106 protein-coding genes and 2 rRNA genes (1 of these 108 running past the window's edge) are annotated in these 115343 nt (G+C 39.1%); 73 read left to right on the forward strand and 35 right to left on the reverse strand.

All coding sequences use genetic code 11. From position 1 onward, the window contains the following. From ASU03_RS01770 to ASU03_RS01810, 9 genes are all read left to right on the forward strand, one after another. Positions 1 to 88, forward strand: a 23S ribosomal RNA gene (locus ASU03_RS01770); the annotation flags it as partial. A 135-nt stretch (positions 89 to 223) separates the two neighbouring features. Continuing rightward, positions 224 to 338, forward strand: a 5S ribosomal RNA gene (gene rrf / locus ASU03_RS01775). Positions 339 to 724: 386 nt separating this feature from the next. Further along, positions 725 to 1546 carry a crotonase/enoyl-CoA hydratase family protein gene (locus ASU03_RS01780; protein ID WP_057830198.1) on the forward strand — a complete coding sequence of 274 codons (822 nt, stop codon included), beginning with the start codon at positions 725 to 727 and terminating at the stop codon, positions 1544 to 1546. Between the two features lie 266 nt (positions 1547 to 1812). Beyond that, a complete protein-coding gene (locus ASU03_RS01785; protein WP_057830199.1) occupies positions 1813 to 3084 on the forward strand; it encodes an efflux RND transporter periplasmic adaptor subunit in 1272 nt (423 codons plus the stop codon). Between the two features lie 138 nt (positions 3085 to 3222). Beyond that, positions 3223 to 3966: an ABC transporter ATP-binding protein gene (locus tag ASU03_RS01790; RefSeq protein ID WP_057830200.1), complete on the forward strand. Its 744-nt coding sequence runs from the start codon at positions 3223 to 3225 to the stop codon at positions 3964 to 3966. Then, positions 3959 to 5260 carry an ABC transporter permease gene (locus tag ASU03_RS01795; protein ID WP_057830201.1) on the forward strand — a complete coding sequence of 434 codons (1302 nt, stop codon included), beginning with the start codon at positions 3959 to 3961 and terminating at the stop codon, positions 5258 to 5260. The genes ASU03_RS01790 and ASU03_RS01795 overlap by 8 nt, the downstream gene beginning before the upstream one ends. Positions 5261 to 5279: 19 nt before the next feature. Continuing rightward, positions 5280 to 6494 carry an ABC transporter permease gene (locus ASU03_RS01800; RefSeq protein WP_057830202.1) on the forward strand — a complete coding sequence of 405 codons (1215 nt, stop codon included), beginning with the start codon at positions 5280 to 5282 and terminating at the stop codon, positions 6492 to 6494. 118 nt (positions 6495 to 6612) lie between these two features. Further along, entirely contained in the window at positions 6613 to 7920 is a 1308-nt protein-coding gene (locus ASU03_RS01805) for a sigma-54-dependent transcriptional regulator (RefSeq protein WP_057830203.1), read from the forward strand. A 10-nt stretch (positions 7921 to 7930) separates the two neighbouring features. Further along, positions 7931 to 9247: a sensor histidine kinase gene (locus ASU03_RS01810; RefSeq protein WP_057830204.1), complete on the forward strand. Its 1317-nt coding sequence runs from the start codon at positions 7931 to 7933 to the stop codon at positions 9245 to 9247. A gap of 178 nt (positions 9248 to 9425) precedes the next feature. On the opposite strand, the gene ASU03_RS01815 is transcribed toward ASU03_RS01810, so the two are convergent. Both ASU03_RS01815 and ASU03_RS01820 read right to left on the reverse strand, forming a co-directional pair. After that, entirely contained in the window at positions 9426 to 11519 is a 2094-nt protein-coding gene (locus tag ASU03_RS01815; protein ID WP_057830205.1) for a YjbH domain-containing protein, read from the reverse strand. Between the two features lie 144 nt (positions 11520 to 11663). Beyond that, positions 11664 to 12776 (reverse strand): hypothetical protein, encoded by a 1113-nt coding sequence (locus ASU03_RS01820; protein ID WP_057830206.1) that lies wholly within the window; start codon positions 12774 to 12776, stop codon positions 11664 to 11666. Positions 12777 to 13507: 731 nt separating this feature from the next. Here ASU03_RS01820 and ASU03_RS01825 point away from each other — a divergent pair. From ASU03_RS01825 to ASU03_RS01925, 22 genes are all read left to right on the forward strand, one after another. Further along, positions 13508 to 14635, forward strand: coding sequence for a polysaccharide export protein (locus ASU03_RS01825; protein WP_057830207.1), 1128 nt, complete (start codon positions 13508 to 13510; stop codon positions 14633 to 14635). Positions 14636 to 14640: 5 nt separating this feature from the next. Further along, positions 14641 to 15099, forward strand: coding sequence for a low molecular weight protein-tyrosine-phosphatase (locus ASU03_RS01830; RefSeq protein WP_057830963.1), 459 nt, complete (start codon positions 14641 to 14643; stop codon positions 15097 to 15099). Between the two features lie 152 nt (positions 15100 to 15251). Next, positions 15252 to 17537, forward strand: a complete 2286-nt coding sequence (locus tag ASU03_RS01835) for a polysaccharide biosynthesis tyrosine autokinase (RefSeq protein ID WP_057830208.1) — start codon at positions 15252 to 15254, stop codon at positions 17535 to 17537. Positions 17538 to 17751: 214 nt separating this feature from the next. Continuing rightward, positions 17752 to 18873 carry a non-hydrolyzing UDP-N-acetylglucosamine 2-epimerase gene (wecB, locus tag ASU03_RS01840; RefSeq protein WP_269432990.1) on the forward strand — a complete coding sequence of 374 codons (1122 nt, stop codon included), beginning with the start codon at positions 17752 to 17754 and terminating at the stop codon, positions 18871 to 18873. A 188-nt stretch (positions 18874 to 19061) separates the two neighbouring features. Continuing rightward, positions 19062 to 20342, forward strand: coding sequence for a Vi polysaccharide biosynthesis UDP-N-acetylglucosamine C-6 dehydrogenase TviB (gene tviB, locus ASU03_RS01845; protein ID WP_057830210.1), 1281 nt, complete (start codon positions 19062 to 19064; stop codon positions 20340 to 20342). A 282-nt stretch (positions 20343 to 20624) separates the two neighbouring features. Next, positions 20625 to 21665 (forward strand): NAD-dependent epimerase/dehydratase family protein, encoded by a 1041-nt coding sequence (locus ASU03_RS01850; protein WP_057830211.1) that lies wholly within the window; start codon positions 20625 to 20627, stop codon positions 21663 to 21665. Continuing rightward, a complete protein-coding gene (gene rfbB, locus ASU03_RS01855; RefSeq protein ID WP_057830212.1) occupies positions 21659 to 22762 on the forward strand; it encodes a dTDP-glucose 4,6-dehydratase in 1104 nt (367 codons plus the stop codon). Before ASU03_RS01850 ends, rfbB begins: the two co-directional genes overlap by 7 nt. Beyond that, positions 22759 to 23631, forward strand: coding sequence for a glucose-1-phosphate thymidylyltransferase RfbA (gene rfbA, locus ASU03_RS01860; RefSeq protein ID WP_057830213.1), 873 nt, complete (start codon positions 22759 to 22761; stop codon positions 23629 to 23631). Before rfbB ends, rfbA begins: the two co-directional genes overlap by 4 nt. Before the next feature lie 8 nt (positions 23632 to 23639). After that, entirely contained in the window at positions 23640 to 24725 is a 1086-nt protein-coding gene (locus ASU03_RS01865; protein WP_057830214.1) for a DegT/DnrJ/EryC1/StrS aminotransferase family protein, read from the forward strand. Then, entirely contained in the window at positions 24722 to 25453 is a 732-nt protein-coding gene (locus ASU03_RS20530) for a dTDP-4-amino-4,6-dideoxyglucose formyltransferase (RefSeq protein WP_057830215.1), read from the forward strand. Before ASU03_RS01865 ends, ASU03_RS20530 begins: the two co-directional genes overlap by 4 nt. 3 nt (positions 25454 to 25456) lie before the next feature. Further along, positions 25457 to 26974: an oligosaccharide flippase family protein gene (locus ASU03_RS01875; RefSeq protein ID WP_057830216.1), complete on the forward strand. Its 1518-nt coding sequence runs from the start codon at positions 25457 to 25459 to the stop codon at positions 26972 to 26974. After that, the gene (locus ASU03_RS01880; RefSeq protein ID WP_057830217.1) at positions 26971 to 27924 is read left to right on the forward strand and encodes a glycosyltransferase family 2 protein; all 954 of its coding nucleotides are present in this window, start codon (positions 26971 to 26973) and stop codon (positions 27922 to 27924) included. The genes ASU03_RS01875 and ASU03_RS01880 overlap by 4 nt, the downstream gene beginning before the upstream one ends. Positions 27925 to 28101: 177 nt before the next feature. Beyond that, entirely contained in the window at positions 28102 to 29268 is a 1167-nt protein-coding gene (locus tag ASU03_RS01885) for a hypothetical protein (protein WP_057830218.1), read from the forward strand. Between the two features lie 81 nt (positions 29269 to 29349). After that, on the forward strand, positions 29350 to 30318 hold the full coding sequence (locus ASU03_RS01890; protein ID WP_057830219.1) for a polysaccharide deacetylase family protein: 969 nt from the start codon (positions 29350 to 29352) through the stop codon (positions 30316 to 30318). Further along, positions 30315 to 31067, forward strand: a complete 753-nt coding sequence (locus ASU03_RS01895; protein WP_057830220.1) for a formyl transferase — start codon at positions 30315 to 30317, stop codon at positions 31065 to 31067. Before ASU03_RS01890 ends, ASU03_RS01895 begins: the two co-directional genes overlap by 4 nt. Then, positions 31067 to 32200, forward strand: a complete 1134-nt coding sequence (locus ASU03_RS01900) for a glycosyltransferase (RefSeq protein ID WP_057830221.1) — start codon at positions 31067 to 31069, stop codon at positions 32198 to 32200. The genes ASU03_RS01895 and ASU03_RS01900 overlap by 1 nt, the downstream gene beginning before the upstream one ends. A gap of 1 nt (position 32201) precedes the next feature. Beyond that, complete coding sequence (gene asnB, locus ASU03_RS01905) at positions 32202 to 34121, forward strand: asparagine synthase (glutamine-hydrolyzing) (protein WP_057830222.1); 1920 nt, start codon at positions 32202 to 32204, stop codon at positions 34119 to 34121. Then, positions 34076 to 35236: a glycosyltransferase family 4 protein gene (locus ASU03_RS01910; protein WP_231731466.1), complete on the forward strand. Its 1161-nt coding sequence runs from the start codon at positions 34076 to 34078 to the stop codon at positions 35234 to 35236. The genes asnB and ASU03_RS01910 overlap by 46 nt, the downstream gene beginning before the upstream one ends. Next, a complete protein-coding gene (locus tag ASU03_RS01915) occupies positions 35233 to 36162 on the forward strand; it encodes a UDP-glucose 4-epimerase family protein (RefSeq protein WP_057830224.1) in 930 nt (309 codons plus the stop codon). Before ASU03_RS01910 ends, ASU03_RS01915 begins: the two co-directional genes overlap by 4 nt. 8 nt (positions 36163 to 36170) lie before the next feature. Further along, complete coding sequence (locus ASU03_RS01920) at positions 36171 to 36725, forward strand: sugar transferase (protein WP_197411203.1); 555 nt, start codon at positions 36171 to 36173, stop codon at positions 36723 to 36725. A 285-nt stretch (positions 36726 to 37010) separates the two neighbouring features. Further along, a complete protein-coding gene (locus ASU03_RS21710; protein WP_269432983.1) occupies positions 37011 to 37133 on the forward strand; it encodes a hypothetical protein in 123 nt (40 codons plus the stop codon). 118 nt (positions 37134 to 37251) lie between these two features. Further along, positions 37252 to 39204: a polysaccharide biosynthesis protein gene (locus tag ASU03_RS01925; RefSeq protein WP_057830226.1), complete on the forward strand. Its 1953-nt coding sequence runs from the start codon at positions 37252 to 37254 to the stop codon at positions 39202 to 39204. Between the two features lie 324 nt (positions 39205 to 39528). On the opposite strand, the gene ASU03_RS01930 is transcribed toward ASU03_RS01925, so the two are convergent. From ASU03_RS01930 to ASU03_RS01955, 5 genes are all read right to left on the reverse strand, one after another. Next, positions 39529 to 39924, reverse strand: a complete 396-nt coding sequence (locus ASU03_RS01930) for an REP-associated tyrosine transposase (protein ID WP_331456658.1) — start codon at positions 39922 to 39924, stop codon at positions 39529 to 39531. 403 nt (positions 39925 to 40327) lie between these two features. Then, positions 40328 to 40810: a glycine zipper 2TM domain-containing protein gene (locus ASU03_RS01940; protein ID WP_057830229.1), complete on the reverse strand. Its 483-nt coding sequence runs from the start codon at positions 40808 to 40810 to the stop codon at positions 40328 to 40330. A gap of 31 nt (positions 40811 to 40841) precedes the next feature. Next, positions 40842 to 41444, reverse strand: a complete 603-nt coding sequence (gene lpoB, locus ASU03_RS01945; RefSeq protein WP_057830230.1) for a penicillin-binding protein activator LpoB — start codon at positions 41442 to 41444, stop codon at positions 40842 to 40844. A 148-nt stretch (positions 41445 to 41592) separates the two neighbouring features. Further along, positions 41593 to 42096, reverse strand: coding sequence for a YcfL family protein (locus ASU03_RS01950; protein ID WP_442855121.1), 504 nt, complete (start codon positions 42094 to 42096; stop codon positions 41593 to 41595). A gap of 34 nt (positions 42097 to 42130) precedes the next feature. Beyond that, positions 42131 to 43573: a COG3014 family protein gene (locus tag ASU03_RS01955; protein WP_082627102.1), complete on the reverse strand. Its 1443-nt coding sequence runs from the start codon at positions 43571 to 43573 to the stop codon at positions 42131 to 42133. 190 nt (positions 43574 to 43763) lie between these two features. On the opposite strand from ASU03_RS01955, the gene ASU03_RS01960 reads away from it, so the two are divergent. The 4 genes from ASU03_RS01960 to ASU03_RS01975 all read left to right on the forward strand — a co-directional run bounded on the left by ASU03_RS01960 (position 43764) and on the right by ASU03_RS01975 (position 50503). After that, a complete protein-coding gene (locus ASU03_RS01960; protein ID WP_057830232.1) occupies positions 43764 to 45788 on the forward strand; it encodes a methyl-accepting chemotaxis protein in 2025 nt (674 codons plus the stop codon). Between the two features lie 240 nt (positions 45789 to 46028). After that, positions 46029 to 47555 carry a S10 family peptidase gene (locus ASU03_RS01965; protein WP_057830233.1) on the forward strand — a complete coding sequence of 509 codons (1527 nt, stop codon included), beginning with the start codon at positions 46029 to 46031 and terminating at the stop codon, positions 47553 to 47555. 290 nt (positions 47556 to 47845) lie between these two features. Then, positions 47846 to 49663: a translational GTPase TypA gene (gene typA / locus ASU03_RS01970; protein WP_057830234.1), complete on the forward strand. Its 1818-nt coding sequence runs from the start codon at positions 47846 to 47848 to the stop codon at positions 49661 to 49663. Between the two features lie 657 nt (positions 49664 to 50320). Then, positions 50321 to 50503 carry a hypothetical protein gene (locus ASU03_RS01975; RefSeq protein WP_057830235.1) on the forward strand — a complete coding sequence of 61 codons (183 nt, stop codon included), beginning with the start codon at positions 50321 to 50323 and terminating at the stop codon, positions 50501 to 50503. Positions 50504 to 50535: 32 nt separating this feature from the next. Here ASU03_RS01975 and ASU03_RS01980 read toward each other — a convergent pair whose 3' ends face one another. After that, positions 50536 to 50754, reverse strand: coding sequence for a hypothetical protein (locus tag ASU03_RS01980; RefSeq protein ID WP_057830236.1), 219 nt, complete (start codon positions 50752 to 50754; stop codon positions 50536 to 50538). Between the two features lie 109 nt (positions 50755 to 50863). Here ASU03_RS01980 and ASU03_RS01985 point away from each other — a divergent pair, with 109 nt between their 5' ends. From ASU03_RS01985 to ASU03_RS02075, 20 genes are all read left to right on the forward strand, one after another. After that, positions 50864 to 51778: a virulence factor BrkB family protein gene (locus ASU03_RS01985; protein WP_082627164.1), complete on the forward strand. Its 915-nt coding sequence runs from the start codon at positions 50864 to 50866 to the stop codon at positions 51776 to 51778. Continuing rightward, positions 51775 to 52212 (forward strand): D-aminoacyl-tRNA deacylase, encoded by a 438-nt coding sequence (dtd, locus tag ASU03_RS01990; RefSeq protein WP_057830237.1) that lies wholly within the window; start codon positions 51775 to 51777, stop codon positions 52210 to 52212. Before ASU03_RS01985 ends, dtd begins: the two co-directional genes overlap by 4 nt. A gap of 262 nt (positions 52213 to 52474) precedes the next feature. Beyond that, positions 52475 to 52840 (forward strand): 50S ribosomal protein L14, encoded by a 366-nt coding sequence (gene rplN / locus ASU03_RS01995; RefSeq protein WP_057830966.1) that lies wholly within the window; start codon positions 52475 to 52477, stop codon positions 52838 to 52840. A gap of 12 nt (positions 52841 to 52852) precedes the next feature. Then, a complete protein-coding gene (gene rplX, locus ASU03_RS02000; protein WP_057830238.1) occupies positions 52853 to 53167 on the forward strand; it encodes a 50S ribosomal protein L24 in 315 nt (104 codons plus the stop codon). A gap of 12 nt (positions 53168 to 53179) precedes the next feature. Next, the gene (gene rplE / locus ASU03_RS02005) at positions 53180 to 53725 is read left to right on the forward strand and encodes a 50S ribosomal protein L5 (RefSeq protein WP_057830239.1); all 546 of its coding nucleotides are present in this window, start codon (positions 53180 to 53182) and stop codon (positions 53723 to 53725) included. Between the two features lie 4 nt (positions 53726 to 53729). Further along, positions 53730 to 54035 carry a 30S ribosomal protein S14 gene (gene rpsN, locus ASU03_RS02010; protein ID WP_057830240.1) on the forward strand — a complete coding sequence of 102 codons (306 nt, stop codon included), beginning with the start codon at positions 53730 to 53732 and terminating at the stop codon, positions 54033 to 54035. A gap of 19 nt (positions 54036 to 54054) precedes the next feature. Next, positions 54055 to 54444, forward strand: coding sequence for a 30S ribosomal protein S8 (rpsH, locus tag ASU03_RS02015; RefSeq protein WP_088568923.1), 390 nt, complete (start codon positions 54055 to 54057; stop codon positions 54442 to 54444). 10 nt (positions 54445 to 54454) lie between these two features. Continuing rightward, complete coding sequence (gene rplF, locus ASU03_RS02020) at positions 54455 to 54988, forward strand: 50S ribosomal protein L6 (protein ID WP_057830241.1); 534 nt, start codon at positions 54455 to 54457, stop codon at positions 54986 to 54988. A 9-nt stretch (positions 54989 to 54997) separates the two neighbouring features. Beyond that, positions 54998 to 55351, forward strand: coding sequence for a 50S ribosomal protein L18 (gene rplR, locus ASU03_RS02025; protein ID WP_057830242.1), 354 nt, complete (start codon positions 54998 to 55000; stop codon positions 55349 to 55351). Between the two features lie 8 nt (positions 55352 to 55359). Then, positions 55360 to 55869 carry a 30S ribosomal protein S5 gene (rpsE, locus tag ASU03_RS02030; RefSeq protein ID WP_019026709.1) on the forward strand — a complete coding sequence of 170 codons (510 nt, stop codon included), beginning with the start codon at positions 55360 to 55362 and terminating at the stop codon, positions 55867 to 55869. Positions 55870 to 55875: 6 nt separating this feature from the next. Next, complete coding sequence (rpmD, locus tag ASU03_RS02035) at positions 55876 to 56055, forward strand: 50S ribosomal protein L30 (RefSeq protein ID WP_057179574.1); 180 nt, start codon at positions 55876 to 55878, stop codon at positions 56053 to 56055. A 2-nt stretch (positions 56056 to 56057) separates the two neighbouring features. Beyond that, on the forward strand, positions 56058 to 56492 hold the full coding sequence (gene rplO, locus ASU03_RS02040) for a 50S ribosomal protein L15 (protein ID WP_057830243.1): 435 nt from the start codon (positions 56058 to 56060) through the stop codon (positions 56490 to 56492). A gap of 6 nt (positions 56493 to 56498) precedes the next feature. Further along, complete coding sequence (gene secY, locus ASU03_RS02045) at positions 56499 to 57836, forward strand: preprotein translocase subunit SecY (RefSeq protein ID WP_057830244.1); 1338 nt, start codon at positions 56499 to 56501, stop codon at positions 57834 to 57836. Positions 57837 to 57866: 30 nt separating this feature from the next. Further along, complete coding sequence (gene rpmJ / locus ASU03_RS19645; RefSeq protein WP_081967783.1) at positions 57867 to 57980, forward strand: 50S ribosomal protein L36; 114 nt, start codon at positions 57867 to 57869, stop codon at positions 57978 to 57980. A 153-nt stretch (positions 57981 to 58133) separates the two neighbouring features. Further along, the gene (gene rpsM / locus ASU03_RS02050) at positions 58134 to 58490 is read left to right on the forward strand and encodes a 30S ribosomal protein S13 (protein WP_057179577.1); all 357 of its coding nucleotides are present in this window, start codon (positions 58134 to 58136) and stop codon (positions 58488 to 58490) included. A 13-nt stretch (positions 58491 to 58503) separates the two neighbouring features. Next, positions 58504 to 58893 (forward strand): 30S ribosomal protein S11, encoded by a 390-nt coding sequence (gene rpsK, locus ASU03_RS02055; protein ID WP_057179578.1) that lies wholly within the window; start codon positions 58504 to 58506, stop codon positions 58891 to 58893. A gap of 31 nt (positions 58894 to 58924) precedes the next feature. Next, positions 58925 to 59545, forward strand: a complete 621-nt coding sequence (gene rpsD, locus ASU03_RS02060; protein ID WP_057179579.1) for a 30S ribosomal protein S4 — start codon at positions 58925 to 58927, stop codon at positions 59543 to 59545. Positions 59546 to 59573: 28 nt separating this feature from the next. Beyond that, the gene (locus ASU03_RS02065) at positions 59574 to 60563 is read left to right on the forward strand and encodes a DNA-directed RNA polymerase subunit alpha (RefSeq protein ID WP_057179580.1); all 990 of its coding nucleotides are present in this window, start codon (positions 59574 to 59576) and stop codon (positions 60561 to 60563) included. 46 nt (positions 60564 to 60609) lie between these two features. After that, a complete protein-coding gene (rplQ, locus tag ASU03_RS02070) occupies positions 60610 to 61014 on the forward strand; it encodes a 50S ribosomal protein L17 (RefSeq protein WP_057179581.1) in 405 nt (134 codons plus the stop codon). Positions 61015 to 61195: 181 nt separating this feature from the next. Continuing rightward, positions 61196 to 62095: a phosphoribulokinase gene (locus tag ASU03_RS02075; RefSeq protein WP_057830245.1), complete on the forward strand. Its 900-nt coding sequence runs from the start codon at positions 61196 to 61198 to the stop codon at positions 62093 to 62095. A 15-nt stretch (positions 62096 to 62110) separates the two neighbouring features. Here ASU03_RS02075 and speD read toward each other — a convergent pair whose 3' ends face one another. The 10 genes from speD to ASU03_RS02125 all read right to left on the reverse strand — a co-directional run bounded on the left by speD (position 62111) and on the right by ASU03_RS02125 (position 73073). Further along, complete coding sequence (gene speD, locus ASU03_RS02080) at positions 62111 to 62881, reverse strand: adenosylmethionine decarboxylase (protein WP_057830246.1); 771 nt, start codon at positions 62879 to 62881, stop codon at positions 62111 to 62113. 14 nt (positions 62882 to 62895) lie between these two features. After that, positions 62896 to 63300, reverse strand: a complete 405-nt coding sequence (locus ASU03_RS02085) for an OsmC family protein (RefSeq protein WP_057830247.1) — start codon at positions 63298 to 63300, stop codon at positions 62896 to 62898. A 142-nt stretch (positions 63301 to 63442) separates the two neighbouring features. Then, a complete protein-coding gene (locus ASU03_RS02090; RefSeq protein WP_057830248.1) occupies positions 63443 to 63787 on the reverse strand; it encodes a DUF3802 family protein in 345 nt (114 codons plus the stop codon). A 119-nt stretch (positions 63788 to 63906) separates the two neighbouring features. Then, on the reverse strand, positions 63907 to 65040 hold the full coding sequence (gene astE / locus ASU03_RS02095; protein WP_057830249.1) for a succinylglutamate desuccinylase: 1134 nt from the start codon (positions 65038 to 65040) through the stop codon (positions 63907 to 63909). Beyond that, the gene (gene astD, locus ASU03_RS02100) at positions 65041 to 66519 is read right to left on the reverse strand and encodes a succinylglutamate-semialdehyde dehydrogenase (RefSeq protein ID WP_057830250.1); all 1479 of its coding nucleotides are present in this window, start codon (positions 66517 to 66519) and stop codon (positions 65041 to 65043) included. Positions 66520 to 66859: 340 nt separating this feature from the next. Further along, the gene (gene astA, locus ASU03_RS02105) at positions 66860 to 67876 is read right to left on the reverse strand and encodes an arginine N-succinyltransferase (protein WP_057830251.1); all 1017 of its coding nucleotides are present in this window, start codon (positions 67874 to 67876) and stop codon (positions 66860 to 66862) included. A gap of 98 nt (positions 67877 to 67974) precedes the next feature. After that, entirely contained in the window at positions 67975 to 69186 is a 1212-nt protein-coding gene (locus tag ASU03_RS02110) for an aspartate aminotransferase family protein (protein WP_057830252.1), read from the reverse strand. Positions 69187 to 69809: 623 nt separating this feature from the next. Continuing rightward, a complete protein-coding gene (locus ASU03_RS02115; RefSeq protein WP_082627103.1) occupies positions 69810 to 70955 on the reverse strand; it encodes an HDOD domain-containing protein in 1146 nt (381 codons plus the stop codon). A 127-nt stretch (positions 70956 to 71082) separates the two neighbouring features. Beyond that, on the reverse strand, positions 71083 to 71682 hold the full coding sequence (locus tag ASU03_RS02120; RefSeq protein ID WP_057830253.1) for an anthranilate synthase component II: 600 nt from the start codon (positions 71680 to 71682) through the stop codon (positions 71083 to 71085). A 191-nt stretch (positions 71683 to 71873) separates the two neighbouring features. Further along, the gene (locus ASU03_RS02125) at positions 71874 to 73073 is read right to left on the reverse strand and encodes an alginate export family protein (protein WP_057830254.1); all 1200 of its coding nucleotides are present in this window, start codon (positions 73071 to 73073) and stop codon (positions 71874 to 71876) included. Between the two features lie 291 nt (positions 73074 to 73364). Between ASU03_RS02125 and ASU03_RS21350 the strand changes: the two genes are divergently transcribed. The 3 genes from ASU03_RS21350 (at position 73365) to ASU03_RS02135 (ending at position 75511) form a co-directional block, all read left to right on the forward strand. Further along, the gene (locus ASU03_RS21350; RefSeq protein ID WP_231731467.1) at positions 73365 to 73490 is read left to right on the forward strand and encodes a glutaredoxin family protein; all 126 of its coding nucleotides are present in this window, start codon (positions 73365 to 73367) and stop codon (positions 73488 to 73490) included. Between the two features lie 389 nt (positions 73491 to 73879). After that, on the forward strand, positions 73880 to 74218 hold the full coding sequence (glnK, locus tag ASU03_RS02130) for a P-II family nitrogen regulator (RefSeq protein ID WP_057830255.1): 339 nt from the start codon (positions 73880 to 73882) through the stop codon (positions 74216 to 74218). A gap of 12 nt (positions 74219 to 74230) precedes the next feature. After that, positions 74231 to 75511, forward strand: a complete 1281-nt coding sequence (locus ASU03_RS02135; protein ID WP_057830256.1) for an ammonium transporter — start codon at positions 74231 to 74233, stop codon at positions 75509 to 75511. A gap of 246 nt (positions 75512 to 75757) precedes the next feature. Here the strand turns inward: ASU03_RS02135 and ASU03_RS02140 are convergent, their stop codons facing one another. After that, a complete protein-coding gene (locus tag ASU03_RS02140; RefSeq protein ID WP_057830257.1) occupies positions 75758 to 76621 on the reverse strand; it encodes a peptidylprolyl isomerase in 864 nt (287 codons plus the stop codon). A 384-nt stretch (positions 76622 to 77005) separates the two neighbouring features. On the opposite strand from ASU03_RS02140, the gene ASU03_RS02145 reads away from it, so the two are divergent. After that, positions 77006 to 77401, forward strand: coding sequence for a hypothetical protein (locus ASU03_RS02145; RefSeq protein WP_057830258.1), 396 nt, complete (start codon positions 77006 to 77008; stop codon positions 77399 to 77401). Between the two features lie 545 nt (positions 77402 to 77946). On the opposite strand, the gene ASU03_RS02150 is transcribed toward ASU03_RS02145, so the two are convergent. Further along, positions 77947 to 79803 (reverse strand): tetratricopeptide repeat-containing diguanylate cyclase, encoded by a 1857-nt coding sequence (locus ASU03_RS02150; protein WP_197411172.1) that lies wholly within the window; start codon positions 79801 to 79803, stop codon positions 77947 to 77949. 341 nt (positions 79804 to 80144) lie between these two features. On the opposite strand from ASU03_RS02150, the gene ASU03_RS22030 reads away from it, so the two are divergent. The 3 genes from ASU03_RS22030 to ASU03_RS02155 all read left to right on the forward strand — a co-directional run bounded on the left by ASU03_RS22030 (position 80145) and on the right by ASU03_RS02155 (position 80900). Continuing rightward, positions 80145 to 80273, forward strand: a complete 129-nt coding sequence (locus ASU03_RS22030; RefSeq protein WP_157465789.1) for a polysaccharide deacetylase family protein — start codon at positions 80145 to 80147, stop codon at positions 80271 to 80273. Positions 80274 to 80320: 47 nt separating this feature from the next. After that, positions 80321 to 80485: a hypothetical protein gene (locus ASU03_RS20540; protein WP_157465790.1), complete on the forward strand. Its 165-nt coding sequence runs from the start codon at positions 80321 to 80323 to the stop codon at positions 80483 to 80485. Between the two features lie 100 nt (positions 80486 to 80585). Then, the gene (locus ASU03_RS02155; RefSeq protein WP_057830260.1) at positions 80586 to 80900 is read left to right on the forward strand and encodes a hypothetical protein; all 315 of its coding nucleotides are present in this window, start codon (positions 80586 to 80588) and stop codon (positions 80898 to 80900) included. 147 nt (positions 80901 to 81047) lie between these two features. Here the strand turns inward: ASU03_RS02155 and ASU03_RS02160 are convergent, their stop codons facing one another. The 10 genes from ASU03_RS02160 to ASU03_RS02200 all read right to left on the reverse strand — a co-directional run bounded on the left by ASU03_RS02160 (position 81048) and on the right by ASU03_RS02200 (position 91482). Continuing rightward, on the reverse strand, positions 81048 to 82556 hold the full coding sequence (locus tag ASU03_RS02160; RefSeq protein WP_057830261.1) for a sensor histidine kinase: 1509 nt from the start codon (positions 82554 to 82556) through the stop codon (positions 81048 to 81050). 28 nt (positions 82557 to 82584) lie between these two features. After that, the gene (locus ASU03_RS02165) at positions 82585 to 83361 is read right to left on the reverse strand and encodes a response regulator transcription factor (RefSeq protein WP_057830262.1); all 777 of its coding nucleotides are present in this window, start codon (positions 83359 to 83361) and stop codon (positions 82585 to 82587) included. A 93-nt stretch (positions 83362 to 83454) separates the two neighbouring features. Then, positions 83455 to 84210 (reverse strand): spondin domain-containing protein, encoded by a 756-nt coding sequence (locus tag ASU03_RS02170; protein ID WP_057830263.1) that lies wholly within the window; start codon positions 84208 to 84210, stop codon positions 83455 to 83457. A gap of 9 nt (positions 84211 to 84219) precedes the next feature. After that, on the reverse strand, positions 84220 to 84939 hold the full coding sequence (locus ASU03_RS02175) for a spondin domain-containing protein (RefSeq protein ID WP_442855122.1): 720 nt from the start codon (positions 84937 to 84939) through the stop codon (positions 84220 to 84222). A 348-nt stretch (positions 84940 to 85287) separates the two neighbouring features. Then, positions 85288 to 85461, reverse strand: a complete 174-nt coding sequence (locus tag ASU03_RS20545; RefSeq protein WP_157465791.1) for a hypothetical protein — start codon at positions 85459 to 85461, stop codon at positions 85288 to 85290. A 100-nt stretch (positions 85462 to 85561) separates the two neighbouring features. After that, complete coding sequence (locus tag ASU03_RS02180) at positions 85562 to 86857, reverse strand: sensor histidine kinase (protein WP_057830264.1); 1296 nt, start codon at positions 86855 to 86857, stop codon at positions 85562 to 85564. 2 nt (positions 86858 to 86859) lie between these two features. Beyond that, positions 86860 to 87597, reverse strand: coding sequence for a response regulator (locus tag ASU03_RS02185; protein ID WP_442855125.1), 738 nt, complete (start codon positions 87595 to 87597; stop codon positions 86860 to 86862). Positions 87598 to 87849: 252 nt separating this feature from the next. Next, positions 87850 to 88287, reverse strand: a complete 438-nt coding sequence (locus ASU03_RS02190) for a DUF3019 domain-containing protein (protein ID WP_057830266.1) — start codon at positions 88285 to 88287, stop codon at positions 87850 to 87852. Next, positions 88277 to 89242 (reverse strand): MipA/OmpV family protein, encoded by a 966-nt coding sequence (locus tag ASU03_RS02195; RefSeq protein ID WP_057830267.1) that lies wholly within the window; start codon positions 89240 to 89242, stop codon positions 88277 to 88279. The genes ASU03_RS02190 and ASU03_RS02195 overlap by 11 nt, the downstream gene beginning before the upstream one ends. Before the next feature lie 152 nt (positions 89243 to 89394). Further along, positions 89395 to 91482, reverse strand: coding sequence for a TonB-dependent receptor (locus ASU03_RS02200; RefSeq protein WP_057830268.1), 2088 nt, complete (start codon positions 91480 to 91482; stop codon positions 89395 to 89397). Positions 91483 to 91777: 295 nt separating this feature from the next. Here ASU03_RS02200 and ASU03_RS02205 point away from each other — a divergent pair, with 295 nt between their 5' ends. Continuing rightward, positions 91778 to 92953, forward strand: coding sequence for an acyl-CoA dehydrogenase (locus ASU03_RS02205; protein WP_057830969.1), 1176 nt, complete (start codon positions 91778 to 91780; stop codon positions 92951 to 92953). A gap of 226 nt (positions 92954 to 93179) precedes the next feature. On the opposite strand, the gene ASU03_RS02210 is transcribed toward ASU03_RS02205, so the two are convergent. Both ASU03_RS02210 and ASU03_RS02215 read right to left on the reverse strand, forming a co-directional pair. Continuing rightward, complete coding sequence (locus ASU03_RS02210) at positions 93180 to 94469, reverse strand: Ig-like domain-containing protein (protein WP_057830269.1); 1290 nt, start codon at positions 94467 to 94469, stop codon at positions 93180 to 93182. 65 nt (positions 94470 to 94534) lie between these two features. Then, positions 94535 to 95092 (reverse strand): outer membrane beta-barrel protein, encoded by a 558-nt coding sequence (locus ASU03_RS02215; protein ID WP_057830270.1) that lies wholly within the window; start codon positions 95090 to 95092, stop codon positions 94535 to 94537. Positions 95093 to 95336: 244 nt separating this feature from the next. Here ASU03_RS02215 and ASU03_RS02220 point away from each other — a divergent pair, with 244 nt between their 5' ends. Beyond that, on the forward strand, positions 95337 to 96311 hold the full coding sequence (locus ASU03_RS02220) for a transposase (RefSeq protein ID WP_057830271.1): 975 nt from the start codon (positions 95337 to 95339) through the stop codon (positions 96309 to 96311). Between the two features lie 603 nt (positions 96312 to 96914). Here the strand turns inward: ASU03_RS02220 and ASU03_RS02225 are convergent. Then, positions 96915 to 98486 (reverse strand): diguanylate cyclase domain-containing protein, encoded by a 1572-nt coding sequence (locus ASU03_RS02225; RefSeq protein ID WP_057830272.1) that lies wholly within the window; start codon positions 98484 to 98486, stop codon positions 96915 to 96917. An 864-nt stretch (positions 98487 to 99350) separates the two neighbouring features. Continuing rightward, entirely contained in the window at positions 99351 to 101546 is a 2196-nt protein-coding gene (locus ASU03_RS02230) for a S46 family peptidase (protein WP_057830273.1), read from the reverse strand. A 318-nt stretch (positions 101547 to 101864) separates the two neighbouring features. On the opposite strand from ASU03_RS02230, the gene ASU03_RS02235 reads away from it, so the two are divergent. From ASU03_RS02235 to ASU03_RS02275, 9 genes are all read left to right on the forward strand, one after another. Then, positions 101865 to 103283, forward strand: a complete 1419-nt coding sequence (locus ASU03_RS02235) for an imelysin family protein (protein WP_057830274.1) — start codon at positions 101865 to 101867, stop codon at positions 103281 to 103283. Between the two features lie 246 nt (positions 103284 to 103529). Beyond that, positions 103530 to 105212 (forward strand): di-heme oxidoreductase family protein, encoded by a 1683-nt coding sequence (locus ASU03_RS02240; RefSeq protein WP_057830275.1) that lies wholly within the window; start codon positions 103530 to 103532, stop codon positions 105210 to 105212. A 15-nt stretch (positions 105213 to 105227) separates the two neighbouring features. Continuing rightward, positions 105228 to 106730, forward strand: coding sequence for a di-heme oxidoreductase family protein (locus ASU03_RS02245; protein WP_231731468.1), 1503 nt, complete (start codon positions 105228 to 105230; stop codon positions 106728 to 106730). 42 nt (positions 106731 to 106772) lie between these two features. Next, positions 106773 to 107930: an imelysin family protein gene (locus ASU03_RS02250; protein ID WP_197411173.1), complete on the forward strand. Its 1158-nt coding sequence runs from the start codon at positions 106773 to 106775 to the stop codon at positions 107928 to 107930. A gap of 10 nt (positions 107931 to 107940) precedes the next feature. Then, positions 107941 to 110256 carry a TonB-dependent receptor family protein gene (locus ASU03_RS02255; RefSeq protein WP_082627165.1) on the forward strand — a complete coding sequence of 772 codons (2316 nt, stop codon included), beginning with the start codon at positions 107941 to 107943 and terminating at the stop codon, positions 110254 to 110256. Between the two features lie 163 nt (positions 110257 to 110419). Continuing rightward, positions 110420 to 111556 (forward strand): DUF1513 domain-containing protein, encoded by a 1137-nt coding sequence (locus tag ASU03_RS02260; protein WP_057830278.1) that lies wholly within the window; start codon positions 110420 to 110422, stop codon positions 111554 to 111556. 121 nt (positions 111557 to 111677) lie between these two features. Further along, on the forward strand, positions 111678 to 112154 hold the full coding sequence (gene argR, locus ASU03_RS02265; RefSeq protein ID WP_057179647.1) for a transcriptional regulator ArgR: 477 nt from the start codon (positions 111678 to 111680) through the stop codon (positions 112152 to 112154). Between the two features lie 637 nt (positions 112155 to 112791). Continuing rightward, positions 112792 to 113445: a fumarylacetoacetate hydrolase family protein gene (locus ASU03_RS02270; RefSeq protein ID WP_057830279.1), complete on the forward strand. Its 654-nt coding sequence runs from the start codon at positions 112792 to 112794 to the stop codon at positions 113443 to 113445. Between the two features lie 94 nt (positions 113446 to 113539). Beyond that, positions 113540 to 113938, forward strand: coding sequence for a YacL family protein (locus tag ASU03_RS02275; RefSeq protein WP_057179650.1), 399 nt, complete (start codon positions 113540 to 113542; stop codon positions 113936 to 113938). 622 nt (positions 113939 to 114560) lie between these two features. Here ASU03_RS02275 and ASU03_RS02280 read toward each other — a convergent pair. Next, positions 114561 to 115343, reverse strand: the 3' portion of a protein-coding gene (locus tag ASU03_RS02280; RefSeq protein ID WP_057830280.1) for an AmpG family muropeptide MFS transporter. 489 nt of this gene lie beyond the right edge of the window; only the last 783 of its 1272 coding nucleotides appear in the window; its start codon lies off the right edge, out of view; its stop codon occupies positions 114561 to 114563.

Consider the following 115343-nt stretch of genomic DNA (forward strand, 5'->3'; position numbering starts at 1 on the left):
TTGGAGACTACAACGTTGATAGGTCAGGTGTGTAAGGACTGCGAGGTCTTGAGCTAACTGATACTAATTGCCCGTGAGGCTTAACCATACAACACCCAAGTAGTTTTGAACTATAAAGTGTGTATGAGACTGACATTTTAAATATATAAAACACGTACTCGTGTTACTTGAACCGCTTTTGTAAAACTTTTTATATCAAATTTCTAGATTGTACCTTTTTTTGTTTAGCGACCATAGCGCTGTGGCCCCACCTGATCCCATTCCGAACTCAGAAGTGAAACGCAGTTGCGCCGATGGTAGTGTGGGAGTTCCCATGTGAGAGTAGGACATTGCTAAACTTCTATTTGTGCTTAGGCACTGAGAAGCCCGATTCAAAAGAATCGGGCTTTTTGCTGTCTTGGATTTGAAGCCATTACTAATGAGCGCGAATAAATTCCCGCCTACGGGCATTTGTAGGCGGGATTTCAATCGCGCATTTTGTAGGGATTGAAATCCCGTATTTTTGAAATCGTGCATTTTTGAAGGTGCGAACAAGTATTGGCGCGAACAAGTTCCCAGCGCGAATAATCCCCGCTTACGGGCATTTGTAGGCGGGCTTTTTGCTGTCTGAGAGTTGCTAGTTTATTTATGCTGAGCGATAGAGTTACTTTTACAATCGACATTTTATTTAAGATAAGTTAACTTGGTTATGATACTCGATATTAACATTAGAAGCAGATCTTCTATGACTACGAATAACATTGATAAACGCATTGAACTGCAAATAAAAAATAATATTGCCTACGTCAAATTCAATAGGGCTAAAAAGCATAATGCTCTGGATATGCCAATGTTTTATGCTATCCGCGACACTATTAACGACTTGCGGCGTGACCGCTCGATAAGGGCGGTTATTGTCGAAGGTAAGGGTGAAGATTTTTGTTCCGGCTTAGACATTAAAGCGGTGATGAAATCGGCCAAGGCACCATTACAGCTATTGTTCAAATGGTTACCTTGGCAGGCTAATTTAGCTCAGTATGTTTCTACGGGCTGGAGAAAAATACCAGCACCAGTGATCATGGTTTTGCACGGTCGCTGTTGGGGAGGAGGTTTGCAAATTGCCTTAGGTGGTGACTTTCGAATTGCTGCGCCTGATACCTCCATTGCTATTATGGAAGCGCGGTGGGGTTTAATACCAGATATGGGTGGCACTACTGCGTTAAAGGAAATAGTTAACTTAGATATTGCTAAAGAACTTGCTATGACAGGAGGCATTATTAATGCTGAGCAAGCACTTAACTATGGCTTAGTTACTCATGTAGACGTAGAACCCTCTGAAAAAGCCTTACAATTAGCACAAGCCATTTGCCAACAGTCACCCGATGCAGTTGCCGCGACCAAAAAACTATACAATAAAAGCTGGTGGAGTAATCCCGGTATTACCCTCGCCAGAGAGTCGTATTATCAAATTAAAATTTTATTGGGTCGAAACAGAAAAATAAAAACCTATAACCAACTTCATCAAGACGAAAAACCAAGAGCGTTTGTTAACAGACAAAATTGGTAGCCTGTACTCTTACCATTAACCTACAAACATTACTGGAACTGAGCTCTAGTTTCAGTTTTGCGTTACCTTTCATTGAACTATGCTCACTACTCGACAGTGTCCATATGCTGACCAGTGGACACGAACGGACAGGTCGAGTGTCCGTTCGGACACTCAGTTATTTCCAAATAATAATTATTTCATTAATTACAGTTAGTTACGGGATTATATTTTCTGGCACTGAACCTGCAACACTAGGTTATCAAAAGTTAACTTAGAAGAATTACATGATCGCAGGAACAAGTGGACAGGATGAAGTAATTGCTAATCCGAAGAAAGTACCGGTAAAGAAAATACTGCTCAGTCTAAGCATTTTATTTGGCCTTTGTTATCTTACTTTGCCAACCCTATCTCAGTGGTACTCTTCAATACCGACTATTGACAGTAGCACCGTTAATATAAGCACAGTGATCAGAGGAGACCTTATCCGTGACGTTGTAGTTTCCGGCAAAGCTGTTGCGGCCAATGCTCCACAACTTTATAACACCGAAATTGGTAAAATAACACTGCTGGCCAAACCAGGAGAAGCGGTGCAAGAAAGCCAAATTGTCGCACGCTTAATTAGTCCAGAGTTAGACGCTTTAATCAAACAGCAACAAACTACCCTTGAGCAGTTAAGCATTAATGCCAACCGCGGTATTTTAGCGGATAAAGAAGCGCAACTTAATCTGGAAAGTGACATGAATACCGCGCAATCGAGTTTAAATGTTGCTAAGCGCGAATTTCAACGGGCACAAATATCCTTCGCTAAACAAATTATTAGCGAGGTTGATTGGCTAAAAAACCAGGATGCGGTAACTGATGCCACACGTTTATTTGAACATGCGCAAAAAAGAGTATCTTTTGCTAAAGAAAGGTTATATTTCGAACAGCAACATAGAGCGTTTTTAGTAAAAAAAGAGCAGTTGATTCTCGATGAATTATCACGTCGGCATGATGCCCTAGCTATTAAAGCGCCGTTAAGTGGCGTGGTAGGTAACTGGCTAGTAGCGCAGAGAAACACCATTGCTGCGAACACCGCGATTATGACCATTGTAGATTTATCTGAGTATGAAGCAGAGTTAAGCGTACCTGAGTTCTACGCAGATGATTTAGGTCTGGGTTTGGAAGTGGCAATGAAAATTGCAGGGGTTTCAATACGCGGGGTAATCATTGCAATTTCACCCGAAGTTAAAGGTAATCAAGTCACGGTACGCGCCAAAATTATAAATTCTACAAAAATTCAATTAAGACAGAACCAACGTATAAACGCCCGCATTGAATTTGAGAAAAAAGAAAATGTGCTTATGGTTAAACGCGGTGCCTTTATGGGTTCATTTGGTGGCAAGTATATCTTCAAGCTTGTTGAAGACAGTTACGCCAACAAAACAGCAATTACTACGGGAGCAAGTAGCGTTGATTATATCGAAATTACTTCCGGGATAGAGGCTGGCCAACAAGTAATAACTTCAGCTTATCACGATTTTAATAAAGCAGTAAAAATTTACTTAGCTGATTAATCTACTGACGATTGAATGAACGCTGTTTTGCATAAATAACTAAACATATAAAAAACACTCAAATCAATAGGCCAAGGCTTACTGGCGCATGTTTAGCCTAAGGCAACATGTAATACCATATTTTAAAAGGAATGTACCATGCTTAAAATGAACAACATCTCTAGAATTTATCAAACGGATACCATTCAAACACACGCACTACGAGACTTCTCATTAAATGTAAAAGCAGGGGAGTTTGTTGCGGTAACAGGTCCTTCAGGCTCGGGTAAATCTACTTTTCTTAATGTTGCCGGGTTGTTAGATAATTTTGACCGTGGCCAATATGAATTAGATGGTGTTAGCGTACAAGGCTTAAAAGACGATGAGCTATCACGTTTAAGAAATGAAAAAATTGGTTTTATTTTTCAAAACTATAACCTTATTCCTGATTACAGTATTTTTGACAATGTTGACATGCCCCTGCGCTACCGTGGTTTTAATGCCCGTGAACGCAAACGTAGAGTTGAAGAAGCGCTAGAAAAAGTGGGTTTAGCATCAAGACTTAAATACTTACCAAGCCAGCTTTCAGGTGGACAGCAACAGCGAGTTGCTATTGCAAGAGCGCTAGCGGGTGAACCTAAAATATTATTAGCAGATGAGCCAACGGGTAACCTTGATTCATTAATGGCGCGGCAAGTGATGGAAATATTGCATGATCTTAACAAAGGCGGCGCTACTATTATTATGGTAACGCATGATCCAGACCAAGCACGGGAAGTGAGCCGAAATGTTCAGGTTATTGATGGCCAGCTGGCTGATTTTAGAATATACGCACCACTAGAAAGAGCCGAGGGAAATACTGAGAAAACTGCTGTGGTAAGTGCGGAGGTGGCAGATGCGTAGCGCTAGTATGTTCAGCTATAACTTATCATTAGCAATACAGAGCTTCAAACGCGCACCGACTTTGTATTTTTTAATCATGCTTACCTTATCTATCGGTGTTGGTGTACTTTGTGCCAACCTGGCGTTAGTTAATTCGATGGCGAGTAACCCAATACCCGAAAAAAGTGACACGTTAATTCATATTAGTATGAATACCTGGCCAGAAGATAATCCACCGGATGAGCAGCCACTTTATATTTTACGTTATCGCGATGCCATGAAAATATCTGAGTCAGGCATTGGTATACGTAGTGCGGTATTTTATGCCTCAGGTGTTTATGCGCGAGATGCTGAATCTAAAAGCATGAAACGTTTCGATTCAGCCGTAAGAGCCACAACACCTGGATTTTTTAAACTAAGTAATGCACCTTTTGCCTATGGCTCTGCTTTTGAAAAAAGTCACGGTATGGAAATCGTTATTGGTGATGAATTAAATCAAAAAATATTTGCTGGTGAAAATAGTGTTGGTAAAGTATTAGAGCTTGATGGTGAGTTATTAACCATTGTAGGTGTGTTAAAACCTTGGACACTACGGCCATTATTTTATCATGCTACCGATGGGCACGCCTTTAGCCTAACCGATGATATTTACGCTCCACTTGAAACAGCAATGGATTTAAATTGGTCTATTCATGCTCGAAGTTCTTCTACGGATAATTATACTCACGTAGCACAAACCCGTGATAGAGATGTTTATTATTTACAAGCTTGGCTTGAATTACCAAGTAGCAATGATAGACAAGCATTACAAAGCTATTTAGATAATTACAGTAAAAGTTTAAAAGTAGCAGGGCAACATCCGCTAGCTATTCGTAATGAATTACATGATGTTACTGAGTGGTTAGTTGTTAATAAGGTAGTTGATCATAAGATATTAGCTTTTACCTTAGCATCGATATTATTTTTGTTTGTTTGTGTTTTCAATGCCAGTAGTTTGTTGTTATCACGTTTTCATGCCGCTAAATTTGAAGTAGGTTTACGTAGAGCTCTAGGAGCAAGTAATCGACATATGTTGATGCAAGGCTTAACTGAAAGCGTTTTATTGGGACTGTTTACGGGTATTGTCTCACTATTGTTAAGCTGGTTATTCTTAAAGTTGTCTGTTAGCTTTTTACCTGATTTAGCTAATATTGCAATTTTGGAGCCTAAGGTATTGTTACTAGGCATGTTAATCGCATTATTAACCTCAGTCGCCAGTGCTTTATACCCGCTCTATCGTGCTAATCGTTATACTATTTCAGCTGAGCTTAAATAGCTTACCTCAAGGAAAAATTATGAATATTAATGCCTTACTTAAATCATTATTATTACGAAAATTCACCACTGGTCTGTTAATTTTACAACTGTCTATCACCTTAGGTTTGTTAGTTAACAGTGTTATTTTAGCGCTTGATACTCGAGCTGGCATAGCCCGTGATACCGGTATGGACAATGAAAATATCTTGATTGTTTCATTGAATCCCACTTCAGGAAATTATCGTGATCTGGATTATTATCGTTCAATTGTTAGTGAAGACTTAGTAAAATTAAAAGCTTTAACGGGGGTGGTAAATGTTTCTTTAGCTAATCAATTACCTATTTCTTACCGTGGCAACACAGCTAATGTCTATGACTTGGATGATCCCGATAGAGCCCGCATTGATCCATATTTACAATATGTGAAAATAATGATGACCAATGAAAACTTGGGTAATACCTTAGCGTTAGCTTTATTAGAAGGACGATTTTTAACAAAAGATGATCAACGTGATTTTGGTAGTGAGGGAAACGGTAATGTCGTGATTACTGAGTCCTTAAAAAAAGCCTTGTATGGAGAAAAATCGGCTTTAGGTCACGAAACCAATCGAGGTCATATTGTTGGTGTAATAAAAGATATTTTATTTAATCCTACTGTTCCTGATGATAAACAATATGGCATATTTTCTAATGGCATCATGGAATACATATTTAGGGGGAGTTATTACCTTTTAAATGTTGAGCCCGGGCAGATGTCGGCTGTTCGTAAGCAAGTATCAGCGACTATTCTTAAGGTACAAGCTGAGCGCGATATCTTTAAGATTTTTACCATGACAGAGCACATGCAAAGTTTTTATCGTGATGATAAAGGTTTATCCGAATTGTTCTTAATGTTATGTGGCTTAATGGTATTTGTTACCGCTATCAGTAGTTATGCTTACTCACAATTTCATATATCGCGTCAGAAGAAATATATTGGCATAAGGCGAGCACTCGGCGCCCGTAAAAAAGACATTCTTTTATATGTGCTCACGGAAAATTGGTTGGTTTATGCTATTGGTTGTCTGTTAGGTATTGGCATGACGTTAGCATTCAATATTTTATTGAGTCAGTATATAAGCTTGAGTAAACCAGATATGATGTTGTTTTTATTAGCAAGTGCGATCATTTTTGTTGCCGGTACCTTGGCAACTTTACTGCCAGCGATACAGACCAGTAATATTCCACCGGTAATTGCGACCAGGACGGTGTAGGCGTGATTTTAATCGCGCAGGTTTTGTAAAAATTCCCGTAAGAAAGGGCGAATAAATTCCTAAGTGATGCGCGAATAAATTCCCGCCTACAGGATGGTGATATCTTTAAAGGAACAGCATGACACAAATATTAATCGTTGATGATAACCCTGATATTCTTGAAGCGCTTGAGTTGTTATTGAGTTTGCATGGGTACAGGGTATTAACCGCTACAAATGTGAAACAAGCGTTATTGGCGGTAGCTCATCAGTGTGTTGATTTAGTTATTCAAGATATGAACTTTGCTCAAGGCATCACTTCCGGTAAAGAAGGTAAATCACTTTTTAATGCCTTAAAAGCGCTAAACAATGATTTACCCATCATCTTAATTACCGCGTGGACGCAATTAGAAACGGCTATTGCCTTGGTGAAAGGTGGTGCTACAGATTACCTGCAAAAACCGTGGGACGATAATAAACTGCTTGAATTGGTGGCCCAATATAGTCAAAAATCTAAAGCAAAACTTAACGAAAAAAATAGTACTGATTACAACAAAAAACCAACACAAGACTTTATTTATCAAAGCCAAATAATGCACAAGCTGATTGCCCAAGCAGGCAAAGTTGCTGGTGCTACGGTCAATGTATTAATTACCGGTGCTAATGGCTCAGGCAAAGAAAAATTGGCTGATTATATTCATCAACAATCGCCACGTTTTAACAATGCTTTTATCAAAGTGAATATGGGCGCTTTACCGCATGAGTTAATGGAAGCAGAGCTTTTTGGTGCGGAGAAGGGCGCTTTCACTGGTGCGAATCAAGCGCGTATTGGTCGTTTCGAAGCCGCAGATAACGGCACGTTATTCTTAGATGAAATAGCCAACTTACCCTTATCGGGTCAGATGAAATTACTGAGAGTATTGCAAACGGGTGAATTTGAACGTTTAGGCTCTAGCACAACTATTAAAGTAGATGTCAGAGTACTGAGTGCCAGCAATGCCGACTTAACGTTAGCTGTGCAACAAGGCACCTTTCGGCAAGATCTCTATTATAGATTAAACGTAATAGAACTACATTTACCCGAGTTAGCACAGCGGCAGGCAGATATTGTGCCGTTAGCTGAGTACTTTATTGGTAGTGATTACTCACTTAGCGATGAAGCTAAACATGCATTAACAAGTCATGCTTGGCCGGGCAATGTACGTGAATTAGAAAACGCCTGTAAGCGCGCGTTAGTTTTTGCCGATAATAACCTACTAACACTCAGTGATTTTCAGCTCGATGCAAATCCAGAAAGCTCAGTGGTCGATGAAAAGTCACAGATAGAGCAGGTATTAATTAAACATAACGGTGTTATTAAACATAGTGCCACCGAATTAGGTTTAAGCCGACAAGCGTTATATCGCCGTATAGAGAAATATCAAATAGATGTCGAGACATTATGTTAGTTGAAACGCTATGTTAATTATCCAATTAATTCTGCTTAATATTGTCTTTATCGCTAGTTTTATACTGTTATTGCCTTGTTCGCCCTGGTTATTCGCTATAAGTTCAATACTGTTAATTACCTTAGCGACGCTGCGCTTTCGTCAATATCACCGACAAAATAACCAGATACTGCAAACGTTGTTGCATGGCTTACGTAACTTACAAGATGGTGATTTTTCCATTAGTTTGGGCGTTCCTAAAAAAAATAAAGCGACTAAAGCAAATAAAATTCAGCATGAAGTGTTAGCGTTGTTCAATCAAGTGACAGATAAGTTACGACAAGAGAAACAGGCTATTTATCAGCGAGAGTTACTGTTAGACAAAGTGGTTAATGCTTCCGATGTGGTCACGGTATTAGTGAACCACAGAGATACGATAATATTTTCGAATCGCGCCGCAGAGTACTTTTTTAAGCAAAAGAGTATGCTGGGTTTGTCTTGGAAAAATCTACTCGATGAAACGCTACCTGAACTTATTCCGCATCATGATAAAGACAATGCCATTATTCAATTACTGTTAAATTATAGCAGTGTTAATGGTGAGCCAAGCGCTAAAACAGCGCAGAGCTGGCACTTGTCGCGCCATCAGTTGAAATTGCACGGCAGTCGTCACCAATTAACCTTACTCAAACCATTAACCCAAGCCATGCATCAACAAGAGTTACAAACGTGGAAAAAGGTTATACGGGTCATTAACCACGAACTTAATAACTCTATCGCCCCGATAAGCTCTATGTGTCATAGCGGCAATATCCTAGCAGAGCGTTTAAATGAACCACAACTAATACGAGTATTTGCCACTATCTCTAAGCGAATAAATAAGCTGGCAGAATTTATTCAAAGTTACAGTCAGCTGGCGCGGTTATCGAGGCCACAAAAGCAAACATTTGATCTAATAAAAACCTTAAAACAATTGCAAGAGCTGTATCAGTTTAGCCTAAGTTACCAAGATACTAGCTTGATGTTTTCAGGTGATGAGAGCCAGATTGAACAGTTATTAATAAACTTACTTAAAAATGCCCAACAAGCATGCCCAGATAAAGATAGTGCTGTTAGCGTCAGCCGTCAGCAAGGTAAATTAGTGATAACAGTGAGAGATTTTGGCGCCGGTATGCCAGTAGAAGTACTGACCAAAGCCTTCTTACCTTATTACTCAACCAAAGCAGATGGTAGTGGTATTGGTTTAAGTATTTGCCGAGAAATTAGTGATGGTCATCAAGGTCAAATAACCTTAAACAACCACCCGCAAGGTGGCTTGCAAGTAGAAGTGTCCTTACCGCTGAGCTAGCCGAAATTCCCGAATTATTTTGTCGTAAATTCCGTAGGCGGGAATTTATTCGCGCATTACTTAGAAATTCATTCGCGCTTTGGGCTGGATCTTCAACAAGAGCACTCGAAGATGACGACCATCCACAACCTAGCCATCCTTATCGTGCTTGACTAACGTGCTTGACTAACGTGCTTGACTAACGTGCTTGATAGTAAGCTTGTCTTAAACGCGGTGAATTTTCATAAATATACTCACTGCTTAAACGATTGTTATTATAAAAGGTACTATCAAGGTTATAAAACAGCTGGGTGCTATCGCCACTACCTGGAGTTAGGTTATTATGACTTTTTCCAACCAGCGTATTCACTGAATACTGCCATTTAGGCTTGCCTCTTACCTGAAAATACCTATTGTTATAATCTTTACGTGGCGTTAACGGGATTGAAAAACCCAAGCCAATAAATTGATTGGCTTCTTCATTATCTACCTTGGTATCTTTATAGGTTAAGTTAAGGGTAACATCGCCAAACATTCGCTCTAATTTAACCACGACACCTTTATCTTGTTGCCAATATTGGCCTAGTTGTATTTCCGCCGAGGCGTTAAAATGTGCATTATAATATCGGTACTTAGCGACAATAACATCTCGTTGTTGCGGCTCTGCTTTTTTCCAACACCTTAGAAATAAAATATTACAACCGTCATAATGCTCTCTTTCTGGTGTGATCTGGTTTTCATACCTTGCTGTTAACAGGTTAACTTTATGGCTACCAGCAAAACTTTGCCAACGAACTTCATTCGCTAAGTAATTATAAGTATCACGATAACGGCCAACAAAAGCCATGTTCTTTATCGAGTAGGGTAATGAAAAGGTCTGATGAAAGCTGTATTCATTCAGCCCGGTTGTTTGTTTGTAATCAGAAAAAACTTCACCCTCTTCAAAGTTGCTTGTTTCCGCTACTTGTTTGGTGTGCTGCGCCGTTATGGCGGCACCAGGCCATAATGGCACTTCAAGGTGACTAATCAAAGCGAGAGAGGCGTCAAATACACCAAACTCAGTACCTATTCTAGAGACAATACCTGGCCAGAAAGTAAAACGCGGCTTTAGCCATGAGCTATTAGCATCCTGTAAATCAGCGCTAGTGTTTATTCGTTGAACGCCAAAAGTATCGGTAGATATATCAAGCTTTAAGGGTTGGTTATCGGTTAAGAAGGCATCATATTCAGCTAAACTACCTCTAACCACTAAAATAGGGATTTCTCGTTCTTTTAGTACCAGTTTAAAGTGCGAGTAATTGTGTTGAATATGTTTACTGAGGATGCCCAAAACCACACCCAGTCCATCTATTTGGTTGCGGTTATAAACGTGGTTTTCTAGTTCTACATAGACAGTATTATAATCCGCTTCAGCAATTTCAATCGCTGCAAAACCTTCTTTAGCTAGTAGCTCTAATACTCGTAAGCGTTCAGCGGTAGCAGAGCGTTCGACAACGTCAGGCTCAACACCCTCTGATGATGAATATGCTTGCGTATGTACTAAATTGCTGTTTTGTTCGTGGTATGGCGATGAATGATCAGTCGCATTTAAATCCAGAGGAATAGTTAATCCTAGTCCATAGTAAAAATCATCTTTAAGCGCTTCGTTGCTACTTGATACCAGTAGGTCAGTAGTTAATTGCATACCGCTACTAAGCCAGCTTTTAGGTGATGATATATGCAAACCTAATTGCGTGTCGGCGGCATCATATTCTGCCGAGAGTTTTACCCACTCATAAGGTTGCCAAGCAATACCAGCAAAAACGCCATCAAGGCGACCCTGGTTTGAATCACTCTTGCCCAGGCCGAGGGAAACATTAACATCATCAAAAATTGTTTTTGAGGCCACAACATATTGAGCATCAAAGAAGTTGGCAGCACCACCGACATCTTGTATGCCAAACGCTAAACTAAACCAATCTTTGGGAATAAAAGGCATAGCTAGTTTAATATTTGCTGATAAATCTGTCGGACTGCTGCCACCATTAGGGTCCTTGTACTCAGCTAAGCGCCCTGAAACCTCAACATATTCCCACAAACCAATACCAAAATTATAATTATCACCATTGCGATAACCATCCCTGGTTTCAACTTGATTACCATATTGTAGGTAAAAGGTGCCTTCATCAAATAATTTGGCCGTGGGGGTATTGATTAAACCGCTATAACCTTGAAAAGACATGGTGGCCTCAGGTTCAGCCGTAACAGTAACAGCAGGCAGCAAAGCCAATGCGAAAAGAATACAGCGCTTCATTTAAAGAAATCCTAGCAGGGTGAATTAAAACAAATAAGGTTGAAAGTAAAATAGAAAGTAAAAAGTAAAGTGGGTTGTAATGAAAGTGTTTGGCAAAAAAAACCCGCCATATAGGCGGGTTTAATTAAGTTATTAATAACTTAATTAAGTCCCGCCAGTTGCACCTGTAGGAACAATGATGTCACCTAGGTCAATTTCAATTGGAGGAACAGTAGCAGGGATAACTACTGGCTCAATAACAATGTCTATTCCGTCATCAATAAGGTCTTGTTGTACTGTTTGTTGAATAGTCGTAGCTTCGTCAGATATTGCTGTTTGAGCCGGAGCTAGTACTGCTAGAGCAGTCACTGCATCTGGGTCGGTTAAGGCAATAGCGATATCAGTACCTTCAGCAAGAGCGTCCACTAAAGTTGTTGAAACAACAGCAACTGTTTGTACGTAGTTGTTAATAGTTTGGCTAATAGTACTATCCGTTGTGTCTAAAACAGCAAGTGCCGCATTAAACGAGGTTAACTGAGTGGTAACATTGGCACTGTCGCCAGCTTCAGTCGCCGCAGCAGCTACAGCTACAGTGTCGGTAGAGTCAACAATTTTGATATCATAAATATTAGTTGTTGATAAATCTATGCCCAATATTTCACCAACTATTAAAGAGGCATTTTTTTGCAAGGCCACAACACCTTCAACAGAAAGGTTATCAATGTCTAAGTTTGTATTTATCGCTAATTGAGCGAATACCGCATCGGTAGCCATTGTGGTAAAGGTGTTTGCATCAGCGTCAATTGCAATACTGTCTCCATCTGCATCAACTGCAGCGAAAGTAAGGGTACTCATTGATATACCGGCAATTTCTTCATTTGGAATGTTTTCTCCACGAGGCGTACCATCAGCACACACTACTGCAGCATCACAACGCATTACCGTGTCACCATCAGCGGTAATGGTAACCACTAATGCGCCAACAATAGCATTACCACTGGCGTCTACTACAGTCGCCGTGTAATCACCATTTTCATCTGTTTGTACATCTGCAGGCTCTGTAGTAAGTGGTGTTGCCAAAGCAACATCGCTTGCTCTGTATATTTGAACTTTGGCGCCAATTAATGCACCTTTAACTGCAGCACCAGAAATATCCAATGTTGCTGGAACAACTGGAGCAGGTGGCTCAATCACAGGGGCATCTTTTTTATCATTGTTACAAGCGGTTAAAGCCAAAGCGATACTGGCAGCTAGCGTTGCGCGAACTATTTTTTTCATTTTTAATTGCCTTATAAAATATATAATCATGAGTAGCTTATTACTAAAGGATTCTATAGAGATGAGTCACTTATTACTATAAAATTCAGGGTAATGTACAAAATCTATTGTAGTTTGTAGATGTTAGATGAAGAGCGTTATTTATACAAGCTAATTTGTCGTCATAAAAATGGCGTCAATAGTGGTGATATTGCTTTGTCTATTTACCAATAAATGAGTGGTATTTATCAAGGTCAAAACAGCTTAAACAACCAGCCACACCTAATTCAAGGACGTACCTTATTAGAGAATGCAGGATGCATATTCTCCTCAAGCCATAACTCATACCACATAAATGATAGTTAGAAAACAGTAAAAAGTAGTAGCCTTAAAACTTGATTTTTTCCCAATGCGCTACTACAGAAATCAAGGTAATGTCTACTTTCTAACTAGACAATGAGCTATTTCTTCAGTAAGATTCTGCGCAAATAAAGCTTTTAAATCGTGTGCTCCAAAAATAGGACACAACTTATCTGCCTTAAATAATAAAGATAAAAAATAAATTATCCTTTAAATACAGAATGTTAAGTAATAACAAATAATAGTACTGTAAAAAGGCAAAATAACACCTAAATAAAAGCTAAATAAAAAAGCAAACACTGCACCCATTGTTAAAAGTGCTATCTTGCACAAAACCGCAAGTATAACAGGGCAGTTGCGCGCAGTTAGCGAAGGAATGGAAAATCTACAGCATGTTAAAATACTCTAAAAAATTGGTTGTCTCGTTATCACTAGTGATACTGAGCGGTTGTAGTATGATTCCCGGTAGTCATATGGAAGGCATAGATGTTGAGCCTGACACCTCTACCCTAGAACAAGACTTATCAAAGGTTAAAATATCCATCATTGACTCGGCACTTATTGCTCGATTAAACGACAGTCAACAAGCCTACTCACCAGCTAAAAAATACCGCCCTATAAACACTGCAGATTATGATTATGTCTTGGGCATTGGTGATGTCTTATCTATTGGTGTCTGGGACCATCCAGAGTTAACCATTCCCGCAGCTGTACAACGTACCGCAGAATTTGACGGTTTTAGAATACAAGCCGATGGTACTATCACCTATGCCTATGCAGCAAATGTTAAAGCTGCTGGTAGAACTATCAAAGAGTTACATTGGTTATTAAGGCAAAAACTAGGTAAAGTCATTGAAAATCCGCAGTTAGATCTTAAAGTAGTTGCCTTTAGAAGCCAAAGAGTCTACGTAACCGGTGAAGTAAAAAGTCCGGGGGTATTTCCGATAACCGAAATCCCACTCACCTTAATAGACGCCATTAACCAAGCGGGTGGTTTAAGTGAACGAGCCGATTGGCGTACCATTACTTTTACCAGTGGCGAGAAAACCGAAACCATAAGGCTTGATGACTTTTATACCAAGGGTGATCTAAGTCAAAATAGACTACTTAAACATGGTGATATTATTCATGTAAACCGCTCCGATAACCAAAAAGTGTTTGTTTTAGGGGATGTAAATAAAGCCGGTAGCATTGAAATTAATCGCTATGGTTTAAGCTTGGCGGAAGCCTTAAGTGATGTCGGTGGTTTAAATGAACGAACCGCCAATGCCAATGGAATTTTTGTGCTGCGTAAACGCCCAGAAAATGAAGCAGGCATTATTGCTGATGTATATCAATTATATGCACAAAATGTTGTGGCTTTAGTATTGGCAGACCAGTTTAAATTACAACCGCGCGATATCATTTATGTTACCACAGCGCCTATCGCTCGTTGGAATCGTTTAATTAGCCAACTAGTACCAACGGTACAAGCATTGGAAAATATTTCTACCATTAAAACACAAGGTGCTTTCTTCTAATGGCCATGTTTAACGCTATTTTAGTCGTTTGTGCCGGCAATATTTGCCGCAGCCCGACAGCAGAATACTTATTCAAAGATAAGTTAAAAGATAAGCTGCAAGACAAGTCAGCGGCTAGTCAGATAAAAGTCTCTTCAGCGGGCTTAACCGCTTTAGTCGGTAAAGGCGCAGAAGCAACAGCAAGCAGTATTACCTTAACAAAAAATATTGATATGAGCGGCCATAAAGGCCGTCAATTAAGCTCAGCGCTAATCGCTGAAAATGATTTGATACTGGTAATGGAACAGCGGCACCTAACAGATTTATTGGGCCAATATCCGCAAGCCAGAGGAAAAACCTTCTTACTGGGTAAATGGCTTGATGATACCGAAATACCGGATCCTTACCGTCAAAGTCATGAAGCGTTTGACCATGTTTATCAGTTAATTGATAGAGCCTGCACCGCTTGGACAAAATATATTTAAAGCCGAGTTAAAAGCATGGCTAAACAAGAACGGAAACCAGAGCCAATAAAAAAATTTAAACTTAACTAAAAATTAAAATTAAAATTAAAATTATCAAGTTTAAAAGTTATACCTACGGGTATTAGTACCCTTTATTAAAAGTTACTCCAAATATGTCTATGAATGAAAATATAAAACCAGCAACAGTGCTAAATCAACAGGGTAACAATAATACTTCTGCCTCTAATGAAATTGATTTAATGGCGTTGTTTGGTGCCTTGCTTGATCGCAAAATATTTATCGCTGTAGTTACCGCTGTTTTTGCCCTAGTGGGTATCGCTATTGCTATTTATTCTACGCCTATATATAAAGCAACGGCGATGATACAGGTAGAAGAAGGCGGCGGTGCGATGCCTGGGCTTGGTGATATGGCCAGTATGTTTGAAAGTAGCTCTAAGTCAATTACTGAAATTGAATTATTAAAATCTCGTTCTGTCATCGGTGAAGCGGTAGATAATTTACAACTAGATATTGTGGCACAAGCTAAGTTATTCCCAATAATCGGCGGCCGTAGTTTTAGAAAATTCAATGCAATAAAGCCAGGCGACTTAGCTATACCTAGTTTTGGTGCGACCAGTTACGCCTGGGGTGGAGAACAAATTGATATATTCCGTTTTGATGTACCTAAGTTTGCCATCAATCGAAGTTATATCGTACAAGCCGGTGAAAATAATACTTTTACCCTGTTATCTGGCGATGGTGAAAAAATACTTACTGGCAAGGTCGGCGTAGAGGTAAGCAATGGCACTTTCACTCTAACACTTAAAACGCTAATTGCTCGAGCCGGCACAGAATTTATTATTGCGCGTAAAGACAGATTAAATACTATTTTAGATCTGCAAGCGGCCATTGGTGCCAGTGAAAAGGGCAAAGATTCGGGCATAGTCAATTTAAGCTTTCAGCATGAAAGTCCAGAGTATAGTCAAAGGGTGCTCAATGAAATTACCCAAATTTATGTACGCCGCAATGTTGAACGTAACTCAGCAGAAGCTAAAAGTTCACTTGATTTTTTAGCTGTACAGTTACCGGCAATCAAACAACAATTAGAACACTCGGAATCGTTATTTAATGATTACCAAAAAAATCAACAATCGGTAAACATCACCCTAGAAACCCAAGGGGTATTAGAGCAAATTATTGAGCTTGATACCAAGTTGCAAGAACTTGATCTTGAACGCTTAGCCATGTCACGCAAGTTCAAACGTAATCACCCAAATTATCAAGGCATAGTTGAGCAAATATCAGCCGTACAAAAACAACGTGATGGCTTAGCGCAAAAAATAGCGGATTTACCTGAATTGCAGCAAAAATTACTGCGTTTAACCCGTGATGTTGAAGTAGGTAACGAAATCTACATGATGTTATTAGGTAAAGTGCAAGAGTTAGACATTGTTCGTGCCGGTACGGTCGGTAATGTCCGTATTATTGATGTTGCCGAAGTGAACACCACCAAACCAGTAAAACCTAAAAAAGCCTTAATAGTGGTCATGGCAACCATGCTTGGTGGTATGTTAGCCATAGCCATAGTGTTAGTACAAAAAGCATTACATAAAGGTGTGCAAGACCCGAGCGAAATTGAAGCCATTGGTTTACCCGTTTACGCCAGTGTGCCCTATTCTAGCCATCAACTTAAACTGACAGGCTCTGCTAAGGGCTTTACTAAAGGAATAGCTAAAGGCTTAACTAAAGGCAAGAAACGGCAGAGCGACAAAATTAATAAGTTATTGGCGGTAGATAACCCAGCAGATCTTTCGATAGAAGCCCTGCGTAGCTTACGTACCAGTTTGCACTTCGCCATGATGGAAGCAAAAAACAATATTATCGCCATCTCTGGTCCATCGCCTGAGGTAGGTAAGTCTTTCATCACCGCAAACTTAGGCGCTGTGCTGGCGCAAAGTGGTCAAAAGGTACTGATTATAGATGCGGATATGCGTAAAGGCTATTTACAAAAGCAATTTGGTTTAAAGTGGGAAAATGGTTTGTCGGATTATCTCTCTGGACAACAAACACTTGCGCAGGTAACCAAAACAACCAATGTTGCCGGTTTAGACCTTATTACCCGTGGGCAAGTACCGCCCAACCCTTCAGAGTTACTTATGCATGCAAATTTCAGTAACTTGATCACCGAAATAAAAGCTAACTACGATATCATATTGATTGATACCCCACCTATATTAGCGGTAACAGACCCCGCTATTGTTGGCGGTCATGCGGGTACCATGTTACTGGTGACTCGTTTCGGTCAAAATACCATTAAAGAAATTGATTACGCCCGTCAACGTTTTGAACAAAACGGCATAGACGTAAAAGGTGTAGTATTTAACGGTGTTGTTAAAAAAGCCAGTAACGCCTACGGCTATTACGGTTACTACAATTACGAATATAAATCGGATAAGTAATTATTTTGTAGGCGTGAATTTATTCGCGCTTGGGGGTTCGTCGTCATTCCCGACAATACAACTCGGGAATCCATGGAGTCATTGTAGGCGGGAATTTATTCGCGCTTTGGGCTGAATCCAGAGCTTGAACTCTGGCTTTATAAATACAAAAAGGCTTTAGGTATAAAACCTAAATCTCAATAAATAAATTTAAGAATTAAAGATTATGAATAAATTGAAAGTATTAACAGTATTCGGAACTCGCCCAGAAGCAATTAAAATGGCGCCATTAGTTCATGCGTTAGATAAAGATGATCGTTTTGAAGCTAAAGTATGTGTAACCGCACAGCACAGGGAAATGTTAGATCAAGTGCTAGAGCTTTTTAAAATCACTCCGGATTACGATTTAAACTTGATGAAAGCGGGTCAAACACTACCTGAAATTACCAGCCGTATAATTCTTGAACTAACACCGGTCTTAAAAGAGTTCAAACCAGACATAGTATTAGTTCATGGTGATACCGCAACAACATTTGCTGCAAGTCTTGCCGCATATTATGAACAAATAGCAGTGGGACATGTTGAGGCAGGCCTTAGAACAGGTAATATATATTCTCCGTGGCCAGAAGAGGGTAACCGTAAACTTACCGGGGCTTTAACCAAGTTTCACTTTGCCCCAACGGCAACATCAAAAGAAAATTTATTAAAAGAAAATTATTCTGCAGCTGATATCTATGTCACTGGCAATACAGTTATTGATGCTTTGCTGCTAGTTAAAAAACAAATAGAGCATGACACTGACTTAAAGCAAACATTAGCAGCACAATTTCCTATGCTCGATAAGTCTAAAAAATTAATATTAGTCACCGGCCATCGCCGTGAAAGCTTTGGTGGCGGATTTGAACGTATTTGTGAAGCATTGGCAATTACTGCAAAAACACACCCAGATTGTCAAATATTATACCCAGTACACTTAAACCCAAATGTGCAAGAACCCGTTAACCGTATTTTGAAAAATGTAGCTAATATTCATTTAATCGAACCACAATCTTATCTTCCTTTTGTATATCTGATGAATGAAGCGCACATTATTTTAACTGACTCTGGTGGTATTCAAGAAGAGGCACCATCGTTAGGTAAACCTGTTTTAGTAATGAGAGATACCACTGAACGCCCCGAAGCGATTGCTTCAGGTACGGTTAAGTTAGTAGGCACAGAAATTAACAAAATTACGGATGCATTGAGTTTATTACTAACAAATGAAGAGGCTTATAATGCCATGAGCTTTGCTCATAATCCTTATGGTGATGGTGAAGCCTGTAAGCGTATTTGTGATATTTTAGCAGCACATAAATAAAAAATGTAGGCGGGAATTTATTCGCGCATGGGGCTCGTTCGTCATTCCCGAGTTGTATTATCGGGAATCCATGAGATCATGTAGGCGGGAATTTATTCGCGCTTCGGGCTATAGCATTAGAAATACAAAAAGGCTTTAGGTACAAAACCTAAATCGCAATAATTAATTCAATTAAGAAGTGAAGTAAAATGAACACATCATTAAAGGACCTAAGGATAGGTGTTATCGGCTTAGGTTACGTAGGTTTACCACTAGCCGTTGAGTTTGGTAAAAAGTACCAAACACTCGGTTTCGATATCAACCAAGCTCGAATTTCAGAATTATTAGCTGGCCACGATGCAACGTTAGAAGTAAGTGATGAAGAATTGAAAGAAACTCCTTTCATGTCATATTCATTCTCAGTTGATGATTTGAAAAATTGTAATGTCTACATCGTTACAGTACCTACCCCCATTGATGAACACAAACAACCTGACTTAACACCTCTTATCAAAGCCAGTGCAATGCTAGGCAAAGTGCTTAACAAAGGTGATATCATTATTTATGAGTCAACGGTATACCCAGGTGCTACCGAGGAAGTCTGTTTACCCGAAGTTGAGCGTGTATCCGGCTTAACCTTTAATGAAGATTTTTTCGCGGGTTATTCTCCAGAGCGAATTAACCCTGGCGATAAAGAACACAGAGTTACCAATATTTTAAAAGTTACCAGTGGCTCAACTCCAGAGATTGCTGAAATAGTAGACCAATTATATAAGTCTGTTATCACGGCTGGTACCCACAAAGCATCCAGCATTAAAGTTGCAGAAGCATCAAAGGTTATTGAAAATATCCAGCGTGATGTAAACATAGCTCTAATTAATGAACTATCAATTATCTTCAATAAACTTGATATTGATACCTTGGAAGTTTTAGAAGCCGCGGGCACAAAATGGAACTTCTTACCATTTCGACCTGGTTTAGTCGGTGGTCACTGTATTGGTGTCGATCCCTATTACTTAACCCACAAAGCGCAAGCTGTTGGCTATCACCCTGAAATAATATTAGCAGGTCGTCGATTAAATGATGGCATGAGTGCTTATGTGGTTTCTCAGTTAGTGAAAAAAATGCTAACTAAACGTATTCATGTTGAAGGTGCCAATGTCTTAGTGATGGGCTTAACTTTTAAAGAGAACTGTCCTGATTTACGTAACACCAAAGTAGTTGATATCGTCAGTGAGCTGAAAGAGTACAACATTAATGTCGATATCATTGACCCCTGGTGTTCAAGCGAAGCAGCTCAACATGAATATGGTTTATCACTAATTGAGCAAGCTGATAAAGGCTGCTACGACGCCATTATTTTAGCGGTAGGTCATAACGAATTCAAAGCGCTAGGTGCTAAAAGTATTAGAGCATTAGGGAAAGAAAACCATGTTTTATATGACTTGAAATACCTATTACCTAAAGAATCAGTAGATATGCGTTTATAAATGTAAACGGGAATTTATTCGCGCTGTTACAGGAAGCACCTTGTAGGCGGGAATTTATTCGCGTTGTTACAGAAAGCACCTTGTAGGCGGGAATTTATTCGCGTTGTTACAGGAAGCACCTTGTAGGTGGGGGTTTATTCACGTTGTTACAGGAAGCACCTTGTAGGCGGGAATTTATTCGCGCTTTTGTTTTTGAACGTCATCTTCGAAGTCTCTAGTCGAAGATCCATTGTTCTTTAAGCACATGTAGATTTACCCTTAATGAGTTAATTGAGAATTAAAATGTCACGATATAATGAAATAAAAAAAGAATTACTAGCAGAACCTAAAGTTTGGCTAGTAACCGGTGTCGCAGGGTTCATTGGCTCAAATCTTCTAGAGCATTTATTAAAACTCAATCAAAAAGTAGTTGGCCTTGATAACTTTGCCACAGGTCATCAACATAATTTAGATGAAGTTAAATCATTAGTGAGTAAAGAGCAATGGCAAGGATTTACCTTTCACCAAGGTGATATTTGCAACGTTCAAGATTGTGAAAAAGCGCTTACCTATAATAACAGTACAGTAGATTATGTACTGCATCAAGCTGCTTTAGGCTCAGTGCCACGTTCAATTGCAGACCCAATAACAACAAATGCAGCGAATATCACCGGCTTTTTAACCATGCTGCAAGCGGCTAAAGAGGCAAAGGTGAAAAGCTTCACTTATGCAGCAAGCAGCTCTACCTATGGTGATCATCCAGCATTACCCAAAGTAGAAGATAAAATTGGTAATCCACTATCGCCTTACGCGGTAACCAAATACGTCAATGAATTATATGCAGGCGTATATGCAAAAACATACGGTTTTAAAACAATAGGTCTACGTTATTTTAATGTATTTGGCCAACGTCAAGATCCTGCTGGCGCTTATGCCGCGGTAATACCTAAATGGACCGCATCAATGATCAAAGGTGAAGATGTTTTCATCAATGGTGATGGTGAAACCAGTCGCGATTTTTGTTTTATCGAAAATACTGTACAGATGAACATTCTGGCTGCGACGGCGGAAGACGAAGCTAAAGATAATATATATAACGTAGCGGTAGGTGATAGAACAACATTAAATGAGTTGTATAAATCAATTCAAAAAGCATTAAATGATAATTCTATTGAAGCAAGTACTGATCCAATTTATCGAGACTTTCGTGCTGGAGATGTGCGTCATTCTCAAGCTGACATTAGCAAAGCAAAAACAAAATTAGGCTATGAGCCAGAGTTTAAAATTCTTAATGGTATTGCAAAGGCTATGCCTTGGTATAAGGAATTTTTAAGTACATGTTAAAAATATTAGTTACTGGCGGAGCCGGATTTATAGGTTCAGCCGTTATTCGTCATATCATCGAGAATACATCTGATGAAGTTATGAATATTGATAAATTGACCTATGCAGGCAACCTAGACTCCCTTCAGTGTGTAGCAAATAATGAGCGATATCACTTCGAACAAATTGATATTTGTAATAGTAGTGAACTAGAGCGGGTATTCAAGTTATATAATCCAGATATTGTTATGCATCTAGCTGCTGAAAGTCATGTGGACCGTTCTATTGATGGCCCTAAAGAGTTTATTGAAACAAATATTATCGGTACGTATACCTTACTTGAAACTGCGCGAAAATATTGGTTAGCTCTTTCGGGAGATAAAAAAGGACAATTTCGTTTTCATCATATTTCTACCGATGAAGTATATGGTGATTTAGCAGGACCTGAAGAGTTATTTACTGAAACTACACCATATGCGCCTAGTTCGCCTTATTCAGCCTCGAAAGCTGCTAGTGATCATTTAGTTAGGGCATGGCTTAGAACTTATGGCTTACCAACGGTTATTACTAATTGTTCGAATAATTATGGACCATTTCACTTTCCTGAGAAGTTAATACCACTAATGATATTAAATGCTTTGGAAGGTAAACCTTTACCTGTTTATGGTAATGGCCAACAAGTTCGTGACTGGCTATATGTTGAAGACCATGCCAGAGCCCTTTATTTAGTGGCAACTACAGGTGACGTAGGTGAAACCTATAATATTGGTGGCCATAATGAAAAAGCGAACATTGATGTTGTAAAAACTATTTGTCGTCTATTAGAAGAATTAGTACCAGAAAATAATCATTCACTTGCCAGTGGAAATGATAATGGCTTTGCAGGCTTAATTGAATTTGTGACAGATCGCCCAGGTCACGATGTCAGGTATGCCATTGATGCCAGTAAAATTGAACGCGAATTAAACTGGACACCACAAGAGTCATTTGATTCAGGGATTAGAAAAACAGTTGTTTGGTATTTAGAAAATAAAACATGGTGGAGCCGTGTATTAGATGGTTCTTATAGTGGTGAACGTTTAGGTGAACGTTTAGGTGCAACGGAGACAATTGCATGAAAGGTATAATTTTAGCCGGTGGCTCTGGTACACGTTTGTATCCAATCACTCAAGGTGTTTCAAAGCAGTTGTTGCCAATTTATGATAAACCAATGATTTTTTATCCATTATCAGTATTAATGTTGGCGGGAATAAAAGATGTGCTTGTTATTTCTACACCTGAAGACATGTCAGGGTATAAGCGCTTATTAGCCGACGGTAGCCAGTTTGGTATTAATATTTCTTATGAGATACAACCTAGCCCAGACGGATTAGCACAAGCATTTATTATTGGTGAAGACTTTATTGGTGATGACAGTGTCTGTTTAGTACTTGGCGATAATGTTTTTTATGGGCAAAGTTTTTCACCAAAGTTAAAAGATGCAGTAAATAGAGCGGAAGAAGGTAAAGGTGCAACCGTTTTTGGTTATCAAGTAAAAGATCCTGAACGTTTTGGTGTGGTTGAATTTGATGAAAATAAGAAAGCCCTTTCTATTGAAGAAAAACCGCTCAAGCCGAAATCGAACTATGCGGTAACAGGTTTATATTTTTATGATAATAGCGTCGTTGAAATTGCTAAATCAATTAAACCATCAGCCCGAGGTGAATTAGAAATTACCTGTATTAATAATGCTTACCTTGAAAAAGGCGAACTAAGTGTAGAAATGTTAGGTCGTGGCTTTGCCTGGTTAGATACAGGCACACATGAGTCATTGCTTGAGGCAGGGCAGTTTGTGCAAACTATAGAGCATCGCCAAGGTTTTAAAATAGCTTGCTTAGAAGAAATAGCATTTAATAATAATTGGCTTTCGGCTGAAGAAATAAAAACATTAGCAAAGCCAATGATGAAGAATAGTTATGGGCCATATTTAATGAGCTTAATAGGTTAATATTCAAAATGACAATTAAGTTAAATCAACCTTTAAAGCCTGATTTAGAAAAGCTAACTCATTACTTAAAGCAAATTAATGATAGTGGTTGGTATACAAATTTTGGCCCATTACATCAGCAATTAACTAAACGTCTAGAGGAATACCTAGGCGTTAAAAACTTACTGCTTGTTTCTAACGGCACATTAGCAATTCAAGTTGCTTGCAAAGTATTAAATATTAATTCGGCTATTACTACGCCCTTCAGTTTTGTTGCAACGACTAGTTCACTACTATGGCAAGGAATAGAAACGGCATTCAGTGATATATCTTCAAAAAGTTATAACTTATGCCCTACAGCACTCGATAAAGCGTTAAGTGAATCAGAAATTAGCTACGATGGGATAGTTGCGACTCATGTTTACGGCAACCCATGTGACGTAAACAGTATTGCTGCTGTAGCCAATAAACATAATAAAAAAGTGATTTACGATGCAGCACATGCATTTTCAGTAAACGTTGAGGGGCAATCTGTACTTAACTTTGGTGACGCAAGCACATTGAGCTTTCATGCAACCAAAGTATTCCATACTGTTGAAGGCGGGGCTATTGTTTTCAAACATAGTGAAGACTATGAAAAAGCCAAAAGATTAATTAATTTTGGCATTCAAGCTGATGGCAGCTTGGGCGAGCCTGGTATTAACGCTAAGTTAAATGAATACCAATGTGCAGTTGGTTTAACGCTACTTGATGATATAGAAAAAGTTATAGCTCACCGTGCTCAGTTATTTCATTGTTATCGTGACGAACTTCAAGGGGTTGTTGAAATGCCTACTTGGCATAAAGACACAACCTCCAATGGTGCTTATATGCCCATTTATCTTGCTGATGTGAACAGGCAGGAAAAAGTCATAGAAGCATTAGCTAATAATGGCATAGATAGTCGTCGTTATTTTACGCCATCGTTAGATGTCGCGTATAAGAATCAAAAAAGTTTTGGTTGTGAACAAAGTCAAAAAATAGCAGCTGGTGTTATTTGTTTGCCTCTACATGCTTATATGAGCATTGATAATGTCGCTTATATTTCGAAAATAATAAGAAAGGTTGTAAAGTGAAAAAAGTTTTAATTGTTTCCGATAATGTAGATCTTGTTTCATGTTTTATGTTCATTACAAAAGCTATTTCAGCCAATATTGCTCAATTTAATTATTGCTATAGTGTTATTAATAAAACACCTGATGCATTGATAACAATGGGGATGAGTGTTGTTGATATGAAAAGTCACAATGAAGTTGAAACTATTGTCGCGGAGTATGATTTAGTTATTTCGGCACATTGTAAACAGATCTTCCCCAAAGAATTAGTGAAAAAAGTGCGTTGTATTAATATTCACCCAGGGCTAAATCCCCATAATAGGGGGTGGTTTCCGCAAGTTTTTTCCATTATCAATAAGAAGCCTATTGGTTGCAGCATACATTTAATGGATGAAGAAATTGATCACGGTGACGTTATTTATCAAGAGGAAGTAAGTGTTAACTCTTGGGATACATCTATGGATGTATATAACAAAGTGGTATCTATTGAGAAAAAATTAATACGTAAATACTTACTTGACCTAGTTAATGAAGCTTATGAATGTCAAGTTATAGAAAGTGAAGGCAATTATAACGGTATTAAAGATTTTAATGCACTAGCTCAATTAAATCTTTCTTCAAAGGGAACGTTAGGTGAACATATAGACCTGTTGAGGGCGTTAACTCACGGTGACTTTAATAACGCATATTTTGTTGATGACCAAGGCAATAAAGTGTTTGTAAAAATAAAACTAAATAAAGAGCAATAAATAGTGTCTATTTTAAAAAAAAACATCATAGCTAATTATGCTAGCCAAATTTATGTCGCCATTGTCGGTATTGCACTACTCCCTATATATATTAAATACATGGGTAGCGAAGCGTATGGGTTAGTTGGCTTCTTTGCTATGCTACAAGCATGGTTTGGTGTATTAGATCTAGGATTAACACCCACTGTTGGTCGGGAAATGGCACGCTATAAAGGAGGTGCCTGTTCAGCATTGGCTTTTAGGCAGTTATATCGTGCATTAACAGTTATTTTTGTGATTGTGGCCGTTATTGGTGGTGCTGTGCTTTTTTTATCGTCAGAGTGGATAGCAACTCAATGGCTAAATATAGAGAATTTACCTGTTAGTGATGTAATTATTGCCGTGCAGATTATGGCAGTGAGTGTAGCACTTCGTTGGATGACAGGCTTATATCGTGGTGTAGTTACAGGATCTGAAGAGTTAGTTTGGTTAAGTGGCTTTAATGCCATTATTGCAACGCTACGCTTTATCGGTGTGTTCGTTAGTATGTGGTATTTTGGATTTACACCTTTGGTATTTTTCATTCATCAATTTTTTATTGCATTGATCGAAATTGTTAGTCTAGCTATAAAGTCTCAACAATTATTGCCACAAAAGAGCAGTTTCAATGATGCTATAGGTTGGTCATTTAGCCCTATTAAATCTGTATTGAAATTTTCGCTAACCATCGCCTTTACTGCATCTGTTTGGGTGTTTGTAACGCAAACGGATAAATTAGTATTATCAGGGATATTATCCTTAGAGGATTATGGTTACTTTACATTAGCGGTATTAGTAGCTAACGGCATAATGATGATTGGTGGTCCAATTAGTAATGCAATTATGCCTCGGATGGCTAGGTTACATGCAGAACAAAAACATGAAGAAATGATCAATGTTTATCGAAAGTCGACACAATTGGTTGCTATTATAGCTGGCTCTGCAGCTATTACTTTAGTGGCAACAGCCGAACCATTATTAATGGCTTGGACAGGCGACTTATATTTAACAGAAAAAGTGGCTCCTATTCTACGACTATATGCTGCAGGAAACTTATTCCTATGCATTGCTGCTTTTTCATATTATTTACAATATGCAAAAGGTAATTTGAAGTATCACCTCATAGGTAACATTGGGTTAGCTCTTATTTTAATCCCTTGCGTTATTTTTGCAGCAAGCCATTTTGGTGGTCTAGGGGCGGCTTATGTATGGTTGATTATGAATATGTTATTTCTGTTTATATGGGTTGCTTATGTCCATCATAAGTTAGAACCTAAGCTCCATAATCGTTGGTTATGGAATGATGCAATGATAATCTTGTTACCTACCAGTTTTGTTGCTTATTTGTTATTCCTGATTGACAGTAATACTAATATTTCAGCTGGAGGAAATGAGGTCTTTACTGTAATAATTGTTGGCTTTATTGTTATGGGGGTAGCATTGCTATTTTCAGGGCAAGCTAAATTACTGTTTATTAATAAGTTAAAAGGTTTTAGAGAGTGAATTTAATTAAGGGCAATAATATCCCAAAGGTTACCGTTTGTGTAGTAACTTATAATCAAGAGAGTTATATAGCTAAGTGTTTACAAAGCATTGTTGATCAAATAACTGAGTTTGAATTCGAAGTTATCGTAGGTGATGATTGTTCAACAGATAGTACTGTAGATATAATTAGAAGTTTTAAAGAGCGATATCCTAGTTTAATTAAGGTAATATTTCGTGATGCTAATATTGGTTTTTCAAAGAATTTAATAGACCTTTATAAAAGGTCTACAGGCGAATATATTTGTCACATGGACGGTGATGATTATATGTTACCAACTAAGATACAAAAACAATCATATGCTTTAGATACTAATAAGGAATGTGTTTTCTGTTGTCATGATGTCATTCAAGTTTCTAATACAGACTTTACACTTTTCGATAATTATAAACCTCGAAAGCAGGGCGTTTATAATCTTATTGATTTATATAAACAATTGCCGTTTTTTGCTCATTCATCAAAAATGTTCAGGAACAATCAAGATAATGAGTGGTGGGAGCAGTTTAATGAAAATGCTATTGATATAGAAATTCATGTAGAGCAAGCTAAGCGTGGTCATATCTTTCATATTGATGATATCCTGGGTGCCTATAGAGTTTTCACTGGCATGTCTAATGAGAAAGGGAAGCTAAACCCTATATTACCTAACGGTACAAGACGCATATTTCAAAAAGAGTTAACCAAGGGTAATAGAAGTATTCTCCCCTACTATGCCAAAGCTATGCTTGCATACTCATATCAATCAGCGGTTTTAGGTAATGCTGATGATGCGAAAAAGTATGCGCGGGAGTCTTTTCGATTAGGTTACTTTTCAAAAAAGCAATTTGTCTTTTACATATTATCTTTTGCTCCTTTCTTGCTTGTTTTCTTTTCAAAAGTTCGTAGTTCTAATCAAACTAGAAGTGTTTAACTGCTGAATAAATTAATTGAGTTATCTATGATGTATATGAACATAATAATTATGTCTGAACATTCTATTATCGTGTTTGAGTAGCAGTATATTGTTAATTGTTACCGAACTTTATAATAAAAAAAATCTAGTACTTTTTATTGGCCGACTACCTTATAGGTGTTAAGTGACTGCAATATGATTTTTATAAAAATTATTCTATTATTCTTTATTGCCTTTGATCCGCAAGTCCCATTTTTACCTAATGGTGTTGGTTTCAGTTTTTTATCACTATGTTTTTTATTGATAGGCGGAGTGATGAAGTTAAAACACCCTGATACCAATCAGGTACTTTTATTAAGTAAGCCATATTTTTTGTTGTTCTTCTTCTGTGCCGTTTTCATTACCTTGAGGCTAATTTTAAATGGGGGTGTCAATTTTGTATTTTACCTCTCTTTTTTTAGAGCGTTTGTTACTTTTAGTTCAATTGTACTTTGGATAATTGTATTTAATGAGGACTTTAAAAAGAATAATTTTATTTATTATATTGCCATTATATATGTTTTCAACGCAGTTATTAATTTTTTAGCCGGAACATTTCCTAATGTTTTAGGCTTTTTAGAAGTTTTTCGAGGGGTTAGCATAAGTAATGAGTTAGGAGGTAATCCTTATCGGAACTCATATATAGCTGGAGCTGGATATTATAGTATTGGTACTGCATATGGTCTCATTGCATTATTGATTAGCTTTTACATAGTTAGAGGGGAAATTAAAGGGTATGCATACCCTTTAATTTTGGGTATTGTCTCTATTTCAGGCTTTATAGCAGCTAGGACTTCTTTTTTTGCGGTTGCACCTGCTCTGTTATATCTAATTCAAGCAAGGCCGATTTACTCTGTTTACTTTACTGTTATTTTCTTCTTTTTATTAAATTTAGTAATAATGCTACCTTTACTTAATCCATATTTAGATTGGATGATGCTGTTTTTTGACTTGGAAAATAACTCATCTGCAAGCCACTTATTAAGCAAAATGTATTTTTGGCCAGGTACTGATGTTTTCTTTTATGGAAAAGGTATCATTAACGATGGCTCTAATGCGTATACAGACGGTGGTTATATGCAAGATATTATATTTGGGGGGGTGTTTTTTTTATTATTAAAACTTTATTTTCTTGGTGTGTTTACTTTTTCGTATTTACGTACGTATCCTTTGTTTACACTATTTGTTACTTTTTCAGTTCTTTTATTCCACTTTAAAGGGCTATTTTTATATAACAATGCTCAAGGTATGGCTGCATTTTATTTCATCTATTTCTATTTAGGCAGATTAAAAAATAGCGAGGGAGTTAAGTGCCGTTCCTAGCAAATGTTGTACCCTATAATTTATATTGTTTGGTATTTATTACAGTTCGAATTATTACTTTAACCAAGAAAGAATGAATGAATGAATGAATTTATAATATCTTTAGATTTTGAACTCTATTGGGGGGTTCGAGACACAAGGGGTGAAAAGTATTTTGATACATTAAAAAATGTACATAAGGTTATTCCTCAATTACTCACATTATTTGATAAATATGATGTGGCATGTACTTGGGCTACCGTTGGCGCACTTTGTGCCGAAGACTATCAAGATTTTATGCAATATACTCCTAAGCAAGTGCCTAGCTACGAAGATAAAGCATTTAGCCCTTTTAATGACTTAGGTCACTTGTCATCAATTGATAGCCAAGTGTTATTTGCCCCCAAGTTGGTCAAGGCAATAAAAAATGCAAAAAACCAAGAATTTGCTTCACATACATTTTCTCATTATTACGCTTTAGAACAAGGGCAAACTATTGAAGAGTTTGAAGCTGATCTTAACGCTTGCTCTAATATTATTGCAAAAGAAAACATACAGTTAAAAAGTTTAGTTTTTCCACGAAATCAGTTTAATGCTGAATACTTAAGCGTATGTAAAAAGATGGGATACACCTCTTATCGTGGTAATCCATCGCATTGGGCATATAAAGCTGAAAGCCGTGAAAACAGAAGTGTTTTTAAGCGAATTTTTAGATTGTTTGATTGCTACATTCCTGTGAGTGGCTCTTTACGCCAGCAGGTTAAATTAGACTCTGTAAGTGGCATGATTGATGTACCCGCGAGTATATTCTTCAGACCGTACAGCCCTAAGTTGAGTTGTCTTGATGGTCTAAAGTTATGGCGCTTAAAGTGGTCTATGACGCGTACTGCTAAAAAAGGTGGTGTCTTTCATCTATGGTGGCATCCACATAATTTTGGTCAGTATATGAATGAAAACTTAAAACAAATAGAGGAACTGTTAAAGCATTATCATTTTTTAAATAAAAAATATAATTTTAAGTCCCTTACTATGGAACAAGCAGCAAGCAGATTTTCAGAAGAGAATAAATGAAAAAAATTTTAGTACTTGGGCGTAGTTCTGCATCAACACAGATGCTTATTCAATGTTTAAAAAATAACGCTTATCAAGTTAATTGGCTTGAAGAGCGAAGAAATGATAAAAAATCACTGTTGAAGAAAAGAGTTAAAAAGCAAGGAGCCTTTAACGTACTGGGGCAATTAGTATTTTTAGTATATCAGCGATATTTAAATATCATGAGTCATGGGCGTAAAGAAGAAATATTAAGTGACTTTGGCCTAATAGGATCTTCTACCGCCGATTTTGTTACACCCAATGTTAATGATAATAGTGCATTCCAATACATCTCTTGTTTTAATGCCGATCTTATCGTGTTAAGTGGCACAAGAATTCTGAGTCCTAAATTGTTAGCGAGTGTAGACTGCCCAGTACTAAATATTCATGCAGGTATTAACCCTAAGTACCGAGGAGTGCATGGTGGCTATTGGGCACTGGTTAATGATGATATAGAGTATTGTGGATCTACGATTCATCGAGTTGATGAAGGGGTCGACACTGGTGAAGTGTTTGCTTATGCAAAGATTAAGGTTACAAGCCTAGATAACTTTGTAACCTACCCACTGTTACAGCAAAAAGCAGCTTTGGAGTTACTTCCCAGTATAATAAAGAGCTTATTTACTGGTAATTGTAAAACATTAAAAATAGAAATGGATTCTAAAATATGGACACATCCAACAATTTTTCAGTACTTATTCTATCGACTCACTCGAGGGGTTAAATAGTGCGTGTTGTTCATGTATTTAGTGCTTTGTATCAAGGGGGCGCAGAAAATCAATTAGAACTATTATTAAACCAATCTTTTAGGGCTACTCCCGAAGTAAAACATATGGTTATTAGCCTGAAAAGTGAGATTACTCCTCTGTGGAAAAGGCTAGAAAAAATGGGTGTTACTGTTTTAAGCTGTAATCTCAACTCGCCTTTAGATGTGAAAGGAATACTCAATTTAAGGCGAATGATTTCAGCGTTTTCAGGGGAGAAAGATATAATTCAATGTTGGATGTACCATGCAAATTTTTTTTCTACTATAGCCAGTGTTGGTTTAAAAAATAATATAGTTTGGAATATACGTCGTACACAAATTCCGCAAGGAATCACAGGTTTAATAGCTAAGTTTTCAGGCTTTATGAGTTATTTATCGAAGCCTTATATTGTAAGTAACTCTTATGCTGGTTTAGATTCTCATGTCGCTGCTGGTTATAATAAATCAAGAATGAAAGTAATCCCTAATGGTTTTGACACCTCAGTTAGTATACAAGACGTTGAGGGGGGAGAAGTGTCTTACAAAGAAGATGATTCTGATTTTATATTTGGTCATGTTGGGCGTTATGCTCCAGTTAAAGGGCACCGATATATTTTTGAAGCTATAAGCATACTTGAAAAAAAATTATCTAAGGCTACCTTTGATAAAATAAAATTTGTATTTATTGGTCGCGGTGTAAGTGATGCTCAAGACTTAAAAGTATATACATCAAATTCAAAACTTATGGAAAAATGTGTTTTTTTGGGAGAAAAAGAGCACATATCCCCTTTATTACAACAATTTGATTGTTTTGTTTTACCCTCTGAAAGTGAAGGTTTTCCTAATTGTTTAGTTGAAGCTATGCTCGCTGCGAAACCTTGCGTTGCAACTGATGTTGGAGATGTAAAGTTAATAGGTGACAATGTTATTTTACTATCTTCAGCTTACTCTTCAATAGAACTAGCTAACAATATGTTAATTATATTAAATAAATCAGAGAGTGAACGTAAGGCTATGGGTGAAAACTTGCAAATGATAGCCTCTAATAAATATTCAATTTTTGAAAGCTGGAAACAGTACTTTAATTTGTACAATAAAATTTTGGGAAATACATAGAATGTGTGGTTTTGCTGGTATATGGACAAATACCTCTTCGGATATTATTAATAATAACAACTTAACCCTTATGGGCAGTAAAATCAGCAACCGAGGGCCCGATGATGAAGGTGTATGGATAAATGCGAAAGGTACTTTAGGGTTAGTACACCGCCGTCTTGCTATTGTTGATTTATCATCGGCGGGACATCAGCCTATGCTTTCGGCAAGTAAACGCTGGGTCATCGCTTTTAATGGTGAAATTTATAATCACCTTTCAATACGTAAAGAGATCGAAAGCCAAGGTGTCGTTCAATGGAAAGGACACTCTGATACTGAAACACTCTTAGCGAGTATAGAGTGCTTTGGCTTGAGCGAAACCTTAAAAAAATCAGTGGGTATGTTTGCCTTTGCATTATGGGATAACCAGGAAGAGACTCTTTACTTAGCTCGTGACCGAATGGGTGAAAAACCACTCTATTATGGTCAAGTCAACGGTCAGGTCGTTTTTGGCTCTGAACTGACTTGCATTGAAGCCATATATGATCAAAGTAGCCTTTCTGTTGATAGAAGTGCATTGTCTCAGTTAGTTCGCCAAGGGTTTATTGTTGCACCATTAAGTATTTATAATGAAATAAAAAAACTAGAACCAGGTAAATTTATCTCCTTTAAGAATAAGGAGGTAAATATTGAGAATTATTGGTCTGTCAATAGCGTACTTCATGAGAATCAGCTTTTAGAGTTTTCCGAAGAGGAAGCCATTACCCAATTAGAGTCTTTAATTAAGCAAAGTTTATCAGGTCAAATGCTTGCTGATGTACCTCTGGGAGCATTTCTTTCTGGTGGCGTTGACTCTTCTGTAATAGTCGCATTAATGCAGGATTTAAGTGATAAGCCAATCAAAACTTATTCTATCGGCTTTACTGATGAAAAGTATAATGAGGCCGTTTATGCAGCTGAAGTAGCTAAGCATTTAGGTACAGATCACACCGAACTTTATATCTCTGAAAAAGACATCTTAGACACGGTAAAAATTATAACGGATGTATTTAGTGAACCTTTTGGAGATTCTAGCCAATTACCTATGTATTTGGTCTGTAAAATGGCTAAAAAACACGTAACGGTTTGCTTGTCGGGTGATGGTGGTGATGAACTTTTTTGGGGTTACAGCCGTTATCAACAAACTCTGAAAGCTTGGTCAAAGTTAAATGGTATGTCTAATTTTACTAAGGGTGCATTAAAAGTTATCGGTAAAGCGTTACCAATAAGAGTTTTGAATAATATCGGCAGTTTGGCTATTAATCAAAAATTACTCGGCGATAAGCTAGCTAAAGCGTTAGAGCTATTAACTGTGGATGAATATATTTTATTTTATCAAAGCTTTTTAATGGCTAGTTATAGAGATGTTGGGCAACTTGTTTTATCTGGTGATGATGGTATCCCCAAGTTTATGTTAGATGCCGATGTTATTAAAGCTTTGCCTAAAGAAGATGTTATGACATCTATTGATATGGTGACTTACTTACCTGATGATATTTTGTGTAAAGTTGATCGTGCAGCAATGGGAGTGTCGTTAGAAGGTCGTATACCTTTGTTAGACCACCGTATAGTTGAATTCGCACTTAAATTACCTCATAAAATTAAATATTCCCAAAATCAAACAAAGCATCCTTTGCGGGAGGTTTTGTATAAATACGTCCCTAAGAATTTAATTGAAAGACCTAAAAAAGGTTTTTCTGTTCCATTAGGTGATTGGCTAAGACGTGAGTTAAAGGAATGGGCCGAAAACTTATTAACTCATGAGAAGTTAAATAATGATGGTTACCTAAATTCGAAGCAAGTGATGCTAATGTGGAAAGAGCACTTAACAGGTAAAAGGAATTGGGCTGCTGTTTTATGGAATATTTTAATGTTTCAGGCTTGGTTAGAGAAGCGACGTTGATGAAATTATTATTTATAGTTAATGTCGATTGGTTTTTTATTTCACATCGTTTACCCATTGCTTTAGCCGCTATGGAAAATGGGTATGAAGTACATCTTACTTGTGGAATAACTGATCGTAAAAGTGAACTTGAAAAATTGGGGATTATTGTTCACCCACTTTCAATAAGTAGAAGTGGCACTAGTCTCTTAAAAGAAATTAAAGTTCTTAAAGAGATGAATGCCGTGGTGAAAAAGGTTTTACCTGATGTAGTTCATTTAGTTACTATCAAAGCTGCTATTTACGGTGGCTTAGTCACTCGATTTAAAAATATTAAAGTAAGAGTTGTCTCTATTTCGGGATTAGGCTTTGTTTTTATAGATGAAGGAATTAAAGCACGTATTCTCAGATTTTTAGTCACTAAGTTATATCGTATAGCGTTAAAGTCATCAAATACCAAAGTGATATTTCAAAACAAAAATGATAAAAATATTTTTGTTAATAATAAAATAATAAGACCCAATCAAAGTCTTATTGTCAGAGGCTCAGGAGTAGATTTAGAAACATATAAATATTTGGCGGAACCTTCAGGTGAAAAGATTATAATGTTTTTAGCTCGCTTGTTAAAAGATAAGGGGTTAGTTGAATTTTTTGAAGCGGCAATAACGCTCAAAAAATCGGGTTTTAAAGGTAAATTTGTATTGGTAGGGGATATAGACCTACATAACCCTAATTCAATAACGCAAAACGAATTAACTAATTATATTGACTCCGGTGCTGTAGAGCATTGGGGTTTTTCAAACAATGTAGCTGAAATAATTTCAAAGGCTCATATCATGGTACTTCCTTCGTATAGGGAGGGGTTACCGAAAAGTTTAATTGAAGCCGCTGCCTGCGGGCGAGCGGTTATTACCACCGACGTGCCTGGCTGTAGAGATGCAATAACGCCACATAAAACGGGTGTTTTAATACCCATAAAATCATCGGCGGCCATAGTGACAGCGGTTTTAGATTTATGCGAACATGAAGTTAAAAGAAAAGAAATGGGCAAAGCGGGAAGGGCTTTAGCAGAGTCTCAATTCGACATAAATGATGTTATTACAACGCATTTAAATTTATATAAAGGTGTTTTATGAAAATAGCGGTTACCGGTGGCACAGGTTTTGTTGGCACTCATTTACTTAAAAAATTGAGTGAGGAAAATTTAGTTATTATCGGCAGACGAAGTGTTGCAATACCAGGTGCTACGTTTCATAAATGCACTATTGGTAATAAAACAGATTTTGGTAGTGTCTTAGATTCAGTATCTGTTGTAGTCCACTGTGCCGCTCGAGCGCATATTATGAATGATGATGCTCAAGAGCCTTTGACTGAATTTAGAGAAGTTAATACTCATGGAACAGTAAACTTAGCAAAACAGGCTGCTTCAGCTGGTGTTAGGCGCTTTATTTATATTAGTTCCATTAAAGTCAATGGTGAAAGTACAGAGGCAAGTAACCCTTTTCAGTATAATGATAACCATAATCCTTTAGATCCTTATGGTTTATCTAAAAGTGAAGCTGAAACTGCATTGTTTGAACTTGGCAAGAAAACAGGTATGGAGATAGTGGTTATTCGGCCACCTCTAGTTTACGGTAAAGGTGTAAAAGCGAACTTTGCCTCTTTGATGAATTTAGTTGCTAAGGGTTTACCTTTACCTTTTCGATCAATTAAAAATAACAAACGTAGTATGGTATCTGTTTATAATCTGGTTGACTTAATTGTAACTTGTATTAAGCACCCAAAGGCTGCGAATCAAGTGTTTTTGGCTTCTGATGATAATGATTTATCAACAGCTCAAATGGTTGCTTTGATGGCTAAGGTACAAGGCAAACGAAACTTTGCTCTACCTGTACCTGTTTGGCTATTTAATGTAGCCGCTAAATTACTAAATAAACAAGCTGTGGTGAATCGATTAACGGGTTCATTGCAATTAAATATAGAACACACTAAACACACTTTAAACTGGAAAGCACCATATAGCGTTGAGCATGGTTTTAAGTTATCTGTAAAAAACAAATAGGATAAATGATGATACGGTTGTTAGATTTTTGCTTTTCTCTTTTAGGGCTTGTATTTGCATTCCCTTTTTTTATAATTATATTCATTATAGGTTTATTTGATACGGGCTCACCTGTGTTTAGACAAGAGCGTGTTGGGAGAAATAAAAAACCTTTTACCTTAATTAAATTCAGAACTATGAAGATTGATACCGCTTCGGTAGCGAGCCATTTGGCTAGCTCTGCATCAATAACTCCCTTTGGTAGCTTCTTACGTAAAACTAAACTTGATGAATTACCACAGTTATGGAATGTATTAAAAGGGGAAATGAGTTTAGTTGGTCCCCGCCCAGGTTTATTCAATCAAGACGAATTAACGGCTGCTCGAGATATTCATGGTGTTTATTCTGTTCGTCCGGGCATCACTGGTGAGGGGCAAGTTAATGACATTGATATGTCTACCCCTGAATTGCTGGCTGAAATTGATGCAAAGATGATCCGTGAATTAAACTTGAAGAATTATTTTAAATTTATTTTACAAACAGTAACAGGTAAAGGCTCTGGTGATCGTATTAAGGGGGCTTAGTTCTAGTTCAGTCACTATTTAGGTGGTTTTTAGTTCATCCAACTTTGACTCAGGCTGAAGTTGAGAAAATGGCTAGTGTGATTAAGGAAGTGTTTGCTTTGGCAAGTAAAGGGTAATGAATGCTTAAGTGATGCGCGAATAAATTTCTAAGAGATGCGCGAATGAATTCCCGCCTACGGGGCGAATGAATTTCTAAGAGATGCGCGAATAAATTCCCGCCTACAGGGCTGGATTCCTGACAAGAAACTTCGGGAATGACACTGGCAAATTAAAAAGGATTTTAAAATGGACTTTAAAGTAGACATTATTCACCACGATGGGGTATATAGCGTCACTGGCTCTTATCAATTGAATATCAATAATGCCTCTAGTGTCTTACCATCGTTTATTACCCCAAGCTGTTATTGAAATAGCCGAGTAGGTAACAATTTAGTTGCAGTATATCTGTGCAATAACTTGCCGGCTTGGTTTATAATAGCTGCCTTATTAAGGAAAATATGATGTTAGCAATAAAAGGAAGCTGTAAGTGTCTTTGATTAAGTCTGTTTTGGGTTTACCGCGGCCATATAAACGCGCCATCTCGTTGTTAATAGATTCAGTATTTTTATTTTGTGCTTTTTGGTTAGCGTTCCTTATGCGCCTAGAAAGCTTCTCTCCTTTATTTAACCCCGATTATTGGCTCATTTTTGCCTGCGTTTTACCGCTAAGTTTATTAGCTTTTGTAAAATTAGGACTGTATCGTGCCGTTTTTCGCTATATGAATATGCAAGCGGTATCGGCAATCGTCGCGGGTAGTTTTATTTCTGCGATGCTTTTTATTTTATTTTCCTTCGTATTCACTACGTGGGCTCCTAGAACCGTACCCTTTATCTTCATGTGTCTTTGTCTGATATTTGTTGGTGGCTCAAGATTATTTGTGCGGATGTTAATAGGCCACCAGCGCTGGCATAAAAAATCTTCGGTATTAATTTATGGTGCGGGCTCGTCAGGCAGACAACTGGCAACGGCATTAACACAAGGGCCAGAATATCATGCCGTGGCTTTTATTGATGATGATAGCGCATTGCATGGGCATAATATTCAAGGTTTACGGGTGTATTGTGCTGATGAAATCCCGGAACTGCTGGCAACGAACAAAGTAGAAAAAATACTATTGGCCATGCCTAGTGCTTCAAGGGCGCGGCGCAAAATAGTATTAAGTAAAATTGATTCACTTGGCGTGCAAGTATTAACGATTCCGGGTATGGCTGATATCGTGGAAGGAAAAACAAAACTTGAAGAGTTTAAAGATGTGGGTGTTGAAGATTTATTAGGGCGTGATGCGGTTGCCCCTAAAGCTGACTTAATGAATGCTGATATTGCTGGTAAAGTGGTTATGGTTACTGGCGCGGGTGGCTCTATTGGCTCTGAGTTATGTCGTCAAATTATACAATTAAAACCGACTAAACTGGTCTTGTTCGATTTATCAGAATTTGCTTTATATACCATTGATAAAGAGCTTAATGAGTTTAAGCACGCGCATGACTTAACTGTGGATATATTTCCGCTTATAGGCTCAGTGCAAAGAGTGAATCGCATTGAAACTGTGATGAAAAGCTTTGCCGTACAAACGGTGTACCATACTGCAGCATACAAACATGTGCCCTTAGTTGAGCTAAATGTTGTTGAAGGTGTTAGAAATAATATATTTGGAACTTACCGTGCTGCCAGGGCCGCTATTAATGCCAAGGTAGCGACCTTTGTGCTGATTTCTACCGATAAAGCGGTAAGGCCTACCAATATAATGGGTACTACTAAACGTATGGCTGAGTTGATTTTGCAAGCGTTAGCTAAAACCCAAGATTCGACCCGTTTTTGTATGGTGCGTTTTGGTAATGTTTTAGGCTCTTCTGGTTCGGTAGTGCCACTGTTTAGAAAACAAATTCGTGCTGGCGGTCCAGTGACCTTAACGCATCCTGAGATTACTCGTTACTTTATGACTATTCCGGAAGCTGCTCAGCTAGTTATTCAAGCGGGCGCTATGGGTAAAGGCGGTGACGTTTTTGTCTTAGATATGGGCGATTCAGTTAAAATAATTGACTTGGCTAGTAAAATTATTCACTTAAGCGGCTACTCTATTAAAGATGCACAAAACCCTGAAGGTGATATTGAGATAAAATGTACCGGCCTTAGACCCGGTGAAAAACTTTATGAAGAGCTATTAATTGGTGATAACGTTACTGGTACTAACCATGAACGTATTATGTCAGCACAAGAAGTTATGCTTGACTGGCATGAGTTAGAGCCACTGTTAGATAAGCTTGATAATGCCTGCCATGAGTTTGATCATGAGTTAATTCGTGAGATATTACTTAAGGCGCCAACAGGATTTAATCCTACCGATGGTATTTGTGATTTGGTTTGGCAACAGAATGAACAACAGCCGTTAAAAACTGCTGACATTATTGAATTGAAAGTGGCTAACTCCCCAGTGAATTAGTAGGCGGGATTTCAATCGCGCTTTTTGTAGGATTTCAATCGTGCATTTTTGAAATCGCGAACAGGTATTAGCGCGAATAAATTCCCGCTTACGGGTTACGGGTGTATGTAGGCGGGATTTCAATCGCGCATTTTGTAGGATTTCAATCACGCATTTTTGAAGGCGTGACCAGGTATTGGCGCGAACAAGTTCCCGCTTACGGGGTACGGGTGTATGTAGGCGGGATTTCAATCGCGTATTTTGTAGGATTTCAATCGTGCATTTTTGAAGGCGTGACCAGGTATTGGCGCGAACAAGTTCCCGCTTACAGGGCATATTTCCCTTTTATTTTAAATAAATACAATCCCAGAAGGCATAATTACTAATATTGTCAACCAAGCCTGCTCTTAAGGGGTTGGCAACAATATATCTTGCTTGATTAATTAGATCGTCTTCACTCTTTATATGATGTTCGTAATAATCAGCTTGCCATACTTTACCTTGTTTACTTTTTTGTATGTTGATCGCTTGTGCACTTCGTCCTTTCATACGTTTCATTACTTCTGCGAGAGAATATCTTTCTAATAATTGAAACTGCCAATGTAGGTGATCTGGCATTAGTGTATAGCAGATAGTTTTGAGAGCCTGCTCATCTTCGAGTTTTAATAATTGAAGAATAACTAGTTGTGCGCTTGCTAGCTCAGTGAAAATTCGCTCTCTATTGTTTGTTATACAAGTTATAGCCTAATAATGAAAAGGCTGAGATATTCTGCCTTTTCGTAAAAGATGAGAGCGACGCATAATAAATCCATTTATTTAATCGTTATATAAGTTTAGTTTATGTAGGCGGGATTTCAATCACGATTTTTGGCATCGTGCATTTTTGAAATTGCGCATTTTTGAAGGCGAGAACAGGTATTGGCGCGAATAAATTCCCGCTTTTTGGAATCGTGAATTTTTGGAATCGCGAACAGGTATTGGCGCGAATAAATTCCAGCATTTTTGAAGGCGCGAACAAGTTCCCGCTTACGGGTTACGGATCTTTATGTAGGCGGGATTTTAATCGCGCATTTGTGAAGTTCCCGCTTACGGGTATATGTGAAGGTGCGAACAGTATTGGCGCGAATAAATTCCCGCCTACAGATTAAAACTGTTTATCTATTCTGACATTGCCGTTGGCAAGGTAAATCATTCTTACTGCATCTTGGCGATGAAAAACCATCTGTTGATCATAGTCTTGAATCACCATAAATTGCTGGCAGTGTTGTTCGGCACAATCAAGCTCTATCATTAATTCTACTAGGCGGATAACGACCGTTTTATCTTGGCTACGATTGTTGGCGATAGAACCACCAATAACCGCGCCTAGTACTGTTGCTATATCACGGCCACTACCACCACCAAATTGATTTCCAATGGCGCCGCCAATCAATGCGCCACCAAAGGTTTTCCAAGCGCTATTTTTATCTTGTATTAACTCTTGCAGACTAATGTTTCTAGTCGAGATTACTGTACCAAAAAGTACTTTTTCAACCGGTACGGCTTTGTTTCTGTCATAGTCGGCGGTAGCTGAATGACTAATGAACAGTATCAATAGGGTTAAGCTTGTTAATAATAGCGATTTCATCGTTTTTCCTTAGCTAGTGCTTTGTCGCTGCTTACCAGCTTACAAATTCTTTTTCTTTGGTTTTACGGATTTCTGTTTCATCAGCCCATTCAACTAAGCCACTTTCTAGATCCATTAACCGTAAGGTGAATTTGTAATAAACGTCTGATTTATCTTTATTAGACTTAACAATGCTGGCTAAGTTGCCATAAAGCATATATTGCGCGCCGACTTGTTTACCTAATTGCATGGCTTTATTGGTATCAACCATACCACTGTTTTGTTGGAATTCTAGTTGTTTACGGGCTGCGGCGACACGGTCCATATCTACAAAGCGAAATTTGCCTGAACGCAGTAATTTAGTCGCAATAGAATCAGTGATTGATTCGGTATCAATGTGCTCACTGGTTTTATTTTTGATACTTTCAACAAAAATAATAGGGCGAGAGTTTGCGGTTAAGGTGCCTACTACGGGGGATAGTAATAAGGAGTCTGTCATTTGACCGGCAACTTTTTGTAAGTCGGTTGAGCCAAAACTTATATCCGTTGTTTCTACTGCTGTGGCATCGCCATAACGCACGACGGATTTATTGGTACAGCCACCAATAAGGGTAAGTGTTAGGGCAACACTGGTGATCATAATAAGTTTTTTCATTTGAATTTCCTTTTACATGGGTAATGTTAATTAGGTATTGCTAAATCGTTTATATCGTCAAAGCCGTTAGAAACTTGGGTAATGACCCGTTTTTTATTGCCGTCATACCCGAGGTGTCTTGTCGGGTATCCAGTTTTAAATGTTAGAACTAAAATTTAAAAAATTTTTCTGGCACTGCCCGTACATAGAGGCTAAATGAAGCAACCTTAGTTGTTGGTGCTAAGCCAGGTACGGTTGCGGTTTGCATGCCGTGTAAATTAAGGGGTTGCCAAGGGCTTTTACCTGCTTCAATGACAAAGCCGTCGTTATCAAACCATTGAAATTGATATTGTAGCTGCAATGATTTTTTATAGGTGCTGGTGAGTGATAAGTTGATCTCAAGTAAATCGTTATTGCTTCGTGATCTAATATCGCTTATATGGAGTTTTTTGCCTAACTTTGGGTTGTCTACTTGTAAGTGTTTACTGAATTTTTGTCCTGGGGCGATTTGATCACTGCCTATGCCTGAAGTGACTGCTGGTACATTTTTACAAGCACCAAGCAATACTGTGGCCGACAACGCTGCGACTAACATCAAGGTGTGTTTGTTTATCATTGCGGATGTAGTTGTGTTAATTGTCGCGGGAATAGCTGTCATCATGTTACTTTTCACTTTGGATACTCCATGTTGTTAACTGGGCGTTGCTTTACAGGTTTATACTTTGATAATGAGTGTAACTACCAATTGCCGTTAATGTTATTAAGGTTTGCCTGCCTTCGTTGATTTCAAAGGTGACCGTGCGTTTGTTACCATTGATGTTCATTTCTACTTCATGTGTACCTGGGGCAAAATCCATGCGCAGTATATGTATGCTATCGGGTAGTGTACTCCAACTGCGCGTATCGGCTTTTTCTGAGGCAATATTATAAATGGCGGCTAGGATATTACCGATATCACCACCTTTTCGGCTCATTTGTTGCCTGATTTTTTCTTTGGCAATAAGGCGGACAACTTGTCGGGTGACAATTGCTGGCATTTCATCTTGCAGTTGCTTGGCGGCCAGGGATTGCAGGCGAACAATTTCTTGAGATTGATAGCGCTTGCCTTGATAACTTAATGATAGCCCTGAGTAGTGGCGCAAGCGGTTTTTATAACGGGGTAGGGCGAGACTATAAAAGCGCACATCGTTATGCCTGGTAAATATAGGCAGGTGAATAGAAACTTCTTGTTTGCTATTGATAATGCCTTGCTCTACTAGCACCACTAACTGACCACTTGAGCTTGGTTGATGATCTGTTTGGCTCATGCCTTGAGTGATGTTGTCGGCAAAGCGTTTTTTAAATAGCTCAATATCATTGTCCATAGACAAACTGTTAGCTAAGCGCCAAACATCTTGTTGTACAGTGACATTGTCTGGGTATATTTCTAATGCCTTTTTGTAATCTATATAAGCATCATTGGCTTGCCCTGCGGCTTCATAGAGCACACCGGATAAATAAAAGGTGTAGGCATTTTGAAAGCCATTTTTCACCTCGCCAATGGCGGTATTCATTGATGGATATTTACTGGCTAAAATTGCTGCACTGACGCCTTTTTGCGCCATTTTTTGCTGACTATCATAGAGTGCTTTTTGGTTCGCACGTAACGCTTTATTCTGCACCAAATTTGCCCGTCTGATTTCAACTAAGGCACCGGATAAATCGCGCTGACTTAAGTAATTTAACGCTTGGTAACTGTGCAACATACTCTGTTCATAGTAGGGAATGTCATAGCGGGTGGCATTGTCGTTACTGATGACAGCGGCGATGTTTTCTAAGCCTCGGCTCAGTTGGATTTTAGCCGCTTGCTCTGCTTGTTGAACGTGTCGATAAACTTGGGCAAAGTCTTGCTGGCTTTGTTGATGCTGGCTGGCTAAAAACTCTAAACGGGCTTTTTCCAATAAACTTAAGTTGTAAGTGCCGTTACTTTCACTGCGCTCAGGTACTAACGTGAGCGCCTGTGAAAAGTCACCTCGTTGCTGAGCACTTTTAACCTCTTGCATTTGCTGGTTATAGTTACTAAATAGGTCACTAAATGAAGTGGTGGCACAACCGCTTAGTCCAAGGGATAATAGTATATAAAGGGATGTTTTTAAAAAAGTATTGAGCATTTTGTTAGCTTATCTTGTTCATACTAGATAGCAAGTCGTTAGCTGTATAAAAAGTGTAAGTTATTGCAATCTAATGTTTAGTGCTAGGGTTTTCAGCTGAAAAAAGGCTGGCTATTATTGTCTATACTGATATAACATTATTGATTTAATTGCCAGTTTGGCTGTTACGCTAATGAAGTAAGGTATAAATATGGCATTAAAAATTAGTCACAAGGTTATCATCGGTTTTGCCATTATTTTACTATTACTATTATTTTCTAGTATTAGTTCAGTAGCCATTTTAAGTGATATTAAAATGGCCACGGCGAAAGTTGATAATTTTGCTTTACCCCTGCAAAGTTATGCGAATAATGTGCAAAAGCAATTACTTAAACAAGCCAAGCTGGAAGCGTTAATTGTCAGTCAGCCGACTGTGAGTGCCATTGAACGTATTGAACAGAACTTTGCTCAACAAAACTTACTACTCATTAACAACAGTCAGTTAATCACTAGCATGCTGGTTAACTTCCCCGCTATTGATGATTTAAGTCATTTTACTACTACTTATCATGCTTATACTCAATCCGTTGCCCTGATGTTTACTCATAAAAAAGCACAACTAAATACCAGCATACAATTAACTGAGCAGCAAAAGTCGCTCTATAATATTTTAGATGAAGCTAGTGCTATTTTGGGGGATCTATCCTTTTTAGAAGATGCCGACAATCAGCGCCAGATAGATACGATTATCGGCTCGGCTAGTCAAATAGAAGGTTACTTATATAATGTAACCAATGCGACTAAAGTAATACTGAGTATTAAGAGTATTGAGGAAGTCACCCTAGCTCAGCAAGATATAGATTTTGGTCTAGATAATATTACTCAGTTATTAACCTTTTTAAGCCGCCTAGGTGAAGATTATGATACCGGTGGCTTGATTGAGCAATTTATTGAGCAGTTTAACCAGTCAAAGGTGATGCTGCGTAGTGATAATAATTTATTCACCTTAAAAATTTCACAGCTGCAACAGCGAGATTTATTTAATCATGCTTTTAAAAAATCAGCGCAACATATCAAGAGTGCTAGTGATGATATTGATATATTTCTGCAAATATTAACGAAAAACTTAGCACAATTGCAAGGCGATATATTTGACCATGTGGAGCAAGGCAATAGAGAAACGATAATCGTTTTCCTGGTGTTGTTTGTTGTCGGTGCCGGTATTGCCGCCATTACTATTCGCACCATGATAGGGCCACTAAAAAGCATTAACAAAGTGTTAGCGCAAATAGCCAAGGGTGATCTATCGCGCCAGTTAAGGGTGCAATCAGATGATGAATATGGTGAGCTGTCAAAAAATGTTAATTTAGTGGTTGCCGATTTAACCACCTTAATTACCGATATCTCTAACTATACCCATTTACTCAACAATGCCGCCGAACAATCAAGCGAGAAAACCGCTCAGGTGACCTCTTCGTTATCATTGCAACAAGAAACCATCATGCAAGCTACTGCACAAACCAATGATTTAGAGCTGAGTGCGCAAAATATTTTGCAAAAAGCGACCAATGCCGAACAAAAAATGACTGATGCCATGGCGCAAAGTAATAAACTTGAACATATTGCCAAACTTACCAATGAACGCATGAAAAATTTAACCAATAGGTTAGATAATACTTCAGCTGTTATGGCTATTTTACAGCAAAAATCTCTCGATATTAGCGGTATATTAGACGCTATTAAAAGTATTTCAGCACAGACAAATTTGTTGGCATTAAATGCGGCGATAGAGGCCGCAAGGGCAGGAGAGTCTGGTCGAGGTTTTGCCGTGGTTGCTGATGAAGTACGTTTATTGGCTAGTAGAACCCAGGCATCGGCCGATGAAATTCAAGTCATGATTGAGTCGTTACAAGAGCAAACAAAAACAGCAGTAGCAGATATTATTCAAGGAAAGAATGAAGCAAGTAACTGTCAAGAACATACGGTAGAGCTATTGGCAATATTGTCCTTAATCAATCAAGCGATAGAGGAAATGCATGTTATGAGCCAAGATATATCGCAGTCAGCTACCCAGCAAAATGGCTTAAGTCATGATATAAAACAGAGCATTGATGCTGTGGTTGATTTAGGCCAGCAAAGCAGTGACTTGTCGTCTTCGACCTTGGGCTATAGTAGGCAAGTTGCTGAACTAGCGACTAAGTTAGATGATGCTATTGGTACCTTCAAAGTTTCTTAATAAAGTGCTTTTACAACAAACAATAGCAGTCATTAACTGGTAATGTCTTTTCAAGTCGACGCTTGTTTTATTCAAAAATGTCAGGCAACGCATTTGAACCTATTTCCCCTTCGTTTTAACGTAGTTTGCTATGATTTATGCTAACTTCACGGTAAGTTACCCGTTAATAAACCTCTTTGCTGCCTAGGTGCGACAGAGCTGCTTTTAGGTTAACGTGATTAAAATAATAAGTGGAATTTAATGAATAAAATATTAGTTGTCCTATTAAGTATTTCCTTAAGTTTATCTGGTGTGCAATCGGTATTGGCGAGTACTGAAAACCAATATCAGCGTAAATTAGCTATTGATGAGAAAAATGTCACTAAACACAGTACTAAGGTCAATGGCAAAAAATTTAAATATACTGCCACCACGGGTACACAGCCGGTGTGGGATAAAGACGGCCAGCCAATTGCCAGTTTGTTTTATACCTATTATCAACGCAGTGATATAAAAGATAGCGCAAAACGGCCACTGTTGATTTCATTTAATGGCGGCCCAGGCTCTGCTTCGGTGTGGATGCATGTTGCCTATACTGGCCCGAAAGTACTCAATGTCGATAATGAAGGTTACCCGCTACAACCTTATGGCGTAAAAACCAATCCTTATTCCATTTTAGATGTGGCTGATATTGTTTTTGTTAACCCAGTTAATACCGGCTATTCACGGGTATTACCCGATAAAGACGGTAAAATGCCCAGTAAAGAACAACAAAAGAAAATGTTCTTTGGCGTCAATGCCGATGTTAAATACCTAGCTGAATGGCTTAATACCTTTGTCAGTCGCAATAACCGCTGGCGTTCACCTAAATATTTAATTGGTGAAAGTTATGGCACTACCCGTGTTGCTGGTTTGGCGAAAGAATTACAGTCGCGTCAGTGGATGTACGTTAATGGCGTGATTTTGGTTTCGCCAACGGATATTGGTATTAAACGCGATGGTCCGGTCAAGGCGGCGAATCGATTGCCTTACTTTGCCGCTGCTGCTTGGTATCACCAAACGCTTACACCAGCGCTGCAGCAAAAACCTTTAACTGAACTACTGGCAGAAGTAGAGCAGTTTACCCTTAGTGAGTATTTACCCGCTTTAGTCAAAGGCGGTTTTATCTCAGCAAAAGAGAAACAGTACATCGCTGAGCAAGTAGCCGAGTACGCTGGTTTATCGGTGAGCGCCGTTATTAATAATAACTTAGATGTAGATAACCGCTTTTTTTGGAAAGAATTATTACGTGACAGAAAACAAACTATTGGTCGTTTAGATTCGCGTTATTTAGGCATAGATAAAAAAGTCGCTGGCGCTAGCCCTGATTATAATGCGGAATTAAGCTCTTGGTTGCACAGTTTTACTCCGGCGATTAATTATTATTTACGAGAAGAGTTACAGTATAAAACCGACATTAAATATAACATGTTTGGTGATGTTCACCCATGGGATCGTACCGGTAATAACACCGGCGAAGGGCTACGCTTTGCTATGGCGCAAAACCCTTACCTACACGTGATGATTCAATCAGGTTACTTTGACGGTGCCACTAATTACTTCGATGCAAAATATACTTTATGGCAATTAGACCCCAGTGGTTTGATGAAAGACAGGTTGTCATTTAAAGGTTATGAAAGTGGCCATATGATGTATTTACGCCATGAAGATTTACGACAAGCTAATGAAGATATTCGTCAGTTTATTAAACAAAGCTTACCGGCTAAAGGGCAAGCAGCTAAGTATTAATTTACCCGATAAAGTTCATTTTAAAAAAAGCTTACTGAGTTAATTCAGTAGGCTCTTTTTATGCCTCGTGAGGGGTGGATTAGCTTGAGGGGTTTGTCAGCACTAGGTTACATTATTTCCAAAAAAACAATAGTCCAGTTTACGATATTAAGAGATGGCTATAATAATTAATAAAAGCGGATATTGATTCCTTTTTAGCCTAAATATCTGTATAATGCGCGCAAAATTATAGCCCCATTTCGTTAATCCGCTGAAGTAGCGATAAACGATAGTAACAGCGAGTAAAGCCAGTGTTAGATAAATTAAGAAATGTGGCAATTATTGCCCACGTTGACCACGGAAAAACCACTTTAGTTGATAAATTACTTGAGCAATCAGGTACTTTAGATTCACGTGGAGGCCATGACGAACGTGTTATGGATTCAAATGATATTGAAAAAGAACGTGGTATCACTATTTTAGCTAAAAATACCGCTGTTAACTGGGGCGACTACCGTATAAATATTGTTGATACTCCTGGTCATGCCGATTTTGGTGGTGAAGTAGAGCGTGTAATGTCAATGGTCGATTCTGTACTATTGATTGTTGATGCACAAGAAGGCCCTATGCCGCAAACGCGTTTTGTGACGAAGAAAGCCTTTGCTCAAGGTTTAAAACCAATTCTTGTTATCAATAAAGTTGATAAGCCAGGTTCTCGCCCTGATTGGGTTATGGATCAAGTGTTCGACTTATTTGATAAACTTGGTGCTACGGATGAACAACTAGACTTTAAAGTTGTTTACACTTCAGCAATCAATGGTTGGGCTTCTCTTGAAGAAGGTGTCATTGGCACGGATATGAGTCCTTTATTTGATACTATTATCGCAGAAGTACCTGTGCCTAATGTAGAACCTGAAGGTTCTTTCCAAATGCAAATTTCACAACTTGATTATAGCTCATACTTGGGTGTAATCGGTGTTGGTCGCATTCAACGTGGTAGTGTTAAACCAAATCAACAAGTAACGGTTAAACTTGCTAACGGCGGTATACATAACGCCAAAGTTGGTAAAGTATTTGGTTACTTAGGTCTAGAACGTTATGACATGCCTGAAGGTTTTGCTGGTGATATTGTTGCTGTTACTGGTTTAGGTGAGTTGAAAATTTCGGATACGGTTTGTTGTCCGACCGATGTTGAAGGTTTACCGCTGCTATCTATTGATGAACCGACTATCAACATGACTTTCCAAGTTAATACTTCACCATTTTGTGGTAAAGAAGGTAAGTATGTTACTTCACGTAATATCAAAGAGCGTTTAGAAAAAGAATTAGTACATAACGTAGCATTACGTGTTGAGGAACTACCAGATCCAGACAAATTTAAAGTATCAGGTCGTGGTGAGCTTCATTTAGGTATTTTAATTGAAAACATGCGTCGTGAAGGCTTTGAGCTAGCGGTATCTCGTCCTGAAGTCATTGTTCGTGAAATTGATGGCGAATTACAAGAACCCTATGAAACGGTAACTATTGATGTTGAAGAGCAACATCAGGGTGCTGTCATGGAAACAATGGGTATCCGTAAAGCTGAATTAACGGATATGGCACCTGATGGTACGGGTCGTATTCGCATGGACTTCATCATGCCAAGTCGTGGTTTAATCGGTTTCCAAACTGAATTTATGACCATGACTTCAGGCTCTGGTTTGATTTACCATACCTTCTTCGAATATGGTCCTCATAAGGGTGGTGAAATTGGCCAACGTAAAAATGGTGTAATGGTTGCTAACGCTACTGGTAAAGCACTGACTAACGCTATCTTTAACTTACAATCTCGTGGCCGTATGATGATTGGTCATGGTGTTGAAGTGTATGAAGGTCAAATTGTTGGTATTCATAGCCGTGATAACGATTTAACGGTTAACGTACTTAGAGGCAAGCAGTTAACTAACGTACGTTCTTCAGGTACTGATGAAGCACAAACCTTAACTCCAGCAATCAATATGACTTTAGAGCAAGCATTAGAGTTTATTGATAACGATGAGTTGGTTGAAGTAACACCTAAGAATATTCGTATACGTAAGAAGTTCTTAAAAGAGAATGAACGTAAACGTGATGGTAGATCAATTAAGTAATTATTGACCACCTTTAAGAAAATTAAAAAACGCCTATTACGAAAGTACTAGGCGTTTTTTGTTATCTAAAGGTAATACAGGATGTACGGTATGTCGCGGTGTCAGGACGACAAAGAGCGTGTATGTACAGGATGTACGGTATGTCACGGTGTCAGGACGACAAAGAGCGTGTATGTACAGGATGTACGGTATGTCGCGGTGTTGGACGTTACATGGATGTAATTTATTAGACAATGAAGACGTGGCAAGGATGCCACTTAATAGAGAATGCAGAATGCACATTCTCCTGAGCAATTGTCCTGAGGTCTAGGAGTGAGTCCAAGCTGTACGGGTGTCACGAAGGCATGACGTCTAACCGTTAACTCATAACTTTATTTTTCCCTAAGTAAGTCTATAGGCAGAACTTATTCCGCTAAGCCTTTGCCATTTTTGTAAGACATCTCTGCAATTGTTGTAGTCTAAGCAATTATTGACTGGTTCTACTTTGGCTAAGTGACTGTTTAGCAGGCTTAAACATAATTCAGTTAAGGCTATATTAATATTTTGTTACTTAAGTTTTATAAATAAAGCGGCAGAGTTGTTTTTTTGTAACTACCCTTAGTGTTAACCAGCAGCAAGTAAGGCACTGCTTTATTTCCCAACAAAAGGAATTGTATTATGTCCTCAGCACAATTAAAAAGATTACAAGAGCTAAGCCAAGTTTTCAGTCAAGGTAAAGCTAACCCACAACAAATACAGCAGCTTTCAACCTTATTGGCGGAAATTAACCGTTATGATGACGCAGAGCCAGTAACTGAAAATAAGCAGGTTATTTTTATTGCTGCTCCGGATTTTGGTTGATAGGATTGCTATCAATCAAAGCGTGATTAACGTTAGTTTTTGTAAGTAGCTGCATCTATGATTGACCATAAGTGAAATATTCCAGCAATAATTGCTGGAATCACCATCCACCACAGGGCATAACCACCAACACAAACAATAGCAAAAATTATTGCTGCTATTATCCTACCTTGTACTAGTTGCCCCAAGCCAGGAAAAAAGACATTACAAATAGCGGAAATTACATTCCCCGCTGAGCCTTGAATTGCCATTTAATACTCCCCTATTAATTCACGGTCTACTAGCATCATGCTAGTAAATTGATTACCGCTATCTTAGTATATGGTTTACCTTGAGCAAATCAGTAAATTGTTAACAAATATGAGTTTATTTAAAAAAACAGTCATTAGTCAGTTATGGCATAAACATAAGGGACTTATTTTTTATTTTATTCGTCGAGTTAAACGCGAACAAATACAGGTGGTCGCCGGGTATTTATCCTATGTTTGTTTAATGTCATTAGTGCCCTTGGTCGTGGTAATGTTATCGGTAATGACAGCATTTCCACTCTTTGCTGAACTGCAGCAGACTGTGGAGCAGTTTGTTTATCAAAACTTTGTCCCTGCCGCGGGAGATGTGGTGCAGCAGTATTTAACGGGTTTTGTCGCTAATGCCTCAAAAATGTCGGCTGTCGCTATCTCATTTTTGTTTGTCGCGGCACTATTACTCATTTCTACCATTGATAATACCTTTAATAAAATTTGGCGAGTCACTGATAAACGCCGGACAATAACTTCATTTGCCATGTATTGGATGGTACTCACTTTAGGGCCAATTCTCGTTGGTGCTAGTATTGCGTTATCCTCCTATCTAGTGTCGATAGTTGCGGTTGATGAGTATGATGTTTTAGGCTTGTTTGATGTACTGTTGCGTATACTGCCATTACTCTCATCCATAATAGCCTTTGTTATTCTTTATATGGCCGTGCCTAATAAAGCGGTGCCATTTAAGTTTGCTTTATCGGGCGCATTTGTTGCCGGTGTTTTATTTGAAATAGCTAAAAAAGCCTTTGCCTTATATATAACGGAATTTCCTTCTTACCAAGTGATTTATGGTGCCTTGGCCACTATCCCTATTCTGTTTTTATGGGTTTATGTTTCTTGGCTAGTGGTACTGGTTGGAGCCTTGATCACGGTATCATTACAAGAGTACTCTTTATTAAAAGAGCAAGGGTTAAAAGAGCAAAAACCTAACAAAGAAAATTTACCACTTATAAATGAAGAGCAAATAAAATGATAGCTTTGTTACAGCGTGTCAGTCAGGCCAGCGTTACCGTTGATAAGCAGATTGTTGGCCAGATTGACCAAGGTTTATTGGTTTTCCTGGCAATAGAGCCTGAGGATAATGAAGTTAAGGCCAAGCGTTTAGCCGAGCGTGTTGCCGGTTATCGTATTTTTAATGATGAACATGACAAAATGAACTTAAATGTTAAGCAAGCTGAGGGCGATATCTTAGTGGTCTCGCAATTTACACTTGCCGCCGATACTAATTCAGGATTACGACCTAGTTTTTCTACGGTAGCTAAGCCTGAGTTAAGCAAAACCTTGTACCAGTATTTTGTCCGGCAATTACGTCAACAAGGCTTTAAGACTCCAACGGGGGTGTTTGCTGCTGATATGAAAGTAGCCTTGTTAAATGATGGTCCAGTCACCTTTACACTTACCATCTAAATAAGCCATTTAATCGAAAAGCAGTAAGTGATCTACTGTTCGTTTTTTAGCTAATTAAACTATCACTTTTGTTTAGGTAGTGTTATAATCTCGCGCCCGTTAAGTTTGAGTGATGGCATTTATGTCTAAATTCTAAGCGAAATGGGGGTCTTTCAAAAGGCAGTGACGGGTCAATTTCTGGCCTTGAATTTTAATTTATCTTATTGTTTCTTTTGTGTTTTCACAAAAATTTACAAGAAAGATAACAGTGGAGCAAAAATCAATGATCCAAATGCAATCACAGCTGATTGTTGCTGATAACAGTGGCGCTAAGCGTGTTCAATGTATAAAGGTTCTTGGTGGCTCGCACCGTCGCTATGCACGCATTGGTGACATCATCAAAGTTGCCGTAAAGGAATCAACTCCTCGCGGTAAAGTAAAAAAAGGTGATGTTCACACTGCGGTAGTGGTGCGCACTAAGAAAGGTGTTCGTCGTACAGATGGTTCTACCATCCGTTTTGATGAAAACGCGGCTGTAATGCTAGACGCAAAATTACAGCCAATTGGTACTCGTATTTTCGGGCCTGTGACACGTGAACTTCGTAAAGATTTTATGAAGATCGTATCATTAGCACCTGAAGTACTATAAGGAGTCACGATAATGGCATCTAAGATTCGTCGTGATGATGAAGTAATTATACTTGCTGGCAAAGACAAGGGTAAGACTGGTAAAGTCACTAAAGTTCTTGTTGAAAACGGTAAAGTATTCGTAGAAGGTATTAACTTAATCAAGAAACACACTAAGCCTGTACCTCAGTTACAGCAGCCTGGTGGCATCATTGAAAAAGAAGCACCTTTACAAGTTTCCAACGTAGCGATCGTTAACTCTAAAACGGGTAAAGCAGATCGTGTTGGTTTTAGAATTGAAGACGGCAAAAAAGTTCGTTTTTTCAAATCTAACAACGAATTAATTTAATTGGAGTAAACGATGGCGAAACTGCATGATTTTTATAAAGATACAGTTGTAGCTGAATTGCAAAAGCAATTTGGTTATAAAAGTGTCATGCAAGTCCCTCGGATTGAAAAGATCACCCTTAACATGGGTGTTGGTGAAGCTATTTCTGACAAGAAAGTGTTAGAGCACGCCACAAATGATCTTACTGCAATCTCAGGGCAAAAGCCGCTAACGACAGTAGCACGCAAATCAGTTGCGGGCTTCAAAATTCGTGAAGGCTACCCTATTGGTACAAAAGTAACTCTACGCGGCGAGCGTATGTGGGAATTTTTAGAGCGTTTTATCTCTATTTCAATTCCTCGTATCCGTGACTTTCGTGGCTTAAATCCTAAGTCATTTGATGGTCGTGGTAACTACAGCATGGGCGTTCGTGAGCAAATTATCTTCCCTGAAATCGAGTACGATAAAATCGATAAAATTCGCGGTTTAGATATCACTATTACTACTAGCGCGAAAGATAATGAAGAAGGACTAGCTTTATTGTCTGCCTTCAATTTCCCGTTCCAGAAGAAGGTGTAGAGTTATGGCTAAAACGTCAATGAAAGCTCGTGAAGCAAAAAGAACCAAGCTAGTAGCAAAGTATGCTGAAAAGCGTGCCGCGTTAAAAGCAATCATCTCGGGTACCGATTCTTCTGATGAAGATCGCTGGGATGCTGTATTGAAACTTCAAAGTTTACCTCGTGATTCGAGCAGTAGTCGTCAACGTAACCGTTGTAGCATTACTGGACGTCCACATGGTTTCTTACGTAAATTTGGTTTAAGCCGTATTAAATTACGCGAAACCATGATGCGTGGTGAAGTTCCAGGTCTTAAGAAAGCTAGTTGGTAATTCACGGGAGTAAATGGTTATGATGACTGATCCTATCGCGGACATGTTTACACGCATCCGCAACGGTCAATCTGCAGCAAAAGTTGCAGTAGCAATGCCATCTTCTAAGTTAAAAGTTGCAATTGCCAACTTACTTAAAGATGAAGGTTATATTTCAAGTTTTTCAGTATCAACTGATGCTAAACCTCAGTTAGATGTGGTATTGAAATATTTTGAAGGTAAAGAAGTAATTGAAGTGATCAAACGTGTTTCACGTCCAGGTCTTCGTATATACAAAAGCTGTGATGAACTTCCTAAAGTTCTTGCTGGCATGGGTATTGCGATCATTTCGACTTCTAAAGGTTTGATGACTGATCGTGCCGCTCGCTCTGCGGGTATTGGCGGTGAAGTTCTTGGTTTCGTAGAGTAAGGAGAATAATATGTCTCGTGTTGCAAAAACACCTGTCGTTGTTCCTGCTGGCGTTACCATTACGTTATCAGGTCAAGACATTACAGTTAAAGGTCCAGTAGGTGAATTATCACGTACGATTCATAAGTTTGTTGCGGTTTCTCAAGAAGAAAACCAAATCAAAGTTACTATCGCATGTGATCACAAACAAGCTTGGGCTCAAGCCGGTACTACACGCGCTTTAATCAATAATATGGTTGAAGGTGTTAGCAAAGGTTTTGAAAAGAAATTAGTTTTACAAGGTGTTGGTTATCGTGCCAAAGCTGCTGGTAAGTCTTTAGACTTATCTTTAGGTTTTTCACACCCAATCAAACATACTATTCCTGAAGGAATAACTTGTGAGACTCCTAGCCAAACTGAAATCACACTGAAAGGTTGTGATAAGCATTTAGTTGGTCAAACCGCTGCGAACATTCGTGCATACCGTAAACCTGAGCCTTATAAAGGTAAAGGTGTTCGTTATCTTAACGAAAATGTTCGTCGTAAAGAAGCTAAGAAGAAGTAGGGTAATACTATGGATAAGAGAACATCTCGTTTGCGCCGCGCTCGACGCGCTCGTGCAAAAATTAGCGAGTTGGGTGCGAATCGTTTAGTTATATTCCGTACTCCTCGTCACATTTACGCTCAATTGATCGCACCAACGGGTTCTGAAGTAATCGCATCTGCGTCTACTTTAGACAAAGAAGTTGCTGCACAAATTGAAAAAACAGGTAATGTTGCCGCAGCAACTGCAGTAGGTAAAGCAATCGCTGAACGTGCTGTCGCAAAAGGTATCTCTAAGATAGCTTTTGATCGCTCTGGTTTCCTTTATCATGGTCGCGTTAAAGCGTTAGCAGAAGCAGCTCGTGAAGCTGGTCTTCAGTTCTAGGGGTTATAATGGCTAATCATAAGCAAGAAAACTCACAACAAAGTGATATGGCTGAAAAGCTAATCGCAGTTAACCGCGTTTCTAAAGTGGTTAAAGGTGGTCGTATTTTCAGTTTCACCGCACTAACAGTAGTTGGTGACGGTAATGGTCGTGTTGGTTTTGGTTACGGTAAAGCACGTGAAGTGCCTGCTGCAATCCAAAAAGCAATGGAAAAAGCGCACCGTAACATAGTAACGATAGACTTGAAGGGTACTACTCTTCAACATGTTATTACTGGCAAGCATTCAGGCTCTAAAGTTTTCATGAAACCAGCCTCTGACGGTACAGGTATCATCGCCGGTGGCGCGATGCGTGCAGTACTTGAAGTTGCAGGCGTTCAGAACGTATTGTCAAAAGCATACGGTTCTACTAACCCAATCAACGTAGTTCGCGCTACTGTTTCAGCTTTAGTGAATATGCATTCACCTAAAGATATGGCAGCTAAACGTGGCAAAAGCGTTAAAGAAATTTTGGGGTAATTGAGCATGTCTAAAACAGTTAAAGTAACTCAAATAAAAAGTTCTATCGGTCGTTTACCGAAACATAGAGCTACATTAAAAGGCCTTGGCTTGCGTCGTATCAATCATACAGTGGAGTTAGAAGATACTCCCTCTATACGTGGTATGATCAACAAGGTTTATTATATGGTTAAGGTGGAGGATTAATTATGCGTTTAAATACTTTATCCCCTGCACCGGGATCTCACAAAGCTAAAAAGCGCTGTGGTCGTGGTATTGGTTCAGGCATCGGTAAAACTGGTGGTCGTGGTCACAAAGGTCAGAAGTCTCGTTCTGGCGGTAGTGTACGTCCTGGTTTTGAAGGTGGTCAAATGCCATTAAAACAACGTTTACCTAAATTTGGTTTTACTTCACGTAAATCTTTAGTTCGCGCTGAAATTCGTTTACATGAATTAAATCTTATCAAAGGTGATGTTGTTGACATTCACGCACTTAAAGACGCTGGTCTAATTACACGTAATATCATAGCGGTAAAAGTTATGTTATCTGGCGAGATTACTCGTCCTATTACATTACGTGGCATTGCGGTAACTAAAGGCGCACAAGTAGCTATTGAAGCTGCTGGTGGCAAAATCGAGGAATAGTACACTATGGCTACACCAGGAATGGCTTCTCAAAAAGGAAGTAAAGGCGCAGGCGGTTTGTCTGAGCTAAAACAAAGATTATGGTTCGTATTCGTGGCATTAGTAGTGCTTCGTTTAGGGTCTTTTGTGCCAATCCCTGGTATTGACGCCGCTGTATTAGCTCAGTTCTTTGATCAACAAAAGGGCACTATCGTAGAAATGTTTAACATGTTCTCCGGTGGTGCACTTGAGCGAGCCTCAGTATTGGCGCTTGGTATTATGCCGTACATTTCAGCTTCTATTATTATGCAATTGCTTACGGTTATGCACCCGGCAATGGCAGAATTGAAAAAAGAAGGTGAAGCTGGACGACGTAAAATTAGTCAATACACACGCTACGGCACTTTAGTTCTAGCAACAGTTCAAGCGATAGGGATTGCGGTAAACTTACCGGATATGATGCAAGGTCTAGTCATTAATGCTGGCTTTAGTTTCTATTTTACCGCTGTGGTTAGTTTGGTTACTGGTACCATGTTTTTAATGTGGTTAGGTGAACAAATTACTGAACGTGGTATCGGTAATGGTATTTCGATTATTATTTTCGCGGGTATTGTTGCTGGCATGCCATCTGCAGTTGCTCAAACAGCTGAGAAGGCGCGTCAAGGTGAAATACACTTATTAGTATTATTGCTTATCGGCGTTGTGGTATTTGCAGTAACTTTCTTAGTGGTATTTGTGGAACGTGGTCAACGACGTATTGTTGTTAACTACGCTAAACGCCAACAAGGCCGCAAGGTTTTTGCCGCGCAAAGCACACATTTACCGCTGAAAGTGAATATGGCCGGTGTTATACCGCCTATCTTTGCCTCAAGCATTATCTTGTTCCCTGGCACGCTTGCGAGCTGGTTTGGACAAGGAGATGGCCCGGTAGCTGATTTCTTACAAGGTATTTCTCAGGCGATGTCGCCAGGGCAGCCTTTGTATGTATTCATGCTAGCAGCAGCAATTATATTTTTCTGTTTCTTTTACACGGCGCTTGTTTTCAATCCGCGTGAAACAGCAGATAACTTGAAAAAGTCAGGTGCATTCATTCCAGGGATTCGTCCGGGTGAACAAACATCCAAATATATTGATAAAGTGATGACTCGCTTAACCCTATGTGGTGCGGCGTATATTACCTTTGTCTGTTTGGTTCCACAGTTTATGATCATGGCGTGGGACGTACAGTTCTACTTCGGCGGTACATCGTTATTGATTATCGTGGTTGTGATTATGGACTTTATGGCACAAGTACAAACGCATTTGATGTCTCATCAATATGACAATGTACTTAAAAAAGCAAACTTGAAAGGCTATAGTCGTTAGACTGAGTTTGATGAGTTAACGGAGTATAAAATGAAAGTACGTGCATCCGTAAAAAAGATTTGTCGTAATTGTAAAGTGGTAAAACGTAAAGGCGTAATTCGCGTTCTTTGTATTGAACCTAAGCACAAGCAAAGACAAGGTTAATATCGTCTGATATTAACTCAAATCTTTTAGAACTGGCATTATGCGGAGGATTCTGTATAATGCCGTTTCGATTTGCAGTAAAAAGAGAATGGTTGGGTATCCTAACGGGCTTTCCAACCAACGTAATTTTAATTATTTATAGGAGATGTGTTAGTGGCCCGTATCGCTGGCATTAACATCCCTGATCGTAAGCATGCAGTAATCGCCATTACTGCGATTTACGGTATCGGAGCTACACGTGCGAAAGCAATCTGTGCAGCAACTGGTATCGCTGAATCAACGAAGATCAGTGAATTAGACGAAGCAAAAATTGATTTGCTTCGCGCTGAAGTGGACAAATTTACCGTAGAAGGTGATTTGCGCCGTGAAGTTTCAATGAACATTAAACGTCTTATGGATTTAGGTTGTTACCGTGGCATCCGTCACCGTCGTAGTCTTCCTCTACGTGGTCAACGCACTAAAACAAATGCGCGCACCCGTAAAGGTCCTCGTAAGCCAATTAGGAAGTAAGAGGAACTAGACAATGGCAAAAACACCAGTTCGTTCGCGTAAACGCGTAAAAAAACAAGTTGTCGATGGCATGGCTCATATCCACGCCTCTTTTAACAACACAATCGTGACTCTTACAGACCGCCAAGGTAATGCTTTATCTTGGGCGACTGCAGGTGGTTCAGGTTTCCGTGGTTCACGTAAATCTACTCCGTTTGCTGCACAAGTTGCTGCAGACCGCGCAGGCGCTGCTGCAAAAGAGTTTGGCTTGAAGAATATTGAAGTTTTCGTTAAAGGTCCAGGTCCAGGTCGTGAATCTGCTATCCGTGCCCTAAATGCTGCTGGTTTTAAAATCACCAACATTACTGACGTTACACCAATTCCTCATAATGGTTGTCGTCCTCCTAAGAAACGTCGCGTTTAATCGCATTTTTTAGGATAGTTGGAGAAAGAAAATGGCTAGATATTTAGGTCCTAAGTTAAAACTTTGTCGCCGCGAAGGAACAGATTTGTTCCTTAAAAGTGGTGTTAGAGCAATTGACACTAAATGTAAAATCGAAACAATACCAGGTCAACATGGCGCCCGTCGCGGTCGTTTGTCTGACTACGGTGTTCAACTTCGTGAAAAACAAAAAGTTCGTCGTATTTATGGCGTACTAGAAAAACAATTCAGTAATTACTACAAAGAAGCAGCACGTCAAAAAGGTAACACAGGTGAAAACTTGTTACAGCTTTTAGAAACGCGTTTAGATAACGTAGTTTACCGTATGGGTTATGCCAGTACTCGTGCTGAAGCCCGTCAATTAGTTAGCCATAAGGCTATCGTGGTAAACGGCGGAGTAGTTAATATTCCATCTTTCACTGTTAAAGCTGAAGATACTGTTTCTGTTCGTGAGAAATCTAAAACTCAAGCGCGTATTATCGCTGCTTTAGAATTAGCTGATCAACGTGAGAAGCCACTTTGGGTTGAAGTAGATACTAAGAAGCTTGAAGGCATTTTTAAACGTCTTCCAGATCGTTCTGATTTGTCTGCCGAAATTAATGAACAGTTGATTGTTGAACTTTACTCTAAATAGTAAAGTTGCACTTTAAGAGAGGACATATATGCAGGGTTCTGTAACCGAATTCCTTAGACCACGTATGGTTGGTATCGAACATATCAACCCTCGTCGCGCTAAAGTAACTTTAGAGCCACTAGAACGTGGTTTTGGTCACACTTTAGGTAATGCGTTACGCCGCATTCTTTTATCTTCAATGCCGGGTTGTGCCGTAACTGAAGTTGAGATTGATGGTGTATTACATGAGTACAGTAGTAAAGAAGGTGTTCAAGAGGACATCATCGAAATATTGTTAAATCTTAAAGGGCTAGCAATAATATTAGAAGGCAAAAATGAAGCCGTTCTAACGTTAACTAAGTCTGGTGAAGGCCCTGTAACGGCAGCTGATATTCAACATGATGGTGACGTAACTATTACTAACCCAGAACATGTTATCTGCACTTTAACAAGTGAAGGTTCTATCAGCATGCGCATTAAAATTGAAATGGGTCGTGGTTACGTACCTGCTTCAGTTCGTCGTGATGCCGAGGAAGAAGATCGTGCTATTGGTCGTTTGTTGGTAGATGCCTCATTCAGCCCAGTAGTAAGAATTGCTTATGATGTTGAGTCTGCACGTGTTGAACAACGTACAGATTTAGACAAATTAATTATAGACATGGAAACCAATGGTACATTGGATCCGGAAGAAGCTATCCGTCGTGCTTCAACAATTCTTGCTGAACAGCTTGATGCGTTTGTAGAACTTCGTGATATTAAAGAAGTAGAACAAGTGGAAGAAAAACCATTGTTCGACCCGATTTTGCTTCGTCCTGTTGATGATCTAGAATTAACTGTTCGTTCAGCTAACTGTTTAAAAGCAGAAGCAATTCAATACATTGGTGATTTAGTACAACGTGCTGAAGTTGAGCTTCTTAAAACGCCTAATTTAGGTAAGAAGTCTCTAACTGAAATCAAAGACGTGTTAGCGTCTCGTGGTTTGTCTCTAGGCATGCGCCTAGAAAACTGGCCGCCAGAAAGCATTGTTGACAACGACTAGTTCGATCATCGTTTTTTTATTAATAGTTTGAGAGAAGGATTAACTTATGCGTCATCGTCAAAGCGGTCGCCAGTTAAACCGTAATAGCAGTCATCGTAAAGCGATGTTCCGCAATATGGCAAGCTCTTTAGTTAAGCACGGTATTATTAAAACCACCGTTGCTAAAGCTAAAGAACTACGTATGGTTGTAGAGCCACTGATTACATTGGCTAAAACCGACAGTGTTGCAAATCGCCGTTTAGCGTTTGCTCGTACACAAGATAAAGAAGTAGTAGGTATTTTATTCAACGAACTTGGTGCTCGTTACCAAGATCGTCCAGGTGGTTACACTCGCATTTTAAAATGTGGTTTCCGTACTGGTGATAAAGCGCCTATGGCTTATATTGAATTAGTAGACCGCCCAGTAGTAGAAGATGCTCCTGAAGTAGTTGAAGAATCAGCAGAAGCATAATTTAGTTTACTAAATTATACTTATAAAAACGGAGCTTAGGCTCCGTTTTTTATTGCTTAAAAATGACTTGTAGTGATATAACTACAGCTCAGTTAGTGAAGCTTGTTACTTTGCTACTTGACCTAAACGTCATTTCACCGTATAAAATATCTATAGTACATTAGTTTATTTTTGAGCCCTTATGTCGTCACGAAACCCAATAATTGCCGTTACTGGCTCATCAGGAGCAGGCACTTCAACTAGTACCGCTTCTTTTGAACATATTTTTAGAACACTTGGCATTACTTCGGTAAATGTTGAGGGTGATAGCTTTCATCGTTTCTCCCGTCAAGAAATGGATCTGGAAAAGAGAAAAGCTAAAGAATCAGGCACTAATATTAGTTATTTTGGTGATTTGGCTAATGATTTTAGTGCGTTGCAAAAGTTATTTCGTGACTATGGTGAAACCGGTAAGGGTCAAATTAGACGTTACCTTCATAGTTTCGATGAGGCGGTACCCTTTAACCAAATGCCAGGCACTTTTACCCCATGGCAAGAGCTTGGTGACGGTACAGATTTATTATACTACGAGGGTCTTCATGGTGGTGTGGTCACTAAAGATAATGACGTAGCCAAACATGTCGATTTACTCATTGGTATGGTACCTATTGTTAATTTAGAGTGGATTCAAAAGATCATTCGCGATACCAATCAACGTGGTCACAGTAGAGAAGCGGTCACTGCTAGCATAGTGCGCAGTATGGACGATTATATCTCCTTTATCACGCCACAGTTTTCCCGTACACATATTAACTTTCAGCGCGTTCCTACGGTTGATACCTCCAATCCATTTAGTGCCAAGGCAATCCCAAGCTTGGATGAAAGTTTTGTTGTTATCCGCTTTCGAGAAGTAAAGAATGTTGATTTTCAGTATTATCTTCGTATGATTGATGGCTCATTTATGTCGCGTATTAACACTCTGGTCGTTCCTGGGGGCAAAATGGGTCTGGCCATGGAGTTGATTTTAACGCCGCTAATAGAAGATTTGATAGAAAGAAAAACTCAAGCGAATAAAAAACTTGATTGGATGAGCGACTTATAACGCCCATTTAACAAGCTATTTTCCGACAAATAGCTCATCTAATTCTCTGCTTAGTTGTGTGGTTACTTGCCTTGCATCGATAGCGGTTATTTCATTCTTATTGAAGCCTAGCTCTAAGTTTGTGCCTGAGTTAAAAATATGCTGTTTTAAGTCAATAGTCCGCCTGGCTAATTTACAATGAAACAAGTTATTCGTTGCCATAGCGCTGTCCTTAATCCTATACCTCTCCAGAGTGGCGGCAGTTAAATGCTCACTGATTTTGACAATGTCATGATCACTGAAGCACTTATCGCCACGCTGATCACGTGTCATGCCTCGGACACGGTAATCTATATCGATAACATCAGCTGAGAAAGCCTCAATGACATAATCTAAGACCTTTAACGGTGAAATGACGCCACAAGTTGATAGCTCAATATCGGCTCTGAAAATGGCAATGCCTTGTTGTGGCGTTTCTTCAGGGTAGGTGTGAATACACAAGTGGCTTTTATCTAAGTGAGCGACTAAAGATTCAGGTTTTGCTTCTTCTGAAATCATTAAGGTGACACTTGCGCCTTGTGGCGTATAATCTTGGCTCGCTATATTTAAGACATTACCGCCAATGGCATGACAAATTTTAGTAAGTAGCACGCCAAGGTGCTCACTATTATAGCTTTTATTGATGTAAGCATTATAGTGAATAACGGCCTCAGGTGACGGTAAATAATGTACTCGGTATAATGAAAAACTTAAACTTTTGGTTAAATTATTGAAGCCATACAGAGGGATTTTATTGGCGCTATGCATACCGTGATAATTACTTACTGAGTTATAATTTCAAAATCATGAGTAATGTCAACTTTGGCATTAAGCATTAAAGCGACTGAGCAATATTTATCAGCAGATAAACTCACTGCTCGCTCTACGTGTTTCGCCGTAATATCACTGCCGGTAATAACAAAATGTAGATGTATTTTTTCGAACAGTGCTGGCACGCTATCAACCCGTGTGCCATTTATTTCGACCTTACAGCCGGTAATATTTTGTCGAGATTTTTGTAAAATGCTCACTACATCAACTGACGAGCATCCGCCTAAAGAAATTAGCACCGCCTCCAAAGGGCTAGGGGCTAGGTTACCAGCATTTGCGTCTAAAATCATAGTATGACCACTTGCTGAGGTGCCTATGAATAACTCTTCGCCTAACCATTTTACTTGTGCTCTCATTGTTGACTCTATTTTGAATGAATATTGGGGATTCTATCTAAGTTACAGCAGCACCACCAGTTGTAATAGGTAATAGAGGCTTTAGCAGGCAATAACGCCGAACTGCCAAGGTTAAATAGGGGAGAACTTATGCTATTTAGGATTAATCGTTATGAATGACGCTATCAAAGAGGTTCTTTATTAAGCTGGCAAATTCACGAATGAAGGCTAATTGCTCATCATTAACCGGATTGTTGATAACGCCGGACAGGATCTCTTCTAGATCATAGACAATGGCATCAACTTCACGAATTATGGCATTACGTTGATTAAAGGTTAAATTCTTATTTTGGCTACAAACGTTAATGATTTGTCCACACAACTCAACTTCAATGGCGGACATTACGGTTTCACTCGCGTGTTCTGGCGCGATTGAATTTTCAAATAAACTGAGGTGTTCGGTAAGGTACTCAATGATTTGAATATAACCTTCAGTGTCTGTAACCATAATTGTCTTACTTACCTTTGCCGGTGAATTGTACTTTTGTTTGAGTATAGCAGCTAGTGTAGCCTTTTTAGATAAGCTGAATCAAGCACCCCTTTACCTTGATACTAAGTATAAAACACTTAGTACAGTGTTGTTGGTACCACCATTAACACGGCTCGCTGACCATTACCAACTTTGGCATTAGGGAAGACAATGCTCTCACCTGGTTGCGTAGTACGGTACTCTGCTCCAGTATCGGTTGATAACAAGGTATCAACCGGGTAATCGGTAAAGTTACTGATTTCATCACCGATAAATAATTTGAAATTATCACTCACTTTAGTGATATCACCTAGGACTTTAAATAAGTTAAAATCTTCATTGTTAAAGCTTTTTAAAGTAATTTCATTACCGCAGATGAGTGCGTTTAAGTTGTCAGTCATGGCTTGGAAATTATCCATATTGTTTTCACCAAAGGGTCTGACTTTGCCCAGTTCGACGGTAAAAGCATGTGCGGAAAAATGTGCACTACTAAAATATGAAAAAGTGCCCGAAGGACCATGACCAAATAAAATAGTATTAACCCCACAAGCAGCCATAAAAGTTAATTGTTCTTTATCCCATGGTTTATCACCTTGGTAAGGATAAATGGCAAATTTTTCATATTTAGAGTCACGAATAGCGGTATGTAAATCGTAGTGATAGTTAGTTACTTCGATATTACTGGTCGTAGCACTAGTGCCTTTGTCAGCGCCAGCATTAAAGAAAGCACTCACATAAGTTTCTAGCTTTTCAGCGCGATATTTTTCAAAACAAGGGGCTATCTCTTGGTGTTTACCAGAAAATAAGCGGTTTAAATTCTCTGTTTGAAAGCGCTTGGAAATATTCATGGCCACGGGGTTACCCATAATGAAAAGGGTCGCATGTTTGACCTGTATTTTTTGCGCAATTATATCGCTAATAAGTTGTTGAACAATTTCAATGGGAGCTGTTTCATTACCATGAATGCCCGATGAAATGACAATACTCTTACTTGCTTTAGTTGAGTTTTCAGGCTCAATTAACAATACACCGCTATCAAGTAAACTCGCTTTGGCATTTTTGACGCTAAAACTTAGCTTATTACGGGTGCCAGTTTGCACAAAGCCTTGTTCAAACTGGCGAGTTAAGGCGATAAAGTCGCCTTGCTTGATAAATTGCTGATACGCTTTGATAAAGCTTTCATCAGTAATATCGGTTAATGCTGGTGTGGTAAGAGTATTGTCGTGTTTCATTTAGAATTTTAAACCTGGTGTTAATGTTTCAGGCAAGCTTACTTTGCTCGCTTCTACTGACGCGATAGGGTAAGCACAATAATCAGCCGCATAAAATGCACTGGCTCTGTGGTTACCACTAGCACCAATACCACCAAAAGGTGCTGCACTGCTTGCGCCGGTAATAGGCTTATTCCAGTTAACGATACCAGCACGAATACGGGTAAAAAAGTGCTTGTATGAATCTTCACTGTCAGATAGTAAGCCTGCAGATAAACCAAAGCCGGTGTTATTCGCTTCATCAATGGCTTTATCAAAGTCAGTGTAACGATAAACTTTCACTAATGGGCCAAAATATTCTTCATCAGGTATGTCGGCAATAATATCACTCACATCGATAATACCCGGGGAAACAAAACCTGTACCTACTTCTAAGTGCTTAAGTTCAAGTATTGATGTGGCTCCAAGTGCTAGTAATTTAGCTTGGGCAGCGACTAAACCTAAGGCTGCCTTTTCCGAGATCATAGAGCCCATAAATGGCTGCTCTTCATCATCGTAATAACCAATGGTTAAGTTTTTTGTCACTTCAATAAAGCGCGCTAAAATGGCATCGCCTTGTTCATTGGCTTCAATAAATAAACGACGTGCACAAGTACAGCGTTGGCCAGTGGTTACGAAGGCAGACTGAATAATGTCATGTACTGCCGCATCGATATCGCTGACACCTTTAACAACCAGTGGGTTATTACCACCCATTTCTAGTGCTAGAATTTTACCGGGTTGACCGGCGAATTGTTCGTGTAATAAATGGCCGGTAGTTGAGCTACCCGTGAAAAACAAGCCATCAATAAGTTTATGGCTAGCTAAAGCTTTACCTGTTTCCACTTCGCCTTGAATTAGGTTGATAACACCGTTAGGTAAACCGGCTTTCTCCCATAACTTCAGCATTTCTTCTGCGACACGTGGCGTTAATTCACTTGGCTTAAATACAATAGTATTACCGGCAATTAGTGCCGGTACTATATGGCCATTGGGTAAATGACCTGGGAAGTTATAAGGACCAAAAATAGCAACAACACCATGTGGTTTGTGACGAATAAAGGCTTTAGCGCCAGGCATAGGGTTTTCAACCGTACCGGTACGTTCGTTATAAGCTTTAAGTGAAATAGCTATTTTAGCGACCATAGCGCCGGCTTCACCGGTAGTTTCCCACTTTGGCTTGCCTGTTTCTAAAGCAATTGTTGTTGCTAAGGCGTCTTTGTTTTCAGCCAATAACTCAGCAAATTTAGTGATCACAGCAATGCGTTCTTCTAAACTAATATTTGCCCAGCTTTCAAAAGCTTGACGAGCGCTTAATACCGCAGCGTTTACTTGCTCGGCACTGGCCGTTTTTCCTTGCCAAATAACTTCATTGCGAGCTGGGTTAAATGAACTAACATCATGGCCTAAGCCTGCTTGCCATTGACCATTAATAAATTGAACTGGGTTTGTGTGAGACATGGTATTTCCTTCTCATTGGTAGTGGTGACAGAGAGTGTCGCTGTCACCATTAGTAACTAGATGAATGGCTGGTGTTAGCCACACCCGTGACCATTCAAGATGCCTGTTTCAGAGTGCTTGAGCAATTTTAATTCAAGGCGCTGTGATGAAATAAGGTTATTCAGGAGAATATACTCAGGATAATTGCTCCTGTATTCTCTAATAACACCATCCATGTAGCGTCATTATAATTCAAAACAACGATGAAGTGCTGTTGCTCAAACGCTTCTTTGGTTGGTCACGGGTATATATATCAGTATGTTATTTGCTCAGCTAATTTACCGTGCTTAATTTGCGGTAATTAATTAGTGACTAAACGAACCCAATCGCCTTCACTTACCATTAACGCATCGGCAACCGCTTGACTAATGACTACTTGGTTAGCGGTTTCACGTAATGACAGTTGCGCTTGCGTGGCTCTAAAGTCTGCAACTTTGCTATTACAGATAATATAATTATCCGTAGAGTGCACTTCGTCTATGATGACTTGGCAACGCTTACTATGGTTTACGGTTCTGATATTGTTGACATGTGACTCAACCGTTGGACCACCATCAAAAATATCAACATAGCCACGTCGGGCAAAACCTTCCGCTTCTAATAAACGCAGTGCGGGCACAGTTTTTGGATGTACTTTGTCGATGACTGCTTGTGCTTCTTTACTGAGCAAACTAACGTAAATTGGGTATTTAGGCATTAATTCAGCAATAAATACTTTTTTACCTATGCCAGTTAAATAATCGGCGGTCGGAAAGTCCATCGAGAAAAAGTGCTCTTCAAGCCACTGCCAAAATGGCGAATTGCCGTTTTCATCTGAAATACCACGCATTTCTGCAATAATGGTGTCAGAAAAACGCTCTTTGTGTTCGGCGATAAAAAGAAAACGGAAACGCGATAAAAAGCGGCCATTATTATTTTTTCGGTGGCTGTCACTTAAAAATAATGTACAAATTTCGCTGGCGCCGGTGTAGTCATTACACAAAGACAAGATTTCTACGGTATTGTATATATTTAGCTCGCGTGAGCTATGGACAACTTTACCTAGGTGATAATGATAAAAAGCATCATCTAAACCTACCGCGGCTTCAATACCACTGGTACCAACTACTTCACCAGTTTCGGTATCTTCCATGACAAAAAGGTAGCCTTCGTTGCCCGCTTCTTTCACGTCTTTGGCAAAGGAATCTTCAGCGTGCTTGATACGCTGTTGCAGTAATTTTTCATTCACTGGCAGTGAAGTAAAACCGTGGCCAGAGTCTTCTGCAATGCGGTACAAGGCTTTCAGGTCACTTTTTTTAATAGGGCGTACAATGATCATAATTGCTCTCGATGAAAGGGGAAGGCTATCTGTTTAAAATAAGGTGACTTAAACAGATAGCTATTAGCATTGACTAGGCTAGGCCAGTCTAGGTTAAGTTAGACTAAGCTAGCGATAGCTTTTTCAAAGCGTGCTAAGCCAAGGGTAATATCTTCATCAGGAATAACAAGTGAAGGTGCAAAGCGGATAATGTTTGCGCCAGCAATTAATACCATAAGGCCTTCATCCATGGCAGCATTTAAAAATGCTTTTGCTTTACCTTGGTATTTTTCATTTAAAACGGCACCAATTAATAAGCCTTTACCACGAATTTCAGAGAAAACATCATATTTAGCATTAATGGCATTTAAGCCATCAACATAAAGTTTAGCTTTAGTTTTTATGCCCGCATAAACTTCTGCGGTATTTACTGTGTCTAGCACTGCTTCAGCAACAGCACAAGCTAATGGGTTACCGCCGTAGGTACTGCCATGAGAGCCTAATTTAAGGTGCTTAGCAATAGCTGTGGTGGTAAGCATAGCGCCGATAGGGAAGCCGCCACCTAAACCTTTAGCGGTAGTTAAAATATCAGGCGTTACCCCTAAATCCATGTAGGCGTATAACTGACCTAAACGGCCAACACCTGTTTGTACTTCATCAAAAATTAATAGCGCATTGTGTTGATCACACAAGGCACGCACACCTTTGATAAATTCATCTGTTGGTGAAATAATACCGCCTTCACCTTGTAATGGCTCAATCATTACCGCACACGTTTTATCAGAAATTAACGCTTTTAAACTTGCTAAGTCATTGTACACAGCATGATCTATATTGCCTGGTTTTGGACCAAAGCCATCCGAGTAGACCGCTTGACCACCCACAGTTACCGTAAAGAAAGTACGGCCATGGAAACCTTGTTCAAAAGCAATGATTTGTGATTTTTCTTCACCATATACTTCTAAGGCCAAACGACGGGCTAACTTAAGTGCCGCTTCATTAGCTTCGGCACCAGAGTTACAAAAGTACACTTTTTCAGCAAAGGTACTATCCACTAATTTTTTAGCTAAACGTAATGCGGGTTCATTGGTTTGTACATTAGACAAATGCCAAAGCTTCTCGCCTTGCTCTTTTAGGGCGCCAACTAAAGCGGGATGACAATGACCTAAAGAACTAACGGCAATTCCACCGGCAAAATCAATATATTCTTTGTCTTGTTGATCCCATACTCGAGAGCCTTGACCACGTACAGGAATAATCTCTGAAGGTGCATAGTTTGGTACCATTACTTCATCAAATAAGCCGCGTTTAACCGAAAAATGTTCTGACATTTCAAAAATCCTCATTTATAAGTGGGTAATGTTTTTAACCGCCAATACCAATTGGACTAATTAATTATTCAAATTAGAACTGCATCAGTGAGCTTAGAACAATCAAAATTATTTAAACATAGTTATTCTATATTTTATTAATTTTGTGATGTTATCAGTTTACTCATGAGTTCCCAAAGGGCGAGTTTAAAAGAATATATGCTTCGTTATTGATTTTGATAAGGGAATAACCATTCTCTTCAATCAATGCCTTACCTATAATCCTTTAAATTCTCGCTCATTGAGCAATTAATTAATCCACTTGCTATCACTCATGTAAATATTGCTAGATGAATATCTAAATATAGAGAAAAATAGTAACAGCGAGTTAAAAATTAGAGAGTTAGTATGACATAAATTAGTCGGCTTGTCTTGCTGAACTTGTCTGCAGCCCAGACAAAGCAAAGGCTTAGCTACCTTTATTCATAAAATATGAATATTTATAGAGCCGATTTTATTTGTAGAAATAAGGGGGGTAAGTGAGGGCTAAGCGCTGGCACGTTGAAAGGCATTAGGTGATTTTTTAATAATTAATCAGAAAAAAATATGGAAAAAGCTAAAATCAGTGGCAAATAAGCAGTAAATTAACTGAAGTTGAGCTTAATATGATCAATATCGCTCTTTTGCAATAGGGTTATTTCAGCTGGTGTTAAATTTGCCGCGTTAAGCAATGCTTGACTCTCGTCACTACTTATTAACGCTTCTTTTGCTAGGGAGCGAAAGGCGACATGGGCTTTGGCTTTGGCGACAATTTGAGCGATGGGGTGCATTTTTTCTATGTTATCGGCGTAGGCTAGATCAAATATTGGCTCGGTTATATTAAGGCGTCTAAAGCTCATTTTTTCAATTAAGTCAGCAGACAATTGTGAACTGCGCATGGTAAGTTGCTCAAGGAGTAGCTCTTCACTGGCTTTAATTTGTGATAAGACATTATGCAAGCGCTTGTCTTTACGCTCAAAGGCTTGAAGGACTTCTTTTTTATACATCTCGCTAAACGTGGTTAAATAACAACGGGTAACGGCAAGTCTACCTATATTTGACAACATCCCCGTAGTAAAGGCGGTAAATTCATCGAGACCTTGTTCTTTGGCTAACGCACGTGCGGCTAATGCTATCGATAAACTATCATTCCATAGCTTTCGTTTCATCAAGCCGTAAGGTGCGGTACTGGTAGGTAACCAATGTTTCAGGGTAAAGGTGGGCATGAGCAACTTTAAATTGTCTAAACCAATATAACTTAACGCCAGCTTAGCATCGGTAACTTGTACATCAGCACGTTTTCGGTATTGTGGTTTGTTCACTAAGCGTATTAAATCATTGCTTAACCAAGATAAAGAAGCAGCAAGACTTTTGATTTGATTAACTGAAGCGGCACGAGCAGATAAAATATCGAGAATAGCAGGGCAGGCATCTTCAATACCTAGTACGTGATGATAAAGGTGCTCTTTGTTGTCAAAATCACTATTGATTTTTGTGCGAACTCGGCTAAAGAAGGCCTGTTGGGTTTGTTTTTGAAAATACTCTTCACCGTGCTTGGCAATAATTTTTTCTTGTTGAGCTTGCACCTCCACCGATAACAGTTCTCGGCGGCGGTTTTCTTGCTCGCTACCTTGATGGTCAACCACGGATATTTTTCCACTTTGCTTTTCCGCAAATTTCTTACAGATAGTGAGGCTAGTGGCTCGCTGGTATATAGTGGCGACAGCTTGATTGTTTTCAAAAATTTGCATAGAGGTGTTATTGCTTACCTTTTTATTGCTACTCAGGTATAAAACTGAGCATTGAACGCACTAAGTCTAGTGCTTTAATCGAGTAAGGTACTACTTTATCTGCCTTCAACCTAAAAAGCTCTTGTTATTAGCTTATCGGGTGATTTTTAAATTGCTTGATGAAATTTGCTAATAAATTTTGTCCTTGCTCTGTCAGTATGGATTCTGGATGAAACTGTACGCTGCTAATGGCTAGGCTTTTATGTTCTAGCGCCATAATTTCATCAAGCTCACCTTGCTCATTTTGGCTCCACGCCGTTATCGTGAGTTCGTTTGGTAATGATTGCTTGTTAACAATTAAGGAATGATAACGAGTGACTTGTAATGGCTGATTCAAGTCGCGGAATAAACCTTGTTGATTATGGCTAATCTTCGAGGTTTTACCGTGCATCACTTTTTTTGCTTTTTCAACTTTAGCGCCAAAGTGTTGCGCAATACATTGATGCCCTAAGCAGACACCTAATAAGGGTATTTTACCGGCAAACTGTGCAATGACAGCCAGAGAAATACCGGCAGAGTCAGGATCGCAAGGACCAGGAGATATAACAATATATTGCGGCTTTAATTGCTCAATTTCTTTTAGGTTAATTTCATTATTTCTATAAACCACCACCTCTTGACCTAGCGCTTGAAAGTAATGCACTAAATTAAAAGTAAAAGAGTCGTAGTTGTCGATCATTAATAACAAAAAGTTTCGCCTAAGTGCTGGTAAATTTCGCGGCTATTCTAATGCTTTTATCGTTACGGGGCAATAAGGGCTAATGCAGTGGCGGCATAAAAAAGTAACAAGCTTGCCTATCGGCTTGCTTGGTACTTTATTGATAGACGTCTTATGCTGTTCATATTACGTCTTTAAGTGACTATGGTGGTCGTTAGTGCTTAGAACTTAGCCGTCACTTGCAGCCATAATTTATTAGTATCCGTTGGTTTTTGTTCTGCATCGCCTTCACCATAATTAGCAGCTTTAACTAAAACAGCATAGTTTTTATTGAAGTGATAAGTGGCTATTAAGTTAAGCTCACTACCAAAATCAATACTACCGACATCAGAAGTGAAATCATGGTAAGTTGCCACCCATTTAACCCTCGAAACTTTTCCCTTGGCGGTTATATAAGCATCTTGTAGACCTTCACTCGGAGTGCTTAAAAACTTATCAGCCCAACCGTTAAACTTATGCTTGGTTGCAAGTGGTGTGTTAAAACCAATACCATTATCACTACCTAATACTTCATAACCAGCCAAAACGGTAACGTCGCCAAAGTTATAACCTGCTTCGGCATTAAGATACATTGCAGAATAGCGGGTAGGGTTATCAGCATTATCGCTTTGGCTCGCTAAGCTAGCATTCACTAGGAACTTACCAAAGTTACCGTTATAGGATGCCCCTAAGGTACTGCTCGAGTTTTTATATTGCTCGACCGCATCGTAATCTAACAGATAGGCAAAAGCGGTGATTTTATGGCTGTTATTAATATTGTAATGGGCATTTACTAGATGGAAGTCACCTTTAACATTGTTGGCGGTAATGTCATTGATATTTTGAATGTAGCTATAATCTACCGATAAAACATCGGTTTTATATTGAGCACGAACGCCATCATAAGTTTGCTCATTTTGACGCCAGCCAACACCACCAACAAAACGTTGATTGTTGTGTAAAATGCGTTGGCGACCAACTACGGCGCTAAAGCCATCATTTGCATACTTGATATAGGCTTGGTTGACATCAGTACCTTGTGGATCGGCAACTACAGGGTATTGGGTATTCCCGTTAGTTTTACTATGGTAATCATCTACCAGTGCATCTACTTTATCCACTTCTATAGACATAGAGAAATTATTATAGCTGCCAGTATTGACAGTAATACGACTTTTTAACGTTAACGCGGAAGCATTTTTGTCTATGCCATCTTGATCTACGCTTTCATAGCGAGCCCTTAATTCAACTTTAATCCTGCTGTCACTCAATGCTCCAGTTAGGTTTTTTCCATGTTTAGTTTCACCGGCAAAGGCAGCAGGAGCCGCGAAAATAGCGGCGCTGATTAGCGATAAGGTAAACGTGTTTACGATTTCTTTCATAATAATATCCTAAGATCATGTTTTTTAAGTGGGTTAGTTAGCTTTGCTATTATTATTATTATGGGTATTAGTAACTGAGGGCATGATTGTTACACCACATTGCGCTAGCTAATTTGATTTGAATCAAAGTTTGTCACAACTTTTGTCTAGCTTGGCCTTATTGGTATTTTATTGGCGTTATTATTCGATAATTACAGCAAGGCACTGATAAAGAGTTACAGATTAAGCGGCCAACTAGGGTAAAATAGTGGCTAGCATTTTGTGGTACACCACTCTGAATAGGGAAAAGAAATGAAACGTATTGTCTTGTATACCACAGATAAGTGTCCGCATTGCCAAACGGCAAAACATTACCTTGAACAACAAGGTATTACTTTTAGGTTATGTAATATTAAAACTGCCAAGGGGCAAAAATAATTTGCCACTACTGGCCTGCGTGGCGTACCGGTATTGAAGGTGGGTGAGCAACTGCTCAATGGTTTTTCAGTGAAAGCCTTTAGCGCACTTTATAATAGCTAAAGTTTTATAATAGTTAAAAATTTCATCATAGTTTAAGGCTTTACCTCGTTACCCCTAGATAAAGCTCTCCGCAAGTATAGTCACTTTTCCTCAGTTTATTATTTACCCTAGCGCATTGCACCAGATGAACCCAGCGGCTTACCTTTCTGCACACTCGTGGTGCATTTTACTCGCTAAAAAAATGCCATTACATCTAAGTGTTTCATTAATAGTGTTATTTTATGTTGGCATGTGAATTGTATTATCAAGTTGTTAGTCATTAAAAAGAACAATAACTAGGGGTAAACATGAAACTAATTAGCGCAATCATTAAACCATTCAAATTAGACGATGTCAGAGAAGCCATTTCTGAAATCGGCGTTGAGGGGATCACAGTCAGTGAGGTCAAAGGCTTTGGCCGTCAAAAGGGTCATACCGAATTATATCGCGGCGCAGAATACCAGGTGGATTTCTTACCCAAGGTGAAGCTGGATATTGCTGTTAATGATGATGTGGTTGATCGCTTGGTCGAAACCATTACTAAAGCGGCTTACACCGGTAAAATTGGTGACGGTAAGATTTTTGTTTTCAACCTAGAGCAAGTCATTCGTATTCGTACGGGTGAACAAGACTCTGAAGCACTTTAAGGGCGAGTAATGATGGAACAAAATATTTTTCAATTACAATATGCATTAGATACCTTTTACTTTCTTATGTGTGGAGCCTTGGTTATGTGGATGGCTGCGGGTTTCTCTATGTTAGAGGCCGGCTTAGTACGTGCTAAAAATACCACTGAAATCCTAACCAAAAATGTCGCGCTTTATGCCATTGCTTGCATTATGTATCTTATTGTTGGCTACGATATCATGTATGGCGGCGGCGTTTTCTTAAATGGCATTGCCCTTGATGGTGCTGCAGATGCTGATGCACTGGTTACTGCAGTATTAGCCGAGTCTGCCGAAGCCGGCTTTGATGGTGGCGCTGTTTATTCTAATGCGGCTGATTTCTTCTTCCAGGTAGTGTTTGTTGCCACTGCTATGTCGATAGTGTCAGGTGCTGTTGCGGAGCGCATGAAACTGTGGGCATTTCTTGCTTTTACTGTGGTATTAACAGGCTTTATTTATCCTATGCAAGGTAGCTGGACTTGGAACGGTGAAGCCGTCTTTGGTATATATACTTTAGCTGACTTAGGCTTTTCAGATTTTGCCGGCTCAGGCATTGTCCATATGGCGGGTGCTTCTGCCGCCTTAGCAGGTGTTATATTATTAGGTGCTCGTAAAGGAAAATACGGTAAAGACGGTAAAGTGAATGCCATTCCGGGTGCTAACTTGCCGATGGCAACCTTAGGTACGTTCATTTTATGGATGGGTTGGTTTGGTTTTAATGGTGGTTCAGTATTAAAACTAGCCGATATTAATAGTGCTAACTCTGTGGCTATGGTGTTTTTAAATACCAATGCCGCAGCCGCAGCTGGCGCAATTTCAGCCTTAGTTTTTGCTAAAATATTGTTCAAAAAAGCCGATTTAACCATGACATTAAACGGCGCTTTAGCAGGACTTGTTGCCATTACGGCAGAACCCTCTACACCATCACCATTACAAGCAACGCTATTTGGCGCTATTGCTGGCGTGATTGTGGTGTTATCAATTCTTGCTTTGGACAAAATTAAGATTGATGATCCCGTCGGTGCTATTTCAGTACACGGCGTGGTTGGTTTCTTTGGTTTGTTGATTGTACCTATTACCAACTCATCAGCTAGCTTTAGTGGGCAATTGATTGGTGCTGCTACTATCTTTGTCTGGGTATTTGGTACTAGCTTTGTTGTTTGGTTTGCTCTGAAGAAAATCATGGGTATTCGTGTCAGCGCTGAAGAAGAGTATGAAGGTGTTGATATCTCTGATTGTGGTATGGAAGCTTATCCAGAGTTTACTCGAGGTTAGAGTACAAGAGGTTAATAGTCACGAGGTTGAAACACCGGAGACTAATAACGCTCTAAACTAAACAAAAAAGCAGCGATGTCGAGTACGATACGCTGCTTTTTTATTGGGTTTTTCACTAGCTGCTAGGCATTAGGCTTAATGCCTTAATCGATTGCGCGAATAAATTCACGCCTACAAAAAAATGACCACTCAAGGCGTAATACAGTGCACTTTCTTAACTGACTGACATTAGCCGTTAAGTCTTTATTAACGAATAAAACGTTTTTTTGTTGTTAGCAAGGCAAGCATGGCAAGAGCAAACCAAGTGATTGAACCGCCGCTTTCTTCTTTAACATCCGGTAAATATTTATCAGGGTCACTTGGGAAAGCATCATCGATATCTTTTACGCCATCACCATCACTATCAGGGTACTTTGTTAACAAAGGGTTTAAGTTACTGTCAGTGACTTCTGAGCTATCAATGATAATTACTTGTTCAATAACCACAAAGTTTTCCATACCTGGCACGGTTAAATCTGCACATTTTAGGCCGTCATCTAACACCATAGGAATACCACCTGTATCGGTAGTATTACATAGTTGCAGTTGAGCTATTTTATTAACGATTGTCATGCCATCACCAATGACTTGGCCAAAAACAGTAAAACCACCATTGCTACGATCTAAATGGTCACTATTATCTTTTAAATTGAAAAACCATTGGTCTGTGGCGCTATTAATACTACCGGGTAATTTTGCCATGGCAATTGTGCCATTGATGTTAGAATAAATAGCTTCATTAATTACCGGATCATTTGCCTCACGGCGTGTTAATGGCATGGTACCGCTAAATTCAAAGCCGCCACCTTGTACAACAAAATCAGGGACAACTCTGTGTATTACTGAATTACTGTAGTGTAGTGAATCGACGTAATTAAGGAAATTCTTCACCGTTGCTGGGGTCGTTGTATCAAACAAGTTAACTTGGAAAGTACCTTGTGAGGTTTGAAATTCAACAATGGTAGCATTAGCCGTATTGGCAAAGCCTAAACTTGCCGTGGCTATGCTGAGAAGGGCGAGTACTTTACGGGTGTTTCTTGTTATTGTTTTTTTAGTTATTGGTGTAAACATGGACAGCCTAATAGTGCGGTAAGTGGTTATAAATCGTATCTCATAGTAAATGCTGTGACCGATGTTAACAAGTAGCTGTTACACTTTAGTTAAGTCACGGTAACACTTTAGTAATGAATACAATTTCACTAAGTTATGGTCCACTTGTGCTGGTTAAAATGCCGAAAAGTACGTTGCTGTTAAGCCCAATAGCCTGCTATTGGTCAATCGAGTACCTTGTCCTGAAATGTTTTTCCTAAGCACAACAAGATCACAAACTTAATGAAAGTGGTATAATATGACGGTATAACTGAAAAGTGCTCGGCTTTTTCTTGTTATACACTAAAGGATGATTACAATAGCCGCTACTTTAATGACAACTTCTTCTAGAATTACGGAATCCCTATGAAAAAAATATTTTTAATAAGCCTTTTTCTGCTTTCATTATTACTGTCTAGCCTTGCTCAGGCCAGTGTTAAGTTGGGCGTGGCGGTAGATATGGACTTAAGTATTGTTGCACAAATTGATCGCTATAATATCATCTTAGGTGATAGTGGCTTTGCCGTTGATTATTTAGTTAAAACCGGTAATTTTGATAATAAAACGCCATTATCTTGGTATTTTGCGGGTGGTGGTTGGGCTGGTTGGACTCATGGTTATGGTGTACGTGCTCCGGTAGGCATTGCTTGGTACTTTGCTAAAGGATGGGATTTATATGGGCAAGTACAACCGGTAGCAAACTTTGATAGTGATTTTAAATTCAGTGTTGATGGCGCCGTAGGTGTGCGCTTTTCCTTTTAATAAACTAAAAAATGAGTTTGATGAATATAGAGAAAGGGCCTTTATGGCTCTTTTTTATGTCAAATCAATAATCATGACCTAGATGAAAATACACTAATGCTTATCAAATAGAACTGAGTACTTAGCTATGAGTTGGCGTTATTTATCTGCATCAAGATAAAGCTCCCTTAGTTAAGACTCCGCCAATAGAGCTGGCGCAAAGGTATAATACCAATCTCACTAAGTTATTGCCCACTTATGCTGGTTAAAATATCCCAAGACTACGTTGCTCTCAATCCCAATAGCCAGCTATTGGTCAATCGAACGCCTTGTCCTGAAATATTTTTCCTGAGCACAACAAGATCACAAACTTAATGAAAATGGTATAAACCTGAAAATAAGCAGTAAGTGTGCTTGCATAATCTGTTTAAACTACATCGTAAAATGCAGGCGGTTGATTTTTATGCGAAAAATTAAGATGCTGAACATTTACAGAAATGGACTGGGCAACTTAATGGTCAAACACTTTCTTTGCTGAGTGAGCTTTAGCTAGGAATATTGCTGAACTAAGTTTCGTTGGCAATAACAGTTCGGTTTCTGCCTTGATCTTTAGCTTGAAATAAAGCCATATCGGCATTATTAAATAGTTGATTAAAGCTATCTTGTTTGTCAGTTAACTGTGAAATGCCAAAGCTTGCGGTAATTTGTAGCGGCTTACTATTGATTATTATTACTTTATGCTCGATAGCATGCCTTATACGTTCAGCTATTTCATATGCTTGAGCAGAAGAAGCTTCGGGTAAAATAAGTAAAAACTCCTCTCCACCTATACGGCCTAAAATATCATGTGCTCTAACATATTCATTGGCTGTTGATGAAATTTCCTTTAAAGCGATATCACCACCGGCATGACCAAAGCTGTCATTGACCTGTTTGAAATGATCTACGTCGAATATGATCATAGCAAATTGTTGCTTGGCATTTATCGCTTGCAGTAACATTTTCTGAGCATAAATAAAGGTATATCGACGGCTTGCTAGTTCAGTTAAGGTGTCAGTGTTAGCTATTTTATGAAGAGCTTTACTATTAAGTATTTGTCGATAAATAAAATAAAACAGTACTAGCACAAATAATAAAATAATTATGATGATCATATTTTGTAATTGCTGTTGTTGTGCTGCATTATCTAGAGCCGCTTTATTTAATGCCTTATCTTGCTCTAATAATTTGTTGGTCAAAATAGCTTGGTCAGTATCAAACATGACTTTATATTTTGAACGTATTGTTTCACGTTCAGCGTTGTAATAATCTTTTAGTAGTGCCCGTGCTTCCTTTTGCTTGAAATATGCAGTTTGAAAGTCTTTTTTGAGCACAGCAACTTCTGCCTGTAAATCAAATAGCTGAACATACCAACTAAGAGCATTCTGCTTATCTAAAGGCTTAAGAGTTGCTTCAACTCTAGCTAAAGTATCAATTGCGGCTGTTATGTTGTGATCACTCAGTGCCAGTTTAGCTTCTAATATAATGGCACCAATTTTTGCTGACGGATTTTCATAGTGAGGTTGTTGCTCTTGATATTTATGCCAAAAAATACGGGCTTTATCGTGTTGTTGAGAATGATGGTAAGTATTAGCTAAACCTAAATAAGCTAAGTAAATGTACTCTTTTTTATTGGTTTTCTTGATTATTTCGATAACTCTAAGGTAGGTCACTTCTGCTTTTTGGTAATCTTTTTTTCGTAGGTAAATTTTGGCTAATAAATTTTGTACAAATAACTCATCAAAATAATATTGATGTTTGCTAAAGTAGTCACTTGCTTCTTTTGCTAGCTTAATTGCATTGATGTCGTCAAAGGTCAGTGAATAGGCGTTAGCCATTTCAGCTTTCAAATAAGCTAAGTCTAACTCATCACCTATTTGTTCAAGTTGCAAGTAAGCTTGATGATAATACTTTAGGGCTTGAGTATCTTTATGATTAATTGAATATGAGTAAGCCATGTAAGAATAACTATCTGCGAGCATTTTTGAATTTTCATTTGCTTTGGCATATTTCGCTGCGAGTGAGTACTTCACCATTGCTTGCTCGGAATTACCCAGTTCATCCATGATGCCGCCCTGAGTTAATAACAAAGAAATACCAACATCAGTGGTTAAGTCTACTTTCAATGCATAAGCTTGGTCTAGGAGCCCCTGGCTTACATTATAGTGCCCTAATATATAGTTATGTTGAGCCATCTTGCTCAATATAGAGGCTTTATCAAAATCAGTCATCTTTTGTTGATGTCTATCAAAGAGTTTTTTAGAGAAAGCTAGTGCTAATGCTGGATCTTTCTTATTCAACTCATCAATCTTATTAAGGGGGACTTGCATCCAAGTCGAGGGAGAATCAAGAGTGTAGCTATGGCTATTTAAACTAAAGCACATAAAAAAAACACTTGCGAAAATAGTAAAAAGTAGTGTAGTTTTGCCCGTTTCCTTGCTAGTTCTAACGTGTTTTTTCATATAGCTAGCTCTCGGAGTGGTTTATTTGTTAATCATCATATTACTAGAAGTTATTACATATAAGAAGCGAATCTGTACTAATTATCGTCATTTTAGCAGTGAATTGTTTTTAGTTGGAATTAAGGTGTTTATCTAACTTTGGAGATAAGCTATCAATGGCGAAAACCATTAATAGCATCGCTATATACTCAATAGGCAATGACTACGATTCGACAACATTAACTGGCCCTTAGACTAACCTCAGTGGTTACGCACTATCGTCAATGGCTTTGTCTTTTGATGATGTCCTCTCACAGTACACCACACAAACTTTAGAGGTACTTGCACAGGCGCAAGTACCGGCAATTGTTTTTTGCAATGAAAAACTTAGCGAACTATTAGGCGGTTGTTGAACCTAGCATAGCGGCAGGTCACACAGTTGCTAATCATAGCTGGAATCATGCCAAGAGGTATGAGTTTTAGCGGTACTGAGTTATGGCTACAACAAGTAATAAAAACCAATGATGGGTTTCAACCATTATTTAGCATTAATCCGCGCTTTTATCGACCTCCTTATGGCAAAATAGCTGATCAACAAATTGAATTCTTAGCCAGTAAAGGCTAAATAATGGTTAAAATGGTAATTCCAGTTAGATGGTTCATACTTATTGAGCTAATAGAACTACTTTATTAAGTCTGAATTTCTCTCGATTGGAGACCTTGTTATGATGATTGCAAGATGGTGTATTGATGCAAAATTTGGCCACAAGCCCGAAGTGGTTGAAGCGCTCACTCAATGGTTTGATGAAGTGGGCTCTCAAATAGGCTGGACTAAAGAGAACTCTCGAATTTTAGTGGGTTCAGTTGGGGCATTAGAGTCGAGTATTATTTCAGAAGTGACCATTGAAAACTTAACTCAGCTCAATGATGCTTGGCAAAAGTTGGCTGAGATTGATGCCCATAAAGAGTGGAGTAAAACCTTAGAACCCCATGTAGTTTCAGGTACAGCTAAATGGGAGATTTATCGCATTATTGAGTGAATTATTGAATAAATTGCCGAGTAAAAGTAAGCTGCTATTGATAAACCTATCGTTATTAATAGCCGCTTAACAGCATATTAAGACTGACTACTGTGCAGGGGCATATTCACGGAACAACTATTCTCTGCCTACAAGGCGACCCTATTTTTAGCTCAATTCTGCCTGTTGAGCTAATACGGGTATCAATAATGAAAAGCTACTGCCATTGCCAAGCTCACTTTTAACTATTAGTTCAGAATTAAGTACTTGCGATAGCTTTTGACAAATAGCTAGCCCCAAGCCAGTATGTTGGATATTATCTTCAACGGCATTACTCGCCCTATATCTGGCATCAAATATGTAGGCGATATCTTCTTTACTTATACCGCTACCATTATCAGTAATACTTACTTTAACTTGTGTACTGAGCTGCGTAACTGTCATCACTATTTCACCGCCAAGGTCAGTATGTCTGATGGCATTTTCTAATAAATTGGTCATGATTCGCTCTAATTTAGCTATATCAGAGTAAACAATATATTGGCAAGGCTGGGGTGTTAACGTTAACGAGATCTGTTTATCGGCAGCTTTTAAGGTGAATTTAGCCAGTATGTCATGTAAAAGTTCGCCAATGACAAAGGTTTCTAAATTAACGGTCACTTGACCATTTTCCAAATGAGCCAATTCAAAAATTTGATCGATAAGGCGCTTTAACTGCTCGACGTTACGCTGCACTGTCGCTAAATAATCTTGTTGCTCGGCGCGGGATAAGTCATCGCCCTTAATCGCCAACGTCTCAATATAGCCTTGCATAGTCGCTAACGGTGTCCGTAGATCATGAGACAAGTGTGCTAATAATTCTCGGCGTATTCTGTCATTTTCAGTCAATAATGAAAACTGCTGGTTAATTTGTCTAACCATATCGTTAAAAGTAGCGCCGAGAAAGTGCACTTCATTATGGTTAATACCATGGCTGGCCGCTGAACCCCATTGCTTGAGCTTAACTTTAGTTTGATCAAATTGCACCGCTTTAAGCGCTTGCATTTGTTTTGCCAGCTCTTTTACCGGTTGAGTAAAATAGTGGAATACCGCTAGTAAAACCAGCAGCAGTAATAATAAGCTGGCGAGTACAAAGGCGCCGTATTTTTGTATGTCTTTATCGGCTTGTACTTGGCTAAAAATTGAATCATAAATTTCTCCACCAATAATAATATATAAATAACCCTGTAGGCGTTCACCTTGATAAATAGGGGAGATAGAAAATATTTTTTTATTGTTGATATCTCTAGGATCATCACCAAAAATCGGGATTTTTTTCGGGTTAGCAATGAGTTGTTTTAACGGTGTTAGCGATACCGACTGGCGTTTTATTTTAGTGGCCTCGGCGGAATAAGTTAAAATCTTACCTTGGGCATCGAGAAAGTAAAATTCAAAGGCTGGACCTAATAACATTAAGGTATGAAAAAGGTTTGCTAACGCTGCTTTATCATAAACGCCGTCTTGCAATAGGGGATTATCATGGGCTAAATGTTCGGCTAAGTGTAAGTGCAACTTTTGCTCAGCTTGGTACTTAGACTGCTGTACTAGGGAATTACTCCAATAAACCAGTAATGATGCCATCATCATGAAAGCAGCACAGAGTATTAATGCTAAGCGTTGATAAAGTGATATTTTCATCTAAAGAAAGTCCTTATTATTCTACTCGCTAAGAAGCCGCCGGTGGCATTACCCCGGCTGAATTAAGTTTATAACCAACACCCCAAACGGTTTGGATTATTTTTGGCTCAGTACTATTTTCCTCAAGTTTATTTCTCAGACGATTAATATGAGAATTCACTGTGTGTTCATAGCCATTGTGGTGGTAACCCCAAACACCATCAAGTAATTGCGCGCGTGAAAACACCTGATCAGGGTGTTGGCAGAAAAAATCTATTAACTCAAATTCTGTCGCGGTTAAGTTGATGGTTTTATTTTTATAGGTTACCTGGTGATACCTATGGTCAATATGAAGTTGTCCGATAGTTACTCCATTTTTCTCTAGTTCAGTGGATCCTAGTGGTGTTGCTGTTACCTGATCTGGCTGATTAGGTTTGTCAGCATTTTTTGCCTTAATGGCATGCACCCGACGTAACTGACTTCTAACACGAGCCTGTAATTCTCGAATGCTAAAAGGCTTAGTCATATAATCATCTGCGCCCAGCTCAAGCCCCAATACCCTATCTATTTCAGATGTTTTAGATGTCAGCATAATAATGGATTGCAATGGTTTTTCTTGCCTAACTTGCCGGCAAATATCTAGCCCGCTAATACCTGGCAGCATCACATCAAGTAAAATAAGCTGATAGTCTTGTGTTAATGCTTGTTGTAGTGCTTGCTCACCTTGGGTACAAATATCACAGTGTAGGTCTAACTCGGATAAATGCACTTTAATAAGCTTGGCAATATCAATCTCGTCTTCAATAATTAAAATTTTATCTTTCATAGGGTGGCCAATAAGTGGGCAAAGCCACCTATAACCAAGCGAACTAATTAAGTCTGCAATTAATTAATCCGCTTGCTATATTGACCTAGCGCACTACTTCGTTCGAGTAATGGTTAATTTAACAGCAGGGTTATCAAAACGATGCGCCTGAGTTAATACTGAGCTAGATAAACCATCATCTTTGCTAACGACACCAGAATGATAGCCGACTAAGTCGATATCATTGCGATCGGCATCAAAACCTACTCCGCCGTCTGCTGGGCCCGGAATGGTACCGACCGCTTCATTATTTTGCTCGGTACCTGAATCATAGACATTTAATCGCCATGATTTTTCCTGATTAAGCACTAATGTTGATATATCTACTCCAGTAAGACCCGAGAAAGCATCATTTGTATTCACCAACATAGTAACAACCGTTAAATAATTTGCCATCGGCTCAGTGGTGCTGATGTTTAAAGTGACGCTAGCCCCTGGTGGCACTGGGCCGGCACTGCTTGTTGTTGCCAGATTACTCTCTAGGGCTAGGAAGTCACTATTATCACCACCTTCGGCGAGTTTTTCTAAGGCAACAGAGGCACTTTGGCCCACTTGCCACATTTTACTATCACCGTGCAGTATCACTGCTATAGGTGATAAAGGTTGGCCATAGGTTAAATTAGTGAGGGTTATTGAATAACTATATTCCATCGGCGGTTGCACCAGCGGAGTATAATTATCATCACTGTATTTGTAGCTATCACCACAGGCGGCTAAACCGAGGGTAAGTAAGCTGACAATAACTATTTGATAAAGTGAGTTTTTAGCAGTTTTTCTGCTAATATTTTTTTGAGCGTTAAAGGTTAACATGATGTACCCCTATAGCACGGTAATGGTGAGTTTAGCGACAGGATTTAACCAACGTTGTACACTATTGTTAATATCACTTTTGCCAGCAGACATATCATCATCACCTAAGCTACCGCGGTGAATATGAACTTTGTCATTAGACTCCATATCGGTAACGCCAGTGCCATTCATGCCTATACTGGCATCAAGTGGTGGTGGTACTGGCATGCCAGCCTCTCCTGGAACGCCACTGCCACGGATTTCATCGTTCGCTTCTGTGCCAGCATCATAGGCATTTAAAAATACCGTATAAGTGCCCGCTTCTTCAGGTATTTCCCAGCTATCTAAGCCAACAAAACCGTCGTTAGAAGGTAATATCATCGCGGCAAGTGACAGATGGGTATTGGCGCTATCATTGGTTAAGGTAAAGCTTGCTGACATCGATGGAGCTAATAACCCACCCGCTGGGTTTTCATTTATATTGGCGTCAGCATTACTTAATAGGCTGACTAAGCCAGATATATCACCGCCTTCGGCCATTGCTTGTAGCTCAGTACTGGCCATATCACTCAGCATAAATAGTCGACTTTCATTGCTGTGGGCGGCAGTAACAACTGGGGTGAAATGCAACCCTTGAGTTAAATTAGTGACAGTAATGGATAATTCTTGTGCCATCGTTGTGGTACTGGCTAGCGCGAGTGCTAGCAGAGTTAATGTGGCTTTCATTGGCGATTGCTTGATTACTTTCATGATACTTTCCTTGGTAGTTAGACTTATGTTGTTTGCATTTTTCTTGTCAGAGTAAGGCAAGTATGTCGGGGAATTATCGCTAGTAGATCACGCTTTTATCACTTATTAATGAAGAATTAATCACAGAAGTATCACAGCCGTGCATGTTTAAGGGTTTAACGCCACGGCCAGCGCATTATAACGCCAAGGTATATAGGGTTTGCGGTATTTCATAATTTCTAGGTAGGGTAGCTCTACGACCCCCCGCTGTAGTTCAGCATTACTGAAAAAACAAACGAGACGCATACCGACTGTAAATACAGTGCTTGTTCGAGTTTGATGGATTTCTATTGCGGTAATGCTAGAAATTCACGGCATTTCAATTTCCGCAATATCTTCAACCTCTTCACCAATCAGCTTCATTTGATTTAAAGCATAGAGGCCAATGATTAATATTAAGCCAATGTTAATAAAGGCATTCACAATGAGTTTTTTCTTTATGGTGAATTGAAAAGCATATTTTTGCTTAGAATTATTAGGCATAACTGTTGTTAGTCTTTGCTGATTTAATCGCTATCTACAAAGTATAATAAAAAGCCTGATTTTTATGGGTTTTTGTCGTGATTTTACCTAAAACCGCTGTTTATTTCGGAAAGTTTAAGGTAAAGCAGGCACCGGATAGTCGTTGGCTATTGCTGGCGTTAATGCTGCCTTGATGCCAGTCCATGACTTTACTGCAAATAGCTAAGCCTAAGCCAAAATGACCTTGCTCTCTTGACCTATCGGCATCGAGTTTGACAAAGGGGGTGAAGATAATGGCGAGTTTATCATTTGCGATGCCTTTGCCATCATCTTCAACGGTAATGGTCAGTTGTTGATTGCTATTGGTTATGGTGAGTAATACTTGGCTGTTGGCGTAGCCAATGGCATTGCTAATAAGATTGACTAGGGCGCGATAGCTCCAGTGGTAATCTAATGGATAAACTATGCTGTTATCGCCCGTTAACTGTACGACAATATTTTTTTGTTCTGCCAGTACTTGGCAATCATTGATAGCCGAGGTGATTAGGGCACAAATATTGGTTGGCTGCTTTTTTAAATTTAGCCCTTGGCGCTCCATCGAGGCATAATCAAGAAAAGCACTGGTCATTTCCTCCATGCGTGTTAATTCATTGTCCATGCGCGATAAATAATTATTTTTCTTTTCAACGGAGTTACTGTCTAAGGCGGCTTCTATACCAAAACGTAAACAAGCCATTGGTGTACGAATATCATGGGATAAGCTGCGGGCGAGGATTTTATTATCGGCGACGAGTTTTTCTAGTTTACTGGCCATGGTATTAAAGCTTTGCTCTAACACTTTTATGTAAGATAAGCGGCTACTGGCGATACGCACATCAAGCTGTCCTGAGCCTATTTTAGCGGCGGCATTGTTGAGTAGGTATAAACGTCTAGTTAAGGGTATTAACCATAAAATAAATATGAAACATATGCTTAGGTAGAGTGTTAACGTTAAGATGAAATTAATATTGTCGTCATCTGCTGTTTCAGTGGGTAGTTCAAGACGCAAAAGAAACTCAGGGTGGTTGGCTATGCTTTTTAATAAATATTGATTTTCACTTGAGGCTAGCAGTAAGCCTCCTGGCAGGGTTAATTGCGCAATGAGTGAGCTAGGTAGGGCGATTTTTTTACTTGAGGCTAAGCTAGTATCCATTTGGTAATGTTGTTGAAATTGCTTAACTCTTTCGTTTAACTCTAGGCTGTTGAGCGAGCTCAGTTCGCTAGTAAGCCCATTGAGTAGCTGTCGGTAGACCGTGGTCGTTTTCGTTTCAGTTATGGTATCTTCCGTGGCATATGCCACTAGTTCATCGAGCCCCCAGCCAATAAAAAAAAGCGAGCCTAACACGGTAAAAATGATACTGATATAGAGGCCACGCATGGTTATTCGTCAATAACAAAGTTTGATTTTTCTTGCCAAGCATCACTAACAAATAAATAGCCTTTACCCCAAATAGTTTTAAATTTTTTCGGTTTTTGTGGGTCATCATTAAATAATTTACGTAAGGTTGATAACATCACGTCAAAACGTCTATCTTGGCCATCATATTCGCGTTTTTTCAGCGCTTTAAAAACAGAGTCTCTGTCAACTACACTGCCAGCATGTTGGGCTAAATAGGTGAGAAAGGCAAAGAGGCTGGTTGATAAGTCTACTTCTTTACCTTGATAAACGACACGTTTTGCTGCTTGGTTTATGGTCAGTTCACCAAAAATCAGTTCGCTATTGGGGTTGATTTCTGCTTTGTTTCTATGGCTGAGTTGACGGTTAATGCGCGCTAATAAAGCCCGTGGTCGAACGGGTTTTATCACATAGTCATCCGCGCCAGCTTCTAAGCCAATCACTTCATCAAATTCATCGGCGCGGGCGGTTAACATAATAATTGGCACTTGTTGGCTCGGCTTATGTTGACGAATAAGCCGGCAAACCTCTATGCCATTTAAACCAGGTAACATAACGTCGAGTAAAACGATATCAGTGCTATTTTTCTTAATAACATCTAAGACTAAGTCACCACGGGCGACATGGGTGACATTAAAGCCCTGTTCGGTTAAATATTCACAGACCCAATTAGCAAGGCTAATATCATCTTCCACCAATAAAACATTGTGCATTTTATCTATACCTACCCTTTTATTTAGTTACCGCTTTAGTGTTTATTAAATGCTCTGTTCCATAATACTATTGTCTACATTGTAACTATAAGATTTGAGCATTGCAGAAGTGATAAAAGCGAGCTTCACCAGCATGACGGTATATGGATATACACTGGACAGTACAGGAGCATACTGTCCTGATGCTTGTGTAGAACCCCATGGACGGGTTTACGCGTATCGCTGGTTTACTCAGCAATACTAAACTACCACAGAGCCTTTTTAAAACAGTCGCCAACGACGTTTACGCGCGATATTTTTATGTTGCCAGCTTACCTCAACTTGAGTCTCGGCTATGACTTTATCATCACTGACTGTGCGCAGTTGATACTTAATAGTTTTGTTGGATTCAAACTCAACATTTATTAGCACCTGGTTATTGTTTTGCCAACAACCTAACTGCTTATTTTTACCTAGTTGATATAAGCAAAAACTTTGCTTGGTCGATGATTGCCATTGCAATTCTACCGTGGCAAAACAAGCGCGTCCTTGTCGTAAGGTGACACACTGCTCGGGCAGGGCGGTAAAAGTTACTTCTGCATGGTTAGTCGTTTTGACCTCATTAGCGTTAACTTGCCCAGCCAATAATAAGCTATAGAGCAAGACTAGCGGTACTTTTACATGAGCTATGGCCATTCCTTTGCCAACATTAAAATACATAAAGTACCCCAAGCATTACTTGGCTCAGTTTGTTTTTATCAATTAAAGGGCTGCGCTTTATTTTATTCGCGTAAAAACTTTGCGTAATACCCGCATTAAACGACCAACTTGCTGATAAAGGGTATTGTGCATAGACTTCTAATTGCGCACGAAAACCACCATCGGAGTGATATAAGGGTCGGTTTGGCGCTACTTCATCGGCGTTGATACCAATATAATAGTCCATCAAGGCTTCATCGTAATAAGTCAGCCCCGCACCTAAATAAATATCCCAATTGCGATAAGGCCATAAATAACTATAAAAACTATCGACAATAATGCCAGTAACCTTACCTTCCGCCTGACCTCTAGCAAAGTCTATGGTAAACAGTGCATTGTCAAAATAATGAGAGTATCTCAGGGCAATGCCTCTGGTATAATCTCGCTCAGCTAAATCTGAAAATAGCGATTCATCGGCATCTTGATACAGAACTAAGTCAGTTGGAACGTAACCACTCATGTAAGCTTTGGCAATAATATCAACTTGCCAATGTTCTTTTATTAGCAGTTGATAGCCAAATTCTAAACCTAATAATATAGCGGCAGAGCGACGTTGGTTGGTCTGTATAAAGAAACCTTTGTAAGAAAGATCAATTAACAAACCCAGTTGAAAATATTGCCAGGCATCGGTTTGTTCTACGCCGGTAAGTACCACAGGATCATGTGCCATTGATAAATCCAACATGATATGCCAGTCAAAGTCATCTTTTACTATTGGGCTATTTGGATCGCTAGAGTAACTTGTCTCACTGATATAGTCTGTATTGCTTGCATAGGTTTTATCACTTTGATAACTTTCTTGCTCAGATGCCTGACTTGGTAGGGTAAACAAAGATAATAAAATACAGCTAACGATAAGCCATCTCTGCCAATAAGTACGGGAGTCGTGTAATGCTAATTTTGAAGCGCTAGGCATAAGCTGTTATAAGCCGACATAAGTAAAGGTAACACAATGTTACCATGTTGTTACCTTTTGATACTTGTCATCGGCTTGGTTAATTGTTTAAAAAATGTAAGTAAAGCTATCCTCAACGTTATTTCAAGCTAAAGCTAATGCAGAACTTGCTGTTAAAAGCTCATTTTTAAACCGATATAAGGGAACATGCCAACATCTTCCTCACCGCTAATATTAAACTCGGTTAAGGTGTCGCCGTCTTCGGGCTCATAGTAATAACCGGAAACATTCTTTTGTGCCATGGCATTAATTACCGCGAAAGTCCACTGTGCGTCATTACCCCAATACTGCGTTTTGTAATTCGCTTCTAAATCTAAGCGGTGATAAACGGGTAAGTTTTTAGCATTAACCTCACCATACTCAGGCAAGAAATGATCCTCATAATCTGGATTTTCACGTAAACCAGTAATCGGGGTATATTTAGCACCACTACGTAAGGTAAAGCGTAAGCCAAAATCCCAATGTTCATTTAATTCATAGTTGACAACAAGGTTAGCCACCAGGGGAGTATCAAGGTAATAATCACTGGTGATATCGGTTAAATCATCAGTGCGCTGACTTTGTGACCAACTTAATGATGCCCAGCCAAACCAGCCGCTTTCACGCTCGCGCCTGACTAACCATTCTACCCCTTGTGCATCACCTGAGGTATCGGCGGTGTAGTGTAAATCTTCCTCTGTTTCATTGGTAAAAGAAAACTCATCGGTTGATCGCGGTAAATTAGTTAGCTCTTTATGATAAATATCAATGGAAGTAAACCATAAACCGTTTAAGTCATAATCAAAACCGAGTGAATAATGTGTGGCTTTGGGTGACTTTATGTTTGGGTTGCCGAGTTTCTTAAGGGCGGTACCAACATCAGGAAAACGACTATAAGTACCCGCTTTAGCTTTAATGGTTAAACTCTCATTAGCATGCCAGTTCAGGGCGAAGCGAGGATGGAAAAAACTTTGCTTGGTATAATCATTGCGTTCAGCACGCACGCCCAGAACTAACTGCCAGTCATTATTTATATCCCAAATTTCATCAAGGTAAACGGCAATGTTTTGATCCTTAAGTGTCGCCGTATCTTGTATACGCTCGCCTTTGTATTGGCGACAGTCACTATCAAACTCGGTGCAATAATAAGGAATAATATCGAAGCTGTAATTAACCTCGGTTTTGCTGTAATCAATGCCAAAACCTAATTTGTGATCAGTAAACCATGCCATTTGGTAAAAAAAGCGCACATTGTAACTTTCCTCATTTATATTAATAAACTGTCCCTGACCAAAACTTTCCTCGGTGGTATCAACATTTCGGCCAGCAATGAGGTGCATCATTTTGTGGTCGTCACCATAAAATTGCCACGAAATACTTTGGCTATCAAAAGCGGTAGTCACTTTAAAGTCACCAATGCTATCAGGGTCAATTCGACCTTCTTCTGAGTTTTCAGAAATATTCACGCCACCAGTATCACTTGCGCCAGCAGCGCTAAAGGTTAATTTGTGAGCATCACCAAGTAGAAATTGATATTTTGCTTGATAGTCATCACTGACAGGCGCTTTAAAAATGGTGTAACCGTCGTCGTCTTCTTCATCATCTTCGGGTAAAAATAAGTGTATTTGGCTGCGGCGATAAGACAAATAAAATGCTTGATCGTCAAAGGTTTCGCCTTCAACCATAAAACCACTTTTTAACATACCTAAATCTATAGTTACTTCAATATCTTGCTGGCGCGGGTCGCGTAATTTTACATCAAATATACCGCCCGTAGCATTGCCGTATTCACTACCAAAAGCAGCGGCATGCAAACTGAAATCTTGAATTAAATTTTCATTAAAAATGCTGTCGCCAAATAAATGAAATATATAACCCGCGGGCAAGTCATCGATATAAAAAGCATTGTCATCAGGAGACGAGCCGCGCACTGCCGGTGAGCCACCATCGCCACCCGCATACACAATGCCGGGTAAACTATAAACGGCGCTTAAGGGATCGTTACCAATACCAGCCACTGCCATTAAATGCTCTGTTTGTTCGGTCATTTCACTATTGGCTTGATTACGACGACCATTGACTTGGATCACTTCGATATTTTTTTCTGTTGTTTTCTGCTCTTTTTCTTTAGTTTCGTTATTTTCTGCGGCGACTACCATTGGCAGTACAAAAGAAAGTAAAAGCAGTGAATTTGCTATACCAGTGGCGGGTGTTATTTTCATTAGCGGGAAATCCCTGTCAGTTTTTACTGTGGTTACTTAGTTTTAATATGGAATGATTTTGCCTAGTCCAGTTGTATAAATCAGTAACCCAAGTGTCGAAAAACTGTCAGTTAATTGTCAGAAAGTGTAAATTGTGGGGATAAGTTGATCTAGCTCATAATGCTGCTGGCATTGGATTGACTTGTGCAAGCTTTCTATTATTATCGGCTTATATACGCGTGCAATAGTCATTTAGGTAACTTTTATGTCAAATAGTAAGGTAAAAAAAGTAAGTAAAAACAGCCAATCAGATAAGGTGAAAAAAGTACACTTTAACTGGCAAGACCCATTATTACTTGACTCTCTACTAACAGAAGAAGAGCGTTTAGTGCGTGATAGTGCTCATCAGTATTGCCAAGAAAAGCTTATGCCACGTATTTTATTAGCGAATCGCCATGAAGTTTTTGACCTTGAAATTATGAAGGAGTTTGGCGCACTTGGTTTACTGGGCGCCACCATTGAAGAAAAATACGGCTGTGCGGGTATTAACTATGTTAGTTATGGTTTGATTGCGCGTGAAGTAGAGCGGGTGGATAGCGGTTACCGTAGTGCTATGAGTGTGCAATCATCACTGGTTATGCATCCCATTCATGCTTATGGCAGCGAAATACAAAAAATGAAATATTTACCTAAATTGGCAACAGGTGAATATATAGGTTGTTTTGGCTTAACTGAACCCAATTCAGGCTCTGATCCCGCCAGTATGGCCAGTAAAGCAGTCGCTGTTGACGGTGGTTATCAACTAAATGGCAGTAAAATGTGGATCACTAACTCACCTATTGCCGATGTATTTATTGTTTGGGCCAAACTTGATGGCATTATTAAGGGCTTTATTCTTGAAAAAGGCATGCCCGGCTTATCAGCACCAAAAATTGAAGGTAAGTTCTCGCTGCGTGCGTCTATTACCGGTGAAATTGTTATGGAAAATGTCTTTGTGCCGGCTGAAAATATGTTGCCAAAGGCCAGTGGTTTGTCTGGTCCTTTTGGTTGTTTGAATAAAGCACGTTACGGCATTGCTTGGGGCGCACTAGGCGCCGCGGAGTTTTGTTGGCATGGTGCGCGTCAGTATACTTTAGATAGAGAGCAATTTGGTAAGCCCTTGGCGGCAACACAATTGATTCAAAAGAAGCTCGCTGATATGCAAACCGAAATTAGTATTGGCTTGTTGGCTTGCTTGCAAGCAGGACGCCTGATGGATAGTAATAACTTAGCCCCTGAAGCTATTTCACTGATCAAGCGTAATTCTTGTGGCAAAGCACTAGATATTGCTCGGCAAGCACGAGATATGTACGGTGGCAACGGCATTAGTGATGAGTATCATATTATTCGTCATATGATGAACCTTGAAGCGGTTAATACCTATGAAGGCACCCATGATGTTCATGCCTTAATTTTAGGACGTGCACAAACGGGCATACAGGCGTTTTTTTAACACTCATTGATGTCCTTACTCCCAGCCTGTTTCATTCATGCCACAAGTACTAAAGTCTATTAAAAAGGCGGTAAATTATGAATGATAGATCATGATGCTGCGGACAACCGTGGTATTCGTGATGTTAAATCACTGCATCTAATTGATCGCGCCTTTGTTAAAGCAGATCTAGCAAAGGGCGGCTTTATCGTTGATGTTTTTATTTTATCGGCGCTTAGTTCTGAGGCTATCTTTCTATTTCTATTCGGACACTGCGCGTTATACCCTGATAAATCACCGAAACAAATGCAAAACCTACGGAATTTTTGGTACTGGTTAGCGTGTAGCTGGCTATGTCTGTACCTAAGTTGCTTAATTCAGCCTCAAGTAAATTGCTACCATTAATGCTCCATTGAGCGAATTCAGAGACATTTAAACTCGTTGGCGTACTGGTGTAGTTGGCCGTTAACGTTAGTTCTATTGACTGTAATGGTGCTATTATTAGTATATCTTCACCAGCATTTATTTGTATGCCATCAAGGGCTGCGGCACCTTTAACTTGTATGGTGGCTATGGATTTTTTACCGCCACAACTGCCAATAAGCTGAGTAACACCAGGTTTAAGCGCAAATAATGTGCCTTTGTTATCACCTGTTGCTGTGATACCTATATAGCCAGCATCTGCTTGCGACCAAGTAATGGTGCTATCGATAATAAAAGTATCCGTTGATACTGTTGCAATCAGTTTGGCTTGAGCATTTACTTGTATGCGTTCGCCAATGTTTAGGGTGATAAATGTAGTTGTTTTATCGTCCTGTAAAATATCAATAGTATCTAGGTCTTTAGCGTCAGCAGTGACAATTAATTGTGCGCTAATATTATTAACTTTTGCGGTAATGGTAATATTTTCTATGCCTGCTGCGGAAGTATATAAAGTACCTTCTTTATTAATAACTGCACTAGTAGCGCTATCAAGGCTAAAAGTCATATCCTTTACCGTATTAAGTGATATGTAACCATCTTCATAACCTACATCGCCTTTAATGCTGGCATCAAAGCAGGTATTAATATGACCACTTTCTGGTGAAGTTTGCTTTAAGCTAATGTTACTTACTGCCACGTCACTAACCGATATTTCTCCTTCACCAGTAATATCATTAATGGTGCTGCCAGTGATAATTACTGTACCTTGGTTGACCTCAGAATTTGCTACTGCAGTTACTAAACCTTTGCTATTCACTGTGGCAATAGTGGTATCACTTGAAGTCCATGTTAATTCGTTAGTTACGTCTCTTACTGCGTCTTTGCTATCAATGCCTGTCGCGCTTAGCTGATGTGTTTCACCTGCTTTTAAACGTGTTTGAGCATTTGTGATGGTAACTGACTCGATGATAGTACCTAGTGTTCGCTGTTTTTCCAGTTCAACCGCTTTAGCGAGTTCAGCCGAGTTATTGTCAGATTCACAGCCGGTTAGCAAGGTTGTTGTTATTGCTAAAGCCACTAAGGTTATTTTAGATAAATTTTTTATTAAGTTCATGAGGAATGCCAAGTAAAAGTGGTTTTTAAAAGTATTAATTAAAAGGTGTTCTTAAAAGTTACTTCTTAAAAGGTATAAGTGAAACCAAGGGAGATATTTGTTATTTCAATATCGCTATCTTTATAGAGCGATTGATAACCCAATCTGATACTCGCCTGTTCAAAATAGGGTATTTGTTGATGCATAGATATTCCCCATGAAAAGCCATTATAATGATCTTCACCGTTATAGGTTTCTTCAGGGCCTGATACTGTCATATCCGTCATGGCATAACCTACGGAAACATCCATGCCAAAACCGTCTCTAATGTCGGATTGCATAACAAAATATAGCGCAACACTTTGTTCTAAATCGAACGCCATACGATAAACATCATCGGTATTTCCTACTAAATACTGAGCTTCAAAAGCCATATTGTTATTACTAACACCTGCACGTATTGCTATAGCACTGGGTTTGGCGTTCTCACTCGCCAGTTCAATATCGGTTAACATATAATCAATACCGATATAAGTAGTGTCGGCAAATGCTTGAGTTGCTAGTGTTAACAGCGAAAGGGGCAGTATTTTACTGAATGTCTTGATGAGCTTTTGCTTAATAGCTTGCTTGCGAGTCTTGATCATAAGGGAAAACAATATCCGTATTAAGGTGAGGTGAATAAGATTGCAGTCATTATACTCAAATGAGGTGAAAAGGCTAAAATTAGAAAAAAATAGCAAAAAAAATAGCAGACACCCCTCTCAAAAAAAAAATAGCAGACACCCCTCTCAATGGAAACACAAAAAATAGCAGACACCCCTCTCAATGGAAATAAATAGCAACCTCAACTATGCTTATTAATCAGCAATAAAACCAGTTGAGGTTACTATGGCAACGGCAAGAAAACAGCAAGTCAGTTTAATTGATACGCCTTATTATCACTGTATTTCCCGTTGTGTTCGTCGTGCTTTTTTATGTGGCGAAGATAAAGTCACCGGGCAAAGCTTTGAGCATAGACGTGGTTGGGTAGAGGACAAGTTATTATCGTTAAGTCAAACCTTTGCTATTGATGTATGTGCTTATGCGGTAATGAGTAATCATACCCATATTGTGTTGTGTGTTGATGTTGAACAAGCCAAAACATGGTCAATGCATGAAGTGGTTACCCGTTGGCATCAATTATTTAAAGGTACACTCATTACCCAGCAATACCTTCGTGGTGATAAACTGATTAAACCTCTACAACAGATATTGGAAGAAACTGCACAAGTTTATCGGTCGAGATTAACAGATATTAGCTGGTTTATGCGCATTCTAAATGAAAGCATTGCTGTACAGGCGAATAAAGAAGATAAATGCACAGGTAGGTTCTGGGAAGGGCGTTTTAAATCTCAAGCCTTATTAGATGAAGCCGCCGTTATTGCCTGTATGGCATATGTTGATTTAAATCCAATAAGAGCCAAAATAGCAGAAACCCCTGAGAGCTCGAATCACACCAGTATTCAACAGCGTATAAGAGCCGCTAAAAATGAAAAACAACCCACCTTACTTTGCCCCTTTGTCGGTAACCCAAGACAAAACGCCCCTAAAGGCTTAGCTTTTGAGCTGAAAGATTATATTGAACTGGTAGACTTAACGGGTCGTTGCATTAGAGAAGATAAACGAGGTTACATTGACAATAATTTGCCCAGCATATTAACGCGATTAAACATCAGTACAGAAAACTGGTTAATATTAACGACACAATTTAGAAAAGTATTTCATGGTGCGGTAGGTAAGCCTGAAGCGTTAACCGAATTTTGTCAGCATCAACACCTTAAAAAACGCGCGGCAGTGTCTGTTTGTCAAAAGCTATTTGCTTAAGGTTACTTCATAAAAAAATCATAATAAATTAAACTACCTATTGAGTGTTAAAGCTTAAACACGCCTGAATTTTATCAACGTTCATATTTTTTTATAACTGCCCAGTTATTTATTTTAATTCACATGAAAAAGCTAAATGTCAGGTGGCTTTACTGATAAAAATTTAATGGCTTGTGATAACCTATGATTGTTATGTTGAGAGGGGTGTCTTCTGTTTTTTTACATGAAAAAGCTAAATGTCAGGTGGCTTTACTGATAAAAATTTAATGGCTTGTGATAACCTATGATTGTTATGTTGAGAGGGGTGTCTTCTATTTTTTTAGTTTTACTGATGAAAATTAAATGGCTTGTGATAACCTATGATTATTATGTTGAGAGGGGTGTCTTCTACTTTTTTGTGATAACCTATGATTATTATGTTGAGAGGGGTGTCTTCTACTTTTTCTTCTACTTTTTTCTACTTTTTTTATCTAAAAACTTAATAGAGATTGTTATTCATTTGAAAAGTTTGAGGCTATTTTGAGTGAAGTAAGTAGCATGTGTTATTGTTTTATTTTGGGTTGCTTTATAAGCGAGTATCCTAGATATTTAAATCAATTAAATTTAATGATGAGAAGAAAAATACACTTGATTCCTACCATTATTCTTTGCTTGATACATCGCCTCATCCGCATAAATCAATAATTTTTCCGCCAAGACCCCACCTTTAGAACATACCACCCCAATACTTATAGATATGCAGATATCCATTTGATCAATAATAATTGGTTTTTGCATTATATTAATTATATTATTCGCAATATTAGTTACATCATTGAAATCGCTTATATTTTCTAATAGTATGGCAAATTCGTCCCCGCCTAATCGGCATAAGGTATCTGATGTTCTCAAGCAGCTTTTAACTCGGCATGTCATTTCGATCAACAGTTGATCTCCAATATGATGGCCATAAGTATCATTGACTTTTTTAAACTTATCTAAATCCAAAAAAAACACTGCTATTCCTTTAGATGTTTTTCTATTAAGATTAGCTATAGCGTGTTCCATTCTATCTGAAAATAAGGCCCGATTTGGTAACTTTGTTAATTTATCATGCAACGCTAAAAAACTAAGCTCTGCTTTTTCCTGAATTCGTTCAATTGCATTTCGTATATGTTTAGCGGCAAACATTAAAAGTTTTTTATCTTTTTCATTAAACATATTTTCTTCATCATAACTTTGAACAACAATAATACCTTTTGAATTGCCTTTTCCAAAGGGTACCCCTAACCAAGTTTTTGGCATAGAGCCAATAAGGTGAAATTTTCCTTCCGAAATCATATTATCAATTTCAGGCTCATTCACCAATAAAGGCTTTTCAATATCCAAGACATAAAACGTAATACTTTTTTTTACTTGATTTAGAGGGATAATTAAGTCTTTAGGAATTTTATCTTTTTTGTCTGTATAATAAGGTATGCTTATAATATTCGCGTTTTTTGTAGATAAGGCTATGTAAAAATTTTCAGAAAAAACTAGCTCAGCGATACAAGTATGTAACCTTTGAAAAAATTGCTCTAAGCAAATAGTGTCAAAGGTTATCTCAGTTATATTAATCAAAGCATCTTGCATTTTTCCGCTATATTCTAATTGCTTAATGGTATTCTTTAATTGAGATAATAATTTCGTTTCATTTATTTTAGTTGCGGTAATGGAAGCAAGAGCCGTTAAGGTTCGCTGATGTTGATGTGTATAGAAGCCTAATGATTTATGCTCAGAGTCTATAATACCAATTACTTCCCCTTTTAACATCATAGGTACCGCTAGTTCTGAAAGCCTCATTTCATCATCAATGATATAACCAGGAAAATCACGAGTATCGTTTATTAACAGACTTTGTTTGCTAAGCGCAACATGACCAACAACCCCTTTACCTATGACTATTTCTATTGGTTGCAATATTTCATCACCTGATGGATTTTTATTACCAAAAGCCGCTTTTTGAACAAACACTTGCCGATTATCATCCAACATATAAATAACAACATCGTCAAAACCAAGTTTTGCAACCACATTTCTCGCCAAATACCATAATACTTGCTCAAATGTATCAATGGATAATATTTTAACAGCAAAATCACTCACTATCTTTAAGTGCTTTCTCTCAACTTCTAATAACGCTAGCTTTTTTTTCATAATTGTTCTTTTACATCGATAAAAAATAAAATTCTAATATTATGAAGTGAACACTGTAAAATCATCATTTAATCGTCCCTGAGGGTACAAATACCCTCCCTCTAAGCACATATAAATTCGCAGTACCTTTATTAAATATAGTCAAATTAAAGTAAAATAATAAACTTTTACCTAGTGGAACGTATTGAGCTTTTATATTCCCTCCAGAATAACAGGGACAGTCGCTCAAACAGAATAACAGTAAAATAACAGGGACAGTCGCTCATAAGTAGAAAACTGGTTAATATTAACGACACAATTTAGAAAGGTATTTCATGGTGCGGTAGGTAAGCCTGAAGCGTTAACCGAATTTTGTCAGCATCAACACCTTAAAAAACGTGCGGCAGTGTCTGTATGTCAAAAGCTATTCGCTTAGCTGCCAATTCATAACAAATCAAGCAGATTGATTGAGTGTAAAAACTTCAGCATGCCTGGAATTTATCAAAGTTCTTATTTTTTATAACTGCCCAGTAATTTAGTTTAATTCACATGAAAAAGCCAAGTGTCAGGCGGTTTTCCTGATAAAAATTAAATGGCTTGTGATAACCTATGATTATTATGTTGAGAGGGGTGTCTTCTACTTTCTACTTTACTACTTTATGCTACATAACCCAAAGCATGTAACGCACATCAAGGTGACTTAATTGCCGGTTTAAGTATTAGTTAAGCATTAGCGAAACAAATAAGCCCAGTTCACCTTAGTCATTGATAAAAAATCCGGCACATGGCCGGATTTTTATGTACAGGATGTACGGTATTAAGCAATTGCAGGACGCACATTTGCGATAGTTTTACATTTTTGCTAAGTTTTTACTTATTCAAGTATTACTCAACAATGTCCATTTCTTCAATTAAGTTAGTGGCGCCATCTACGTGCTCCATAACCCAAAGCATGTAACGAACATCAACGTGAATTGAACGATTTAACTTAGTATCGTAATCCCAATCACCAATAATACTTTCATAAACACCGTCAAACACTAAACCAACAAATTCAGCTTTGTCGTTAAGCGTAGGTGAACCTGAGTTACCACCAGTAATATCTAGGGTCCCTAAATAGTTAACCGGTACTGAGCCAAGCGCTTTTTTCGCGTATTCGCCGTATTGTTTGTTATTGATCAAATCTAATTGCTTTTGCGGCGCATCAAAAGGTGCCACACCAGTATCTTTAGCCACAATACCTTCAAGGGTGGTAAAAGGCGTTGCCGTTAATCCATCTTGTGGCGAGTAACCTTTAACATTACCGTAAGTGATACGCAAAGTGCTATTAGCATCGGCATATACAGGTAAATCGTTATCGTTGAAGTAAGCAATAAGCGCTGCCATGTACTTAGGACGTAATGCTTGAATATTACCCGCTAACTCTTTTGACTTATCTTCAATGGCTTTACGTTCTTTAAAGCTAGTAACCGCTAATTGAATAAAGGGGTCTTTAGAATTGTTAAAATCGGCTACTGATTTAGTCATCCAGGCTAAACGTTGTTCTTGTGAATTAAGCTGGGTATTTTTGTACATTTTACTTAACTGTTTACGTAGCTTCTGTTCATTAAAGTTTTTAGCTGTAGCATTTGTTAAAGCAAAGAACTTATCAAATGACTGTAAACGATCGGCTTTAGGTAAAGCAACGTAGTGTCTTAACATAGCGACAAGAATTTCTTGATCAATGTTCTCATCATAACGACGATCAACTGACTTCATGCCTTGTTCAAAACGGGCGATATCACGTTCTTGATAACCACGTTCACGCTCAAGGTTTGGCTTGGTGTTTTCAATGGCTAAACGGTGTAAGCTTTTAGCAGTAGATAACATTTTACTGTAACGCATATAGCCTAAGATTAAGTCGCGGGCTTGTTGCTTATCATCCATTTTAACTAACTGGTCTAAACCAGATAATGCTTTACCGTATTGTGCTTGACGCTTAGTGCTGAGGTATAACCATTTAGTTAAGTTGCTTTCAAGTTCTTGCTTACGTTGTAAAAACGAGCCTTTGTTGTAACTGTGGATCATTGAACCATAGTTTTTAGCATAGTTAGCAAGACCTGCTAGTGTGCTTTCATACTTAATACGCGCTGCACTGCCTTCTGCTGAATGAGTATGGATTAAATCAATAATCTCTTCGCGGTAAGCTTTAGCTTGTGGGTAAGTCCAAGTGAAGGTATTTTCAACTTCATAAGCAGTGCGGTAGCGGTTCGTTCTGCCTGGGTAGCCAAGAACCATGATGTAATCACCATCATCAACACTGCTTTTATTTACTTTTAAGTGATGTTTAGGCTTATAAGGTACATTGTCCTTACTGAAATCAGCAGGTTGACCGTCTTTACCTACATAAGCGCGGTAAAAACCGTAATCACCAGTGTGACGTGGCCACATCCAGTTATCAACATCGCCGCCGTATTTACCAATACTGCTCGCTGGCGCGTGTACTAAGCGAACATCACGTATAGTCAGCTGTTTAAATAAGTAATATTCTAAACCGCCGTGGAAGTTAACCACACTACAACGGTATCTATCATCATTTTCACATTCAGCCACTAATTTTTTTGAATTAGTATCAATGGTTTTATAACGATCGCTACCCGACATTTTTTCGGTAACGCCTGATTTTATTAGTTTAGTTACTTCGGTAATTTCTTCTGTGACATATATGCGACTACCGGGTGTTGCCGGTAACTCTTCAGAGAAATTTTTAGCTAAAAAGCCATTTTTTAGTAAGTTGTTTTCTGCGGTTGAGTTGTATTGCACTGAGCCGTAAACACAGTGGTGGTTAGTGGCAACTAAGCCCTGATCAGATACAAATGACGCGGTACAGCCACCAAGGCTAACAATAGCTCCCATAGGGAAACCGGTTAGGTCGGTTAAATCATTGGGGTTTAATTTTAACCCAGCTTTAGTTAATTCTTTGGCGATGGTTGGTAATTGGTTTGGTTGCCACATACCTTCATCGGCGAATGTGGTCATGCTGCTAAGCGCTAACATAGGCAGCATTACTTTTAAGGTAAGTAGCTGTTTAATTTTTTTCATAAGTTCCCTAACAAAATTTTTTAGTTGTTTTTTTAATAACTTGCCTTTGACGAAGTTACTATTTATACCAAACAAATCAATAAAGTTATTCGATTGGCATTATTAACACTGGCCAATTTTGCGCTAGTACAGTAGCCGAGTCAAAAAAACAGTCCGAAAATTGCAATAATCTGTGTAAAGAGTTTCTAAATAGTCTACTTAGCTCAAAAAATCGTAACTTTCCTGGTAAAGATGTAACAAAACGTAGACATAATAATAATAATAGTTATAATGCGAACCATTATCATTTGTAATTTACTTTTAGGGATTAAGGAAGACATGAAATTTAGCTCTTTTTCAAAAATATCTGCTGCACTACTGGTTGCGTTAAGCTTAACTGCCTGTGTTGAAGATGGCGATGACGGTACATCAGGTGTTGCTGGAGCAGAAGGTATTGCCGGCAAAAGTGGTGTTAGTACTTTTGTTACCCGTGACGATGTTATTACCACCAATGCTAACATTGCTTATGCCGCTTATGCAGATTCATTAATTAGTGCTACCACATTAAAAACAGTGTTAGAAACATTTGTTGCTGACCCGTCTAAAGTTAATTTTGCTCTTGCTAAACAAGCTTGGTTAGATTCACGCGAACCCTACGGACAAACCGAAGTTTATCGTTTCCGTCAAGGCCCTATTGATGAATTAAAAGCCGACGGCACGCTAGGTAAAGATGATGCTGGTGAAGGCCCAGAAGGTTTAATTAATGCATGGCCACTAGGTGAAGCAATAATTGATTATGTTGAAGCTGTCGATGGTTTATCTGGTCCTGAAAGTCCAGCCAATGCCGTAGGTATGGGCGGTATTATTGCGGCTAAGAAAGATGATGGCACATTTAAGTATGCAACTATTGATGCAACTACACTATCAAATCTTTTTGAGCATGGTGAAGATGGTCGTAACGTAACTACTGGTTACCACGCTATTGAGTTTTTACTTTGGGGACAAGATTTAAACAAAGAAGCGGCGCAGTCAGACTCTAAGGTGCATGATAATACCCCTGGTCAACGTCCATTCTCAGACTTTAATACCTCTGGCGCTTGTACTTCTGGTCTTGGTAATGTCATGGCAGATGAAATCTGTACTCGTCGTGGCCAATACCTAGTAACCACTGCTGAATTACTAATTAAAGAATTAACACGGGTAACTGAGCAATGGGAGCCAGTTTCTGGCGCACATTACAAAACATTTGTTGCTGGTGGTGATGTTTCTCTAGCTAAAATTCTTGAAGGCATGGGTCGCTTAAGTTTTGGTGAATTAGCCGGTGAACGTATTAATGTTGCCTTGATTGAAAACTCTCAAGAAGATGAACATTCTTGTTTTAGTGATAACACCCACAGAGATATTTTCTTAAACGCCAAAGGTGTACAAAACAGCTTTAACGCTAAATATGTGCGCATCGATGGTGAAGTGATTGAAGGTGCTTCAATTTATGACTTACTCGTAGTTGAAGGGCAGCATGAACTTGCTAATAAATTACGTGGTGCATTAGAAGCGACTATGTCAGCTGCCGCGGTTATTGATACCAAAGCGAAAACAGGTACGCCATTTGATGTCTTGATGCAAGAAGGTATTGCTCAACCAAATATTAAAGCAGTAATTGATGCACTAGTTGCACAAACTGATGATATTGAAGCAGTAATTATTGCACTTGGTGTAACTACAAATGACCTTCGAGATGATACCGAGCAAACTATTTAAAGCTTAATTTATTTAACAAATATTTTATTTGTCGGTAATGGGCTCTGGTTGAGCCCATTGTCATTATAAAAAATTATATCATCCACATAAATGAGTATTCGTTTATGTGGATTCATTCGTTTAAAGCCAAGCATGTATATACCCAAACAACCTCAAAAACCAGCCCTACGGGGACGAGTATGAATCGCTCAGCCGTCCTGAAACGAGCATATTGAAGTAGCTTGGGTATAAATTGAGAGCACAATAATGCATAAAAGCGCAGTCGTTATTTTCCTAAGTCTATTTTTACTCAGTTCCGTTTTATCAGGTTGTGGTGGCTCTGATGCAGTAGAAACAGTCACGCCAACGCCACCTACTCCAAAAGAGCCCGTACTTGACCACAGTGGTTTGACACCACTAAATATCGACGTTATTGATAAGTCTGAATACTTATCTGGTGGCGAAGCGACAACTTTTGTCAGTAATGAAAATGCTTTTAGCAGAAAGCCAGCCGCGATTATTGGTGACTTTCAATTAGACGGATTTTTTACTCAAGGTGATCACCTCTTTCGTACTCCTGATGATGACATTGGGCCTATTTTAAGTACAGGTAGTTGTCAAGGTTGTCATTTAAATGATGGTCGTGGCGTAGTCCCCGGAACACCTACTACACCGATGAGCAGTATGTTGGTTAAATTAGCCAATGGTAAAGGTGAAGCTGATCCTATTTATGGCGATCAAATTCAACCGTTTTCCATCCATGGTTTTATCGATGGTAATGCATTAAGCGCAGGTTTTTCTAAACATGATGGTTCTGTCAGCGGTGTCCAGCTTTATGGTGAAGCCTTTCCCTTTATCGTTTTTGAAACAATCACGGGTTCATATCCAGATGGTAGTGCTTATGCATTACGTAACCCAGTTTATAAAGTGCGTGATTTAAGTTACGGCGCTTTTATGGAAGATATACGTTTTTCTGCGCGTGTAGCTCCGCAAGCCTTTGGTGTTGGTTTACTTGATGCTATTCCACAAGAAAATTTACTTGCCCTTGTTGACGAAGAGGATAGCAATAGTGATGGCATTTCAGGTCGCGCTTCCATGGTGACTAATGTTTTTACTGGTGAAAAGGTCATTGGCCGTTTTGCCTACAAAGCGCAAAACCCGACAGTATTACAACAAGTCGCCGGCGCTTATAACGGCGATATGGGGGTTTCTACTAGCATTATTGCTAGTGAGCCATGTTTAGAAACACAACTTGCTTGTTTGCTTGCCGCTGAACAAGAAAACAAAACGGGTGATGAGGTTGATTTGGGTGATCATTCACTTGCCTTAGTTGAATTCTATAACCGTGTTTTAGCCGTTCCTGCCCGCCGTGGTTATGATAAAAATAGCGATATTTGGACTGAGGAAGTGACTGCTGGCCGCAAACTGTTTTTACAAGCAAATTGTAGTGGCTGTCATACGCCGCGTCATGTTACTGGTGATGCTAAAGGCAGCGAATTAGGAGAGTTAAGCTTAGGAGGCTTAACTGCTAATACCGATAGTCAGCATGCTCAAAGTATTGCGGTACTGTCAAATCAGACCATTTACCCTTATACCGATTTATTATTGCATGACATGGGTGGCAGCTGTGCAGTGACTCGAGAAACAACGGCTGGTTTATCTTGTTCAACGGGCGCAGAGTGTTTATATGTGCAGCGCTGTGATGGTTTAGCAGATGGTCTTATTCAAGGTGATGCCAGCGGCACTGAATGGAAAACACCGGCGTTATGGGGCTTAGGTTTAGTGCAAACGGTAAATAAAGGTGCAAGCTTTTTACATGATGGCCGTGCGCGCACTATTGAAGAAGCGGTGTTATGGCATGACGGTGAAGCAAAAAACTCTAAAGAAACCTTTATGAATTACAGCAAAGCTGAGCGTGAACAGCTACTCGCTTTTCTTCAATCGTTATAAAGGCGGCACTGTAGTTTGAATAAGATACAGAATAAAAAATATCTGGCTGTTAGCTTTTTGTTTATTAGTTTGTTGGTCAGCTTATCTGCTTGTGATAGCAGTGGCAGCGAATCAGCAGGGCTTCAGTTGCAAAATAGACCAGTAGAGGTACCTGCCTTTGATATCAGCGAGCAGCAACCCGCTGGTGGTATTACCCATAAACGCTTATATGCCAGTTACCTTTATCCGGGCGAAAAGCTTAGTAGTAAACAAAAACTCGATTTTTGGACTGGTTTTTCTTTTTTCCGTGACCCTTGGGTGGCAGCGCCCAGTGCTACGGCTAATCGTGATGGCTTAGGGCCATTATTTAATACTCGCTCTTGTATTGCTTGTCATACTGCTGGCTCACGCGCCAAAATCGATGAAGAAGGTCATATTTTACCTTTGTCATTAGTGGTGCGTTTAGGCAGTAAAGATGCAAGCATAACTACGGTTGATCCTATCTATGGTGGTCAAATTCAACCTCGGGCAATCAGCTACCGTTTGACAGATGCAGCGCTGGTAAAAAAATCACCTTACACCAACAACGTTGGTGAAGCTTGGTTAGATAAACGTTATGACAAAATACCGGGCAGCTTTGTTGATGGTGAGTCTTATGAATTACTTAAACCGAGTTATCAACTAACAAAGTTAGCCTATGGCGAGCTTGCACCGCATATTGGTTTATCGGTTAGGCTGGCGCCCAATATTTTTGGCATGGGTTTACTCAATGCCATTAACACTGCCGATCTACTTAGCCAAGAAGATATCAATGACAGTGATGGCAATGGTATTTCGGCAAAATATAACCGTGTGCCAAATGTTATCACTGGCACCATAGAAGTGGGGCGTTTTGGTTTTAAAGCCAAGCAACCTAATTTGCATCAGCAAGTTGCCGCGGCCTTTCGCGATGACATAGGTATTACCAATAGCAGTTTCCCTAATGAAAGCTGTACTAATACGCAAATGGCTTGTAACTATGCTGCTGAGTATGGCGGCCATAGTTTAGCTGATTTAGAAATACCGGATAATCGTCTCGACTTTACCGTCACATTTAATGAGCTGCTCGGTGTGCCACCTGCTAGAAATCTAAAAAGTAAAACCGTGCAAAAAGGTAGAACAATATTCTATCAACTGCAATGCCAGCAATGCCATAGACCAAGTTATGTCACCGATGAAAATTATCCAGTGAAGGAACTAGCCAAGCAAACTATTTGGCCTTACACAGATTTAGCCTTACACGATATGGGTGAAGGTTTAGCTGACGGGGTTTATGAGTTTAATGCCAATGGGCTAGAGTGGCGCACTGCGCCGCTTTGGGGTATCGGCTTACAGCAATATAAAACTGGTCAGCAGCGTTTTTTACATGATGGTAGAGCGCGCACTATTAGCGAAGCAATTTTATGGCATGGCGGTGAAGCAGAGTCTGCCAAACAAGCTTATGTCGCACTAAACAAACAACAACGAGATGCCTTAGTGAAATTTGTAAAGGCAATCTAGGACAATTCAAAGGAAGTTAAGCAGACAATGATGAAAACTAACATGAAATTTTTAACAAAAACACCAACTCGGTTACTCACTTGCTTGCTAGTTACTGCGGTTTTAACCGCGTGTGGTGGCTCTGAAACAATAATAGATGCTATTGATCCTGAGCCGACAACACCAGGCACCACTATCGAAGATGAGTTTGGCTTGTGGCTAACTGATTTAGCCAATAATCATGTTTTGCCAAGTTATCAAAACTTGCAAGCTAGCTCAGCTTCGCTTAGCAGCCAAACTACTGAATTTTGTACAAAAGCAAGCAATAACAATGACGATCTAGTAGTACTACAGCAATCATGGCGTGCAGTAGTAGCAAGTTGGCAAACCATTGCCTGGTTAAAAGTGGGGCCGATTGTGAATGATAATCGCATTTTTAGACTACATTACTGGCCAGATAGTAAAGACAATGTCGGTAATGGAATCGCTAACTTACTTGCTAGTAATGAAGAAATTAACCAAGATTTTATCGCCAAACAAAGTGTCGGTAGCCAAGGTTTACCCGCACTAGAGCTGTTATTATTTCCCGAAGCTAATCAAGATAGCTTGCTTAACGCCAATGATAAAGACAAGCGTTGCCAAGTGTTAACGGCGATAAGCGCTAATGTTGCCACTATCAGTGAGGTAGTAAATAGTGAATGGCAAATAGCTGGCGGTAATTATCACGCACAACTTACTCAAGGTACAGGTGATTTCAGCAGTAAAAAGGATGCCGTTGAAGAGTTAGTGACTAACTGGCTTGAGCAAATTGAACGCGTTAAAGACGAAAAAATGTTAGTGCCTTTGTCGGTTGCCAGTCCAGGCATTCCAACCATTGCCGAGCATGTATTTAGTGATGAATCAGTTCGTAGTATTCAAAAAAATATTGCCACCTTCAAAGTTATCTATAGTGCCGGTGGCGGTCATGGTTTTGATAACATCTTAATTGGTCATTTAAGCCAACAAAATATCGCTACTGAAATGTTAACAGCAATAGATAACGCCATCGATTCAGCTGATGTATTAACAGGCAGTTATGAAGACTTATTAAAAACCGATGAAGGTCGTGCGCAAATAACCGCGGCTATTGATGCCTTGCGAGCGATTAGAGATGTGCTGACCGTCGACTTTGTCCAAGCCACTGATATTAATATTGGTTTTAACTCAAATGACGGCGATTAGAGGTAAAGAAATGACAAACTTAGTAGTAGAAAAATCACCTGTAGCGCTAGCACTGACTTTAGCTTTCACCTTAGCATTAACTAGTCAACATAGTTTTGCTGCAGACGAACCAAGCCTAAATGGCGATGAAACTTCATCGGTTAAGTCATCAGCAAGTTCATCCACAAGCAAAAAAGTAGAAGTGATCAGTATTTTTGGTAGTCATAACCAACTGCAAACGGCAACCGGTTCGGCCGTGGTCATCGGTGCAGCTCAGTTAGAATTATTTGAATTTGATGATATTCACCGAGTATTGCAAGGTGTGCCCGGTGTTTATATTCGCGAAGAAGACGGCTATGGTTTACGCCCTAATATTGGTCTTCGCGGCGCGACTTCAGAGCGCAGTAGTAAAATTGCTTTGATGGAAGATGGTATTTTAATTGCGCCAGCACCTTATGCGGCACCGGCTGCTTATTATTTTCCTATGATGTCACGCATGATACAGGTCGAAATTTTTAAAGGGCCATCGGCCATTCAATATGGACCTAATACGGTTGGTGGTGCGATTAATATGGTCTCCCGCGGTATTACTGAAAACTCAGTAGAGCAGGGTGGCGAAGGCATGTTTGACTTAGCATACGGTCAAGATAACTATCAAAAAGCCCATGGTTACTTTTCGAAAAATATCGCCAGTGACAATGCTTTAACCGGCAAAGGGCAAATTGGCGTACTAGTTGAGGGCATTCATTTGGGCTCTGATGGTTTTAAAACATTGACCGATGGCCAAGGCAATTCACTCGATACTGGTTTTGAAAAAAACGAAGTAATAATGAAGCTTAACTATGTACCACTTTCATCGGGTAATGGCTCGGCTAGTAATCAGTTTTTTCAATTGAAAATGGGTTACGGTGAAGAAACGTCCAATGAGACTTACCTAGGCTTAACCGATGAAGATTTTGCTGAAAATGGCAAAGTACGTTATCTGGCCAGTCAAAAAGATAAAATGGATTGGGAACACTACCAATTTCAGTTGTCACATTATATTGAGTTAAGCGATGAGTTTAGCTTATTCAGTCAGGCCTATCATAGAGAGTTTGATCGTGATTGGGACCGGTTCAATAGCTTTGTTAGTAACCGCAGTATGCAACGTATTTTAACCGAGCCAAGTCTTAACAAACACTTTATCCAAGTATTACGTGGGGAAAGTGATACTTTTGGCAATGATGATGTCTTGGTTTTTACGCTAAATGATCGCCGTTATTACTCAAAAGGCATTGAAACTAAGTTAACTTGGGATACCAGCATTGCTGCTGCGGAAGTGATTGTCGATAGTGGTATTCGTCTGCATCAAGACAATGTTAGGCGTAAACATACGGCCCGCTATTATGATATGACATCAGGAATTATGGCGCTTAACGGCAGGCCAAGTGAGGTTATTACCCATAACGATGATACGGCGACTGCAGTTGCTGCCTTTACCAATGTTAATGCTGTGATTGATAAGTTTCATATTACCCTTGGCTTGCGTGTTGAGCACATTGAAGGTGAGGCCATTGATTATTTGCAAAATACCAGCAAAGAAAATTCTAATACGGTTTTTTTACCTGGCGCGGGTTTGTTTTATCAGTTAACCGCAGAGCATGGTTTACTGGTTGGTGTTAATAAAGGTTATGTGCCGAATAGCCCAGGGCAAGAAAGTAATGTTGCACCTGAAGAAAGTTGGAATTATGAATTTGGCTGGCGTTACAGTACAGATGATATGCAAGGTGAAGTGATAGGTTTTTATAATGATTATAGTAACCTAAAAGGTGCGTGTACTTTTTCAAGCGGTTGTACTGAAAAACTTGATCAAGAGTTCAATGGCGGTGAAGTTGATGTCTACGGTATTGAAGCATCGACCAGCATTCGTTGGCAATTAACAAATAGCTTAACTGTGCCGGTAAAAATTGCTTATACCTATAGTCAGTCGGAATTTCAAAATAGCTTTGATTCAACTTTTTCCCAATGGGGCAGTGTTAAGGTCGGCGATGAATTACCGTATTTACCTGAGCAACAATTATCAATAGAAATGGGCTTACAAGCTGAGCATTGGCAAGCCTCATTGTTATTTAAGTATGTCACTGAGATGAGTGAAGCGGCCGGTAGTAATACCGAACTTGAAGGTTTAATGACCGATGACTTAGTGCAAGTAGACTTCTCTGCTTGGTATCGAGTTAATGATCAGATAAAGCTATATGGGAAAGTTGATAATATTACTGATGAAGAAGTGATTGTTTCACGTCGTCCGTTTGGCGCCCGTCCAGGTAAACCTAGGCAGGTAATCGTCGGTGTTAAATATAGTTTTTAGGGTGTTCGTTTAAATGCTTCTTGCGTTTTTTATCAGAAGTGAGGACGAGGGGATATCTAGTGAAGCTATGATATTTTCCACGCGCCTCGCTCAAAACGTATTTTATTAAAACAAGAGCTTAATTCAAACAAGCGCTTAATTTGCAGTAACAGAAGATAAGCATATGATCAGTCGTCGAAAATTTTTATTAGGCCTAGGTGCTGTTGGGGCTGTTAGCGCCATTGGTACTATGAGTGCGCTCAATACTTTACCCCTTACTTCATTATTTAATGGCTGCAAACACTGGCTAGTAAGTGGCTGTAGTGATAATAAAGGTAATTTTTTTGCTGCCGCTTTTGATTTAAGCGGGCAATTAATTAGTAAAGTTGCCCTACCTGCCCGTGGTCATGAGGTGATTGCCATCAAAAGCAAACCTGGCCATGCGTTGGTGTTTGCTCGTCGCCCAGGTGATTTTGTCTTGGAGATAGACTTTAATCGTGGTGAAGTGGTTAATCAAATAGCCGTTAGTGCCGGTCGACGTTTTTATGGTCATGGTGTGTTGATAGCAAACGATAGTATTTTATTAACGACGGAAAATGATTACCACAGTGGCAAGGGGCTAATTGTTTTACGTGATAGAAAAACCCAACAGATTATTGAACAATATGATTCGGGTGGTATTGGCCCGCATCAGTTAGCAATTATGCCACATTCCAATGAACAGCAGATTGTCATTGCCAATGGTGGTATTCAAACCCATCCAGAGCAAGCGCGTAAAAAATTAAACCTTAGTTCTATGGCACCCAACCTTGCTTATATGGCGTTAGGCTCAGGTCACATTGACGGCAAGTTTGAGTTGGACAATAAGCAGCTCAGTATTCGTCATTTAGCGGTTAGTTCACAAGGTAAAGTGGTCGCAGGATTGCAATATCAAGGGGCTTCAACCGATGAAGTGTCCCTTGCCCTGTCACATCAGGGTGAAGAGCAGTTAACCTTACTCAAGGCCGATACTGATACTTGGCGTAGTATGAAGCAATATACTGCCAGTGTCTGTATCAATAGTGACAGTAACACCGTGATGATTACTTGCCCTAAAGCAGACTTACTGACTTTTTGGCAACTAGACTCTAATGAGTTTATTGCTAGTCATAAACTCAAAGATGCCGCAGGGGCAACCTTAATCGCCGATAATTTTATTGCCTCAACCGGCAGAGGCCGTGTTATTTCACAAAGTGAGCCACTAAAACCTTATCAAGTTAGCGGGGATTTTAATGATATACGTTGGGATAATCATATGGCGGCCATTCAAGCCTCAAGTTAGGGCCTAAAGCTAAACCTAAGGTAAGGCTTAAAATAAAGCGTCACTAAGTGAATAAGTATTCACTTAGTGAGTAGCTATAGTGTAGAATCGACAAATACAATTAATTATATGAAGAAGCTAAATGACTAGCAGCCGAAAAGAGAGAGAATCCTTATTAGTTCAAGCATTTAAACGTTTATTAAAAGAGCAATGTTATGGCTCTCAAAGTCAGTTAGCTCAAGCTCTTGCCCTACAGGGTTTTGATGATATGTCACAAGCGAAAATCTCGCGCTTATTATCTAAGCTTGGCGCAGTAAAAACGCGTAATACCAATAACGAAATGATTTATATTCTGCCCGATGAGCTAGCAGTACCTAAGTCTAAGCAATCCATTGAATCAGTGGTGTTGAGTGTTAAGCATAATAATATGCAAATCATTTTAAAGACCGGCATTGGCGCAGCGCCATTAATTTCTCGTATGCTCGATAGTATGGGGGAGTCTGCCGGGATATTAGGCACACTTGCCGGCGATGACACTATTTTCATTGCTCCGGTTGATATTGCTAATATTGAACAAATAACCATTTCAATTCGTAATCTTTTAGCGGTAAAGGATTAGCCGTTACCTAATAGCTCTTACCTATTCAAGCCAAGTTATCCTCGCCCGCTATTACTAGTTTCGACGAGGTTCTCATGGCTTTGCTAGCTGAAAAGCCGTGCTAACACTATAAAAAGATGAGCAGGTTAACGATAGTGCTAATAAAGTTTTCTTAAAAGTCATAAGTTTGGACCCTGTAGAATGAGATAAAGTACTGAGCCTACCTTAAAGGTCAGATCAGGACTGTTATCAATGGTAAAAACTGGTAGCTAACTTGTAGCTCAAACTATTATGCCACGGTTATATTTGCTCGTTAATGATAAATCCACTTGTCCCATAACTCGTAACTGATTATCATACCCGTAACCATTCAAGAGGCATGTTTCAGAGTGCTTGAGCCATTTCAATTCAAGGCGCTGTGATGAAATAATGGTTGTTCCATTATGAGTTACAGCAACGATGAAGTGATGTTGCTCAAACGCTTCTTCGATGGGTTTAAAATGACTTTATACCGCGTTAAATAATAAAACCATAGAATGACTATGCTTCAATTATTTCCCTTGCCTAAAGCCCTTTTAATTCCCACTGAAATTGAGCACTTTGAATGGTTACGGGTATTTGCCCGCTAATACCCCTTAGTAAGCTCAATAGGTCTTTTATGAATACTGTTACCTTAGTTTCAATGGATAAATCATTACAACAGATAACACCATCAAAAGTGCTTTGTATAGGTCGTAATTATGTCGATCATATTAAAGAGCTTGCTAATGAAATGCCGGATGAAATGCTGGTGTTTTTCAAGCCCAATTCAGCCATTAGTGCCACGCTTCATGCTATGCATAATGAAGACGCCTTGCACTATGAAGCTGAACTCAGTTTTTTGTATCAAGGCGGCCAGTTTACTGCGGTGGCCCTAGGTCTCGATTTAACTAAACGTGTAGTACAAGACAAGTTGAAAAATAAAGGCCTTCCTTGGGAGCGCGCCAAGGCTTTTGATGGCTCGGCGGTATTTAGTGACTTTGTTGCTATACCTGCCGCAGGGGTTAGCCAGTTAAGTCTGTCTTTAACCATTAATGATGAATTAAAACAACATGGTGGCGTAGATTTAATGCTGGTTAAGCCGGATGAAATATTAACAGAATTGCAGCACTTTATTAGCCTAGAAGATGGCGATATTGTTATGACAGGCACACCTAAAGGTGTCGGTGTTATTGGTAAAAGCGATAATTTTATTGGCCAAGTTTACTTGCGCCAAGAAGATAGTTTAGTTGCTGACAGTGTCTTACTTGAATGCCAGTGGCAAGCCCAATAAGTTCTTTTAATTTCACTGAATTTGTCGCGAAAGCTAAGTAAAGTTTTGCTACACTTAACGTAGGCTCTTTAAACTGCCATTGATAGGAAATGCTATGGAATATGAATTTGTACACGACGCCATCACAGGCGAAGCCAGAGCGCTGTTTTCATTAGAGCATGAAGTTATAGGTCCATGGATGGAAGTTGAAGTTGGACATGACGTCGCCAAACTTACCGAGTTACTCACCGCGATAGACAATATTGAAACCGGTAAGTCGCAAGAAATACTTATCACAGGAAGTGAATACTCGGTTACCTTAAATAGCGAAGATATCTCGATTCAAACCAATGTAAGTATGAATGGTTCATTAAATGGCAGTGGTGAGGGTTTACCTGAGATGTTAACAGATGAACATATTCACTTAGATCAAAATGAAATAGCGGCTTGTGGTTTAGATGATTTTAGAGCCTTGCTTCTTTCTTGGGGCCAGTTCACCAACGGCTTGTCTTAACGCTAATGACCCTCAAAGCTAGCTAAGTTGCTGATCGCTTTAGTAGTTAAGCTGAACTCTGGCTGCGGTACTTGCTCAACCTCCCCTTTATTCCATTTTCTGCGTTAAAATGTCGATAAATAGCGGCACTTAGCGCAATATCTTTACTAATAGCATTAACTTATAGTGTGAACATTTGTCTATGAGCAAGGTAATGACTTTTTAATGAACACTGTGTTGCTTAGCTTAAGTGTCACACTGTGTCGTTAACTCAGTGAGTTACATAAATCATCATAACGAAGAAAGCAATAATGATAGTATTGAAGGCGATAATGTAGCTAAAGCCCTTGATACCTTGTTTTAGGGAAAAGTCATTAGCGTTAAGGTACCAAGTCCAAATGGCGCACATAATAATGGGCATTAAAAAGAAAAACTTTATCATATAAATAACCTCTGCTGGGTTTAATAAATACTTCTATAGTGGTCATATTCACTAATTTCATCGTTAAGTTTTTTGCAATAGATTAACTATTAACAGATAAACTTGCCTTGAATTAAGCATAACCACCTCACTATAAAGCGCTTAAAGATAAATCATTGTATTGCAATTAGCCAACCATTGCTAAAAACAAGTTAAGGTTACTTAACTTGTACTCGAATTAATGGCTGTCTCATGCCACGGGGCAACTTTTAGTAGCATTAACATGCCAGGGATAGCTAACGCCGTGCAAAGAAAATAGAAATTTGTCCAACCAATCTGCTCGATAATAACCCCGGTAGTTGCGTTGGCAAAAGTCCGCGGTACTACTGCCAAAGCGGTAAATAAGGCAATTTGAGTCGCCGCAAAAGCTGGGTTTGTGGTTTTGGCAATAAAAGCGGTAAAAGCAGCAGTGCCTAAACCAACACCTAAATACTCAAAGCCCATGGCTACCGCTAAAGCATAGGTGTTATGTCCTATTTCAGCTAGGGCAGCAAAGCCTAAAATACTGAATATCTGCACAAAGCCAAATAACCATAAAGCACGATTAATACTGAGCTTAATCATAACTAAGCCACCAACAACTATACCTATGGTCATGGCGATTAATGAGGACGTTTTGGCAACAACACCGATTTCAGTCATGCTAAAGCCCATATCAATGAAAAAGGGGGTTTGTAATGCCGTCGCCATATTGTCTCCTAACTTATAAAGCACTAGGAATAACAGCGTGTAAGCTGCGGACTTAAGCCCTTTGCTTGCAATAAAATCTTTAAAGGGTAAGACAATGGCTTCTTGTAGGGTTCTTGGCGCACCATGCTTGGACTCTAATTCCTTAATGAATAGTGTTAACAATACGCCTATTAACATGAACGCCGCGACTATGATAAAGACGGATTGCCAGCTCATCTGATCGGCCAAAATAAAGCCTAGTGAGCCAGGTACCAG

It is taken from the genome of Colwellia sp. TT2012 (genome assembly GCF_001440345.1).
GTDB lineage: Bacteria > Pseudomonadota > Gammaproteobacteria > Enterobacterales > Alteromonadaceae > Colwellia.

Bases quoted from the DNA above. Each gene is read 5' to 3' on its own strand.
- ASU03_RS01780 (WP_057830198.1), top strand. From the start codon at position 725: ATGACTACGAATAACATTGATAAACGCATTGAACTGCAAATAAAAAAT.
- ASU03_RS01785 (WP_057830199.1), top strand. From the start codon at position 1,813: ATGATCGCAGGAACAAGTGGACAGGATGAAGTAATTGCTAATCCGAAG.
- ASU03_RS01790 (WP_057830200.1), top strand. From the start codon at position 3,223: ATGCTTAAAATGAACAACATCTCTAGAATTTATCAAACGGATACCATT.
- ASU03_RS01795 (WP_057830201.1), top strand. From the start codon at position 3,959: ATGCGTAGCGCTAGTATGTTCAGCTATAACTTATCATTAGCAATACAG.
- ASU03_RS01800 (WP_057830202.1), top strand. From the start codon at position 5,280: ATGAATATTAATGCCTTACTTAAATCATTATTATTACGAAAATTCACC.
- ASU03_RS01805 (WP_057830203.1), top strand. From the start codon at position 6,613: ATGACACAAATATTAATCGTTGATGATAACCCTGATATTCTTGAAGCG.
- ASU03_RS01810 (WP_057830204.1), top strand. From the start codon at position 7,931: ATGTTAATTATCCAATTAATTCTGCTTAATATTGTCTTTATCGCTAGT.
- ASU03_RS01815 (WP_057830205.1), bottom strand. From the start codon at position 11,519: ATGAAGCGCTGTATTCTTTTCGCATTGGCTTTGCTGCCTGCTGTTACT.
- ASU03_RS01820 (WP_057830206.1), bottom strand. From the start codon at position 12,776: ATGAAAAAAATAGTTCGCGCAACGCTAGCTGCCAGTATCGCTTTGGCT.
- ASU03_RS01825 (WP_057830207.1), top strand. From the start codon at position 13,508: ATGTTAAAATACTCTAAAAAATTGGTTGTCTCGTTATCACTAGTGATA.
- ASU03_RS01830 (WP_057830963.1), top strand. From the start codon at position 14,641: ATGTTTAACGCTATTTTAGTCGTTTGTGCCGGCAATATTTGCCGCAGC.
- ASU03_RS01835 (WP_057830208.1), top strand. From the start codon at position 15,252: ATGTCTATGAATGAAAATATAAAACCAGCAACAGTGCTAAATCAACAG.
- tviB (WP_057830210.1), top strand. From the start codon at position 19,062: ATGAACACATCATTAAAGGACCTAAGGATAGGTGTTATCGGCTTAGGT.
- ASU03_RS01850 (WP_057830211.1), top strand. From the start codon at position 20,625: ATGTCACGATATAATGAAATAAAAAAAGAATTACTAGCAGAACCTAAA.
- rfbB (WP_057830212.1), top strand. From the start codon at position 21,659: ATGTTAAAAATATTAGTTACTGGCGGAGCCGGATTTATAGGTTCAGCC.
- rfbA (WP_057830213.1), top strand. From the start codon at position 22,759: ATGAAAGGTATAATTTTAGCCGGTGGCTCTGGTACACGTTTGTATCCA.
- ASU03_RS01865 (WP_057830214.1), top strand. From the start codon at position 23,640: ATGACAATTAAGTTAAATCAACCTTTAAAGCCTGATTTAGAAAAGCTA.
- ASU03_RS01885 (WP_057830218.1), top strand. From the start codon at position 28,102: ATGATTTTTATAAAAATTATTCTATTATTCTTTATTGCCTTTGATCCG.
- ASU03_RS01890 (WP_057830219.1), top strand. From the start codon at position 29,350: ATGAATGAATTTATAATATCTTTAGATTTTGAACTCTATTGGGGGGTT.
- ASU03_RS01895 (WP_057830220.1), top strand. From the start codon at position 30,315: ATGAAAAAAATTTTAGTACTTGGGCGTAGTTCTGCATCAACACAGATG.
- asnB (WP_057830222.1), top strand. From the start codon at position 32,202: ATGTGTGGTTTTGCTGGTATATGGACAAATACCTCTTCGGATATTATT.
- ASU03_RS01910 (WP_231731466.1), top strand. From the start codon at position 34,076: ATGGAATATTTTAATGTTTCAGGCTTGGTTAGAGAAGCGACGTTGATG.
- ASU03_RS01915 (WP_057830224.1), top strand. From the start codon at position 35,233: ATGAAAATAGCGGTTACCGGTGGCACAGGTTTTGTTGGCACTCATTTA.
- ASU03_RS01920 (WP_197411203.1), top strand. From the start codon at position 36,171: ATGATACGGTTGTTAGATTTTTGCTTTTCTCTTTTAGGGCTTGTATTT.
- ASU03_RS21710 (WP_269432983.1), top strand. From the start codon at position 37,011: ATGGACTTTAAAGTAGACATTATTCACCACGATGGGGTATATAGCGTC.
- ASU03_RS01940 (WP_057830229.1), bottom strand. From the start codon at position 40,810: ATGAAATCGCTATTATTAACAAGCTTAACCCTATTGATACTGTTCATT.
- lpoB (WP_057830230.1), bottom strand. From the start codon at position 41,444: ATGAAAAAACTTATTATGATCACCAGTGTTGCCCTAACACTTACCCTT.
- ASU03_RS01955 (WP_082627102.1), bottom strand. From the start codon at position 43,573: ATGCTCAATACTTTTTTAAAAACATCCCTTTATATACTATTATCCCTT.
- ASU03_RS01960 (WP_057830232.1), top strand. From the start codon at position 43,764: ATGGCATTAAAAATTAGTCACAAGGTTATCATCGGTTTTGCCATTATT.
- ASU03_RS01965 (WP_057830233.1), top strand. From the start codon at position 46,029: ATGAATAAAATATTAGTTGTCCTATTAAGTATTTCCTTAAGTTTATCT.
- ASU03_RS01975 (WP_057830235.1), top strand. From the start codon at position 50,321: ATGTCCTCAGCACAATTAAAAAGATTACAAGAGCTAAGCCAAGTTTTC.
- ASU03_RS01980 (WP_057830236.1), bottom strand. From the start codon at position 50,754: ATGGCAATTCAAGGCTCAGCGGGGAATGTAATTTCCGCTATTTGTAAT.
- ASU03_RS01985 (WP_082627164.1), top strand. From the start codon at position 50,864: ATGAGTTTATTTAAAAAAACAGTCATTAGTCAGTTATGGCATAAACAT.
- dtd (WP_057830237.1), top strand. From the start codon at position 51,775: ATGATAGCTTTGTTACAGCGTGTCAGTCAGGCCAGCGTTACCGTTGAT.
- rplN (WP_057830966.1), top strand. From the start codon at position 52,475: ATGATCCAAATGCAATCACAGCTGATTGTTGCTGATAACAGTGGCGCT.
- rplX (WP_057830238.1), top strand. From the start codon at position 52,853: ATGGCATCTAAGATTCGTCGTGATGATGAAGTAATTATACTTGCTGGC.
- rplE (WP_057830239.1), top strand. From the start codon at position 53,180: ATGGCGAAACTGCATGATTTTTATAAAGATACAGTTGTAGCTGAATTG.
- rpsN (WP_057830240.1), top strand. From the start codon at position 53,730: ATGGCTAAAACGTCAATGAAAGCTCGTGAAGCAAAAAGAACCAAGCTA.
- rpsH (WP_088568923.1), top strand. From the start codon at position 54,055: ATGATGACTGATCCTATCGCGGACATGTTTACACGCATCCGCAACGGT.
- rplF (WP_057830241.1), top strand. From the start codon at position 54,455: ATGTCTCGTGTTGCAAAAACACCTGTCGTTGTTCCTGCTGGCGTTACC.
- rplR (WP_057830242.1), top strand. From the start codon at position 54,998: ATGGATAAGAGAACATCTCGTTTGCGCCGCGCTCGACGCGCTCGTGCA.
- rpsE (WP_019026709.1), top strand. From the start codon at position 55,360: ATGGCTAATCATAAGCAAGAAAACTCACAACAAAGTGATATGGCTGAA.
- rpmD (WP_057179574.1), top strand. From the start codon at position 55,876: ATGTCTAAAACAGTTAAAGTAACTCAAATAAAAAGTTCTATCGGTCGT.
- rplO (WP_057830243.1), top strand. From the start codon at position 56,058: ATGCGTTTAAATACTTTATCCCCTGCACCGGGATCTCACAAAGCTAAA.
- secY (WP_057830244.1), top strand. From the start codon at position 56,499: ATGGCTACACCAGGAATGGCTTCTCAAAAAGGAAGTAAAGGCGCAGGC.
- rpmJ (WP_081967783.1), top strand. From the start codon at position 57,867: ATGAAAGTACGTGCATCCGTAAAAAAGATTTGTCGTAATTGTAAAGTG.
- rpsK (WP_057179578.1), top strand. From the start codon at position 58,504: ATGGCAAAAACACCAGTTCGTTCGCGTAAACGCGTAAAAAAACAAGTT.
- rpsD (WP_057179579.1), top strand. From the start codon at position 58,925: ATGGCTAGATATTTAGGTCCTAAGTTAAAACTTTGTCGCCGCGAAGGA.
- ASU03_RS02065 (WP_057179580.1), top strand. From the start codon at position 59,574: ATGCAGGGTTCTGTAACCGAATTCCTTAGACCACGTATGGTTGGTATC.
- rplQ (WP_057179581.1), top strand. From the start codon at position 60,610: ATGCGTCATCGTCAAAGCGGTCGCCAGTTAAACCGTAATAGCAGTCAT.
- ASU03_RS02075 (WP_057830245.1), top strand. From the start codon at position 61,196: ATGTCGTCACGAAACCCAATAATTGCCGTTACTGGCTCATCAGGAGCA.
- speD (WP_057830246.1), bottom strand. From the start codon at position 62,881: ATGCATAGCGCCAATAAAATCCCTCTGTATGGCTTCAATAATTTAACC.
- ASU03_RS02085 (WP_057830247.1), bottom strand. From the start codon at position 63,300: ATGAGAGCACAAGTAAAATGGTTAGGCGAAGAGTTATTCATAGGCACC.
- ASU03_RS02090 (WP_057830248.1), bottom strand. From the start codon at position 63,787: ATGGTTACAGACACTGAAGGTTATATTCAAATCATTGAGTACCTTACC.
- astE (WP_057830249.1), bottom strand. From the start codon at position 65,040: ATGAAACACGACAATACTCTTACCACACCAGCATTAACCGATATTACT.
- astD (WP_057830250.1), bottom strand. From the start codon at position 66,519: ATGTCTCACACAAACCCAGTTCAATTTATTAATGGTCAATGGCAAGCA.
- astA (WP_057830251.1), bottom strand. From the start codon at position 67,876: ATGATCATTGTACGCCCTATTAAAAAAAGTGACCTGAAAGCCTTGTAC.
- ASU03_RS02110 (WP_057830252.1), bottom strand. From the start codon at position 69,186: ATGTCAGAACATTTTTCGGTTAAACGCGGCTTATTTGATGAAGTAATG.
- ASU03_RS02115 (WP_082627103.1), bottom strand. From the start codon at position 70,955: ATGCAAATTTTTGAAAACAATCAAGCTGTCGCCACTATATACCAGCGA.
- ASU03_RS02125 (WP_057830254.1), bottom strand. From the start codon at position 73,073: ATGAAAGAAATCGTAAACACGTTTACCTTATCGCTAATCAGCGCCGCT.
- ASU03_RS21350 (WP_231731467.1), top strand. From the start codon at position 73,365: ATGAAACGTATTGTCTTGTATACCACAGATAAGTGTCCGCATTGCCAA.
- glnK (WP_057830255.1), top strand. From the start codon at position 73,880: ATGAAACTAATTAGCGCAATCATTAAACCATTCAAATTAGACGATGTC.
- ASU03_RS02135 (WP_057830256.1), top strand. From the start codon at position 74,231: ATGGAACAAAATATTTTTCAATTACAATATGCATTAGATACCTTTTAC.
- ASU03_RS02140 (WP_057830257.1), bottom strand. From the start codon at position 76,621: ATGTTTACACCAATAACTAAAAAAACAATAACAAGAAACACCCGTAAA.
- ASU03_RS02145 (WP_057830258.1), top strand. From the start codon at position 77,006: ATGAAAAAAATATTTTTAATAAGCCTTTTTCTGCTTTCATTATTACTG.
- ASU03_RS02150 (WP_197411172.1), bottom strand. From the start codon at position 79,803: ATGTGCTTTAGTTTAAATAGCCATAGCTACACTCTTGATTCTCCCTCG.
- ASU03_RS22030 (WP_157465789.1), top strand. From the start codon at position 80,145: ATGGCTTTGTCTTTTGATGATGTCCTCTCACAGTACACCACACAAACT.
- ASU03_RS20540 (WP_157465790.1), top strand. From the start codon at position 80,321: ATGCCAAGAGGTATGAGTTTTAGCGGTACTGAGTTATGGCTACAACAA.
- ASU03_RS02155 (WP_057830260.1), top strand. From the start codon at position 80,586: ATGATGATTGCAAGATGGTGTATTGATGCAAAATTTGGCCACAAGCCC.
- ASU03_RS02160 (WP_057830261.1), bottom strand. From the start codon at position 82,556: ATGAAAATATCACTTTATCAACGCTTAGCATTAATACTCTGTGCTGCT.
- ASU03_RS02165 (WP_057830262.1), bottom strand. From the start codon at position 83,361: ATGAAAGATAAAATTTTAATTATTGAAGACGAGATTGATATTGCCAAG.
- ASU03_RS02170 (WP_057830263.1), bottom strand. From the start codon at position 84,210: ATGTTAACCTTTAACGCTCAAAAAAATATTAGCAGAAAAACTGCTAAA.
- ASU03_RS02175 (WP_442855122.1), bottom strand. From the start codon at position 84,939: ATGAAAGTAATCAAGCAATCGCCAATGAAAGCCACATTAACTCTGCTA.
- ASU03_RS20545 (WP_157465791.1), bottom strand. From the start codon at position 85,461: ATGCCTAATAATTCTAAGCAAAAATATGCTTTTCAATTCACCATAAAG.
- ASU03_RS02180 (WP_057830264.1), bottom strand. From the start codon at position 86,857: ATGCGTGGCCTCTATATCAGTATCATTTTTACCGTGTTAGGCTCGCTT.
- ASU03_RS02190 (WP_057830266.1), bottom strand. From the start codon at position 88,287: ATGTATTTTAATGTTGGCAAAGGAATGGCCATAGCTCATGTAAAAGTA.
- ASU03_RS02195 (WP_057830267.1), bottom strand. From the start codon at position 89,242: ATGCCTAGCGCTTCAAAATTAGCATTACACGACTCCCGTACTTATTGG.
- ASU03_RS02200 (WP_057830268.1), bottom strand. From the start codon at position 91,482: ATGAAAATAACACCCGCCACTGGTATAGCAAATTCACTGCTTTTACTT.
- ASU03_RS02210 (WP_057830269.1), bottom strand. From the start codon at position 94,469: ATGAACTTAATAAAAAATTTATCTAAAATAACCTTAGTGGCTTTAGCA.
- ASU03_RS02215 (WP_057830270.1), bottom strand. From the start codon at position 95,092: ATGATCAAGACTCGCAAGCAAGCTATTAAGCAAAAGCTCATCAAGACA.
- ASU03_RS02220 (WP_057830271.1), top strand. From the start codon at position 95,337: ATGGCAACGGCAAGAAAACAGCAAGTCAGTTTAATTGATACGCCTTAT.
- ASU03_RS02225 (WP_057830272.1), bottom strand. From the start codon at position 98,486: ATGAAAAAAAAGCTAGCGTTATTAGAAGTTGAGAGAAAGCACTTAAAG.
- ASU03_RS02230 (WP_057830273.1), bottom strand. From the start codon at position 101,546: ATGAAAAAAATTAAACAGCTACTTACCTTAAAAGTAATGCTGCCTATG.
- ASU03_RS02235 (WP_057830274.1), top strand. From the start codon at position 101,865: ATGAAATTTAGCTCTTTTTCAAAAATATCTGCTGCACTACTGGTTGCG.
- ASU03_RS02240 (WP_057830275.1), top strand. From the start codon at position 103,530: ATGCATAAAAGCGCAGTCGTTATTTTCCTAAGTCTATTTTTACTCAGT.
- ASU03_RS02250 (WP_197411173.1), top strand. From the start codon at position 106,773: ATGAAATTTTTAACAAAAACACCAACTCGGTTACTCACTTGCTTGCTA.
- ASU03_RS02255 (WP_082627165.1), top strand. From the start codon at position 107,941: ATGACAAACTTAGTAGTAGAAAAATCACCTGTAGCGCTAGCACTGACT.
- ASU03_RS02260 (WP_057830278.1), top strand. From the start codon at position 110,420: ATGATCAGTCGTCGAAAATTTTTATTAGGCCTAGGTGCTGTTGGGGCT.
- argR (WP_057179647.1), top strand. From the start codon at position 111,678: ATGACTAGCAGCCGAAAAGAGAGAGAATCCTTATTAGTTCAAGCATTT.
- ASU03_RS02270 (WP_057830279.1), top strand. From the start codon at position 112,792: ATGAATACTGTTACCTTAGTTTCAATGGATAAATCATTACAACAGATA.
- ASU03_RS02275 (WP_057179650.1), top strand. From the start codon at position 113,540: ATGGAATATGAATTTGTACACGACGCCATCACAGGCGAAGCCAGAGCG.